Raw genomic sequence first — 96,533 nt, 5'->3', positions numbered from 1 at the left:
ACCGCACCCCGCGCCATGGCCACCATCCGCAACCTCGCCATCGGCACCCTGAAGATCCTCGGAGCCGACAACATCGCCAAAACCACCCGCGCCATTCGCCACGAGCCCGAACGATCACTCGCCATCCTGGGCATCACCAACAACCCGGACACTCACGGAACTTGATCAAGCCCTGGCGCCGCTCTCAGTGAGCGTCGAGGTCCAGGAATGTCTCGGTCCGAGGGTGCAACCACGGAAGGGCGTCGTATCCGTCGACCCGCCGCTCGATGTGTGCCTTGACTGCCGAGACGAGGGCTTCGACGTCATGGACGACGCCCCCATGTGTGCGCCGGCGCCCATCGTGCACTGTGTCCCACTTGCTCTTCCGGCTCTGCCGGGTCGTCGCCCCCTGCTCCTTGCTGCCGAACCCGGTGAGGATGCTGTTCCACACCGGCTGGTAGCCGACGCGCAGGCCATTCTCACCCAGATTCGCGTGCACGTCCGGCAGCAGCAGCGCCCGGAACCGGAACTCATCGATGGGGAGCCCGCCTTCAATGATCGAGATCCGGTGCTGCTTGAGGCGGCTATGGAGAGGAAACCGCTCCCGGACCCTTGCCCCGGTGGCGCTGTTGCTGGTGGCTTGCCCTACGTACACGGGGATCTGAAGGCCCGCTAGAGGCAGGTACAGGGCTACGTCGACCCCACGGTAATAGAGCGCGTACAGCCCGGATCCCTCGAACCTTGGGATCTCCGTAGTCATGGAAACCAGGGGCTGGCGCTCGAAGGTCTCGCAGACGGTGTTCGCGATTTGGTCGGTCGACAGCGGGTCGAACGAAGCGGGCGTGTACTCGGAGGGCATGGCTTCCTGATCTACAAGGGCGTGTCTGAGTCGGAGGGGCCGTCGCCGCTCCGGCGCGGTTGTGAATCGGGCTGGCAGCCGTCAGCGCCGAGAGACATTCGCCCTGCTCCTTCGGGGTGATGGATCACCACGAACCCTATGGTCTTGCTCACTCTCTGGCGACTCATTCGAGTGAAACAGCCCCATGATCACCAACTCCGCGGTATGGTTCTCGCATGGTTGACCAGCCCAAAAAGACAAAGAAGCCGCGGACGAGTGTTGAGCTGTTCGCGGGCGGGGGTGGCCTTGCCATGGCGGTCCACCAGGCGGGCTTCCGCCCGCTCCTGTTCAACGAGTTCAACAAGCGCGCGTGCGAGACGCTCGTAGCGAGCGCCCGGAAGACGCTGGGCGCGGACGGGGTCGAGCGCGTCGAGGATACGAAGCCCGAGCCTCCTAGGCCCGGGCGGCCCGCGCCGCTTTACCCCGGGGACGTCCGGGACCTTGACATGACGGCATTCCAGGGGAAGGTGGATGTCCTGGCCGGCGGCCCGCCGTGCCAGCCATTCAGCGCCGGCGGCGTCGCCAAGGGCGACGAGGACAAGCGCAACATGTTCCCGGCCATGTTCAAGGCCGTCCGTGAGATCCGGCCCAAGGCGGTCATCTGCGAGAACGTTCGCGGTCTGCGGCGGCCCTCCTTCGCGGACTACTTCCAGTACATCCAGAACGAACTGACGCTCCCCTTCGAGAAACGGGACGACGAGGTCAGCTGGGAATCGCACAATGAGCACCTGAAGGGCATCATCAGCGGGCTTCCCGAGAACGACACCGATCCCGACCATTACAAGGTCGTGATGGTGCCTGTGAACGCGGCGGACTACGGGGTGCCCCAGATCCGTAACCGCATCGTGCTCGTGGCCTTCCGTGCTGACATTCCGGTTGATATCGAGGCATTCGAGAAGTACGTCAACACGCCTCAGTTCTCGGACACCGCCCTGTGGCGCTCGATGCTCGATGAGGACGGACCGTACTGGCGGCGCCACTCGAACGTGGCTCCGCGAGCGAAAGAAAGGGCGCGTGCGTGGGCTCGGGCCAAGCTGCCGAAGCCGACCAAGGAAGAAGACCCCAAGATCAGGCCATGGCGCACGCTGCGTGACGCCATCCAGGGCTACGGCACCGATGTCAAACTCCCGGCGCTTCCGCCAGTGGACCTCACCCGTCTCGACGAGAAGTTCGACTTCGGCAAGAAGATCGGCGTCGTCGACCACATCGGCTGGCCGGGCGCGCGTATCTACCAGGGGCACACACCGAACGAGCTCGACAGGCCAGCCAAGACGGTCAAGGCCGGCGTGCACGGTGTGCCCGGTGGAGAGTCCGTCGTGCTGCTCGACACTGGTTATGCGGACCGCACATCACCGGACGGGTGGACCCATCATCACCGCTACATGACGGTTCGGGAGACGGCTCGGGCGATGACATTCCCCGATGAATGGCTGGGCTCCGGCCCTCGCGGGGAGCAGATGCGCCAGCTCGGCAACGCCGTCCCGGTCGTTCTCGGTGAGTTCTTCGCCAACGCCGTCGCCGACGCCCTCTCAGCGGCTGGACATTGAGGTCATGCAGGAACAACGGGCCGGGGGGCACTGGAAAGAACAACTTCCCCCGGAGCGGGCGTACAAGCGGCGCGCCGGTGCCGTGGCACCAGCGGTGGAGCAGGATCGCGCGGCCGGAGGGCGTGCCCGGCGCAATGTCGCGCTAGGGGACGGCCGCCTCGCGCGGGCTTCGATCAGCTTGCGGTTGTACCGGCGGACGCGGCGCATCCGGGCGTATCTGCGCTGGTCGAAGGATGGCAAGACTCAGGAGAGGTACGTCTGCGAGGTTGAGCACGCGTCCAGAGGCGAGAATCTGGCGGAGGCGTGGCAACGCGCGAAGGACAGAGGACTGTTGGCGGTGGAGACACTCCCGCCCGAGTCAACCGCCTCCTCGCCTGAGGTCCGGGCTGCCATGCGTGCTAACCGCGGCAAGGACACTGGCCCCGAGCTGGCGTTGCGCAAGCTGCTCTATCAGCGCGGACTGCGCTATCGAGTCAACGCCAGGCCGCTCGTCGAGATCCGCCGCAAGGCGGACTTGGTCTTTCCTGGTGACCGCGTCGCGGTCTTCGTTGACGGCTGTTTCTGGCATGGCTGCCCCGACCACTACCGCCCGGCGGTCAAGAACGCGGACTTCTGGCGAGAGAAGATCGACGGCAACCGGGCCAGAGACGCCGAGACCAACGAGAAGTTGCTCGCAGCTGGGTGGAGAGTGATCCGAGTCTGGGAGCACGAAGATCCGACCCGGGCCGCAGACGAGATCGAGCAACAGCTCCGGCGGTGGCGAGCCGCCGGAGTCCGGCGGGGTGCTACAGCGGCCGGCCGTTGAGTAGGTCCGTGATGCTGTCCTCCAGACGTCGAAGGACGATCCTGCCGTCGCCCTCGCTGAACGCCAGCAGGGTCTCACCAGGATTGATTCCGGCCTCGGCGAGGATGCTCATGGGCAGGGCGACGGTGCCGTGCTCGTCGACGACGACTTCGGACGGCGAGCGGATCATTGGCGGAGTCCTTCATTCGGGGGCGCTACCGACTCTCTAGCTTGTTGAGTGGGAGTGGTCCCGGTCAATCGTAGGATCGAGAGGCCGGGGCGTCCTGGTGCGACTGTCAAGTTCATGGAGCCCAGAACGCCTGCCATGTGATCTCGTCGGATGTCCGAGCAGGATCCGTGTCATCCGCAGAGGGCAGAGTCCCGAACAGGAGGTTCCGGTCCAGGACGGTGTTGAACCGCTCGCAGGAGATTTCGCTGGTGTGCAAGCAGGCCGCGCATGCGCCCCCGAAGGAGCGGCGGCATGGCGGGTCGAAGACGCACCGCGGATCGGCGGCGAGCTCGGACAACGCCTCTGCGAGGTCGTAGCGATATACGTGCTCGATGCCGCCCAACGTGAAGTCGCTGCGGGTGTTGGCGTAGACAAGGAATGCCAGTGCGGATGGGAAGAGGTATTCGGCGAGCGAGTCGATATTAAGTCCGCAGCGTGCTGCGATGGACTTCATGAACCGGTGGGACATCGAGTGGACCAGCCCGAGGACACTGCGGGTGATCCGCTGCTCCGGGGCATTGAACATGTCGACGACTGGTTCTCGGACCCGTAGCAGCCACTTGTACGCGTTCGACTCGTCCGTGACCTCGGGGTCGGGAACGACGCCGGAGTCGACGAGCCAGCGGATAACTTCCAGCGGCTTGACGCGGACGAGCAAACCCTCGGTCTCGGTCCGCTTGCCGTACATGGGGTACTTGCCGTTGGACGCTGGAAAGAACTTGAACCACGTGCCCTTGTCGCCGGCGCGTGTCTGCTGTACGGCGTGGGCCGAGATCCGCGTGTAGCCCGCGACGACGTTCGCGATCGGAAGTTCGCGCAGCAGGGTAACGTCAGCCAGTTTGTAGCGGTCGAACAACGCGCGGTATTCGCCGTAGGTGGGGACCAGGTCGGCCGACGGGGGGTTCCGCAGCAGGTCATCGACGTTGAGCGACGGCGCCGCTGTAGCACGGCTGAGGGAAAACACCTCGTCGCCGATGACCTCAAGGGTTTCTGGGGGAAGTACCAGAGCCTCGACTTCCTTTTGCCATCCGCCGACGGCCACGGCGACCTGACGCGCCTTGTCCATCATCGACTCGTACAAAGGATCGCCGGGGTGGATCCCGAGTGCCTCGCAGGTCGCCTTGGCCTGCGCCAGCTTGTCGTCACCGTCGCCTCCGCTGGTTGCGGCGCGGAGCGCGTCGAGGCCCGGGGCCACAGCTCCGATGAGTTGTCCGACGGCGGCGGCGCCGATCGTGTCGCCCTTTAGGCCGGTGTACTCGGAGCGAGTGGGCGGATTGATCACGGTCAAGGACTGCGGGTAGTGGAGCGAGGTCTGCGGCACCCGAAGCACAGAGGTGGGACTGGTCTTGCAATCGGGGCAGTAGACAACACGTCGCTCTGCGCGTGTGCTGCACTTGCCGCATTGCCAGACCCACTGGCGGGTGTCCAGCACGCGCCAGTTCCGCAGGAGCATTGGCCCGGAGCAGTTGTTGGCGCATCTGGGGGCCCGGATCTCGCGAAGGAGACCACAGTTGTGAGCCTCAGCGAACTGGAACTGAGTCTTGAGCCTGTGCCCGAGGGGACAAGCCGGTGTCTGGTTGGTGGGATTGACGGTGCTCAGGTGTCCACACTCGTGGCAGATGAATGTGTTTGGGAATCGTGATGCCTGTAGGTCATGGGCCTCGACGATGCTGTATTGCCCACGCTCGATGATGTCGAGTTCTGGACCAGAGTTTGGGATTCCGGAATGCTGCTGGGCGAAGGGCCGGATCAGTCGCCTCAACTGCGGGGCGAGCCATGCTTCCGGAACATCGAGTGGTGAGGCGTGTCGGGGCGGCTCGCCGATGACGGACACCTGGTTGTCCCAGTTGTACGGCTGGCCTGGCATGTGGTTCCACAGTGCCTGGGTGGCAGTGCGGTGCAACGTGTCGTAGGTCATGGAGCGCTCCTCACACGTTTCCGTGGATGGTGATCGGTGCCTCGATGTCGCGCAGCGAGCGCGGAACCGACGGGTCCAGAAGTTCCGCCGTCCTCGTGTTGGACTCCCCAGATACGGCCAGGACGGACATCATCTCGTCGACGTACCGCACGACTTCCGCGCGGTGCATGTCGTGGTAGGGGTTATCCGGGTTGAGACCGAGGCCGGCCGACAGATCCTCGATCAAGCGAGTCCGATCGAGGAATCCCTCGTCGAGGGCCTTGCGGAACTGGTCAGACTTACTGAGGGCGTACCGGCCTTTGCCCGACTTGGTCCATGCGACCTCGTAGACCTGGAGGGCCCAGGCCATGAGAGCCCCAGAGAGCACTCTGCGGAGTACGGGTAGAGACTCGCGATTGACTGGTACCTTGTGCACGAGTCGGTCGAGGTAGGTAATCCAGGCCCTGTAGTAGCGGAAGACAGACGCATCGCGGTCTCGTGACGGATTGAAGATGTGCACGATCATGCCCGGGTGCGTGCGTCCGACCCGGGCCGTGGCCTGGATGACTTCCGCCGCCTGGGTGGGCGTGCCCATGAGGACCATGAAGCCGAGACGCGGCGAGTCGAAGCCGTGGCCGATAGCCCTTGTGGCGGCGATGAGGCGGATCCGGCGGCTGGGATCCTCTGGTGGTGCAGCGAGCCGCCGGACCGCTTCGCGGACTGCGGCGGGCTCGGCACTGCCAGAGATGATCGCGAGGTTGTCACTGGTCTCGACCAGGGACCTGACGCGATCGTCGCGAGTGTACGAGGAGAGGTCTTCGTTGCGTAGGCAGTACCCAAGCAGGACCGCGTAGTCGTCGCGTAGCGCCTTCTCCACCACCGTGAGGACGTGCGGCTCGGCGTGGTTGAGTCCGGCGTCGGCGGCCGCTGAGGCGGGGTCCGCGACGGATCGTTCGAGCCACGCGGCGTACATGCGGGTCACCTCTGCGGCGGCGGTGACCATGGTGATGCCGCGGGGCCGCACGCCGACGTAGCGGCGCAAGGGATCCTCAGGGTCGGTGTAGGAGAAGAACGTCTCGCCCGCGTCAGGACCAGGGGCGGGGAAACGGCGGGCCGAGCGTTGGTAGAGATGGAGCACCTGGTTCTCGTAGCCCTCGAGGGTGGCGGTCGCGGCCACGATGTGGAGGGGCCGATTGCCGAGCCTGGCACCGATCTGCTGTAGGAGTGTTTCGTACATGCCGTCGAGGGCGCCCAGACTCTCCTCCAGGAGGTGCAACTCGTCGGCGATCTCGCAGCGCAGGGACCCGAACCCGGGCGGGATCGGCGCTCGCGGAGCTGTGCAGCCGAAGACGGCACAGTAAGTCGGATCGGGCGTATATCCGTGGCGAGGGCATCGGGACTGCGCCTGGCCGAAGATGACCTGGAACCCCTTGCTGTGGGCGATCTGAGCGAGCCGGTCGACAGTGCCGACTAGTACGGAGGGGGCGTTTCGGTAGATGTCGTCGTCGACGACCCAGATTGGCAGGACTCCGAAGAGCCGACACCCAGGGTTCTGGCATGTATGCCGCATGGTCCAACTGGCCTCGTCGAACTGAACGAGGACCTTGCGGCCACTGCCAGACGGGTCGCAGGCAGGGCAGTACTCGAGGACACGGCAGCGTTCGGCGAGATTCGGCGAGTGCGGGTCGACGCCGTTCGAGAACCGACTGTTGGCCGCGTAGATGCGGTTAGGGGTGTTGGTGCTGCCTACGAAGAAGCCGACACCGAACGGATCTCCGGCGCTGATTCGCGGATCGTCCTGACGCAGGACCTCGGCCGCGAACACGGCTTCGGCGAAGCGAGTCGTCTGCTGCGTGGACAGAAGTCGCAAAGGGAAGCGCGCCCAGACGTTCACGCCGGCCGTTCCTCCTGTGAGGCGGGCGTGGAACAGATGAATGAGCATGACGCCGAGGTAGGCCTCGGACTTACCGCCACCGGTCTGCACGGTCTCGATCTGCACGCTGGGGTCGGCTTCTGGGTCCGCGACGGCCGGCAGACAGCCGACCATCCAGGCGATCTGGAACAGGCGCCACGAGTCGTAACCCTTGTTCGCTCCCACCTTCTTCATGGCCCGGTTGGCGAGGACGAAGGATTCACGCAGAACCGGGTCTCGCTCGATGGCGCGGACGCCGGCGCGGATCCACTCGACCTCGCCCCGAGCGGTGTCAGCGTCCCTCTTGGCCTCTGCGATGGCTTCGTCGCTCCAGCCTCGATCTGTCGCGCGCGCTGTCAGGGCGGTATCCGACCAGTGCTCGGCCACCCATGCGGCGTGGGCCTCGACGATCGCGGTGACCGCCCCGACCGGGTCGGCGATCACGGTGTCGAACCTGGCGTCAATGGTCTCGCCCTTGCCCGAGGTTGTCCGGGGGTGGGGGCGCTGGGTCAGGGCAGTCGCCCCATAGCCGGTTTCGAACGTCGTGCCGCCGGTAGCAGGGTCAGTTGCGGCGACCACCGGGGAGGCCTGCCCGAAGGCGGGAACAGTGCGGTCATAGCGGTGGGAGTTCGCCACCTGTTCCAGGGTGTATGGGGCCAGGACGGCGTTGGTGCGCGCCGCGACTTTGGCTTCGTATAGCCGGGTGTCCAAGTGCTGCCGGCCGAATGGGATCGTACGAGCCTGGTCGGCGAACTGGGCATCCTCGGGCGGAGTAGTGTTCACGAGGGTGATCAGGACGTCGCGTCCTGCCTCGGTGGTCAAGACATCGACGTCGAGTGCGGCGGCGAACTGGGGGAGGGCGGCGTCAGCCGCAGCGATCAGGTTGTTGGCGCAGTATGACGCCCATGCCGCGTCGTCGGCCATGTCGGGGTCGCGCGGCAGGGATCCGGCTGGTGACGCCGTACGCCGGGGGCGGAAAGGCTCGTTACCTGCGGCCGGACGCACAGCGGCTCGAATCGCGTCCGCGATGGCCTGCGCGCCGAAGCGCGTCGACCCGCGTGCCCCGTCGTGGACCTCCACGCGCACGTTGACCGGTCCGACGGGCACCTTCATCCACACTGCGGCCAGTTGGCGGCCGGGTGTCTTCCCGCCGACCCGGGCGGCGGACTTGGCGGCCGCTGAGGTGTTGATGTTGTCTGTGACCGCGTGTGTGAACGCGTGCTGCTCGGTCTGGGAGGCGTGCAACGCGATGTACACCGCGAAGCTGACCTCGACGTCGATCTCGGCGGGAGCCGATCCGGCGAGCCGAAATGAGAAGCCCTGCGCCGCCGGGACCAGGCGATCGCCGCTGAGGCCCTTGGCGCGATCGACGGTCAACTGCGGTTCGCTGGACAGCTGTCCGAGCCAGATCGCGCGCCTCTGCGCGTCGGTGAGGCGCACTCGGGTGGGCAGGTGCCCACCCGCTGCCTCGGTGAGAATGTGCCGTTCAAGTGAGGCGAGCAACGCGTCGCGGATCTTCGCCTCGAAGTTCCCAGCGGTGTCGCCGTCTGCGGGTGCCGCCGGTGTGGTGGCCGTCATCTCTCGCTCCGTCCCAAGCGATACGAAGGACATGGAAGGCGTCTGGGGCAGGGACTTCGTCGCCTGCCCGGACGCGGAGGGTGGGTCCAGGCCGCATATGGTGGGCCCCATTTGCTCAGATCAGCGCGCTGTCTCCCTCGCGAGTTGAATGGCTGTCAGCCGCGGGATAACGGATTCCTCTACGAGGACGCCGATCGCGCTGGCCGGCACACTCGCCAGCTTGGCGTGCACGGCCGTGACCTGGTGCAAGGTCACGGCCTCCAGGAGGTCGGCGACGTGGATCCCGAGGGCCGGGTCGATCAGCGCGTCGTCATCATTCATGCGCGCGCCGGTGATTTGTCCGGACAGCCAGCGCCCCACTGTCCGGTGAATGGTGCGGCTCGTGCACAGCGCTTTGCCCACCGGGTCCGCGCGGCGAAGCAACTCGGTGTCGCGGACAGCCTCCGCGAAGCGTCTGACGTCAGCCGGGTCCTCCGGGCCCTCGGAGTTCCCGCGGACCCAGGTCCCGATGGTCTGCTCGCTCGTGATCGTGGTCGGATCGGCGTTGCGTCGCATCGCCGCGAGTATCTCGCGATAGGTCCAACCGCTGGAGGAGACGCGCGCGACCCGCTCGTGCCAGAACGCGATCAGCGCGGCGAGCGGCGCGTAAGTGGGCAGTTCCGACAGGACGTCGATGACCGAGTCGAACAGGTTTCTGCGCGCGGCGGCGTCGACGAGCGCGATGACGTCACCGGCCTGAAGGGACTTGGCCGCGACCTGGCGTGTGTTTTTCTGCCGCTTGCGATAGACTATGTCATTGGGGTCCATCAGCATCGCGAGGCCGTCGGCGAACTCAACGGTGATCGCGTCCACTCGGGCCGTGGAGCCGCCGTTGCAGCCACGCGCCGGTGGCGGGCTCTCCGCCGCGTCGGCACCAGCCGACCCAATCCTGGCCAGGACCTTCAGGACGTCGAGACCAAACGGCTCCCACGGCGAGTCGTCCACGTCCCGCGCCACGTCGGTGGCCTTGACGACAGTGGTGTCCAGCCGGACGACGATATGCGCATCGGCTGGACGGACCACTATCGGGTGGGTCCCGAGTCGGACTGCGCTGCCCGCCGCAGTCCTCGCGCGCAACTCCGCCAGCGCCAGGAATGTGGTCCTCGCCTGCCGCGCCGCTCGCCCTGCCTCCCATTCCCCAGCGGCTGTGACCAGCAGCCTCGTCGCCGCAGGAGCGGCCAGCAAGCTGGCGTAGGCTCGCGGCAGCGGACCTGTGACCAGCATCGACGACACTGGCAGACCGGAAACCCGTCCGCAGGCGAGGTCACGGATGGAAACCACCCTGATTCGCTCCGCCCAACCGTGCGGGACCAGCGGCGACTCGTCCAAGTCGGCCGTCAGTGCCGCCACGGCGGATTGGTTGCGTGTGACGATCATCCCCGTTCCCCGCCGCCCGGCCTCCTCGCGGACCCAATCTTGGACGAGAGCGAACTTCGGCCGTTCACGGGCGGCCTCGTAGATGTCGTCGAAGCCGTCGGCGACCGCCGCCCAAGCATCCCTGGTCGGTCCCGCGCTATGGCGGGATACCGCGCGCGCGTGGCTGGTGGCATCCCCCAGGAGGACGGAGAACGGACCTCGGGAGACGCGCGCGTCGTAGGAGGCGGGAGAGGTGACCGACAAACTGAATGTGGACAGGACTCCCCACGCCCAGCGAGTGGCGTGCGTCATCGCGAGATTCCCTGAGTCGCCGGTCACGGCGGCGAGTCGCCCGAGTGCCTTCCACGTGCCGCTCAAAGCCTGATCCAGCGATGTCGCGGCCTCTGGTGCTCGCACGACACGCTCGGCCATAGCGGTGGCACGCAGCAACTCAGAGGGCGCAGCGAACTCGCCTGTTGCCTCACCCGGTTTGAAAGGCGCCGCCAGGTCCTCGAACGACGGTGGGTCAAACGCCCATACGACGCCGCCTGCCTCGCGGATGGCGTCCAGATTCGAGTCGAACGGCGTGTCTGTGATGTATACCAGGTCCTGGTCCCGGCGCAGACACGGCCCGAGATCACCTAGATCAGCCGCCGTCCCGTCGACTACCAGCGCCCCACGACCGCTTACTCGGTTCATCTCCGACGTGAGAATCAGCTGACCGGCCCGGTCACGAACGGGATTCCCGATGACCTCGACCTTGCCGTTGGCCGTGAGCCGTGCCCGGGGGATGAAATCGGCCAGCCTGTGACTCTCGATGTACAGCTGGTCATAGGCGGCACGCTGGGAGAGCCGCTTGGAGACCACCGTCGCGGTGACGTCGAGACTGCCGGTTCGAACGACCTGCGCCACAAGGCTGGCGGCACCGAGTGCGATCGGGATATCGGCGGCCGGCAGGGGAATGACCAAGGCCAGCGGCACTTCCCGCGCGCTGGCGGCATCGACGGCCTCCAGCAATTCCACGTCGAATCGAGTGGCCCCGAACTTGCGGATGCCCATGCCGGAGACCCGACGCCGCAGTTTGCCGCGCCGGACCACATCCGATAGGCCACTTGAGCTCGTCGTGGTCATCCGCCGCCCAGCCTTCCCCCGTCACAGAATCTTCACTTATTACCATAGAAGTCCGGACCGACAAGAGCCCGTGGCGCTGTAAGCCCCCACGTTGGGGTGAAGATCGGCTTCCTCCCGGGGCCACTCGCTTGATACTGGCAGCGTGTATCCACGGCCCTTCGATAGTGCCCGAGTGCGTCTCGATTCATGGGGTACCGGACGGGTCCTCGCCGCACCTGCTTGGCCGGCAACGAGCACATCAGCCGCCGCAGGCAGGGCTACTGTAGGAGGGCAACAAGAGAGCTTTCCGGTCGCACAGAACCTACTGCGGCCAGTCTCGGTGGCCATTCGGTGGCCGGACGCCTTTGGACGGCGCATCACTGAGTAGCCCAGGTCAACCTGTCGCACGTGCTCTGATCAGGAAAAACGTCACCGCGCAGCACGACGAGGTACCAGGCAACACGAACGCTCACGGTCTCGTAATGCGTAGGTCTCGGGTTCGAATCCCGAAGGCGGCTCCATGGTGAACCCCAGGTCAGGCCTCTGACCTGGGGTTTCTTGTTTCGGATGACCTTGGAATCTCGGCAAATCGGGCACCGTCCGTCTGTGCATCGTAATGCGTAGGTCGGAGGTTTGGTTTCTGTGACGAGATCGACGATCCAACGCTCTGAACTGGCCTTTTGCCTGCTCGTAGAGGATGGATCAGGCTGGCGAAAAGGATCTCGGTGGACACCCGGTGGACAGTCGTGCGTGACACTTCATCAAGGCCTCTCGCGGGCCCTGGGGCGAGGGTGAAATCCACCGGCCGCCGATGGGACGACCGGCGTCGCCGAGACTGTCCGGTCCTGACAGATCTCACGTCCGGCTAGGGTCCTGGCGAAGAATGACCGTGAGAACACTCCGTAGCTGATCTGCGGGCGCAGAAGGAGCGGCTGCGTCGGCGGATGCGGGAGCGTCGGCCCATTTCAGAGCGAGACCAGCACTATGGGTTCGGTGCTCTCGTCATCCCTGGATTCCAGGGTGCGCGGCCTGTCAGCGAGCCGGGCGACGAGCGGCAAACGGTATCAGTACGGCACAAGGTGCGCGTAGCATTAATGGTCATGGATCTCGTGGCACGCGTACGCCGGGCGTTGGGCGAACGGGCTATCCACCCAACGGAGTTTGAACGCTGTGCCTGTGCACTCCTGCAATCGCAGTACCCGGGTCTATCCGCGGTTGAAGGCGGGCATGACTTCGGCCGCGACGCCGATATCTACTTTCCGTGGGGCTCCGAGGACGTGGACGCTCGTGGGCGTCTGCTGGTCACCACCGGCGATCCGGTGGCGAACCTGCGCAGGGGCCTTCGCAGGATGCGCGAAGAGGATGTGCAGGCCGATCTGATCGTGATGGCCTGTTCACAACCGGTTGACGCAACAAAGCGCGCGACCATGGATCGGCTGTGTACCGAACGCGGCCTCCCAGCACCACACATCTACGCCCAGGACTGGTTTGTCACCCGCCTCGCCACCGAGCCGGTGTGGCGGTTCAGCCTCCTCGGCATCAGAGGAGAGCTGGGTGCTCTGCTTGATCGGCCGCTGGACCTGTCGGAGGACCTGGCTGACCGAACCGACCTCCTCGGACGGGAAGCCACTCTCGCCACGCTTGCCGACACTGTCGCCCAGGGCCGGGATGTCGTGCTGGTGGGCGTGCCTGGTGTGGGTAAGACGCGGCTCACCACCGAATTGGAAGGCCAGGTCGCTTACCTTGAGCAGGCGCAAGCGGACCGCATTCTGGATGAGCTGCTGGAAACTCGGCCCGCTGCCGTTGTCGTGGACGACGCCCACATCCGCCTTGATGAGGTGCGTGTGCTGCGGCGGGCGCGTCACGGGGCGGAGCATGCCTTCGCCATCGTCGCGACTACCTGGCCTGACAGGGCAGACGAGGTAACAGCGGCCCTGCCCAGAGCTCTCCGCGTCGACATTGACCTGTTGGAGCGATCCGACATGAACACACTGGTCACCTCACTGGGCGTCACCGGCCACCGGGTCCGGATGGTTGTCCTCGACCAGGCGGCCGGACGGCCGGGCTGGGCCCTCACCTTGTGTGAGATGTTCGCCAAGGGCGAGGGCAGCCAGGTGGCCAGCGGCGCAGCGCACCTGGCGAACGTAGAACGACACCTCCGCCGTATCACCGAGTCCGAGACGGCCGTCGATGCTCTGGCCTGTGTAGCTGCACTGGGAGGGGCTTCCAGCGAGACGCTGCACGCGCTCGCGCCTCTTGTCGGCGAGCCGCCGGCCAGCATGTCGGGCCTCATGGAGCGCCTCGCGCGCAATGGCCTCGTTGAGACTGTCAACGGTGTCTGGCACCTGCAACCTGCACTGCGTGCCCCGCTGATCGCCCGGTGGTTCTTCACACGGCCGGCAGGCAGGCCGTGGTCCACCCTCTGCGACGCCTTCCCGGACCGGGACCTTGACCTCGCCTCCGCCGTGATGTCCGCCGCCCGAGTCTCGGCCTCCGCTGACGCTCGGATGACCGCCGATACCTGGGTTCGAACGCTGCCCACGCCAACCGAGTGGGGCACCGGAACCTTCGCTGTAGTGTCCGAATACGCCCGGCTGGACCGGGGAGCCGCTCAGTTCGCTGTCGCCCAGGCCCGCACGGTCCTCGCCAGCCCGAGCGAGACCGAGCAGACGTACGGGATCACCGTCGATCCGCAGGGTGACGCCGCTGCTCGTCAACTTGCGCAGTCGGCCGCTCAGTATCTGCTGCCCGAGGCGGTGACGGGCCTGCTCGACCTCGCAGTGGGAGATAACCGTCCACGCCACTCCACCCCTCAGCACCCGCTGCGCGTGCTCAGCGATGTGGCCAATGCCATAGACCCGGACTTCGGAACCGCGTTCGAGATTCGAGGGCTCTTGCTGCGACCAGTTCTGGAGTGGCTGCGCACTCACCGCGCCCCGTCGCACTGGGCCGTGGCCACCGAGGCGCTGGCGAGTGTCTTCGCCGTTGAAACATTGGGGAACTGGCCTGACCCGGGTGATCTGAACACGGTCACCCTCGCCCAGGGTGTCGAAAGCGCCGAAAACCTCGCGCGACTTATCTCCTTGTGGGACGAGGTTGCGCCCGTTCTCACAGATGCCGAAGGGCAGGATGACCTGAGCAGCGCCCCGGCTGCGGTAGTTCCACTACTGGACCTGGCGGGCTCATGGGTGCGGCTCGGAGAAGGGTTCGTGCCGCACAACGGTGAACCGAGCGAGGGGCAGAAGGGCCAGGGAGCGGAGGGAGGAGCTCGCATCCTGGCCGCGTTGCATCCCCTGCTTCAGACCTTTCCTGGGCTGGCGCTCCGTGCCCGGCGCATGCTCAACGCTGTATACGCCCGCGGCGGCGACAGGGGTCGCAGGCTCCCGGAGCTGGACGTCGACCCTGACTTGGAGTCTTTCACCGGCTGGAGTCGTTGGGGCGACATGGATACCCGCGATGAAGGCGCACAAGGCCGGGCCCACGCAGTGGAAGCCCTGGCACAGAAGATCGCTGCGCTCGGACCGCTCGACGGAGTCGCGAGATTCGACGCACTGGTTGAGCAATCCGAGCTTGCTGGCGACCACGGGGGCGGCGTCTGGGTATCCGACCGAATGGTGCCTCACCTCGCCGATCCCGCTTCTTGGCACGCAGCCGCAACCGCAGCTGGTAGCCCACTCATGCTTCGCGCCGCATTGACCCGATGGCTCAACGCCTCGCCCGGCACGTTGTCGGCAGATGTCCTCACCGCTGCACTGGATGATCCCCGCTTCAGGACTGGCGTCATCTCGACCGTCCTCGGACGAGGTGAAGATGACGAGGCTGCCGAGTTCGTGACCGCGGCGATGCGCACGGAGGACGCCTGGCTGCTCGACTCGCTATTCATCCAGGACGAGCCGAACGAGGTGCTGCACCGTCTACTGCTCCATCCGATTCCCGCAATCGCCAGCAGCGCGGCGGTCACTTTCGCCGTTGGCCAACCCCACGGCCCCTCACTGCCGGAAACCTGGCGCTCTGCTTGGCGCGACGCTGTGCAGCACCTCCGCCCCGAGGACCTGTCCCAGCACGATCACTGGCGTGCAGGCCAGTTGCTCGGCCATCTAGCCGACCATGATCCTGACCTGCTCGAAGCGTGGTACACCGAACGGCTCGGCGAAATGGCCAACCGAGGCTACTTCGTTGCCCCTGAACCCCACGGCTGCGATCTCCACCTGGACCGCCTTCCACAGGCGCACCGTTACCGGCTTTCCGTCCGCTGCGCCAGCCTCCCGCGCATCGGCCATAGCCCACTCATCCAGCTTGTCGGTGCAGACCGCGACTTGGCGGAGCGTCTGCTCCGCGACTGCGCCGTTACTCCCGACAACCTCCTCGAAGCCCTAGTGGGACAGCGCAACGAGACCCTGGAGCGCCTCGGCCCGCTGCTCCTCGACCACGGCGTGCCCCCCGCTCGCATCGCGGCCAACGTCGCTTGGGTCGACTCCTGGTGGGGTGAAGACTCCACCAGACATCAGCACCTCATCGACTACTTCACCACCCTCTCAACACGCGTTCCCGCCCTCGCCTCCGTCGCCACAGCGGGTCGGGCTCAGCAGGAGGAGTTGCTGCGGGAGGCAGAACTCAAGGAGCGCGCTGCGCGGGTGCGGGGGCAGTAAAGCGAGGCCGGCAGATGATCGCGACCCTCTGGTCCGGAACTTAAGCGGAGTGGATGGAGTCATGTTCGGTAGCCGCTTCTTCCCGAGCAGGCATGGCCATGCGCGTCGGGCCGCGCGTTGTTCGGCCACAGCCCGACTGGTCCACGCCAGTGCACCGCGTCAGACATCTCATCGGAGGTGAGGGCAGGGGGGCATTCTCATCGGTCGGCGCTGCCGGGCGGGACGACCCATTCGGTGGGTTGTCCGGTGAGGGAGGCGATCATGTCGAAGTCTCCGTCGTAGTGGAGGACCGTTCGCCGGTTCAGTTCCGCTGTGGCGGCGATCAGCAGGTCGGGGAGGGACAGAGCGCGGTGGAAGCCTGCGTTGAGAGCATGGCGCTGGATCTCGAGAGCGCGGGTGAAGGTGTCGTCGTCGGTGCGGAGGTAGTCGAAGGCATGGAGCCAGGTGCTGATCCGTGTTGCTTCTGAGCTGTCCCGTGCGGAGTGGATCATCTCGAACTCGGTGGGCTGGCATACCGCGAGGAGGTAACGCTCGTGTAGGGGCTTGAGCACCTCTTTGACGCTCGGTTTCGTCCAGCGGGCGAGGGCGGACTTGTCGATCAGGTAGCGGTCCTGCATCAGGCGGCCTGGCCCCCGTTGTGGTTACCGCCGTGCTTGAGGGAGCCGTCAGCGTTGCGGGGGCCGGTGCTCTCGACGATTTCGCTGAAGTCGAGTTCGCCGGCATCCATGGCGTCGAAGAACTCCTGTCGCAGGTGTCGCTTGACGGCGTCTTCCATGGCGAGGCGGACGGCTTTGGCCTTCGTTTTAGTCCCGAAGATGCGCATGGCCTCGGTGACCATGTCTTCATCGAGGTCGATGACGGTTCTGGCCATTTGGGCGGTCCCTTCGCAGATACTCTCGTGAGTGAAACGATACCATTTATCGACCATGAGAGATATCGTTTCGACCCAGAGGTCTCGCCGTGGATGGAGACTGGGGCGTTCGTGGTGAAGTGCCGCCCGGTCGCTCCTTGTGGGAAATGGACAGTCGTCCTCATGTCAGACTCCGCCCCTGCCAGGGGTCTCGTCAGAAGCGGTGGGGCGGCGAGAGGTTGCTGGCCAGCACCCCCGTCGGTGGACAGCCGGTGGACAGACGCCTTTGGACAGCGCATCACGGGGTGGCACGGGCCAACCTTGCGCACGTGCTCTGATCAGGAAAAACGTCACCACGCAGCATGACGAGGTACCAAGCAACACGAACGCTCTCGGTCTCGTAATGCGTAGGTCTCGGGTTCGAATCCCGAAGGCGGCTCCGCCTCTGACCAGCGGTTTCCTCTGGGAAGCCGCTGTTCTGTCTCCGGGCTGGTACTCCTGTGCGGTCTCGTGATCTGTCGAGCGGGTCCGTCGGCGGATCGTCGGTGGCAGTGGCAGTGGCAGTGGCAGTGGCAGTGGCAGTGGCAGTGGCAGTGGCAGTGGCTGTGTCGGGCTGTCGCTGGTGGCGTCTGCGCCAGGTGGACCAATGCCGCAGTCTGGCGGCAGTCATGGCCGGTGGGGCGAGGACGGCGACGAACAGGTGGCGGACCTCCGGGACGGTCAGCGTGATCGGGTCGTGGCTGCGGGCGGGATCTTGCGGATCGGCAGGACGGACGGGGTCTGCGTCGGCGGCGAGGCCGGTCAGGAAGGCCAGGTCCAGCACGGCGAGCGTGATGTGCCGGTGCCATGACGTCCAGTGCCCGACCTCCCGACCTGGGAGTTCTCGATCCGGCCAGCGGTGCCGGTGTACTGGCGTTGCACCCCCGCCGACATGTTGCCCTTCTTCACGAAGCGGGTCTCGTCCACGTTGAGAGCGCCGCTGTCGCCGAGGTGATCGACCACGTAGGCGCGGACATCGTCACGGACGACGTCGGCATCCCAACGGGCATGGCGCGGCCGACGCTGCATCGGGCCCGGGCCGGGAGTGACCGGCCTGTTCAGCCAGTTGCCAGCAGTTCTTCCGTTCGGCAGCCGGAAGCGGCCCGAGCAAGTAGGCGCGGGCCGTGGCCCGAGGCTCAACTCGGCCGAATCGCCCGGTGACACGAGCCATGACCTGGTCGAACAACACCCGCCAGCGGGCAGGGTCCACGCTGTGGCCACGGCCACCGCACGATCTTCGGTTGTCCACACACCAACCGGTGATCACGCGGTGGCCGTACCCGCTCCCAGCCGGGTTCGCCACACGACCGCGACGTCAGACTGGAGTAGTAGGCGGCGTGCTCCTGAAAGAGCTACTCCGTGCGCAACGCCGCGGCCGTCCGTGCCCTAGCCGCCCAGCTGGACGGGAGTAGGGCGCCCAGTACGGCGATCGCGACGCCGGCCAGGGCCAGGAGGGCCAGTTGCGGGGTGTCGTACACGTCGAGGATCGACGGCGGCAGGTTGGTGCCCGCCGAGTGGCCCATCACCGGCAGGACGACGCCGTGCAGCGCGTAGCCTGCCGGTACTCCGATCAGGCCGCCGAGGACGCCGATGCCGACTACCGAGGCGAGGACGAGGCTCACCGTCTGCCGGGGTGACATGCCGAGGGCCTTGCAGACGCCCATGTCGTGGACGCGTTCGCGGGTGTCCAGGACGACGGAGTTGAGGACGCCCAGGCCCGCCACGGAGACCAGCATGAGGGTGAGCAGGACGGCGATCGCGTCCAGGAGGATGATCGTGTTCTCCTGCCCCGCTGGGGAGTTGACCACCACGTCGCCGCCCAGGGGCCGTACCGCCGCGTTCAGTCGCTCGGCGTACGTGGCGGGGGAGACGTCCGGCTCGACCTCGATCGGGAAGACCTGGGGAGCGGTGCCCGGGAAGCTGGCGAGGTCCGCGTGGACCGTGAGGCCGTCGTTGGAGGTGTCGAAGGCCTCGCCGACGATGCGCAGGGTCCGGGTGTCCTCCCCGAGGGTCACCCGGATCGGGTCGCCGATGCCGCTGCCGGTCCGCTCCAGGAGAGCGGTGGGTAGGACGGCCTGTCCCGGGCCGGTGAACCAGCGCCCGGCGATCATCTCGTAGCCGCCGGAGCCGGTGTCGCCCTGGTACAGGGTCGTCCTGACCGGGGTGGGGATACCGGCCACGGTGGTGTCGACTTGGGTCATACCGTAGGAGGAGGCGGTGCCGGGCTGTGCCCCGATGGCCGCGCGGATCGCCGTGGGGTCGGCCTTCGTCGTCTTCTCGTCCGTGCCCGGGGTGTTCGGGGCCGTAGGGCCGCCGCTGATGACCGTCACCGCGGCACTCTCCTCCGGGTCCGCCGCGTGGCCGACCGCGTTGAGGGACTGGGTGAGGCCGAGCGCGAACGTCGCCGCGACGGTGCCGAAGGTGACCGCGAGCAGCATGGCCGTCGTACGGACCGGGTGCGCGAAGGGGCTCGCCAGGCCATAGGTCACCGCGCGCGGCAACGGCAGTCGGCCGACGGCCCGGTGCGCCCACTGGCCGCGGCCCGTACGGGGCGCCCGGCCGACCGCGATCGCCTCCACCGTCCGCAGCCGACCGGCCCGCAGCGCGGGGACCAGCGCCGCGACACCGACGACCAGCAGCGCGACGGCCGGTACGACGAGGTCCACCCACCAGGTGACGGACAGCGTGACGCCTCCGTACGCCTGCGCGGTCATCGACAGCAGCGGGGCGGCCAGCAGGTTGCCCAGCACCACCCCGAGCGCGATCCCGGCGCCCGCCGGGATCAACGCCTGGGCGACGTAGGCCCGTACGACCTCGCGCGGCGTGAAGCCGATGGCCTTGAGGATGCCGATCCGGCGCAGGCTGGTGCCGACCGCGCCGCTGACCACACTGCTGACGATGATCACCGACATGACGATGCCGAGCACACCGAAGGCCACCATGAACGGGATGGTCGCCGCCGCGCCCTGGTCGGCGGCGCGCTCGGTGTCCAGGTAGGACTGGGTGCCCAGCAGCGCCCCGGACGGTACGGCCGCGGCGAGCGCCGCGCGGTCGGCGGCGATCTGTCCCCTCGTATCCGCGGTGTCGAAGCGGTAGAGCATCTGGCTGGTGACGGGCCGGTCCCGCGCGGCCAGCGCCTCGACCTGTGCCGGGGACGCCCAGGCGTCGGCGGTCCCGCTGGCCGACATCGCGAAGCCGACGACGGTCAGGGTCGGGCTGTCGGCGGCGTCCGAGGCCCTCAGTTCGGAGCCGATGCGGAGGGCGGGGCCCTCGGTCGACGAGGAGAGCACGATCTCGCCCGGCTTCCTCGCCCACCGGCCGGACGTCAGGTCCAGGTCGTCCACGTCGCCCCCGGGCCCGGACCGCCCGACCAGGCTGAGCTGCGGCAGGTGCCCGCCGCCGCGGTCCACCGGGCTGATCGTCGTGTACGGGTACGGTCCCGCGCTCGCCGTGACGCCGTCGAGCCGCCCGGTCGCCGCGAGCCGCTCCGCGCTCACCTTGGCCGGGTCGAACCGCGCCGTGAGGTGGGCGCCGTTCTGCTCGGCGAAGGCGTGGTCGAAGGGGGCGTTCGTGGCGACGAGGAGCGCTCCGGCGACCACGGTCGCGGCGACGGCCATCATGGTGGCCACGGCGATCACCACCGCCTGGACCCGGCGTCGGCTCACCCCGGAACGGACGACCCGCGCGAGCGCGCCGCCCCCGAGCGGGTTCATTGGATGGCCTTCGGGTGTGGGTGGTTGGTGAGTGGGTTTCATCGGACGGCCTCCGCGTACGAGTCGTTGGCGAGGCGGCCGTCGACCAGGTGGATGGAGCGGCTCGCGCACGCCTCCGCCAGCGCCAGGTCGTGCGTGACCAGGACGAGGGTCTGCCCACCGCGGTGCAGGTCCACCAGGAGTTCCCGTACGTCGTGCCCCGAGGCGGTGTCGAGGGCACCGGTCGGCTCGTCGGCGAGCAGCAGCGCGGGACGGTTGACCAGCGCGCGGGCGACCGCGACCCGCTGGCGTTCACCGCCGGAGAGGCGGCCGGGGTAGGCGCGGGCGTGTCTGGTGATGCCGAGCAGTTCCATCAGCTCGCCCGCGCGGGCCGCCGTCTTGCGCCGGGTGGTGCCGGTCAGTTGGGCGGGGAGCTGGATGTTGTCGGTGACGGTGAGGTCGTCCAGCAGGTTGAAGAACTGGAAGACCATGCCGATCCGCTCGCGCCGGAACCGGGCCAGCGCGTGCTCGCTCAACTGGTCGACCCGCTCCCCGGCCACGGTCACGGCGCCCTCGGTCGGCTTGTCGAGGCCCGCGACGAGGTTCAGCAGCGTGGACTTGCCGCTGCCGGAAGGGCCGGTCACGGCGAGCGCCTCGCCCTGGGCGACGGTGAGGTCGAGGGGGCCGAGGGCGGGCGTGCCGGAGCTGTCGTACCGCTTGGCCACGCCAGCCAGTTCGATCACTCGGGTCTCGATCACTTGGGTCATGGGGTGGTCCGTTCGTCCAGGGGGTCGTGGGCCGGGAGGAGGCGGGCGGGTGCCGGTCCGGTGAACCTAGGCGTGTGGCCTGCGGGGGCGCGTCGGCCGCGGCACCGACTTCCGGCCCTTCCCGCGGAGGAGGGGGCCGCTGGGTCATCCCTGCGAAGTACGCCTGACGGGCGGGGGTTCGGCCGTACAGGCGGACGCGGGGCGGCGGCCGTGGGCCGCACAATGACCCGATGGAGACGCGTGGGCGGTCGAGGGCGGGGGGCCGGGAAGGCCGTCGCCGGTGGCCCAGGTGGCTGGACGAGGGGCGGGGGGACTGGCGCCGGTACCTGCGTGACGCGCTGCGGCCGGAGGCGGAACGCGTCCCGCTGTCGCGGTGGGCGGTGCGCGCCGACGTGGTGCTGGCGGTGCTGCTGACCGTCGTCGCGCTGGTCGTGGCGGCGCGCTATCCCGGCGACGGGCCGAACTTCGTCGACTCGTCGGTGGAGCGCGGGATTCCGGCGCCACCGCCGCTCCCCGGGCCGGACGCGCGAGTGCGGGTGGGGGAGGGCTACGAGTCGACCTCGGTGCCCTGGCCGCTGGTCGTGCTGTCGGCGCTGCCGCTGGCGGTCCGGCGCCGGTATCCGCTGGCGGCGTTCGCGGTGGTGATGGGCGCGATGCTGGTCATGGTCGACGACGCCTCCTGGATCAACGTGCTGACCTGCGTCATCGGCGCGTACAGCGCGGCGCGGTACAGCCGATACCGAATACGGGCGACGACCGGGCTGCTCATCGCCGCCGTGATCGCCGGGGTGGCGTTCCGGCGTACGGAACCGATTCTGCCGGGGTGGTCGAGCCCGGCGGTGGTGCTGCTGGTCGCCGGGGTGCTGGCCAGTACGGTGCGGTTCTGGCAGCGGCGGCTGGCGGCCAGCCGGGACCGGTTCACCCGGCTCCAGCAGGCCCAGGAGGAGAGCGTGCGCCGGGCGGCGGAGGAGGAACGGGCGCGGATCGCCGCCGAGTTGCACGACGTCGTCACCCACAATGTGAGCGTGATGGTCATCCAGGCGGGAGCGGCCCGCAAGGTGATGGACACGGCGCCGGAACGGTCGAAGGAGGCGCTGCTGGCGGTCGAGGCCGGGGGCCGCGCCGCGATGGCGGAACTGCGCAACGTGATGGGCCTGTTGGCGGCGCCGGACACCGGCCGCCCCGGGCACCCCGGGCACCCTGGTGGTCTGGGCGGTCGTGCTCCCGACACCCCCGCCGACGGCCTCGAACCCCAGCCCGGGCTCGACCAGCTCGACGCCCTGGTGGAGCGGGTGCGCGCCGCCGGGACCCCGGTCACGGTCACCGTGTCGCCGCGGCCCGGTCCGCTGCCGCCCGGGGTGGAGCTGGCGGCCTACCGGGTCGTGCAGGAGGCGCTGACCAACACCATCAGGCACGCGCCCGGTGCCGCCGCGTCCGTGTCCGTCGGGCACAGCGGTGACCTGCTGGAGATCGAGGTCACCGACTCCGGAGCCGCCCACGACGCGCCCGCGCGGGAGGGCACCGGCCGGGGCCTGATCGGCCTGCGGGAACGGCTGGCGGTCTACGGCGGTGAACTCACGGCCGGTCCCACCCTCGCCGGGGGTTACCGCATCACGGCCCGCGTCCCCTGGCGGACGTCGTGAACCGGCCGCCGACGCTGCGCGCCGTCATCGCCGACGACCAGGCACTCGTCCGCACCGGCTTCGGCATGATCCTGGCCGCGGACGGCATCGAGGTGACGGCGGAGGCGGCCGACGGCGCCGAGGCGGTGGCGGCGGTCCGGCGCACCCGGCCCGACGTCGTCCTGATGGACATCCGGATGCCGCGGATGGACGGCATCGAGGCCACCCGGCGCATCCTCGCCGACGGAGGTCCCGGCGGCACCCGCGTCATTATTCTGACCACCTACGACGTCGACCATTACGTCTACGCGGCGCTCACCGCGGGCGCCAGCGGCTTCCTGCTCAAGGACGTCAGCCCCGAGCACCTCGTCGCCGCGGTACGGCTGGTGCAGTCCGGCGACGCGCTGCTCGCCCCGACGATCACCCGCCGCCTGATCGAACGCTTCGCCCACCGTGAGGAGCACCGCCCCTCCGCCGCCCACCGCGACCTCTCCGGCCTGACCCCCCGCGAACTGGAGGTCCTCCGCCTCCTGGCCACCGGCCTGAGCAACGCGGAACTCGCGACCCACCTGTGTCTCAGCCCCACCACGATCAAGACCCACATCGGTCGAATCCTGTCCAAACTGAACCTCCGCGACCGAGTCCAGGCGGTCGTACTGGCTTATGAGACGGGGCTGGTGGCTCCGGGGAGTTCACCGGGAGGTCCACCCGGAGGTTCTCCGTGAGTTCCCGTGGCGGTGGGGCTTCTACTGGGGCAGGTCAGAGTGGTCGGACCCGTCCCCGGCCCTGCGCGCGACCCACGTCTGAACACCCCGTCGGGCGAGGCCCCCACGGCGAGGGACACCAGGACGGCTCCCCAGTCGATGACATGCGGCAGGCCGGGGAAGAAGGCGAAGAAGGCCAGCGTGGCCACGACGCCCGCGAGGAAGGCGACGACCTCGATTCGGCGCGGCCGTGGTGCGGGCGGCGGGGCCGACTCCGGGCCCTTCTGCTGCTGGCTCGTGAACATCTCACTTCGTGATGTGGTGGCACTGGCTCACGCGCCGCACGCCGTTGACGTTGAGATGGGCGCACGCCTTGCCATAACGAGGCAGGGTCTGGGGAGCGTTGTTCCGCATGGGATCGATCTCGCACTCGGGGTGCGTCCTGCCGCGCGACGTGCGATACGTCCGGTTCCTCGTGTCGGCGTAGGTGAAGTCGATGCGCCAGTCGCAGAAGCCAGTGCTCAGCGCTCCGACGAAGGCGCAGTCGACCCCCGCGTTCTGGTACCTGATCCTCTTGCCGCCACCGCGGATGACCGAGGTGTCCCCTCTTTGTTGATCACGTCTGGGACGTGGGGGACAACCGCGGAGTGCGAAGTGCGGTCACACGTATATGCGTTGATTTACCGTCAGGTGTGAAGAGCGGACCGGCGTCACTTGGCGTCCGCGTAGCACTCCACCACCGCCGTGGTGAACGGGAAGCGCACCGGGGTGTCTCCGAAGGTCAGGTGGGCGGCCAGGGCGGCGGAGTGGTGGATGGCCGTGGTGACCTTGTCGGTTTCCTCGGTGGGGCAGTGGACGATCACCTCGTCGTGCTGGAAGAAGACCAGTTCCGCGGCGAGGGGCGTCAGTTCCTGGCGCAGGGCGGCCAGCAGGAGCAGGGTCCAGTCGGCCGCGCTGCCCTGGACGACGAAGTTGCGCGCGAAGCGGCCGCGGGCGCGGGAGTCGGTGGACGTGTGGTCGGAGGCCAGGGCCGGGTCCTGGGGGATGCCCGCCTCTTCGGGGGCGTCGCCCCCGGCCGGTGGGCAGGTGCGGCCCAGCCAGGTGCGGACCAGCCGCCCCTCCTCGCCCGCGCGGGCCGCCTCGTCGACGTAGGCCACCGCCTGGGGGAAGCGGCGTCGGAGTGCGGCGAGGTTCTTCAGGCCGTCGCCTGAGGTCTGGCCGTAGATGGCGCCGAGGACGGCGAGTTTGGCCTGGTCGCGGTCGCCGGAGAAGGCCCGCTCGGAGACGGACTGGTAGAGGTCGGTCCCGCGGCCCGCCACCTCCATCAGACCCGGGTCACGGGAGATCGCGGCGAGGACGCGCGGCTCCATCTGGTCGGCGTCCGCCACCAGCAGCCGCCAGCCGGGGTCGGCGACGACCGCGCGCCGGATGACCTTGGGGATCTGGAGCCCGCCACCGCCGTTGGTCACCCAGCGCCCGGAGACCGTGCCGCCCGCGAGGAACTCCGGCCGGAAGCGGCCGTCCCGCACCCAGTCCTGGAGCCAGGACCAGCCGTGGGCGACCCAGATCCGGTACAGCTTCTTGTACTCGATCAGGGGCCTCGCAGCCGGATGGTCGAGGGACTCCAGCTCCCATCGGCGGGTTGACATGACCTTGATACCGGCCTGCGAGAACGCCTTGACCACGTCCGCGGGCAGGTCGGGGCGGACCCGGCGGCCGAACGCGGCGGAGATCTCGTCCGTCAGCTCCGCGAGGCGGCGTGGCTCACTGCCGCCCGCGTACCGTTCGCCGAGCAGGTCGTGCAGCACCTCGCGGTGGACGTCCGCGCGCCACGGCAGCCCCGCCGCGTTCATCTCCGCGGCCACCAGCATCCCCGCCGACTCCGCGGCGGTCAGCAGCCGCATCCGCTCCGGGTGCTCGGCGCGGTCGTGCCGCCGCTGCTGCTCGGCGTAGACGTCGAGCAGGTCGGTCAGGGGCAGACGGGTGACCTGGGGTTCGAAGAGGGGGGACTGGGCGCCCGGCTCGGCGGAGCGCTGGGGTGGGTCGGGCGGTACGGGGCCGCCGCGCAGCCGCGCCAAGGACGCCGCCGCCGAGCGGGGCTCGCCGTACCGCCCCTCGTGGCCGAGGAGGAGGGTCTCGGCGTCCTCGATGTCGTAGCACCGCTCCACTCGCACCCCCGTGGCGAGCAGGGCCGGGTACACCTCGGACGTCGAGCGCCACACCCAGCGGGCCACGTCGGGCCGTTCGCGCACGGCCCGCGCCAGGTCCGCCTCCCACCGCACCGGTCCGGCGGGCAGCCCGTCCCGGCCGAGGGGGGCGAGCTGTACGCCACCGTCCTCGGCCAGAGCGAGTGCCCATCGGTCGGCCATGCGGAGAGTCTTGCAGGAGGGTCTGACAATCGCCCTGACCTGCTGGTTCGTGGGTGATGAGGGGGTGGCCGGGGGCGTCAGCCCCGCTCGCCGGTGGCCGCCTCGTCCGCCGCCGCCGCGATCTTCGTGAGCGTCTCCGCCACGTACCGTTCCGTGCCCTGCTTCGTGAGGCCGAGGCCGGACAGGACCCCCTGGCCGTTCTCGAACTCCAGCAGGGCGAGGAGGAGGTGCTCGGTGCCGATGTGGTTGTGGCCGAGGCGGAGGGCCTCGCGGAAGGTCAGTTCCAGCACCTTCTTGGCGTCGGGGCCGTACGGGACCAGGTCGGGGACCTCGTCGGCGGCGGGCGGCAGCGCCGCGGCGGCGTTCTGGCGTACGGCGTCCAGGAGCACCCCCTGCGCGGTGATCGCCTTGGCGGCCAGGCCGTCCGGGTCGGCCAGCAGACCGAGGACCAGGTGCTCGGGGCGGCCCTCGGGGTTGCCCGCGGCGACCGACGCGTTGTGGGCGGCCATGACGGCGTTCCGCGCGCGCGGGGTGTAGCGGTTGAAGCCCTGGCTCGGGTCCAGGTCGGCCGACTCCTTCGGCACGAAGCGCTTCTGCGCGGCCTGGCGGGTCACGCCCATGCTCCTGCCGATGTCCGTCCAGGAGGCGCCCGAGCGGCGGGCCTGGTCGACGAAGTGGCCGATCAGGTGGTCGGCGACATCGCCCAGGTGTTCCCCGGCGATGACCGCGTCCTGGAGCTGGGCGAGCGGTTCGGGGTGGACCTTCTTGATGGCCGCGATGAGGTCGTCCAGGCGGATGGAGGATGTGATGGCGGGGTCGGAGGTCATGTGTCAACCGTAGGTTGACACTAGTTCATCGTCAACCCTGCGTTGACACTCGCCGTCCACGTCGCTCGGCGACGACGTCCCACTCCTGCGACGACGCCACCAGGAGAGGCCGAGACGGGCGTGGCACCATCGCCGGGTGAGCACCCCCAGCACCCCCAGCACCCCCAGCGACGCCAACCCGCCCGGCAGCACCGTGGACCGCGCCTTCCAGCTCGCCCTCTACGCCGATCCCGGTGCCGCCGTCCTCGACACGGCCGCGTCGCTGCTCGCCGCCGACCCGGCGGCGGACGGTGAACTGGTCCGGCGTGGGGAGGAGTTCCTGGCGGTGGCCTGGCGGCGGGGGTGGCAGCCCGCCGATGCCGTACGGATGGTGCGGCGGGAGCTGGACGACGCGCACGTACGGCTGGTCACGGAGCTGGTCCTCGCGCAGGCGGTGCGCGACGACCGCCCGCGCGGGCGCCGTTGGGCCGACCAGCTCGCCGACCTCGGACGGCACCACGGCGAGACGGCCGCCCCCGCGCCGGCGCCCCGGAGCGACCGCTTCTCGCACGCCACCGCCGTCCTGGAGCTGTACCGCCTGTTGCTGCGGCTGCCCGCCCTGGAACCCCTCGACGAACCCGCGCGGCAGCGGCACGCGCCCCGCTCCGAGCCACGCGTGCTCGCGCGCATCCGGGCGCTGCTGGCCAAGGCCGAGGCGACCGGCTACCCGGACGAGGCGGAGGCGCTCAGCGCCAAGGCGCAGGAACTGATGGCCCGGCACAGCGTCGACGAGGCGCTGCTCGCCGCCCGGACGCCCGACGCCGACGCACCCGGCGCCTGCCGGATCGGCGTCGACGCGCCGTACGAGCAGGCCAAGGCGGTGCTGCTGGACGCGGTCGCCACCGCCAACCACTGCCGTGCCGTGTGGAACGAACCCTTCGGCTTCTCCACGGTCGTCGGCTTCGAACCCGATCTCGAAGCCGTCGAACTCCTCTACACCTCACTCCTCGTGCAGGCCACCACCGCGATGACGAGGGCGGAGGCCGCGCAGCGGGCCGGTGGCCGCAAGCGGACCAAGACCTTCCGGCAGTCGTTCCTCGCCGCCTACGCCCACCGCATCGGCACCCGGCTCGCCACCGCCACCGCGGAGGCCACGGCGCTGACGGCGGAGTCCCGGGCGGCCGACCTGCTCCCCGTCCTCGCCTCGCGCGAGGCCGCGGTCACGGCCGCGACGGACCAGCTGTTCCCGGAGACGACCACGTCCCGGCTGCGCGGGGTGAGTGACGCGGCGGGCTGGACGGAGGGCTCCCGCGCGGCCGACCGCGCCCGGGTAGCCGCCCGCCGCCCGCTCGCCTGACGGTCCCGCCGTCCCGCGCCTCGCGTCAGTCCCCCGCCTGCTGGAACGCGCTCACCGTCGCCTCCGGCACGCCCTCCCCGTTGACGGGAACAGCCCCGTACGACCACGGGAAGCTCTGCTCCTCCGAGCCGCCCGGCAAGCCGATCCCCAGCTTCGCCGCGTCAAGGACACCGGTGCCGTCCGCCGCGCCCCGTACGTACGTGATCGTGAAGGTCGCGGCCGTGTCCTTCGCGAGGGTGAGCTGCTGCGGCTGGGCGCCCTCCTCCTCAGGTAGGACGGCCGAGTCGCCCTCCGCGTGGAGTTCCACGCCGGGGAAGCCCTCCAGGGTGCAGTCGGCGTCGCCGTTGTTGGTGAGGGTGACGGGCACGTTGCCGGTGTCCCCGGCGGCGGGCGCGGCGTTGGCGGGGCCCACCTCGATGGTCATCCCGTCGACGGAGCAGGCCGTACCGGCGGCGGAGCCACCGTTCCCGCCGTCGTCCCCGCCGTCGTCACCGTCCCCGGAACAGGCCGTGAGCAGCAGGGCGGCGGCGGTCAGGGCCGCGACGGTGAGCGGGGCGGTGCGCATGGGGGAGTCCTTGGAGTAGTACCGGAGCCAGGCATCCGGATCATCATGCACGGGGTACGGTCAGGGCTCCCACCAGCACCTCGCCCAGCCAGGCTCCCACCGACGCCCCACCGGGCCAGGGCTCCCACCGGGGCCAGTGCTCCCACCGGCTCCTCGCCCATCCACGGCAGGCTCAGGAACCGAGCCCCTCAGTCGGCAGCCCCGTCGGCAGTTGTCCGCCCTCCGCCTTGGTGTACGTCTCGGTGCCGAGGCCGCCCTCCCAGGTGACCTTGAGCGTCGTCCCGTCGACGGACTCGACCCGCCCCGTCTTCCGGTCGTCGCTGCCGTCGGTGCACGTGAGGCGGATCGTCTGGGTGCCGGACGTCTCGCCCGCCTTGCCGCTGCACACGGTCCCGCCGGTCGCGAAGAGCCCGGCCTCGTCGCCGGTCACGACCAGCGCGACCGCGTCGCCGCCGGTGGTGGCGAGCCAGCTGCCCTCCAGGTCGCCGGAGGCGGTCGGACCGCCCGTCTCCGCTGTACTGCTCGAGGAGGCGGAGACGGAGACGCTGGGGCTCGGCGTGCCGTCGTCGGCTTCGGAGCCGCCGTCGTCGCTGCACGCGCCCAGCAGGAACGCGCCCGCCAGCCCCGCCGCGGCGACGGCCAGCCGCCGAGGCACCACGCGCGCGTGCGCCCTCACACAGCCCCTTGCACTGCCCTGTCCGCAGCCCTGTCCGCACCCCTCTGTGCAGCCCTTCGCGCGGCCGGAATCCGATGCCCCCATAGCCACTGCCATCCCCCCAACCCGAGCCGGTCACCCCGTACGACGGCAGAAGCTACCAGGGCGTAACCCAAACAGGGACCGCCCTACCAGGACGACTTCCGCACCCCGGGCAAGTACCCGGCGTGCGCCTGCCCCCGCAGGTTCACCCGCGACAGCCCGAACGCACGGAAGTACCCGCGCGGGCGCCCGTCCACCTGGTCCCTGTTGCGGACGCGGGTGGCGCTGGCGTCGCGCGGCTGGCGTCGCAGTTCCCGCTGGGCGGCGAGACGTTCGGCCGCCCCCGTCGACGGGTGGCGGATGATCTCCTTCAGCTCGGCACGGCGGGCCGCGTACCGCGCCACCGTCCGCTGCCGCTGCTCGTTCTTCGCGATCTTGCTCTGCTTCGCCATCAGACCCGTACCCCCCGCGCGCGGATGCGGGCGACGGCCGCCTCGACGCCGATCGCGTCGAGGGTCCTGATCCCCTTGGTGCTCAGCCGCAGCCGTACGTGACGGCCCTCGCTCGGCAGCCAGTAGCGCTTGGTCTGGATGTTGGGGTCGAAGCGGCGCGAAGTGCGCCGGTGGGAGTGCGAGACGCGGTTGCCGAAGCCGGGTCGCGCGCCGGTCAACATGCAGTGGGCGGACAAGGTGACGTACCTCTCTCGGTTGACGGTTTCGTAAATGGGAATCGTTTTCAGTAAGATAGCAGCATGGCACGCAACGAACTCCGCCCGGTCGTCAAGCTCCGGTCCACGGCCGGGACCGGCTTTACCTACGTCACCCGCAAGAACCGCCGCAACGACCCCGACCGGCTGACCCTGCGCAAGTTCGACCCCGTCGCCGGCCGCCACGTCGACTTCCGAGAGGAGCGCTGAACACCGTCATGCGCGAGGGAATCCACCCGGAGTACGGCCCCGTCGTCTTCCGCGACCGTGCCGCCAACCACGCCTTCCTGACCCGCTCCACACTGGCCGGGGTGCCCACGGAGAAGACGATCGAGTGGGAGGACGGCAACACCTACCCCGTCGTCGACGTCGAGATCTCCAACGTCAGCCACCCCTTCTACACGGGCACCGCCCGCGTCCTGGACACCGCCGGACGCGTCGAGCGCTTCGAGCGCCGGTACGGGAAGCAGGGCTGAGGGGGTGCCGGCCGACCTGCCCGTCGTCATCGTCGCCGGACTGCACGCCGACGCCCGCAAGGCCGCCGTGGAGCGGCTGCTCGCCGAGGTGCCCGGGAGCGTCGTACTCCACCACGACCTGGCCACCGCCGCGGCCGGGACCGTCGTACGGACCGTTCGGGACGCCGCCGGGCCGCGGTCCGCCGGTGAGGCGCCGCTGGTGAACGACTGCGCGTGCTGCGCGCTGCGCGAGGACCTGGTGCCGGAGCTGGAGCGGCTGGCGGAGGCGGGGGAGACCCGGCTCGCGGTCGTCGAACTGTGGGACTCCGTCGAGCCCAAGGCGATGGCCGAGGTGGTCACGGGCGGCGGACTCACCGTCACCGGCGTGATCACCGCCCTCGACCCGGCGCTGGTGCTGCCGTACCTCGGCAACGGCGACGACCTCGCTGACGGTGGCCTCGCCGCGGCGGCCAGCGACCGGCGCACGGTCGCCGACACCTTCGCGCGGCAGCTGGAGTACGCCCCCGTCCTGGCCCTCGTCGACTCCCCGGAGGCCGACGACGAGGACCACGAACTGCTCGCCCAGCTGCACCCCACGGCCCGCCAGGTGCTCCTCGGCCACGAGGGCCTGGCGGGCGCCGCGCTCGCCGGGTTCGACGTGGACGCCGCCGCCGCGGCCCAGCACCCGGCGTGCGCCCTGCTGCCCGCCGAGGCCGACGCCCAGGGCGTGACGACGCTGGTCTGGCAGCGGCGCCGCCCCTTCCACCCGGAGCGGCTGTACGCGGCGCTTGAAGACCTGACCTGCGCCGCGGCCCGCAGCCGTGGGCGGTTCTGGCTCGCCGAGAAGCCGGACACGCTGCTGCACTGGGACGCCGCCGGGGGCGCGCTGTGCGTGGAGAGCGCGGGACCCTGGCTGGCGTCGCTGCCGGACGCGGCCTGGGAGACGGTCCCGCCGGTGCGCCGGGCCGCCGCCGCGCTGGACTGGCACCCCGAGCACGGCGACCGCTGCCAGCACCTGGTCTTCACCTCCCCCGGGCTCGACCGGGAGGGGCTCACCGGGCTGCTGGAGTCCTGTCTGCTCACCGATGCCGAGTACGCCGCCGGACGCGAGGCGTGGAAGCGCCTGCCGTCCGCCTTCGACACCCTCCTGGAGGTCTGACCCGACATGCCCCGCGAGGCCGACCGCAAGCCCGTCAAGAGCCGTCCCAACCCGCTGCTCCAGGCGGGGGTCACCTATATCGACTACAAGGACACCGACCTGCTGCGGAAGTTCGTCTCCGACCGCGGCAAGATCCGCAGCCGCCGGGTCACGCGGGTGACCGCCCAGCAGCAGCGGCTGCTCGCGCGCGCCATCAGGAACGCCCGGGAGATGGCGTTGCTGCCCTACGGGGTCCGCTGAGCCGCGCCCACGTCATGACCCTTAGGTAGGCGATTCCCTACGTTTGACAGGTAGGGAATCGCCTACCTATTGTCGTTCCATGACCACCACGGACACCCACCCCACCTCCCACATCACCCACGCCTCCTTCGTCACCCTCCCGGTCGCCGACCAGGACCGCGCCCTGCGCTTCTACACGGACGTGCTCGGCTTCGAGGTCGCCGCCGACCGCGACATGCCGCCCGGCCGGTGGCTCCAGGTCGCGCCCCGGGGCGCACAGACCGCCTTCACGCTCGCGGGACCGGGCGTGGGCGGTTTCGCGCCCGGCACCGCGCGGGGGATCATGTTGGTCACGACCGATGTCGACGCCGACTGCGCGCGGCTTGCTGCGGCCGGGGTCGCCGTACAGGGTCCGGACGAGCAGCCGTGGGGGCGGATGGCCTCCTTCCGCGATCCGGACGGCAACGGTCTGCTGCTGTTGACGGAGAAGACGGAGACGGAAGGCTTCTGACCACCACCATGACCACCACCGGGGCCCCCGCCACCGGTGCCGGAACCGGCACCGCCGTCGAGGACCGTGTCTTCGCCGCGCTCGCCAACGCCACCCGCCGCGAGGTGCTGCGCCTGCTGCGCGACGGCGGGCCCCAGCCGGTCCAGGCCCTGGCCGACCACTTCGACATGCGGCGCCCCAGCCTCTCGGAACACCTCAAGGTGCTCCGGGAGGCCGGTCTCGTCTCCGAACAGCGCGTCGGCCGCCAGCGCATCTACCGCCTGGAGGCGGCCCCGCTCGCCGAGGTGCAGGACTGGCTCCACCCGTACGAGCGGTTCTGGCGCGAGCGGCTCAGGAGCCTCGGCCGCCTCCTCGACCACATGCCCGACGATGATCCGGCATGAACCGCGAACCCGGCCCCGAACCCGGACCCGAACCCGGACCCGAACCCGGACCCGGACCCGGACCCAAATCCGAACCCGGACCCGGACCCGAACCCGGACCCGGACCCAAATCCGGACCCTGCCCCGAACCCGAACGCGAACCCAGACCGGAACCTGACCCCGAGCCCCGCCCCGCACTCGCCCCCGCATTCGGCCCCGAATCCGCGCCCGAACCCGCCCCCGCCAATGCAGCCTTCGGGGAGCCCGAGCCCCCCGACCCCACCACCATCCGTGTAGACCAGTTCCTCCCCCACCCGCCCGCCAAGGTCTGGCGTGCTCTCACGGACCCCGAGTTGCTCGCGCGATGGCAGATGCCGGGCGCCGCGGACTTCCGTCTGGAGGTCGGGCACCGGTACCGGATGACCTCCGTCCCACGCCCCCACACCCGCTTCTCCGGTGCGGTCGACGTCCAGGTGCTCGCCTACGACGCCCAGCGGATGCTCCGGCTCCGCTGGGCCGACGCCGATCCGGCCAATCCCGTGGACTGGACGATCACGTGGACGTTGGAACAGGAAGGCCGCGGTACGCGTCTGTTCCTAGTGCACGAGGGATTCGACCCGGATGACCCGGCGCAGATGATGGCACGGAAGATCATGGACGGGGGCTGGCGCTCGCATGTCCTGCGAAGTCTGGGGCAGACGCTCGAAAGGGTGCGGTGAGGCGGTCGGGCGGCCTCACCGGGGCACCGGCAACCTGTAATCACGAGAACACCCCTCGTGCACGTGCATCTGCAAGTGCGTATGCGCCTGCATATGCTCATGCGGTTGCACATGAACGAGGTTATGATCCGGGTCAGTTGACCACTGCATCAATGGCCACACCAGCCAGTGCACCACCGGGGAGCGACCTGTGGATCACGACGTGTACAACGGCATGGCCGCCACCGAACTGAGCGGCGTGGCCTGGCAGAAGAGCCGGTACAGCAACTCTCAGGGCTCGTGCGTGGAGTTCGCGCGGTTGCCCGGCGGGGAGGTGGCGGTACGCAACAGCCGCTTCCCCGACGGTCCCGCGCTCGTCTACACGCGCGCCGAGATCGAGGCGATGCTCCTGGGGGTCAAGGACGGCGAGTTCGACCACCTGATAGCGGGGTGAGCGCGCAGCCGCACGCCCCGCCGCGTCGCCACACTATGCCGTAACGTTTCAGCAGGAACAGAGCATAACCAGGAACAGCGCGTATCCACGAACAGTGCGTAACACGAACAGCGCGTAACGGGGTGTGAAGCGATGCCTCACGCCCCCGGTCGTGGATCGCCCGCCCGCTGGCCGTTCAGGCCGCCGCCCTCCGGCGGCTGGAGTCGGAACAGCGCCCAGACCACCTTGCCGGTGAGGGTGCCCGCCAGCGGGTGCCAGCCCCAGCTGTCGCAGAAGGACTCGACGAGGAACAGCCCGCGCCCGGACTCCGCCGAGAAGTCCTCGGTGTCCCGGGCGACCGGGGTGCCGTCGCTGGGATCCCGCACCGCGCACACCAACCGCTCGGTCCAGCGCATCAGATGCAGCCGTACCGGAGGTTCCTGCCCCGCGAGCTGCCCCGCGAACTGACCCGCGCCCTGGCTCCGGAAGTGCCCCGCGGATCCGTTCCCACCGCATTCCGGAGCGGTCGCGGGCACCGCGTGCCGCAGCGCGTTGGTGACCAGTTCCGACACGACCAGGCAGATGTCGTCGAAGCGTTCGTCGATCCCCCACTGTTCGAGCGTGACCCGGGTGAACCGCCGTGCCTCGCGCACCGCTTCGTAGCGGGCGGACAGGGCGCAGGAGGAGGCTGAGGAAACGGCCGCGGGGTCCAGCGGCGGAAGGCCCTGCCTTAACGGCTTGAGCATGGTCGATCCATTCGTCCCCATGCGAGGCACTCCCGGGAATTCGCGGACGGTGCGAGGCGGCGGTGGTGCGGGACCATGGTTTCGGATGCGTACAGCAGATGCAAGGGCAGATGCACGTGCACGCGACCGAATTGGACCCTCCCGTACCGCTTCTTGGCCATTTTTTCCGCCATCTTGGCGTCGCTTTCTTGCCCGACTCTCCTTCCCCTACCCCCCTTCGGCCCCTTGACTGGCCCGGAACTTGAGCGGAATCTTGGCTTCTTTCCATCTCTGTAACCGGGCGAGTACTGCTCGGAGTGTTTTAGTGGCAGACTGCGGGCCCTGAAGACGGTTGGGGAGGCTGGCGAACGTGAGTGCGGGAGAGCCCGGATCGGTGGTGCGGCGGATGCTGCTCGGCTCGCAACTCAGGCGACTGCGAGAGGCGCGCGGGATCACGCGCGAGGCGGCTGGTTACTCGATCCGCGCCTCCGAGTCGAAGATCAGCCGGATGGAGTTGGGCCGGGTGAGCTTCAAGACACGGGATGTGGAAGACCTGCTGACGCTGTACGGCATCACGGACGACGGGGAGCGCAACTCGCTGCTCTCCCTCGCCCGCGAGGCCAACGTGGCGGGGTGGTGGCACAGTTACTCGGACGTTCTGCCGAGCTGGTTCCCCACCTATGTCGGTCTGGAGGGGGCGGCGGCCGTCATCCGCGCGTACGAGGTGCAGTTCGTGCACGGACTGCTCCAGACCGAGGCGTACGCGCGAGCGGTCGTCCGGCGCGGCATGGAGGGCGCGAGCGAGGCCGACGTGGAGCGGCGGGTGACGCTGCGCCTGGAGCGGCAGAAGCACCTCGTCTCCGAGAACGCCCCCGACTTCCACATCGTCCTCGACGAGGCCGCCCTGCGTCGCCCCTACGGCGACCGCGAGGTGATGCGCGGGCAGCTCCAGCACCTGATCGAGATCTCCGAGCGGCCCAACGTACGCCTCCAGGTCATGCCGTTCACCTTCGGCGGGCACTCCGGGGAGAGCGGCGCGTTCACCATCCTCAGTTTCCCCGAGTCCGACCTGTCGGACGTCGTCTATCTGGAGCAGCTCACCAGCGCGCTGTACCTCGACAAGCCGGAGGACGTGGCGCAGTACGAAAAGGCCCTGAAAGAACTCCAAAGGGACAGCCCCGGGCCGGACGCCAGTCGGGACCTGCTGCGCGGCCTGCTCCAACTCTCCTGAAACAACCGCTCCAACTCGGCTATAACGCAAGTACGATGACGAACGATCAGGCTGTCAAGTCGATCATCTTTCCGCCATCTTTGCGCGGCTTCGCGCGGCAGGGGATTGAGGGATCACATGTCGTCGTACTTCACCGACCTGGCTCAGCAGTACATCGACGGTGAATGGCGCCCGGGAACGGGTTCCTGGGACATCATCGACTGCAACCCGTACGACGGCGAGAAGCTGGCCTCGATCACGATAGCCACGGTCGACGAGATAGATCAGGCGTACCGTGCCGCCGCCCGCGCCCAGGGCGCGTGGGCCTCGGCGGGCGCGTTCGCCCGGCGGGCCGTGCTGGAGAAGGCGCTGCGCCTGGTCGAGGAGCGCGAGGCGGAGATCGCGGACGTGATCGTCGCCGAGCTGGGCGGCACCCGGCTGAAGGCCGCCTTCGAACTCCACCTCGCCAAGGAGTTCCTGAGCGAGGCCGTCAACCTGACGACACGCCCGGAGACCAAGGTCCTGCCGTCCCCGGACCCCGGCAAGGAGAACCGCCTCTACCGCGCCCCCGTCGGTGTCGTCGGCGTCATCAGCCCCTTCAACTTCCCCTTCCTGCTCTCCCTGAAGTCGGTCGCCCCGGCGCTCGCCCTCGGCAACGGCGTCGTCATCAAGCCGCACCAGGACACGCCCGTCACCGGCGGCACCCTGATCGCGAAGCTCTTCGAGGACGCGGGCCTCCCGGCCGGGCTGCTCAACGTGATCGTCACGGACATCGCCGAGGTCGGTGACGCGTTCATCGAGCACCCCGTGCCCAAGGTGATCTCCTTCACCGGCTCGGACAAGATCGGCCGCCATCTCGCCACCATCTGCGCCGGGCAGTTCAAGCGGGTCATCCTCGAACTCGGCGGCAACAGCGCGCTCGTCGTCCTCGACGACGCCGACATCGACTACGCCGTCGACGCCGCCGTCTTCAGCCGGTACGTGCATCAGGGGCAGGTCTGCATGGCCGCCAACCGGGTGCTGGTGGACCGGTCGGTCGCGGGCGAGTTCACCGACAAGTTCGTGGCCAAGGTCAGGTCCCTCAAGGCCGGGGACCCGAACGACCCGCTGACCGTCATCGGCCCGCTGATCAACTCCTCGCAGGCCGAGTCGGTCTCCGCCACCGTCGAGCAGGCGCTCGCCGAGGGCGCCACCGCCCTGGTGCGCGGCACCACCACGGGCAACCTCGTGGAGCCGTCCGTCCTGACCGGCCTGCCCGCCGACTCGCCCCTGCTCCGGCAGGAGGTCTTCGGACCCGTCGTCTTCCTCCTCCCGTTCGACGGTGAGGAGGAGGCCGTACGCCTCGTCAACGACACCCCCTACGGCCTCAGCGGCGCCGTGCACACCGGTGACGTGGAGCGCGGGGTGCGGTTCGCCCAGCGGATCGACACCGGCATGTTCCATGTGAACGACGGCACCGTGCACGACGAGCCGCTCGTGCCCTTCGGCGGGGAGAAGAACTCCGGCGTCGGCCGCCTCAACGGGGAGACGACCCTGGAGGCGTTCACCAGCCTGAAGTGGATCTCGGTACAGCACGGCCGGAGCGCGTTCCCGTTCTGAGCGACGGTTGACCGGCCCCGGCCCCTCGTGGACGCCGGGCGCCGGTCAGCGCTGCGGGTAGCCCCCCTGGTCGTAGGGGTACTGCTGCTGGTCCTGGGAGTACCGCTGCTGGTCGTGCGGGTACTGCTGCTGGTGCTGGGGGTACTGCGGCGCGTACGGCTGGGCGGGCTGGTCGTAGCCGCCCTGGTAGGCGTCCTGCGGGTACCCGCCCTGCTGCTGGTCGCCGTAGCCCTGGTCGCCGTAGCCCTGCTGGCCCTGGTGGCCGTAGCCCTGGTCGCCGTGCGGCTGGTTCTGGTGGGTCGGCGGGACGCGGCGGAGCTGGGTGGTGGCGTCGTCCATGGTCGGCTGCTGCTGGTATGCGGGCTGGTGGGGGGCGCGCGGCGCGGCGGCGGACTCCGGGGCCGGCGCGGGGGCCTGCGGGTTCCTCTTGTTCTGCGAGCGGGCCCGCAGCAGCTCGATGATGATCGGGACGACCGAGACGAGGACGATCAGGATCAGGATCGCCTCGATGTTCTGCTTGACGAAGTCGATGTTGCCCAGCCAGGCGCCGAGCATCGTCACACCGGCGCCCCACAGGATGCCGCCGATCACGTTGAACGTCAGGAACGAGCGGTACCGCATACCGCTGACGCCCGCGATGATCGGCGTGAACGTGCGCACGATGGGCACGAAGCGGGCCAGGACCAGGGACTTCGGGCCGTACTTCTCGAAGAACTCGTGCGCCTTGACCACGTTCTCCTGTTTGAAGAGGCGGGAGTCCGGGCGGGTGAAGAGTGCCGGGCCGACCTTCTTGCCGAACATGTAGCCCGCCTGGTCGCCCAGGATCGCGGCGACGCAGATCAGGATGATCGCCGCCCACAGCGGGAAGTCCAGCTGGTTCGAGGTGATCAGCAGACCGGCGGTGAACAGCAGGGAGTCGCCCGGCAGGAAGAAACCGATCAGGAGACCGGACTCGGCGAAGACGATGAGGAGCAGGCCCCAGATGCCGAAGGTGTCCAGAAGGTAGTTCGGATCCAGCCAGCTCGGTCCGAGGGCAAGCGTCGTCACGGTTCCGGGCTCCTGAGGGGTTGGGAAGTACGGCGTCCAGTACGGCCGGACAAAGCTATCAACGCATCGCGTCCGCCCCGGGTTCCACCGGTCGGTACCGATCGCACTGTGGGCCGGGTCGCACCCGGCGGGTCCGGCCCACGGTGCCTCAGGAGGAGTGCCGGGCGGCGTTCGCCACGATCGCGTCCCGCAGGTGCTCGGCGAGGCCGGGACGCAGGGAGTCGTAGAACGCCTTGAAGCGCTCGTCGGCGACGTACATCTCGCCGAGGCCCTGGTGGACGTCGTACGGGCACTCGTAGAACCAGGTGCAGATGTGCCGCCGGTGCTCCTCGGCCATGTCCATGGCGCGCTCGCCGGTCGGCTGCTCACCGGCGGCCATCAGGGCGCCGTAGCGCCCGCCCCAGTCGGCCACCTCCGCCTGCATCCGCTTCCAGTCCTCCTTGGTGTAGCCCGCGGCGCGGCGCTGTGACTCCGCGTACGCCTCGGTGCCGCCCCAGCGCTGCTCCGCCTCCTCCGCGTACTGCTCGGGGTCCTTGTCCCCGAAGACCTCGAAGCGCTCCTCCGGTGTGAGGTTGATCCCCATCTTGCGTGCCTCCATGGCGTGCTCCACGGCCGCCGCCATCTTCCGCAGCCGCTCGATCCGGGCGGTCAGCAGCTCGTGCTGGCGGCGCAGGTGCGCGCGCGGGTCCGCGTCCGGGTCGTCCAGCAGGACGGCGACCTCGTCGAGGGGGAAGCCCAGCTCCCGGTAGAACAGGATCTGCTGCAACCGGTCGAGGTCGGCCTCGCCGTAACGCCGGTGCCCCGCGCGGGTGCGTTCGCTCGGCACGAGCAGGCCGACGTCGTCGTAGTGGTGCAGGGTGCGCACCGTCACTCCGGCGAAGCCGGCGACCTGTCCCACGGAGTAGCTCACTTCCGCTCCCTTCTCGGTACGCGCCCCACGATGGGCCCTCACGCGACGTGAGGTGCAAGCCGCCGTCCCGCGCGGGACGTGCCCTACGCGCTCAGGCGCCCGAACCGGCGTACCGCCAGCGGGAAGAACAGCGCGAGCAGGGCCAGCGGCCAGGCGACGGCGGCCCAGACGTGGCCCGGCTCCCCGCCCGGGTTGCCGAACAGGTCGCGTACGGCCGTCGCGGTCTGGGACATCGGGTTCCACTCGACGACCGTGCCCAGCCAGTCCGGCATCGAGCCGGGTTCGGCGATCACGTTGGAGAGGAAGCCGACCGGCCAGACCAGGATCTGCACGGCCTGCACCAGCTCCGGCTTCCCCGCCACCAGCGCCAGCTCGATGCCGATCCACAGCATCGCGAACCGGAACAGCAGCAGCAGGCCGACCGCGCCGAGGAACGCGCCGACGCCGCCGTGGGTCCGCCAGCCCAGCGCGTGGCCGACGCCGATGAGCACGGCCAGCGTGAGCGCCGACTGGAGCATGTCGGCGGCCGCCCGGCCCACCAGCACCGCGCCGTTGGCCATGGGCATCGAGCGGAACCTGTCGATCACGCCCTTGTTGAGGTCCTGGGTGACGGCCAGCAGGGTGCTCTCCAGGCCGAACGCCATGGTCAGCGCCAACATGCCGGGCACCAGGTAGTCGACGTACGCCCCGTCCACGCCCCGGCCGCCGCCGATCAGGTAGCCGAACATCAGCAGCAGCATCACCGCGAAGACCAGGTTCACGGTCAGCTGCACGGGCTGCCGGGCCCAGTGGGCCAGCTCCCGCCGGGTCATGGTCCAGGAATCGGTCAGGGCGTGGATGCTCACGCGGCCTCCTCTGCTCGCTTGCCGTCCTCCGTGAGGTGGAGGAAGACCTCGTCCAGCGTCGGGCGCCGCAGCGCGATGTCCTCCGCGTCGACACCGCCCTCCTCCAGCGCCCGTACGACGGCGGAGAGCGCCGCCATCCGGTCCGTGACCGGGGCGCTGAGCAGCCGCCGGTCGGCGTCGACGGACACGGTGTCCTTGGGCACCGGCAGCAGCGCGACGGCGGCGCCGAGCTGCCCGGCGTCGCGCAGCACGACGTCGATGCGGTCGCCGCCCGTCAGCGCCTTCAGCTCGCCCGCGGTGCCCTCGGCGACGACACGGCCCCGGTCGACGACCGAGATGCGGTCGGCGAGCTGGTCGGCCTCCTCCAGGTACTGGGTGGTGAGCAGTACCGTCGTACCGCCGCCGACCAGGGAGCGGACGGCCGCCCACACCTCGGCGCGCCCGCGCGGGTCGAGTCCGGTGGTGGGTTCGTCGAGGAAGAGCACCTCCGGTTCGGTGATCAGGGACGCGGCGAGGTCGAGGCGGCGCCGCATACCGCCGCTGTACTGCTTGACCGCCTTGCGGCCGGTGTCGGTGAGGCCGAAGCGCTCCAGCAACTCGTCCGCGCGGGCGCGGGCCCGGCGGGCGCCCAGGTGGTGGAGGCGGCCGAACATCTCCAGGTTCTGGTGGCCGCCGAGTCCTTCGTCGAGTGCCGCGTGCTGGCCCAGCAGGCCGATGCGCGAGCGCACCGCGCGGGCCTGCGCCACGGCGTCGTGCCCGGCGACCTCGACCCGGCCGGAGTCCGGCCGCAGCAGCGTGGACAGGATGCGGACCAGGGTCGTCTTGCCCGCCCCGTTGGGCCCGAGCACGCCGTGCACGGTGCCGCGCGCCACGGTCAGATCGAGCCCCGCCAGCGCGGCTCCGCCGTTCCTGCCGCCGTACTTCTTGTGTGCCCCTACGACGGTGATGGCCGTGTCGGCCACGGTGACCCCCTTGCTAGTCAAACTTGACCACTGGCTCGGAGGGTAACGTGGGGCAGGTCGTTGGTCAAACTTGATTAGAGGGTGTCCCCGGGATGCCGCTCGCCCGTCGCGTACGGGTTCTCCTCGCCCTCCGCCAGCACCCCGACGAACGGCTCCCCCTCACCGGCGAAGGTGTACGCGCCGCCCTCGACGCGTCCGATCAGCCCCCGGGTCCACTCGGCCTCGGCGTCGGCCGTGTGCACCCACAGGTTCATGATCTCGCCGATGTGGCCCAGCTGCTCGGGGCCGGACTCGGGCACGTAGTGCTCGGTGACCGCCGCCCGCCACTCCTCGATGCGCCGGGTGCGCTCCTTCAGCAGCGCCACGGCCTCCTCCCGGGGCAGGTCGACCAGGAAGCCGATGGCGGCGGACTTGACGTCCATCTTCTGGTCATAGGCGACGAGGGCCCCGCGCAGCAGCGCGAAGAACTCCGCGTCGCCCGCCGGGGTGATCTCGTACTCGGTGCGCGGCGGGCCGCCCGCCGTCGACGGGGCGATCTCGTGCGCGTGCAGCAGGCCCTGCTTGGCCATCTGCTTCAGGGCGTGGTAGATCGAGCCGGGTTTGGCGTTGGACCACTCGTGCGCGCCCCAGTACTCCAGGTCGTTGCGGACCTGGTAGCCGTGGGCCCGCCCGTGCTGGCGCACCGCGCCGAGCACCAGGAGACGGATCGCTGACATGCGGTCCAGGTTATGACCCACCCGCGCGGGCGCTCCGCCCGAGGCCCGGGAACGGGGCCTGCCCGAGGCCCGGGAACGGGGCCTGCCCGACGGGGGCCCAGCTAGAACCCGCGCGTGCGCTTCGCCCCCTTGCGGCCCTCCGCGGAGCCCACCCGCAGGAAGAGCCGCGAAATCTCCGACCCGAGGTTGACGCCGATCGCGATGGCGATGGCGAGCGCACCGGCCTTGGTGAGGGAGTCCAGACCGCTGTCGACATCGTTCTGGGCGATCGACAGCAGCCCGAAGTACGTCGCCGAACCCGGCAGCAGCGGGCCGATCGCGGCCGTCGTGTACGGCAGCGCGGACGCGTACCGGTAGCGGGACAGCAACTGCCCGAAGAGGCCCACCAGACCCGCCGCGACGGCCGTGGAGGCGACGGGGGAGAGGTCGCCCGCGTAGTGCATGGCGCCGTACACCGCCCACGCGACGCCGCCGTTCAGGGTGACCGCCAGCACGGTGGACCGTTCCTGCTGGAGCAGCACGGCGAACGTCAGCGACAGCAGCATCGACGCCGCCAGCTGCAACGCCGGCCGCTCCGCGATGTTCAGCGCCGCGTCCGGGTTGAGCCCGGCGCCCAGCTGGACCCCGAAGTAGAGCACCACCAGCACCCCGACGACGATCCCCACGAAGAAGTACATGACCTCCAGGAGCCGGGCCGCGGCGGTGATGTAGAAGCCGGTCAGACCGTCCTGCACGCCCGCCACCAGCGCCCGCCCGGGCAGCAGCGCGAACAGCCCACCGGTGATGACCGCGGAGGCCCGCACGTCGGCGTGCGCCAGGGTCAGCGTGACCCCGATGGCGGCCGGGGGCATCGCCGCCACCGTGAACTGGTAGAACTCCGGCAGCCCGCGCCCCGCGCACAGCCACGCCAGCCGGTCCCCGAGCATGGCGCCCAGGGCGGCGGCGAAGAACACCAGCACACCACCGCCGACCAGCACCGAGGCCGCACCCGCCAGCAGCCCGCTCGCCGAGGTCAGCACCCAGGTCGGATAGGGGTGCCGGTTGCGGCGCATCTCCGCCAGCCGCCGGTACGCCTCCTCCAGGGAGAGGTGCGCCTCCGGGTCGGACAGGTCGTCCACCAGCTGGAACACCGCCGCCAGCCGCGTGTAGTCGGTGCCCCGGCGCCGTACCGTCCGGGAGGCGGTGACGGGGTCCTCCACCAGGGATGGCTGGTAGGAGATCGACAACAGGGTGAAGGTGACGTTCGGCTCGCAGCGGTCCAGACCGTAGGACCGGCACACGGCGAACATCGCCGCCTCCACGTCCTCGGCGCCCTCCCCGCCCGCCAGCAGCAGCTCACCGATACGCAGCGTCAGGTCGAGCACGCGCGGGACGGCCGGTCCGCCGTCCTCCGCTTTCGGGCCCGGCTCCGGCGCGGGCCGCTCCGTCACCGGCAGCCGCAGCATCGTGCGCATCCGCACCTGCCACGGCGCGTCCTTCGTGAGGCTGACGACCGGCACACCGCTCGGCGGCGTGAACGCGGGCGGTGCGCTGCGCGAGCTGTAGGTGCTCGGCGGGTTGAACGCGGAGCCCTCCTGGTCCGCCGCGGGGCGTACGTCGAGGCCCTCCGGGACGGCGAACTCCGACGTCGTCTCCGACTCCGGCGCCGGCCGCGACACCTCCAGCCCGCGCGGCAGCGCGAACTCGGACGTCGTCGACGCCTCGCCGTCTCCCGACGACGGGGCGAACGCGCTCCTCGCCTCGTCCGAATGCGGCTTGCGGTCCTCCGCGTCCGTCACTTGCGCAGCGCTCCCTGTACGACGTACGACTCCGTCACCACTCGTGTGCCCAGCCAGGACAGCCTCAGTATGCGCACAGACACATGCGCCCACACCCATGGATACGCGGACGGGCCGCGCCACCCCCGTGCGGGGTGGCGCGGCCCGTCCGCGGGCGGCAGGGCGCGGGTCTCAGTGACCGCCCTGCTCCTGGAAGCGCTTGTACGACTTCTCCAGCTCGGCCTCCGCCTCGGTACGGCCGACCCAGTCGGCGCCCTCCACGGACTTGCCGGGCTCCAGGTCCTTGTAGACCTCGAAGAAGTGCTGGATCTCCAGCCGGTCGAACTCCGGGACGTGGTGGATGTCCCGCAGGTGCTCCATGCGCGGGTCGGACACCGGGACGCACAGCAGCTTGTCGTCGCCGCCCGCCTCGTCGGTCATCCGGAACATCCCCACCGCGCGGCACTTGATGAGGCAGCCGGGGAAGGTCGGCTCGTCCAGGATCACGAGCGCGTCCAACGGGTCACCGTCCTCGCCCAGCGTGTCCTCGACGAAGCCGTAGTCGGCCGGGTAGGTCGTCGAGGTGAAGAGTCGGCGGTCCAGGCGGATACGACCGGTCTCGTGGTCCACCTCGTACTTGTTGCGCGAACCCTTCGGGATCTCGATCGTGACGTCGAACTCCACCGGTGGCTCCTCCATGATCAACACACAGTTCTGGTGGTTAAGTGTCCCCTACGCAGGTGGGTGATCGCGAAAGGGGCTGGTCGTCGTGGATGAGCGGAGGTCCTGGCGGGCCGCGGGACCGCGCGTGGCGCGGGTCGCGGAGACCGTACGCCCCCGGCTCGTCCGGGTCGTGGACGCCGTACGCCCTCGGCTCACCCGGGTCGCGGCAGCCGCCCGGCCGCGGGTCACGCGACTGGTCCGAGCGACGACAGCGCAGGTCACGGGGGTGCGGACCTGGCACTACACGGCCGGAGCCACCGTCGTCGGGCTGGCGCTGGCCGCCGGTGCGGTGACCGCCGCGGGCCCGTGGGACTCCTCAGGCCAGCGTACGGCCGAGCGGGACCGCGCCGCCGCCGCCGAACGCGCGGGTGGCGCACGTCACGACCGCGCGTCCGGTACGTCCGGCGGCGCGGGCAGCCATGCCGGGGCCCCGCGGCCCGCGCCCAGCGCCGCCTCCGTGCTCACCGGCCTCGGCGCCGAGACGGTCAGGTCCGCGCCGAACGGGCCCGCCCTCGCCACGGTCCTCGACCCGCTCGTCGCCGACCCCGCGCTCGGCACCCGCCGAGCCGCCTCCGTCGTCGACCTGGCCACCGGCGAACAGCTCTACGGCTCGGCCACCGGCGACACCTTCACCCCCGCCTCCACCACCAAGATCGCCACCGCCGTCGCCGCCCTCGACGCCCTCGGCCCCGACCACCGCCTCACCACCCGCGCCGCCTTCGAACCCGACACCGGCGAACTCGTCCTCGTCGGCGGCGGCGACCCCACCCTCACCGCCCGCGAGGACGCCGACGGCTGGGCCAGCCTGCGCACCCTCGCCGCCGACACCGCCGCCGCCCTCGCCCAGCGCGACGTGCGCGAGGTCACGCTCTCCTACGACACCACCCTGTACGCCGGTGCCGACCTGCACTCCATCGGCGTGAACGGCAACCTCGCGCGCGTGACGGCCCTCATGGCCGACGAGGCCCGCACCGACGACTCCACGCGCGGGCCCGTCTACCGCGCGCCGGACCCCGCCGCCGAGGCCACCCGCGCCTTCGCGGGCTTCCTCCGGGACCACGGCGTCACGACCAGCGCCCCCGGCCCCTCCAAGGCCACCACCCGCGCGGAGACCCTCGCCGCCGTCTCCTCGCCGCCACTGTCCGCCCTCGTCGAGCGGATGCTCACCAACAGCGACAACGACCTCGCCGAGGCCCTCGCCCGGCACACCGCCCTGGCCAGCGGCGAACGCCCCGACTTCGACGGCGCCGGGCGCGCGATCCACGCCCGGCTGGACAAGCTCGGCCTGCCGCTCACCGGCGCCGTCTTCAAGGACGGCAGCGGCCTCAGCCGCGGGGACAGGCTCTCCGCCGGGCTGCTGACCGCCCTGCTGGCCACCGCCGCCGACCCCCGCCACCCCGAGCTGCGGCCCGCCCTCACCGGGCTCCCGGTCGCCGGGTTCACCGGCACGCTGAGCAGCCGCTACACCGACGGCGCCGCCGGCGTCGTACGCGCCAAGACCGGCACGCTCACCGGCGTCAACACCCTCGCGGGCACGGTCGTCGCCGCGGACGGCCGCCTGCTGGGCTTCGCCCTCCTCACCGAGGGGACCACGGACCCGACGGCGGCCCAGACGGCACTGGACCGGGCGGCGACGGCACTGGCGGCGTGCGGGTGCCGGTAGCGCGCCGTCCACGGGGGCGGCGTGCCCCTGCCGGTGGGGCCGTCCACGGGGGCGGCGTGCCCCTGCCGGTAGCCGCCCGGTCGGCCCCCGTACCCCTGCCGCCCCGTACGGCCTGCCTCAAGTGGTAGCGCTCACGTACGGTTGACGCATGACGAGCATCGGTGGTGCCGCTTCTTCTGGGATGGTCGACTGGAACCTCGCGGTGGCGACCGCGACCCGGCTGGTCCGCCCGGGCCCCGAGGTCAGCCGTGACGAGGCGCGAGCCGTCGTCGCGGAACTCCGCCGCCACGCCAAGTCCTCGGAGGAGCACGTCCGGGGCTTCACCCGGATGGGCACCGAGGAGACCCACGACACACCCGTCCTCGTGGTCGACCGGCCCGGCTGGGTCAGGGCCAACGTCGCCGGGTTCCGCGAGATCCTCCGGCCCCTGCTCGACAAGATGCAGGAACGGCGCGGCAGCTCCCCGGGCGGCGCGGTCCTCGGCGCGGTCGGCGGCAAGGTCACCGGGGTGGAGCTGGGCATGTTGCTGTCCTTCCTCGCCTCCCGCGTCCTCGGCCAGTACGAGACCTTCGCCCCCGCCAGCCGCGACCTCCCGGCCGGTGCGGGCGGCGGCGGCCGGCTGCTGCTCGTCGCGCCGAACATCGTGCACGTGGAACGCGAACTCGACGTGCGGCCCCACGACTTCCGCCTCTGGGTCTGCCTCCACGAGGAGACCCACCGCACCCAGTTCACCGCCGTGCCCTGGCTGCGGGACCACCTGGAGAGCGAGATCCAGTCGTTCCTGGCGGAGACCGACGTCGACCCCATGACCGTCCTGGAGCGCGTCCGGGAGGCCGCCCAGAGCCTCGCCGGGGGGCGCCCGGAGGCCGAGGAGGACGACGGCGGGCGGTCCCTCGTCGAGATCGTGCAGACCCCGGCCCAGCGGGAGATCCTCGGCCGCCTCACCGCCGTGATGTCCCTCCTGGAGGGGCACGCCGACTTCGTGATGGACGGCGTCGGGCCCGCGGTCGTCCCGTCCGTCGCGGAGATCCGCGAGAAGTTCCAGCAGCGCCGCGCCAAGGGCGCCTCCCGGCTCGACCTCGCCCTGCGCAAACTGCTCGGCCTGGACTCCAAGCTCCGGCAGTACCGTGACGGCGAACGCTTCGTGAGGGCCGTGGTGGAGGAGGTCGGCATGGACGGCTTCAACCGCGTGTGGACGTCCCCGAACACCCTCCCCACCAAAGCGGAGATCGCCAAACCGGCGGACTGGGTCGCGCGGATGCACCGGAAGTCGGAGGGGTGAACCCGGCGGCCGGGTCGTGAACCGAATCCCGCCGACGGCAGGCGAACGCCCCTTCAATCACCCGTCCGAGGGACCGTGGGGCACGGGCAGGCGTGCAATGCTCGGGTCACGGCCCGGTTCTGTCACCATCTACACACTCTGAGTGACCGAATCTCGGGTTCACCCCCCGACAACTTCATGAAGGGAACCGGACATGGGTCCCCATCCTGCGGTCGCGGCGATACGCCTGGCGGTCCGCCGCGTCCTCCACGACATCCTCACCGAATACGGCCCGCCCCCCGCACCTCCGTCCCACGAGCGCTCCCCCTCGCCGCTCGTGCTCGTGGCGTGCTCCGGCGGCGCCGACTCCATGGCCCTCGCCTCCGCACTCGCCTTCGAGGCCCCCAAGCTCGGCATCCGCGCGGGCGGCGTCACCGTCGACCACGGCCTGCAGGCCGAGTCCGACGCGCGCGCGGCGGAGGTCGTCCAGCGGCTGCGTGAACTCGGCCTCGACCCGGTCGAGTCGGCCGCCGTCACCGTCGGCCGCGACGGCGGCCCGGAAGCCGCCGCCCGCGACGCCCGGTACGCCGCCCTCGACGCCGCCGCCGACCGCCACGCCGCCCGCGCGGTCCTGCTCGGCCACACCCGCGACGACCAGGCCGAGACCGTCCTGCTGGGCCTCGCCCGCGGCTCCGGCATCCGCTCCCTGTCCGGAATGGCCGCGGTCTCGGGGGCCGACGGCCGTTACCGGCGGCCCTTCCTCGGGCTCGACCGGCAGACCGCCCGCAAGGCGTGCATGGTCCAGTCCCTCCCCGTCTGGGACGACCCGCACAACGCCGACCCCGCCTACACGAGGTCCAGACTGCGGCACGAGGGCCTGCCCGCCCTGGAGAAGGCGCTCGGCAAGGGCGTCGTCGAGGCCCTCGCCCGGACGGCCCGGCTCTCCCGGGACGACGCCGATGCCCTCGACACCTGGGCCAGCCAGGCCGAGCCCACCGTCCGCGACACCGCGGGCCTGCTGGTGTGCGCCAGGCTCCACACGCTGCCGCCCGCCGTACGCCGCCGGATCCTGCGCCGCGCGGTCGTCGAGGCGGGCGCCCCGGCCGGTTCGCTGTTCGCCCGGCACGTCGAGGAAGTCGACAAGCTGATCACCGGCTGGCGCGGCCAGGGGGCCATCAACCTCCCCGGCAGAGTCGTCGCCCGGCGCCAGGGTGGCAGACTGGTGATTCGGCAAGGCTGAAAACCCTCCCCCACGGGGAGGAGACCGGTCGCCCCTCGTCGAGCAGTCTTCGGGGAGCGGCCGGACAGCCGGTGGGACGACCGAAAGTGATGCGGGTGGACGCGAAAGACATGGGTGCCGACCTCCAGCAGGTGCTCATCACCAAGGAAGAGATCGACGCGAAGCTCATCGAGCTGGCCGCGAAGATCGACGCGGAGTACGCGGGCAAGGACCTGCTGATCGTCGGCGTCCTCAAGGGCGCGGTGATGGTCATGGCCGACCTCGCCCGGGCGCTGTCCACCCCCGTCACCATGGACTGGATGGCCGTGTCGTCCTACGGCGCGGGCACCCAGTCCTCCGGCGTGGTGCGGATCCTCAAGGACCTGGACACCGACATCAAGGGCAGGCACGTCCTGATCGTCGAGGACATCATCGACTCCGGGCTGACCCTGTCCTGGCTGCTGTCCAACCTCGGCTCGCGCGAGCCGGAGACGCTGAAGGTGTGCACCCTGCTGCGCAAGCCGGACGCCGCCAAGGTCGCCATCGACGTGGAGTGGGTCGGCTTCGACATCCCCAACGAGTTCGTCGTCGGCTACGGCCTCGACTACGCCGAGAAGTACCGCAACCTCCCCTTCGTCGGTACTCTCGCGCCCCACGTGTACGGCGGCTGACCCGAAGGGCCCAGCGCCCTACGAAGATCGGGAACCCCGGCGGGCCTCGCGCCGTTGGACCATGCAGACGGGTTCGCCAGCAGTCCCGTGCCGCTTGGGGCCACAATGCTGGGGTACCGTCAGAAGAACTGTCTTATCAAACTCACTATGGCAGGAGGGACGGGGCGGCACCGCTCCGTATGGATGGACGTGAAGCGATACTTCCGTGGGCCGGTCATGTGGATCGTGCTGGCCGTCCTTGCCGTGGTCGTGTTGATGCAGGTCGTCGGCTCGTCCGGCGGCTACAAGACGGTGGACACCGGCCAGGTCGTCCAGGCGATCAATGACAACAAGGTCGAATCGGCCAAGCTGACCACCGGCGACGAGCAGACCATCAAGGTCCAGCTCAAGGACGGCGTAAAGATCGAGGACAGCTCGAAGATCCAGGCGAGCTACATCGGCGACCAGGGCGTGACCCTCGCCAGCACGCTGCAAGCCAAGTTCCAGGACAAGCAGATTCCGGACGGCTACACGGTCTCGCCGTCCAAGCAGAACCCGTTCGTCGGCGTGCTGCTCTCGCTGCTCCCCTTCGTCCTCATCGTGGTCGTCTTCCTGTTCCTGATGAACCAGATGCAGGGCGGCGGCTCCCGGGTGATGAACTTCGGGAAGTCGAAGGCCAAGCTCATCACCAAGGACACCCCGAAGACGACCTTCGCGGACGTCGCCGGGTCGGACGAGGCCGTCGAGGAGCTCCACGAGATCAAGGAGTTCCTCCAGGAGCCGGCGAAGTTCCAGGCCGTCGGCGCCAAGATCCCCAAGGGCGTCCTGCTGTACGGCCCTCCGGGCACCGGCAAGACGCTGCTCGCGCGTGCCGTGGCGGGCGAGGCGGGCGTCCCCTTCTACTCGATCTCCGGTTCCGACTTCGTCGAGATGTTCGTCGGTGTGGGCGCCTCCCGCGTCCGCGACCTGTTCGAGCAGGCCAAGGCGAACGCCCCGGCGATCGTCTTCGTCGACGAGATCGACGCGGTCGGCCGACACCGCGGCGCCGGGCTCGGCGGCGGTCACGACGAGCGCGAGCAGACCCTGAACCAGCTCCTCGTCGAGATGGACGGCTTCGACGTCAAGGGCGGTGTGATCCTCATCGCCGCGACGAACCGGCCCGACATCCTCGACCCGGCGCTGCTGCGTCCCGGCCGCTTCGACCGGCAGATCGCCGTCGACCGTCCGGACATGCAGGGCCGCCTGGAGATCCTCAAGGTCCACCAGAAGGGCAAGCCGGTCGCCCAGGACGTCGACCTCGCGGCCGTCGCCCGCCGGACGCCCGGCATGACCGGCGCCGACCTGGCGAACGTGCTGAACGAGGCCGCGCTGCTGACGGCCCGCAGCGACCAGAAGCTCGTCGACAACAAGATGCTCGACGAGGCGATCGACCGCGTCGTGGCCGGTCCGCAGAAGCGGACCCGGATCATGTCGGACAAGGAGAAGAAGATCACCGCGTACCACGAGGGCGGACACGCCCTGGTCGCGGCGGCCTCACCGAACTCCGACCCGGTCCACAAGATCACGATCCTGTCCCGTGGCCGTGCCCTCGGCTACACCATGGTCCTGCCGGACGAGGACAAGTACTCGACCACGCGCAACGAGATGCTCGACCAGCTCGCCTACATGCTGGGTGGCCGCGCGGCCGAGGAGCTGGTCTTCCACGACCCGACGACGGGCGCGGCGAACGACATCGAGAAGGCCACCAGCCTGGCCCGTGCGATGGTCACGCAGTACGGCATGACCGAGCGGCTCGGCGCCATCAAGTTCGGCGGCGACAACAGCGAGCCGTTCCTCGGGCGTGAGATGGCCCACCAGCGCGACTACTCCGAGGAGATCGCCGCGCTGGTCGACGAAGAGGTCAAGAAGCTCATCGAGACCGCGCACAACGAGGCGTGGGAGATCCTGGTCGAGAACCGCGACGTCCTCGACAACCTCGTCCTGGCCCTCCTGGAGCGGGAGACCCTGGGCAAGGAGGAGATCGCCGAGATCTTCGCCCCGATCGTCAAGCGCCCGCCGCGGCCCGCGTGGACCGGTTCCTCCCGGCGCACGCCGTCCACCCGTCCGCCGGTGCTCTCCCCCAAGGAGCTGGCACTGACCAACGGCGCCAACGGCGCGACGGCGGCGATCAGCACCGCGAAGAGCACCGCCACGGAGCCCGCCCCGGTGGCCGAACCGGCCCCCGAGGACCGCTCCGACAGCTGACACCCCTTCCCGGCCGGGTGAGGAGTACCTCACCTGGCGGGAATGGATGCCGCGCCCCCCGAGGTTCTAGCCTTGGGGGGCGCGGCATTTCGTATACCCGCAGTTCGGACGCGTGGTCCCCACGCACGACAGGCTCAGGAACGAGGCACCACATGACCGACCCCGTGACGCTGGACGGCGAGGGCGACATCGGCGAGTTCGACGAGAAGCGCGCCGAGAACGCCGTACGCGAACTCCTGCTCGCGGTCGGCGAGGACCCGGACCGCGAGGGCCTGAAGGAGACTCCGGGGCGGGTGGCGCGGGCCTACAAGGAGATATTCGCGGGGCTGTGGCAGAAGCCGGAGGACGTGCTGACGACGACGTTCGACATCGGCCACGACGAGATGGTGCTGGTGAAGGACATCGAGGTGTACTCGACCTGCGAGCACCACCTGGTCCCGTTCCGGGGCGTCGCGCACGTCGGCTACATCCCGGCCACCAGCGGCAAGATCACCGGATTGTCGAAGCTGGCCCGGCTGGTCGACGTCTACGCCCGTCGGCCGCAGGTGCAGGAACGACTCACCACGCAGATCGCGGACTCCCTGATGGAGATCCTGGAGCCGCGCGGGGTGATCGTGGTCGTGGAGTGCGAGCACATGTGCATGTCGATGCGGGGGATCCGCAAGCCGGGCGCGATGACCATCACCTCGGCGGTGCGCGGTCAGCTGCGGGACGCGGCGACGCGCAACGAGGCGATGAGCCTGATCATGGCGCGCTGATCCGGCGGCAGCGCACGGCGGCGGTTTCCGGTCAGGCCGCCGGGGCCGCTGAGGGGCCGTTCTGGTCGTCGTCCTCGGGGAGTCTGCAGACGCGCTCCAGGAACAGGGCGGCCGCTATGACGGCGATGCCCGCGACGACCGAGGTGCCCGCGTAGATGGCCTGGTCGCGGTGGGCGGGGACGTCAAGGTACTCCAGCAGGAAGACGCCCGTGCCGCCGTACATGCCGGCGACGAGGGCGGCGACCAGGGCGCTGGCCTGGCCGAAGACCACCGCGCGGGCCGCCATCATCGGGTCGACGCCCTTGGCGTCGGGGCGCCGCTCGCGCTGCGCCTTGAGGCGGGCGCGCAGCGAGAGCGCCGTGGAGAGCAGGACCGCGGCGATCAGGGCGAGGACGATGGGGGCGGCCAGGGGGACGCTGGGCAGGGTCCCGACCGAGTTCCACAGGCGGGCGCCCGCCCAGGACAGGATTCCGGCCACGATGAACACTCCGGCCAGCGTCCTGATGCGCAGCTCTCTCACGGTGTCCCTTCGGCTCCCTGGTGTCCGGTGGCCCGGACGGTGGTCGTGTCGACCTTAACGACTACTCGGGCAGCCGGAGTTCCAGGTCCGCCCGCGGGGCGACGCCGTCCCGGGTGACCGTGCCGAGCAGGTCGGCGACGGGACCGCGGCCGGGCAGCCGGGCGTCGGGGTCGACGTCGTGCCAGGGGGCGAGGACGAAGGCGCGTTCGTGGGCGCGCGGGTGGGGCAGGGTGAGCTGCGGGTCGTCGGAGACGACGTCGGCGTACGCGACGATGTCGACGTCCAGGGTGCGCGGCCCCCAGTGCTCGTCGCGGACCCGGTGGAAGGCCTCCTCGACCGCGTGCGCCCGCTCCAGCAGGGACGACGGGGGGAGCGTGGTCTTCAGGACGACGACCGCGTTGAAGTACGAGGGCTGGCTGCCCGGCTCGACTCCCCACGGCTCGGTCTCGTAGACGGGGGAGACCGCCTTGATGCGCAGGCCCGGGGTGTCCTCCAGGGCGTCGACCGCTCCCTGCAGGTTCTCCAGGCGGTTGCCGAGGTTGGAGCCGAGGGAGACCACAGCGCGCTGGGGGTTGTGCAGGGTGGTGTCGGCGGCGTCCACCTTCTCGACGACGGACGCGGGCACCGGCTGGACGGTCGGGTCGCTCTGCCCCCCGGTGAAGAACGCGGTCATACTCGGCTCCGGGTGATCGTGACGGTCACGTCGTCGAAGGGCACCGTGATCGGCGCGTCCGGTTTGTGGACGCGGACCTCGACCTCCTCGACTCCTTGGTGCTTCAGACAGGTCCGGGCGATGCGCTCGGCGAGCGTCTCGATGAGGTTGACGGGCTCGCCCTCGACGACGGCCACGACCTCCTCGGCCACGATGCCGTAGTGCACGGTCTTCGCCAGGTCGTCGTCGGCCGCGGCCGGTCGGGTGTCCAGGCCCAGGACGAGGTCCACGATGAAGATCTGGCCCTCCTCGCGCTCCCGGGGGAACACACCGTGGTGCCCGCGGGCCTTCAGGCCGCGCAGCGCGACACGATCCACGCGAATCACTCCTGCAATCGTCGGGTGTGGCCGGTCGGTACCGGGTGCGGTCGGTACACCAGCCGTGAACGAATCTACCTGCGGGCACTGACAGCGCCGGGCCACGGGGGCGCGGGCCGGGCCGGGGTCGACAGGGTTCACTCGGTGTTTCCCCCGGGGAACCCGGCGGCTCACGGGCTGGTAGCCGCCCATACCCGGGGGGCCGTGTTTCAACCACGCCCCTGGCCCCTGTGGTCCGCCTACCCATTCACGAGGGTGTGTCGTCGTCCTCGGAGTCGTCGTTCTCGGCCAGGACGGGGGAGGCGTGGTGCGACCAGAGCTTCCAGCCCTCGGGCGTGCGCCGGAACACGTTGGTGGCGACCACGAGCTGGCCCACGAGCGGCCCCAGCTCGTCGCCGCCCTCGGGGGCGGGGCCGCCGCTGAGGATGTTCTCCGTGCAGGTCACCACGGCGGTGTCGCCGGTGACGGAGACGTGCACGTCGGTGAGGAAGAACTGGATGTAGTCGGTGTTCGCCATGATCAGCGCGTACGACCGCAGGACCTCGCCGCGGCCGGTCAGTACCGGCCAGCCCGGGTGCACGCAGGAGATCACGCCGGTGTCCGCCGGGTCGTGGTAGGTCTCGTCGACGCCCAGGTCGGCGGGGGCGAGCCAGAGTGCGGACACCTCTTCGAAGTCGCCGCGTTCCAGTGCCTCGTAGAAGGCGGTGTTGGCCTGTTCGACCTGCTCGACATCGGTGTGCGGGGCGCTCACCGGGCCGCCCCGGTGCCGGGCTGCGGGGCGCGCGTCTCTTCGACGGTGGGCTTCCCTTCAGCGGCGCGTGCTCCTTCGATGGCGCGTGCGACCCGTACCGCGTCCGCCGTCGCGCGCACCTCGTGCACGCGGACCGCCCACGCCCCGGCGTGCGCCGCGAGCGCGGAGACGGCGGCGGTGGCGGCGTCGCGCTCGCGCGCGGGGGGCGGGGCGCCCTCGGGCCCGGCCAGGACGCGGCCGAGGAAGCGCTTGCGGGAGGCGGCGACGAGCAGTGGGTGGCCCAGGGCGCGCAGCCGGTCCAGGGCGGCGAGGAGGGCGAGGTCGTGGTCGGCGCCCTTGGAGAAGCCGAGGCCGGGGTCGACGACGACGCGGTCGGGGGCGATGCCGCCCGCGAGGACGGCCTCCACGCGCGCGTGCAGTTCGTCGACGACTTCGGTGACGACGTCGTCGTAGACGCCCTTGATGGTGCCGCCGCTCAGGAAGCCCCGCCAGTGCATGACCACGAAGGGGGCGCCCGCCTCGGCGACGACCGGGATCATCGCGGGGTCGGCGAGGCCGCCGCTGACGTCGTTGACCAGGGCGGCACCGGCCGTGAGGGCCTGCCGGGCGACGGTGGCGCGCATCGTGTCGACGGAGACGACCACGCCCTCGGCGGCGAGCCCGCGGACGACGGGCACGACCCGGCGCAGCTCCTCGGCCTCGTCGACCCGGGTGGCGCCGGGGCGGGTGGACTCGCCGCCGACGTCGACCAGGTCGGCGCCCTCGGAGACCAGGTCGAGGCCGTGCTTGATCGCGGCGGTCGTGTCGAACCACCGGCCGCCGTCGGAGAAGGAGTCGGGGGTGACGTTCACGACCCCCATCACCGCGCAGCGGTCCCACTCCGGAAGGCCCGCGACATGTCCGCGTCCGCTCTGCTTGCTCATACATTCAGCGTAGGCCCGAGGGGGCCGCCGATCACCAGCGGCATGATCAAAGAGGACCGGAGGACCAAGAGGAATGATCTTGATTGATCACCTGTGAAATTCACGGATCGTTCGAAGTCGTCGTGATGGCTTTGTTTTTACGGCCCCGGCCACCACGATTCGCCTACGCGCGGTAAGTTTCTGGCCATGCCACGAGGACGTCACCGCCATTCCCCGCCTTTGCACAGGCTGCTGCCTCCCTCGGCGATCGCAGGCGTCTCCCTTGTCTGCGCCCTTGGTCCCTGGGTGTTCACCGACCCGTCCCCGCTCCGCGGACTGGCCGCCGCCGCCGCGCTGACGGCGGTGACCGGCGCGGTCGTCATGCGCCGCTGGGATACCCAGGCCGGTAAACAGGTGGCCGACCTGACGCGCGCGCGGGCGAGTGACGAGTGGCGTTTCGAGGAACGGATCGCCGAACTGGAGACCGACCTCGACGAATCACGCGAACTGCGCGTCAAACTGGAGCACCGACTGCGCTCCAAGCGGGCCGAGTTGCAGGGGCTGCGCAATGAACACGCGGCCCTGCTGCGGCGGTACGCCACCGCGGAGTCGGAGCGCGCGAGCGCCCTGGAAGGCCGTCGTCTGCTGGAGATAGAGGCCGCCGTCCCCGCCCCCGCGCTGCCGCCCGCGCCGGTGGCCGAGGAGGCGGAGCCCGCTGCGGAGCCGCCTGCGGCGTCGGGACTGTTCTCACCGGAGGGCTCGCGGCTGTTCCAGCGGGCCGGCGCGGCACTCGCGCGGTTCGACGGCGCCGCGCCCGCGCCGAAGGACGACACGCCCGGGCCGAGCGGCGACACGCCCGCGCCGAAGGACGACACGTCCGCGCCGAACGGCGACGCACCCGCTCGTACGGGCGACGCACCCGCGCGGAACGGCGACACCCCCGCGCGCAAGGACGCTTCCTCCGCACCGGAGGCGAGCACGCCCACGGGCGCCGGGGGAGCACAGCGGCCCGCCGCGGCGGACCAGGCCGAGGCCCAGGAGGCCGAAGAAGGCCAGGGGAAGCCCGAGGCGACCGACGGGCACCAGCGCGCGGTCGCCGCCACCCCCGCCCCGGCCGAGCCGAGCGCCACGGCCGCGCCCGCCGAACCCGCCGCCGGTGACAGCGCGAAGGAGGTCCGCCCCGCCCCGCCCGTGCGGCAGCCCGGCGCGCACTTCACCGTGCCGACCGCCGTGGCCGTCGTACCGGCGAGCGCGCCCGTGCGCCGTCCCACGAGCGAGGGCGGCTTCGACTTCTTCGGCACGAAGAGGTCCGGGGCCGACGCGCTGGAGTCCGCCGTGCAGAACGAGGACCTCGCCGACGTCGTCGGCCAGGAGGCCCTGGACCTGCACAAGGCGGAGGCCGAGGCCGGGTTCAAGGCCGCGGACGAGAACGCCCGCGCCGCCGCCGGGCAGGTCATCGACCTGACCGAGCACGACGAGACCGAGCAGATCAACCTCCACGGCCTGCGCAGCGCCGCCTCCTGACCCGGCGCTCACCGAGGCCGCTCCGGGAACCCTTTCAGGCCATCCAGCGGTCCGGCCGGGCGTCCCGGCGTCCGGTGCGGGACCGCTCGGCCTGGCGGCGGAGGGCCTCCGCGGCCTCCTGGGCGTCCCGCAGACGCGCTGTGACGGTCCCGTTGGCCCCCGTGTCCACATGCACGTCAGCAAGGCCCCACAGGCGCTGCCAGGGGCCTTGGGTGAGGCGCACGCTCTGCACCTTCGCGTGCGGGACGAGCGCGAGACTGCGGCGCAGCAGCCCGTGCCGGGCGGCGAACACGGCGTCGGTCGCGTCGAAGCCGTACCCCCGCCACCACAGCGGCACGCACCGGCCCGCGCGCCGCGGCGGCCGGGACAGCGACGACCACGGCACGGTCACCCCGGGCAGCACCCGCGCGACGACGGCCTCGGCGACCTCGCGCGGAGCGACCGGCACGAGGAGCGAGTTGGACGACCCGGCCACGTCCAGCTCCACGCGCACCCAGCCTCCCCCGCTTCCGGCTCCGTGCGAGCGGGGGGACCCCCATCGCCGCCACAGCAGCGGCTCCACGATCCGCACCGCCTGCACCCGCCCCGGCGGCACCGTCTCGTGCACCCGGTCGAGCAGCCCCCGGTCGATGCGCAGCCCGTCCGGCGAGTCGCCCACCGTCCAGTCGTACTCGGCGACGAACCGCCCCACACTGCTCGCGCCCGCCGCGCCCAGCAGCGGCAGACCCGTCGCGAGGACCGTCCACACGCTGCCGGTGGCCAGCCACAGCAGCGGGGGTACGACGACGGCGGCGACCAGCGTCGCCCAGGTGGCGCCGGTCAGCACCAGGGAGACGGCGAGCACGCGCGGGGGCACCCGCAGCAGTCGCTCGACCGGTGCCTCGCCGACCTGGTGCGCGGTCTCGGGCGCGAAACCGGCCGCACGCGCGAGCAGTTCGGCGCGCAGGGCGCGGGCCTCCCGCTCGCCCAGGAAGGCGAGTTCGTCCTTCTTGGCCGTGCCGACGACGTCGAGCTTGAGCTTGGCGACGCCGGCGACCCGCGCGAGCAGCGGCCGGGTGACGTCGACGGCCTGGATCCGCTCGATGCGGATGTGCGCGGTGCGCCGGAACAGCAGGCCCGTACGGATGCGCAGTTCGGTGTCGGTGACCGCGAAGTGGGTGAACCACCAGGTGAGGAAGCCGTAGAGGGCGGCGGCCGGGAGCAGCACCGCGAGCGCGATCAGCAGGGTGGTCGTCGTCAGCCGGGTCAGCTGGCGCTGCGCTTGGTCGGGGTCGTGCAGGGCCCACCCGATGAGCACCGCGACGGGCGCCCAGGCGCGTCTGAGCGGTGTCACGGGGTGCAGCCGCCGCTCGGTCACCTCGCGGGCCCGGTGCTCCGTCGTCGGCGTGGTCACAGCCCCGCCGATCGGGCCTCGCCCAGCTCGGTGAGCCGGTCCCGGAGCCGTTCCGCCTCGTCCGGGTCGAGCCCCGGGATGGTCGCGTCGGTCGCGGCGGCGGCCGTGTGCAGCTGCACGCTGGCCAGCCCGAAGTGCCGTTCGACGGGACCGGAGGTGACCTCCACCAGCTGCATCCGCCCGTACGGCACCACCGTCGTCGCCCGCCACAGCACGCCCCGGGTGATCAGCAGGTCGTCGGCGCGCTCGGCGTACCGCCAGGAGCGCCAGTTGCGGCCGAGCATGACCCAGCCCCAGGCCGTCAGCGCCAGCGGCAGCAGCGCGACCAGGGCCCACGCCGGGCCCGCCAGCAGGCCCGGCAGCAGCGCGGCGGCCAGGGTCAGCAGGCCCAGCCACACCAGCAGCAACAGCCGCCGCATCCGCAACAGCCCCCGCGGCAGCCCGATCCACTCCGACCGGGCGTGCTCCGGCCCGGTCCCCTCAGGCTCGGCCCGCGCCGCCAGGCCGCCGTTCCCGCCGCTGTCCGGGCTCCCCGTCTCCATGACGCAAGCGTACGTAGGGGAGACTGTGTCCATGACTCCTACGACGGAGACCATGGTCGGGATCGGCGGCGCCGCGGAGAGCACCGACATGGTGCTCAACATCGGACCGCAGCACCCGTCGACACACGGCGTGCTCCGGCTGCGGCTGCTGCTGGACGGCGAGCGCATCACGCACGCGGAGCCGGTGATCGGCTACATGCACCGCGGCGCGGAGAAGCTCTTCGAGGCCCGCGACTACCGGCAGATCATCATGCTCGCCAACCGCCACGACTGGCTGTCTGCGTTCTCCAACGAACTCGGCGTGGTCATCGCCGTGGAGCGGATGCTCGGCATGGAGGTGCCCACGCGCGCGGTGTGGACCCGCACGCTCCTGGCGGAGCTGAACCGGATGCTGAACCACCTGATGTTCCTGGGCTCGTACCCCCTGGAGCTGGGCGGGATCACGCCGATGTTCTACGCGTTCCGCGAGCGCGAGATCCTCCAGAACGTGATGGAGGAGGTCTCCGGCGGGCGGATGCACTACATGTTCAACCGCGTAGGCGGCCTCAAGGAGGACCTCCCGGCGGGGTGGACCACACGCGCGCGTGCCGCCGTCGCCGCCGTGCGCTCGCGGATGGACGTCTTCGACGACCTGGTGCTCGGCAACGAGATCTTCCGGGGGCGCACCCGGGGCGTGGGCGTCCTCGCCCCCGAGACCGCGCACGCGTACGGCGTGAGCGGGCCCATCGCGCGCGCCTCCGGCGTCGACTTCGACCTGCGCCGCGACGAGCCGTACCTCGCCTACCCGGAACTCCAGGACACCCTGCGTGTGGTCACCCGGCGGGAGGGCGACTGCCTCGCCCGCTTCGAGTGCCTGCTGGAGCAGACGCACAACTCCCTCGACCTCGCCGACGCCTGCCTCGACCGGCTCGCCGAGCTGCCGCCCGGACCGGTCAACCAGCGGCTCCCCAAGGTGCTGAAGGCGCCCGAGGGGCACACCTACGCGTGGACCGAGAACCCGCTCGGCATCAACGGCTACTACCTGGTCAGCAAGGGCGACAAGACGCCGTACCGGCTGAAGCTGCGGTCGGCCTCCTTCAACAACATCCAGGCGCTGACGGAGTTGCTGCCGGGGACGCTGGTCTCGGACATGGTGGCGATCCTGGGTTCGCTGTTCTTCGTGGTCGGGGACATCGACAAGTAGGACGCGCCCCACCCCGCAGGGACCTCGCGGCCCCCTCGGAGGGACCTCGGCCCCCGGAGGGACCTTGGCCAGCCCGCCGTACGCCGTCAGTCGGCCGGGAGTACGTCGTCCAGCTCCACGCCCACCGGCTGGAGCAGCCAGCCGAAGTCGCCGAGCCCGCCCGCCGCGGTCAGCTCGGCGGCCTCCCCGGCGCTCGCGAGGGCGCGCACATAGGCCACCGGGTGGGTGGAGGCCAGCGTGAGCGGGGGGCGCGCGCCGGTGACGCCCAGGGAGCGCAGCGCCGTCCGCTGGGGGAGCACGCGCCCGCCGGGCAGCGCGCACGCGTCCAGCGCGACATGCGCGGTGATGTCGCAGGACCCGTCCGGCACCGGTGCCGTCTCGCGGCCCTCCCGGAAGCCCGTCAGCGTGCCGAAGGGCGGCCGGGCGTCCGCCGTGTGCCAGTAGTCCACCGCGACGGCCAGCCCGCGCTCCACACCGCCGACGACGTCCTCCCACGCCTCGTCCCTGGGCGCCCCGATCTCCGCCCGCAGCCCCGGCTCCCCGCCCAGCGGCCACCACCGCGCCAGCCAGCGCTCCGCGGCGCCCGACACCGGCTCCCCGAGCCGCTCCGCCCCGGCGCCGTCCACCAGGACCAGCCGTGGCACACCCGCGGCGTCCACCTCCGCGACGTCCACGGGTACGTTGTCCAGCCACTCGTTGGCGAAGAGCAGCCCCGTGACCTCGCGCGGGGGCTCGGCCAGCCACTCGATCCGCGGGTCGAGTCCCGCCGGACGGTCGGCCACCTCGACGGCCCGCACGCGCGTGCGGGCCGCCACCTCCTCGGGCAGGACGGCGAGCACCCCGCCCGCCAGCTCGCCGCGGCCCGCCGCCATGTCGACGAAGTCCAGTACGTCCGGCGCGCCCAGCACCTCGTCGACCCGGCACAGCAGCTCCGCCACCGCCCGCGCGAACAGCTCCGAGGCGTGCACCGACGTGCGGAAGTGCCCGCCGGGGCCCTCGGGCCTGCGGTAGAACCCCCCGGGCCCGTACAGCGCGTCCCGCGCCGCCGCCCGCCAGCCGCGCCCCGCCCCCGCCGTACCGCCCGCCACGCCGTCTGTCACGTCGTCCGTCACGCGGCAAGGCTAAGCGCACGGGGAACGCGCAGCGGAGCGGAGCCTCCACCTTGCGGAGTACACGGGGCGAGTGCGGATCGGCCCTCCGGTTGACTCCTGCACGCTTCCCGCTTCTTTACGCTGGGTTACGTGCAGCGCCTTTACGACTTCCTCCGCAGACACCCGACCTGGGTCGACGGCTTCTGGGCTCTCGTCCTGTTCGGGATGTCGGTCGTGGGCGGAGCGGTCAACCACGAGGAGCCCGGCACCGGGAGCATGGCCCTGATGGTGCCGGTCACGCTGCTGCTGTGCCTGGTCATCGCGCTGCGCCGACGGATGCCGGAGCGGATGCTGCTGCTCGGCGCCGTCATCGGTGTCGTCCAGCTGGTGCTGGACGTGGCGACGCTGCCCGCCGACTTCGCCCTGCTCGTGATCGTCTACACCGTCGCCGCGAACGGCGCCCGGTGGGCCTCACGGTTCGCGCTGATCGGCGGGATGTGCGCGGCCCCGCTGGCGCAGCTGCGCTGGCCGCAGGCCGACGCGAGCCCGCTGGCCAACCTGGCGCTGGCGATCCTCCAGACGGTGCCGTTCGCGCTCGCGTGGGTGCTCGGCGACTCGATACGCACCCGGCGCGCGTACTTCGCGCAGCTGGAGGAGCGCGCCGCCCGCCTGGAGCGGGAGCGCGAGGCGCAGTCGAAGGTCGCGGTCGCCGCCGAGCGCGCCCGGATCGCGCGCGAGCTGCACGACGTCGTCGCGCACAACGTGTCCGTGATGGTGGTGCAGGCCGACGGCGCCGCCTACGTCCTCGACGCCGCCCCCGACCAGGCCAAGAAGGCCCTGGAGACGATCTCCTCCACCGGCCGCCAGGCCCTCGCCGAGATGCGCCGCCTGCTGGGCGTGCTGCGCACCGGCGAACACCAGGAGGGCGGCGAGTACGTCCCCCAGCCCGACGTCGAGCAGATCGAGGACCTCGTCGAGCAGTGCCGCGGCTCGGGCCTGCCCGTCGACTTCAAGATAGAGGGCACCCCGCGCCCGCTGCCCAGCGGCGTCGAGCTGACCGCGTACCGCATCGTGCAGGAGGCGCTCACCAACACCCGCAAGCACGGTGGGCCCAACGCGGGCGCCAGCGTCCGCCTGGTCTACTTCGACGACGGCCTCGGACTGCTCGTCGAGGACGACGGCAAGGGCGCCCCCCACGAGCTGTACGAGGAGGGCGGCGCGGACGGTCGCGGGCACGGCCTGATCGGTATGCGGGAGCGGGTCGGCATGGTCGGCGGCACGCTCGACGCCGGGCCGCGGCCCGGCGGGGGTTTCCGGATCAGTGCCCTGCTGCCCCTCAAAGCGGCACACTGACGCTGACGCGCGTGCCCCGTTGACACCTGTCACTCCCACTACTCCGCACGGAACGCCCAGAACATCCGGAACACCAGGAACATCAGGAAGAAGAGGCCTTGATGACGATCCGCGTGATGCTCGTCGACGACCAGGTGCTGCTGCGCACCGGTTTCCGGATGGTGCTCGCCGCCCAGCCGGACATGGACGTCGTGGCGGAGGCGGGCGACGGCGTCGAGGCCCTCCAGGTGCTGCGCGCGACACCCGTCGACGTGGTCCTGATGGACGTCCGTATGCCCAAGCTGGACGGCGTCGAGGCCACCCGCCGCATCTGCGCGGACGCCAACCCGCCGAAGGTGCTGATCCTGACCACCTTCGACCTCGACGAGTACGCCTTCTCCGCGCTGAAGGCGGGCGCCTCCGGCTTCATGCTCAAGGACGTGCCGCCCGGCGAACTCCTCGCGGCGATCCGCTCCGTGCACAGCGGAGACGCCGTCGTCGCGCCGTCGACGACCCGGCGCCTGCTCGACCGGTTCGCGCCGATGCTGCCCAGCCCCGGCGGCCAGCCCCAGCACGCGGCGCTGGAACGGCTCACCGAACGGGAGCGCGAGGTCATGGTGCTGGTCGCGCAGGGACTGTCCAACGGTGAGATCGCGGCCCACCTGGTGTTGTCGGAGGCGACCGTCAAGACCCACGTGGGCCGCATCCTCACCAAGCTGGGGCTGCGCGACCGGGTCCAGGTCGTCGTCCTCGCGTATGAGACGGGCCTCGTCCGCGCGGGCGGGCACGGCTGACGGGACTTTCCCGCGCGGGCACCGCCGCCGTCGGTAGGCTCCGCCCATGCTCCTGTGGATCAACGGCCCCTTCGGGGGCGGCAAGACACAGACCGCACACGAGATACGCCGCCGTCTGCCCGGCAGCGTCATCTGCGACCCGGAGTACGCCGGGTTCGGCCTCAACCGCATGGTGCCGCCCGAACTGCGCGGTGACTTCCAGGACCTGGCGGCCTGGCGGCAAGGGGTGGTGGAGGTCCTCGACCTCGTGCTGAGCAAGCACGACGGCGTGGTGATCGCGCCGATGACGGTCACCGACCCCGGCCACTTCGCGGAGACCGTCGGACGCCTCGGCGACCTCGGCCACGACGTGCGCCACTTCACGCTCCTCGCCCAGCGCGAGACCGTCGTCAGGCGGCTCCGGGAACGCCGTGTCGGTGACCTTCTCCAGCGCGTCACCGGCCGCAGGCCCGGTCCGCACGAGGAGAGCTGGGCGGTGCGGCGGCTCGACCACTGCCTGGAGCGGCTGCGCGAGCCGGAGTTCGCCGAGCACCTGTGGACCGACGACACGACCGTGCCGAAGACGGCCGACCGCATCGCCGTCCTGGCCGGTCTCACCCTGAAGCCGAACAACGAGGGCGCGCTGCGGACCAGGCTGCGGCAGGCGGCCGTGGGGCTCCGGCACATCCGCTTCGACTGACAGGCGGACGACGGCGGGGCTGGCCGCACGGCCGTACGGGGGCCCCGCGCGGACGGCGGGGCTGGCGTACGGCCGTACGGGACCGCTGGAGCGCGTGGGCCCCGCCCCTGAGAGCCGGACACCGGCCGCGGAGCGACCACAGCCCGCCTACAGGCGGCCCCCGTCCCCCTCCTCCGCCACCACCTCCCGCAGCCGCGCGGCGAACTCCGCCACCGCCGCCCGCACGTCCTCCGCCGTCCACTCCAGGCCCGCGGCCCGCACGTGCACCTCCGTGTAGGCGATGCCCGGCCCCCTCGGGTCCCAGGGACCGGCGAAGAGGAGCACGCCGGTGGCCTCGGCGGCGCGGACCGCGGCCTCGGCGACCACGTCGGGGTCGTACGGCAACCAGACCTGGAAGTCGTGGGTGGCGGGTTCCCCGGGCGCCACGCGCGCCCACGGCAGCCCGGCCGCCGCGAACCCCTCGCGCAGCGCGGCGGCCACCACGCGCGCGTGCCGTACGTACTCCGGCAGCCGGGGCAGCTCCCGCTCCAGGCCGACCAGCGCCGCCAGCGCGGCGGGGAACTGCTGGAACAGCTGGCCGCCGTACCGGTGCCGCCAGACCCTGGCCTCCGCGACGAGCGTCGCCGGTCCGGCCAGCGCGGCCCCGGAGAAGCCGTTGAGTGACTTGTAGAACGAGACGTACACGCTGTCCGCGAGGCCCGCTATCTCGTCCAGCGGGCGGCCGAAGTGGACGGTGGCCTCCCACAGCCGGGCGCCGTCGAAGTGCACCACCGCGTCCCGCTCCCGGGCCGCCGCCACGATCTCCGTGAGTTCCTCCCAGGACGGCAGCAGATAGCCGGGGGCCACCAGCGGCAGCTCCAGCATCAGCGTCCCGAAGGGCTCCTCGAAGTCCCGCACCTCGGCGGCGGTCGGCAGCCGTGCCTCGCTGGTGAGCGGAAGCGGACGCAACCCGCTGACCTCGCCGCTCCAACCAATCGCGTTAACATGACGAGAAATCGTCCGGTACCCAGAGCGGACTGGAACGGGAAGGCCGCCGTCGCGTGAGTACAGTCCAACAACCAGACCCCAAGGACCGCCCCGCGCGGCTCACCGTCGGCGTGGTCGGCGCCGGTCGCGTGGGCCCCGCACTCGCCGCGTCACTCCAGCTCGCCGGTCACCGCCCGGTCGCCGTCTCCGCGGTGTCCGACGCCTCCAGGAAGCGGGCCGCGCAGCTGCTGCCCGACGTCCCCGTGGTCACCCCGGCCGAGGTGCTTGAGCGCTCCGAGCTGGTCCTGCTCACCGTCCCGGACGACGCCCTGCCGAGCCTCGTGGAGGGCCTCGCGAGCACCGGGGCGGTACGCCCGGGCCAACTGCTCGTCCACACCTCCGGACGGTACGGCGCGAAGGTGCTGGACCCCGCCCTGCGCGTCGGCGCGCTGCCGCTGGCCTTGCACCCGGCGATGACCTTCACCGGCACGCCCGTCGACGTGCAGCGGCTCGCCGGATGCCCGTTCGGCGTCACCGCCCCCGACGAACTCCGGCTCGCGGCCGAGGCGCTCGTCATCGAGATGGGCGGCGAACCCGAGTGGATCGCCGAGGAGAGCCGCCCGCTCTACCACACGGCCCTCGCGCTCGGCGCCAACCACCTGGTCACCCTGGTCGCCCAGTCCATGGAGCTGCTGCGCGCGGCGGGCGTCACCGCCCCCGACCGGATGCTCGGCCCGCTGCTCGGCGCCGCCCTCGACAACGCCCTGCGCTCCGGCGACGCCGCCCTCACCGGCCCGGTCGCGCGGGGCGACGCGGGCACCGTCGCCGCGCACGTCGCCGAGTTGCGCGCGCACGCCCCAGCCGCCGTCGCCGGGTACCTGGCGATGGCCCGGGCCACCGCCGACCGCGCCTTGGCGTACGGCCTGCTCAAGCCGGAACTCGCCGAGGACCTCCTCGGGGTACTCGCCCACGGCACCGAAGGGGACGCCGGATGACCACCGCCCTGCTGCACACCGCCGCGGAACTGCGAGCACGCGCGCGTGGCGGACGCCGCGCCGTCGTCATGACCATGGGCGCCCTGCACGAGGGCCACGCCACCCTGGTCCGCACCGCCCGCGAGATCGCCGGACCGGACGGCGAGGTCGTCGTCACCGTCTTCGTGAACCCCCTCCAGTTCGGCGCGGGCGAGGACCTCGACCGCTACCCGCGCACCCTGGAGGCCGACCTCAAGCTGGCCGAGCAGGCGGGCGCCGACGTGGTCTTCGCGCCGTCCGCCGACGAGGTCTACCCCGGCGGCGAACCCCAGGTGCGGATCAGCGCGGGCCCCATGGGCGAACGCCTGGAGGGCGCCTCCCGCCCCGGCCACTTCGACGGGATGCTCACCGTCGTCGCCAAACTGCTCCACCTCACCCGTCCCGACCTCGCCCTGTACGGCCAGAAGGACGCCCAGCAGCTCGCGCTGATCCGCCGCATGGTGCGGGACCTGAACTTCGGCGTGGAGATCGTCGCCGTACCCACCGTCCGCGAGGACGACGGCCTGGCGCTGTCCAGCAGAAACCGCTATCTGTCGCCCCAGGAGCGCCGTACCGCCCTCGCCCTGTCCCGAGCCCTGTTCGCGGGCCTGGACCGGCACGCGGCGCTGGAGGCGCTGCGGGCGCGGGCCCGCGAGGTGCCCTCCACGCGCGCGCGTGCCGAGGCGCTCAGCGCGATAGGGGAGTCCCGCGCGGCGGCCGACGCGCACGCCGTCGCCAAGGCCGTTCCCGGCGGCCCGGCGGCCGTCCGCGCGGCGGCCCGCCTGGTCCTCGACGACGCCGCCCGCCTCGACCCGCCGCTCGCCCTGGACTACCTCGCCCTGGTCGACCCGTCCGACTTCACCGAGATCGGCGACGACTTCACCGGCGAGGCCGTCCTCGCCGTCGCCGCCCGGGTCGGCACGACCCGGCTGATCGACAACATCCCCCTCACCTTCGGAGCCGCCTTGTGACCAGCACAGGGATACGACTGCACGCCCCCGCCCCGGGCTGGTCCATCAGCGCCGACGTCGTGGTCGTCGGCTCCGGCGTCGCGGGCCTGACCGCCGCCCTGCGCTGCGAGGCGGCCGGGCTGCGGACGGTCGTCGTCACCAAGGCCCGCCTCGACGACGGCTCCACCCGCTGGGCGCAGGGCGGCATCGCCGCGGCCCTCGGCGAGGGCGACACCCCCGAACAGCACCTCGACGACACCCTGGTGGCGGGCGCCGGGCTGTGCGACGTGCAGGCGGTCCGCATCCTCGTCACCGAGGGCCCCGGCGCCGTCCGCCGTCTGATAGAGACCGGCGCGCACTTCGACGAGTCCGCCGAGGGCGCCCTCGAACTCACCCGCGAGGGCGGCCACCACCGCCGCCGCATCGCCCACGCGGGCGGTGACGCCACCGGCGCGGAGATCTCCCGCGCCCTCGTGGAGGCGATACGCGCGCGTGCCCTGCGCACCATCGAGAACGCGCTCGTCCTCGACCTGCTCACCGACGCCGACGGCCGCACCGCGGGCGTGACCCTGCACGTCATGGGCGAGGGCCAGCACGACGGCGTGGGCGCCGTGCACGCCCCCGCCGTGGTGCTGGCGACCGGCGGCATGGGCCAGGTCTTCTCCGCGACCACCAACCCGTCCGTCTCCACGGGCGACGGCGTGGCCCTGGCGCTGCGCGCCGGAGCGGAGGTCAGCGACCTCGAGTTCGTCCAGTTCCACCCCACCGTGCTCTTCCTCGGCCCCGACGCCGAGGGCCAGCAGCCCCTGGTCTCCGAGGCGGTACGCGGCGAGGGCGCCCACCTGGTCGACGCCGACGGCGTGCGCTTCATGGTCGGCCAGCACGAGCTGGCCGAACTCGCGCCGCGCGACATCGTCGCCAAGGGCATCACGCGCCGGATGCGGGAGCAGGACGCCGAGCACATGTACCTCGACGCGCGGCACTTCGGCGCCGACATGTGGGAGCACCGCTTCCCCACGATCCTCGCCGCCTGCCGCGCCCACGGCATCGACCCGGTCACCGAGCCCATCCCGGTCGCCCCGGCCGCCCACTACGCCTCCGGCGGCGTCCGCACCGACCCGCACGGCCGTACGACCGTCCCGGGCCTGTACGCGTGCGGCGAGGTCGCCTGCACCGGTGTCCACGGCGCCAACCGCCTCGCCTCCAACAGCCTCCTCGAAGGCCTCGTCTACGCCGAGCGCATCGCCCACGACATCGCGGTGGCCCAGCGCGGGAACGCCCTCCACGCGCGCGTGCCGCAGCCGGTACCCCAGCCGCAGCACCCCGCCCACCCGCTCCTCGCCCCCGAGGCCCGCTTCACCATCCAGCGGATCATGACGCGGGGTGCGGGCGTCCTGCGCTCCGCCGCCTCCCTCGCCGGCGCCGCCGAACAGCTCCAGCACCTGCACACCGAGGCCAGGGACGCGCTCGCCGAGAACGGCAAGACGGCCGAGCCGGGCGTCGACACCTGGGAGAGCACCAACCTGCTGTGCGTGGCCCGCGTGCTGGTGGCCGCCGCCGAGCGGCGCGAGGAGACCCGCGGCTGCCACTGGCGGGAGGACCACGCCGACCGCGACGACGACACCTGGCGCCGCCACATCGTCGTACGGCTGAATCCCGACCGCACGCTGGCCGTGCACACCACCGACACCGCAGACTTCCCCCCTACCCTCCCGCACCACCGGCTTCAGGAGCAGTGACAGCAGTGACCACCCCCGACCTTCCTCTCGCCCAGAGCGGCGGCTGCGGCGACGGCTGCGCCTGCGGCGCCGACGAGTCCTACCTGGACACCGGCCTCGACCCCTCCCTCGCCCAGCTCCTGGCCGACGCGGGACTCGACCCCGTCGAGGTCGAGGACATCGCCAACGTGGCCCTCCAGGAGGACCTGGCGGGCGGCGTGGACGTCACGACGGTCGCGACCATCCCCGACGAGGCCGTGGCCACCGCCGACTTCGTCGCGCGTGAGGCGGGCGTGGTGGCGGGCCTGAGGGTCGCCGAGGCGGTGATCTCCATCGTCTGCACGGACGAGTTCGAGGTGGAACGCCACGTCGACGACGGCGACCGCGTGACCGAGGGCCAGAAGCTCCTCTCGGTCACCACCCGCACCCGCGACCTGCTGACCGCCGAGCGCAGCGCGCTCAACATCCTGTGCCGCCTCTCCGGCATCGCGACCGCCACGCGCGCGTGGGCGGACGCCCTGGACGGCACCAAGGCCAAGGTCCGCGACACCCGCAAGACGACGCCGGGCCTGCGCTCCCTGGAGAAGTTCGCGGTCCGCTGCGGCGGCGGCGTCAACCACCGCATGTCCCTCTCGGACGCGGCCCTGGTCAAGGACAACCACGTGGTCGCCGCGGGCGGCGTCGCCCAGGCGTTCAAGGCGGTACGGGAGGCCTTCCCGGACGTTCCCGTCGAGGTGGAGGTCGACACCCTGCACCAGCTCCGCGAGGTGGCCGACGCGGGCGCCGACCTGATCCTGCTGGACAACTTCACTCCCGGCGAGTGCGAGGAGGCGGTCGCGCTCGTCGACGGCCGCGCCGCCCTGGAGGCGTCCGGCCGCCTCACCCTGGCCAACGCGAGGGCGTACGCCGAGACCGGCGTGGACTACCTCGCCGTGGGCGCCCTCACCCACTCCTCGCCGATCCTGGACATCGGCCTGGACCTGCGGGCCGCGGAGTAGGGCCATGCTGCTGACGATCGACGTAGGCAACACCCAGACCGTCCTTGGCCTGTTCGACGGCGAGGACATCGTCGAGCACTGGCGCATCTCCACGGACGCCCGCCGCACCGCCGACGAACTGGCCGTCCTGCTCCAGGGCCTGATGGGAATGCACCCCCTCCTCGGCGACGAACTGGGCGACGGCATCGACGGCATCGCGATCTGCGCGACCGTCCCCTCGGTCCTGCACGAACTCCGCGAGGTCACCCGCCGCTACTACGGCGACGTCCCCGCGGTCCTCGTCGAACCGGGCGTCAAGACGGGCGTGCCCATCCTCACCGACAACCCCAAGGAGGTCGGCGCGGACCGCATCATCAACGCGGTCGCCGCGGTCGACCTCTACGGCGGTCCCGCGATCGTCGTCGACTTCGGTACGGCGACGACGTTCGACGCGGTGAGCGCGCGCGGGGAGTACATCGGCGGGGTCATCGCCCCCGGCATCGAGATCTCCGTCGACGCGCTCGGCGTCAAGGGCGCGCAGCTGCGCAAGATCGAGGTGGCCCGGCCGCGGAGCGTGATCGGCAAGAACACGGTCGAGGCGATGCAGGCGGGCATCGTCTACGGCTTCGCGGGTCAGGTCGACGGCGTGGTCTCCCGCATGGCGCGGGAGCTGGCCGACGATCCCGCCGACGTGACGGTGATCGCGACGGGGGGTCTGGCGCCGATGGTTCTGGGCGAGTCGTCCGTGATCGACGAACACGAGCCGTGGCTGACGCTGATCGGGCTCCGCCTGGTGTACGAACGCAACGTGTCCCGCATGTGACGTACCACCCACGCCGGGGCGGGTTCCGCGCCCCGGCGTGGCTGCTGGCGTGGGGTGGGTGCGCGTCGGCGCCGGCGCGGCGGGGTGCCTCCCCCAAGCTCTTCGAGCCGGGGGACCCCCAGCGCCACCCTCCCCCAAGCCCTCGGCTTCGCACGACCAGGGGGAACCCCCAACACCCCGGCGGCACGACTGCCCGCAGCCAGGGCGGCAGGCGGCGGCCCGCAGCAAAGCGAGCAGGCGGGCCCGCGGCTCAGCCGACGACGGCCCGCGGTCGCCGTACGACGGAAGGGGACGGGCCGGCGGGTGTCCGCCCGCAGTGGTTCGCGCGGAACACCCCGCACACCCCCGACGCCCACAGCCCGCGCGGTTCCGAGGACGGACACCCCCCCCGGCGCGGCCCCGACCCACCCCCGGCGGAGGCGACCCGCGCGCCACAGCGGACGGATACCCAGAGTTTGTCTGATTAGCGCGTATTGTCGGCATATGCCTACGCCCTACGGATCCCGCGGCGGCATGGCGTTCGGTGTGGAGGAGCTGCGTGTGCTCCGCCGTGCTCTCGCTCTTGCCCTTCACCCAGGTCGCGCCTCGGCCGAGGACGTCCAGGACTGCCTCAGTCTCGCCGAGTCCCTAGACGAGGCCACCCGCGAGGGCGCCCGGCTGCGGGCCTTCCTCGTGGCCGACCTGGCCCGCTACCGCGCCGCCCTCCCCGGCACCGCGGTCGGCTACCTCGCCCTCCTGGAAGAGGTCCTCCCCACGGGGTACCACCCCACCCCCGACGACCTCGCCGCCCTACGCGCCCTGCGGGGCAACCCCAGAGCCGCCACCCTCCTCGACCGCACCGACCGCACCGACCGCACCGACCGCGCCGACCGCGCCGACCGCACCGACCGCGCCGACCGCGCCGACCGCGCCGACCGCGCCGACCGCGCCGACCGCGCCGACCGCGCCGACCGCACCCCCCGCCCACCCACCGTCCCCGCCTGCCGCACCCCCCTCCTCGCCCTCCCCGGCGGCCGCGCCGCCGACACCCCCGCCGAGAAGCCCACCCAGCCCGCGCCCCCCAAGCCCGCCCAACCGGCGAAGAAGCCCGCGGAGAAACCGGCCCCCGCCCGCCGCCCCGTCCCCACCCCGGGCGAGGTCTTCCCGCGCCGCAAACCGCCCCAGCGCCCCGCGAGCCCCCCACGGCAACTGGCCGCGGGCTGACCTGGCTACCCTGGAGCCATGGACTACGTCTCCGCGCTCGTGCCCCCGGTCGTCATGGCCGTGCTCTTCGTCGCCGTGATCCGGGTGATCGTGAAGACCCAGGGCGGCACCAACAAGGCCAAGGAGGACGCGGCGGTCGACGCCGCCCTCAAGCGCGCCGAGACCGTCCGCCAGAACTCCCAGCCCCCGGCCGGCGGCGCCTGACCCACCGCGGCTCACGGCATCCTGCCCCACCCCGGCGTACGGCGAACCAGCCGTACGCCCTTTTTGTCGCCCTTCGCCACAGAAAGTGCCCGTCCAGCACGCGATTACCGAGATCTCCCACTATTGTGCTGAGGGTGCCTCGCCCATTGGGAGAACTCGAAGACGCGGTCATGACGCGGGTCTGGAAGTGGAACCGCCCGGTGACCGTTCGAGAAGTCCTCGAAGATCTGCAACAGGAACGCTCCATCGCCTACACCACGGTGATGACCGTTTTGGACAATCTCCATCAGAAGGGCTGGGTGCGCCGCGAAGCCGAAGGCCGGGCCTATCGATATGAGGCGGTCTCCACCCGCGCCGCCTACGCCGCCGCGCTGATGAACGACGCGTGGTCACAGAGCGACAACGCCGCAGCCGCCCTCGTCGCCTTCTTCGGCATGATGAGCGACGAACAGCGGCAGGCGCTCAGCGACGCCATCCGCGTGGTCCAGGGCCCGGAAACCCCCACCCGGGAAACCCCGGCCCCGGAAACCCCACCTCGCGAAACGCCCCCCGAGAACCCGGCACCTGAGAACCCCACGCCCGAGAACCCCGGCTCCGCACCGGAGACCCCCGGGCGATAGCGTCCCGCTCATGTCCGCAGAGCGCCCTGAAGTCACCGCGAAAGCCATCACCGTCCGGCGGGCCCGGACCAGCGATGTCCCGGTCGTACGCCGACTGCTTGACGCCTACGTCCGCGGTGGCATCCTGCTCGACAAAGCGACGGTGACCCTTTACGAGGACATCCAGGAGTTCTGGGTCGCGGAACGGGACGACAACGCCGAGGTGGTCGGCTGCGGCGCACTGCACGTCATGTGGGAAGACCTCGCGGAGGTCCGTACTCTCGCGGTCAAGCCCGGCCTCAAGGGCGCGGGCGTCGGACACCGGTTGCTGGAGAAGTTGCTCCAGACCGCCCGCTGGCTCGGCGTTCGCCGGGTTTTCTGCCTCACCTTCGAAGTGGACTTCTTCGGGCGGCACGGCTTCGTCGAGATCGGCGAGACCCCCGTCGACACCGATGTCTACGCAGAGTTGCTGCGTTCTTACGACGAGGGCGTCGCGGAGTTCCTCGGGCTCGAACGAGTGAAACCGAACACCTTGGGCAACAGTCGGATGCTTCTGCATCTGTGACCTACCGGAGCCTTGTGGCGACGTAGCGATCACCCCCGGGTATTCGGTCCCCCACCCCTGCCCAGGTTCCCTATGTCCGAAACGCGCACGTTTCCGGGCCGGGGGTGGGCAGTGGGTCTCTCCCAGGGGTTTGTGTTTTTCCCGCAAAAGCGGTTTGCTTTCCGGCGTAGTGCAGTACTGCATATAACAGGGGGACGGCGAAACGGCGGACGCCGCGGCTCCCAGGCCCTCACGTTATCGATGAAAGGAAATCCGGTGGCACAGAAGGTTCAGGTCCTTCTTGTCGACGACCTCGACGGCGGCGAGGCGGACGAGACCGTAACGTTCGCGCTGGACGGCAAGTCATACGAGATCGATCTCACGACTGCGAATGCGGACAAGCTGCGCAGCCTTCTCGACCCCTATGTGAAGGGTGGTCGTCGTACCGGAGGCCGTGCCTCGGGCGGACGTGGAAAGGCGCGCGCCGCTTCCGGCGGCAGCCAGGACACCGCTGCGATCCGTGCGTGGGCGAAGGAGAACGGTTACGACGTCAACGACCGCGGCCGTGTTCCGGCGACCATTCGCGAGGCTTACGAGAAGGCCAACGCCTGACCACGGGCGCGCCTCAACCGGACCCGGTGGCACGCTGTTGCCACCGTGTCCACCAGCCGTACGAGATCCGGGGCTCGCCCCGCACCTCCGGCACCCCCCATCGCCGACATGGTCGGCAGCGAGGCCTCGACCTCGCAATCGGGCGAAGGGGGCCGCAGCCACACGGCGGCCCCCCGCGCCCCGGAAGCCCCCGACTCCTCGGTAACGACAGAACCGCCAGGCGCCGCAAACACCCCAGCCACATCGGCTACCCCGGCCAGCCCGGCTACCCCAGGCCCCTCGGCTACTCCGGCTACCCCAGCCACCTCGGCTACCCCAGGCGCCTCCACCACCCCACCCACCCCCACCGCGCCCAGATCCAGCCCCGGCGCCAAGGCCCCCCACTCCAGCCACTCCAGCAGCCCGGGCAGTTCCTCGGCGCTCCCCGGGGCCACCAGCAGCCGCATCCGGTCGCCCCGTACGGCCACCGGAGAGGACGGCGCGAGATGGCGCAGCCCGGCGCGGCCCGCCTCCGCGGGGACGTCCAGGACGTCGAAACGGGGCCCCACGACGAGTCCCAGGGGCGGGCCGGGCGCTGTGGGCCACCCCAGATCGTTCTCGTAGTACCGCCGAAGCCGTCGGCCGGGATCGCCCGGGTCGAGCGGACGACGGGGAAGCGGGACCGAGGGAGGGGCGCCAACCATGCCAAGCGCAACCGCCGGAGGCGCGGTCAAGTTACGCTGGGTATCGCCTGGAACGCGCAGGGTGTCGAAGCGGGGGGCGCGTGGAGGTATGGGGAGGCGCAAGGTTGTTCGCCCGTAGCGGAGGGAACAGGTGCGCGCGGCATGGACTGTCCGTTCTCCCGGGTAAGACATCCCTAGTGGGAGGGGGCGACACGCAGGACAGGACGTCTCACGTTCGCCATCGGCGTACTGGCGAAGGGGGTAAGTGCCTGGCCTGCGGGAACATCGTCTCGCACCATCGGGTTGGAGCAGATGTCGGCGTTCGGGGTCAGGAGGCCATCGAGGGTGTCGGCAGTTGGAATGAGCGGTCCCCGCTCGCGGGACTAAGCTGCGGAAGGACAGGGAGGGGAAGTTCCCCCCACTGCCTGACCGCTCTGAGGAGCGATTAACGATGTTCGAGAGGTTCACCGACCGCGCGCGGCGGGTTGTCGTCCTGGCTCAGGAAGAAGCCCGGATGCTCAACCACAACTACATCGGCACCGAGCACATCCTCCTGGGCTTGATCCACGAGGGTGAGGGTGTCGCCGCAAAGGCCCTGGAGAGCCTCGGCATTTCGCTTGAGGCGGTCCGCCAGCAGGTGGAGGAGATCATCGGGCAGGGCCAGCAGGCCCCGTCCGGGCACATCCCCTTCACCCCCCGTGCCAAGAAGGTCCTGGAGCTGTCGCTCCGCGAGGCCCTTCAGCTGGGCCACAACTACATCGGCACGGAGCACATCCTGCTCGGCCTGATCCGTGAGGGCGAGGGCGTCGCCGCCCAGGTCCTGGTCAAGCTGGGCGCAGACCTCAACCGCGTGCGGCAGCAGGTCATCCAGCTGCTCTCCGGTTACCAGGGCAAGGAGACCGCCACCGCCGGCGGCCCTGCGGAGGGCACCCCCTCGACGTCCCTGGTCCTCGACCAGTTCGGCCGGAACCTCACCCAGGCCGCTCGTGAGTCCAAGCTCGACCCGGTCATCGGGCGCGAGAAGGAGATCGAGCGGGTCATGCAGGTGCTGTCCCGCCGTACCAAGAACAACCCGGTGCTGATCGGTGAGCCGGGCGTCGGCAAGACCGCCGTCGTCGAGGGCCTCGCCCAGGCCATCGTCAAGGGCGAGGTGCCCGAGACGCTGAAGGACAAGCACCTCTACACGCTTGACCTCGGTGCCCTGGTCGCGGGCTCCCGCTACCGCGGTGACTTCGAGGAGCGCCTGAAGAAGGTGCTCAAGGAGATCCGCACCCGCGGCGACATCATCCTGTTCATCGACGAGCTGCACACGCTGGTCGGTGCGGGTGCCGCCGAGGGCGCCATCGACGCGGCGAGCATCCTGAAGCCGATGCTGGCCCGCGGTGAGCTCCAGACCATCGGTGCCACCACGCTGGACGAGTACCGCAAGCACCTGGAGAAGGACGCGGCCCTGGAGCGCCGCTTCCAGCCCATCCAGGTCGCGGAGCCGTCCCTGCCGCACACGATCGAGATCCTCAAGGGCCTGCGCGACCGGTACGAGGCGCACCACCGCGTCTCGATCACCGACGAGGCCCTCGTCCAGGCCGCGACCCTGGCCGACCGGTACATCTCGGACCGCTTCCTGCCGGACAAGGCGATCGACCTGATCGACGAGGCCGGTTCCCGGATGCGTATCCGCCGGATGACCGCGCCGCCGGACCTGCGCGAGTTCGACGAGAAGATCGCCGGTGTCCGCCGTGACAAGGAGTCCGCGATCGACTCGCAGGACTTCGAGAAGGCCGCCTCGCTGCGCGACAAGGAGAAGCAGCTCCTGGCCGCGAAGGCGAAGCGGGAGAAGGAGTGGAAGGCCGGTGACATGGATGTCGTGGCCGAGGTCGACGGCGACCTGATCGCCGAGGTCCTCGCCACCGCCACCGGCATCCCGGTCTTCAAGCTCACGGAGGAGGAGTCCAGCCGTCTGCTCCGCATGGAGGACGAGCTGCACAAGCGGGTCATCGGCCAGAACGACGCCGTCAAGGCGCTGTCGAAGGCGATCCGCCGTACCCGCGCCGGTCTGAAGGACCCGAAGCGTCCCGGTGGCTCGTTCATCTTCGCCGGTCCGTCCGGCGTCGGTAAGACCGAGCTGTCCAAGGCGCTGGCGGAGTTCCTCTTCGGCGACGAGGACGCGCTGATCTCCCTCGACATGTCGGAGTTCAGCGAGAAGCACACGGTCTCGCGGCTCTTCGGCTCGCCCCCCGGCTACGTCGGGTACGAGGAGGGCGGCCAGCTGACCGAGAAGGTCCGCCGCAAGCCGTTCTCCGTCGTCCTCTTCGACGAGGTCGAGAAGGCCCACCCGGACATCTTCAACTCCCTGCTGCAGATCCTGGAGGACGGTCGGCTGACCGACTCCCAGGGCCGGGTCGTGGACTTCAAGAACACGGTCATCATCATGACGACCAACCTCGGCACCCGGGACATCTCCAAGGGCTTCAACCTCGGCTTCGCCGCCGCGGGTGACACGAAGACCAACTACGAGCGCATGAAGAACAAGGTCTCGGACGAGCTGAAGCAGCACTTCCGGCCCGAGTTCCTCAACCGCGTCGACGACGTGGTGGTCTTCCCGCAGCTCTCGCAGGAGGACATCCTGCGGATCGTGGACCTGATGATCGGCAAGGTCGACGAGCGCCTGAAGGACCGGGACATGGGCATCGAGCTGTCCCAGTCCGCCAAGGAGCTGCTGTCCAAGAAGGGCTACGACCCCGTGCTGGGCGCCCGGCCGCTGCGCCGGACCATCCAGCGCGAGATCGAGGACTCGCTGTCGGAGAAGATCCTCTTCGGTGAGCTGCGCCCCGGTCACATCGTGGTCGTGGACACCGAGGGCGAGGGTGAGGCCAAGACCTTCACCTTCCGTGGCGAGGAGAAGTCCGCCCTGCCGGACGTCCCGCCGATCGAGCAGGCGGCCGGTGGCGCCGGTCCGAACCTGAGCAAGGACGCGTAGCCGCTGCGCTCGGCCTGAGCAGTCAAGAAGGGGCTGCCCCGGAACCCGGTCGGGTTCCGGGGCAGCCCCTTGTCGTAGGGGCTAGAGCAGCGGCCGGGTGGGCTCGACGGTCGGGCGTACCGGCAGGGCGGACAGGACCGCCTCCGGTACGTCCGTGACGCCCGGGGTCAGCATGAGGGTCAGCTCGCGCAGGTTCGGGAAGAACCGGCCCAGGCCCGACAGATCCTCCGTACCGTCGACACCGTCGAGGCGCAGGCCGGTGACGCGGGGGAGTGGGGGGCCACTCCAGGCGAGGTGCCGCCAGTGGAGGTGCAACTCCTCCAGGGCCGGATGGCGGGCGATCTCCTCGTAGTCCTCGGGGGTGAGCGGGGGCAGGACGGCGAGGTCGAGTCGCTTCAGCGCGCCGAACCGGTGCAGGCCGCGCAGCCCGGTTTCCACGAGTGCCTGCCTGGTGAATCGCAGGGAGTGCAGTGGCAGCTCGTGGGGCAGGGCCTCGTCGAGGGAGGTGGCTCTCAGACGGACACCCAGGTCGAGCTGGTTCAGGGTCGTTGACACGGCGAGCGGAGCGAGCGCGTCCGGCCGCTCCAGGCCGGGCAGCTGATCGAGCGAGAGCCAGGTCAGTGGCAGGTCGGCCAGCGGCGTGACGTCCGTGACGGAGGGGCAGAGACTGAGACGCAGGTAAGCGAGCCGGTGCAGCCCGGCGAGGCCGCGCAGATCCCCCAGGCGCCTGTTGTCGTGGACGAACAGGCGGGTCACCGTCTCCGACGACAGCCCGCTCGGGTCCACCCCGCCGACGAGCTGGAGGTAAGGCCGCCCGCCCGCCTCCCGCAGGATCCGCAGGTGTTCGTCCGAATGCACGGCGAAGAGAAGGCTGTCCTCGCGGAGCCGGGTCACCACCTCCTCCCCGTACCACCGCGCCGGGAACCGGTACCACGTCCACGCCAGCTGCGCCCGCACCTCCACCGCCGGATGCTCCCGAAAGCGCGCCAACACCGGCACCGCCCCCTCCGTCCCGATCAGCGAGGCCGTCACCACCACCGCCCGTGCCTCCTCGTCCGTCAGCCCCTCCGGACCCGGCAGCAGCTCCAGCACCAGTGGCCCCACCTCCGCCAGTGCGCGGGCCTCCTCCGTCGTCCGGGGTGGGATCAGCGTCGCCGCCCCCCGCTCGACCTCCGCCCGGACCGCCGGGTCCAGCTCCGTCGCGTGTTCCAGCGAGGCCAGCGCGAGCAGCCGTGTCCGGGTGCTCGCGGCGCCCTCCGCCCGGTCCGCGGCCGAGGCCAGGTCGCGCAGCAGATCGGCCCGCTCCCGGGGCCGGGCGTGGGCCATGGCCATGCGGATCACGTCGGCCCACTGCTCGTCCGCCGCGCCGCGCACCAGCAGGCCGAAGTCGCCGTCCTCCACGGCGGCCTTGGCGCCCAGGTAGTCCTGGAAGGTGCGGTGGACGAACTCGACCGTGCCCACGGCGGGTTCGCGGAGCAGCCCGCTGCGGATCAGCAGATGGCGGAGGACCGTCCCGGCGTCCCCCTGTGCCGCCGCCGACGGCAGGGACGGCAGCACCTCGGCGATGATCCGCTCGGCGCGTTCGCGGTCCATCTCGGACTGGTGGTTGCGGATCAGCCAGTAGGCGAGCCGTTGCAGCAACTGGATCTGTGGCAGCTCGCTGAGCCGGACGTCGTCCTGGCCGGTCATGTCCCGCTCCTCGTCGCGCCGCGCGAGCAGCATCGACAGGGCGGCGTCGTACAGCTCCTGCCGACCGTGCGGCAGGTAGCCGCGCCGGTCCCGGTGCAGGGCGCAGACCAGACCGCACATCAGCGGGTTGGTGGCGAGCCGGCCCAGGTCGGGCTTGGAGCGTACGGCGTCGAGCAGGGAGCGTTCGTAGGCGTCGAGGCGTTCGGTGTCCTGGGCGTCGGCCCGGGCCGCCGTGTGCCAGCGGGCGATGAACGCGGCGATGTCGTCCTGGCCCATGGGGGCGAGGGCGAGTTCCGTGAAGCCGTCGGCGGCGAGCCAGTCCTCGCGTACGGCGGAGGGGCGGGCGGTGACCAGCCAGCGGTTGCCGGGATAGACGTCCAGCAGTTCGCGCAGCCAGCGCCGGGTGCGCTCGCGCTCGCGCTCCGGGACCTCGTCGACGCCGTCCACCAGGAGCAGCGCGCGCCGGGCCGTGAGGACGCGGTCGGCCCATCCCTCCGGCTGGCTGGCGTGGAACGGGACGCGTACGGCGGCCAGGAGGGCGTCGGGGGAGGGGAGCCCGCCGGGGTGGCGGACGAGGGTGCGCAGCGGCAGCACGAAGGGGACCAGGTCACCGCGCTCACCGCGGGCCGCCGTCACCGCGAGCCACTGCACGAGCGTCGTCTTGCCGGACCCGGCGACGCCGCGCAGCAGCACCCGGTCGTGGTCGGCGAGGGCCTGTTCGGCGGGGAGGGCGGCGGCGGAGTGCTGCCCGGCGAGGACCTCCTCGGCCGGTCCCAGGGCCTGGAGGCTGAGGTAGGCGGCGTCCAGGGGCCAGCGGTCGGGGGAGTGGTGCAGGTCGATGCCGTAGATGGTGAGGTGGCCGTGGCGGGCGGGGACGTACGCCTGGTAGCGCTGTTCGAAGGCGGGGTCGGTGCCGCCGGTGGCCGGGGTGCGGGCGATCAGGGCGTCCACCTTGGCGATCAGCTCGCGCTGCCGCCGGGTCTGTTCGACCAGGGCGCGGGGGACGAAGGTGGACCGTTGGGTGAAGAAGTGCAGGACGTGCAGGCAGGCGGTGTCCAGGAGGCGTTCGTGGAAGAGGGCGGCGTCCTGGGAGAGCAGCCGCGTGGGGTCCGGACGGGCGGCGTCGCGCAGTCGGCGGGCCAGGGCCCGGTGGCCGAGTTCGACAGCCTGTACGTCGGTCATGTCCAGGTCGCCGAGGGCGTGAAGGCTCAGGGCCAGAGTCGTTCGTACGGCCTCTTCCTCGTCGGCCGTGACGGGCCGCTCGCCCTCCTCCAGCGCCCGTCGCACCAGCTCGGCGGTGAGCTTGTCCAGGTCGGCGCGGTTCAGCGTGCGCTTCTCGCCCCTGAACGACACGAGGCCGGAGATCCGTACGGGCCGGTCCACGAGCCCCGCGCCCGGTCCCTCGGTGACGAACAGCTTCCTGACGAGGGGGCCTACTACCCCCGAGGCCACCTTGACGCCGATCACCGACGGTTCCATCCGCCCACCCCCTGAGCCTGACCGAAGTGCAGGTCAGCAGCGTAGTCCGGGTCACATTCCGGGGGTGGTGGGCGAGGGCGACCGGTGACATGCCGCACAGGCGTTTTGTCCGTTACTAGGCGGAATAGTGGGCACCTCGGACTGCTCATCCCCTACGTGTGGCCTGTCAGCAAGTGGGAAGTTTCAGCGTTCATTACTAGCTTCCGTCGTAGATCACACGTTTGGGGGATTCGTACCCCGGGGGTTACCAAGGATGAGCCATCCGGTGGACGTCGATTCGCCGGGTGTTTCTCTGTCCCCCACCCCTGAGGTTGAGATGATCCAGCGCGTCACGTCCCGTTCCGCCCGTACGTCCTCGCTCCGCACCCGCGCCGCCGTCCTGGCCGCCGGTATGGGAGCGTCGGTCGTGCTGGGGGCCGGGGTCGCGGCTGCCGCCGAAGCGAGCGCGGCCACCTCCGCCACCACCGCGGCGAGCGCCGTGCAGGCCCAGGCCGCCGCCCAGGCGAAGGCCGCCAAGGCGCAGGCCGCCGCGGCCGCCAAGGCGAAGGCCGTCAAGGCCGCCCAGGTCAAGGCCGCGCAGGCCAAGGCCGCCGCCGCCAAGAAGGCCGCGGCGAAGAAGGCTCCGGCCAAGAAGGCCGCTTCCTGGGTGAACCCGGTGAGCCACTACAAGCTGTCCGCGAGCTTCGCCCAGGCGGGCGGCATGTGGCAGTCCACCCACAGCGGCCAGGACTACGCGGTGCCGAACGGCACCAGGGTCGTCGCCGCCCACGGCGGTACGGTCGTCAAGGCCGGCGGCAACGGCGCCGGTGACGGTCCCGCGTACGGCAACGCCGTCGTGATCAAGCACGGCAACGGCACGTACTCGCAGTACGCCCACCTGTCGAAGATCAACGTGAAGGTCGGCCAGGTCGTCAAGACCGGTCAGCGCATCGCCCTGTCCGGCAACACCGGCAACTCCAGCGGTCCGCACCTGCACTTCGAGATCCGTACGACCGCCAACTACGGCACCGCCATCGACCCGGTGCGCTTCCTGCACGGCAAGGGCGTCAGCCTCTGACGCCGACCCGCTGACGCGCCCGGCTCAGGCGCCGGACTCCTCCGAGCCGCCGTGCGCCTGGGTCACCAGATCGACCGCGACCTCAAGGACCGCCTCGCGCGCGTCCTTGGGGTCGACGTCCATCTCCCGCAGCACGAACATCCCGGCGTGCAACGTGAACAGGGCGCTGACACAGCGGACCTGGTCGACCAGGTCGGCGTCCGGGTCGACGATGATGTCCCGCATCCCGAGCATCCGGGTCTTGAACATCTGGCCGATGCTGAGGTCCCGTACCGTCGCCTGGTTCTCCTGCATGAAGCGGAACAGGGGGGACGCGGCGGTGAGCGCGTCGCTGTAGCGGTGGATGATCTCCCGCTTGGTCTCCATGGTGTGGGGCTGCTGGCGGCCCCACTCGATCAGGTCCTCGATCGGCCGCGTCAGGTCCTCGAAGAGGCTGACGATGATCTCTTCCTTGGTCTTGAAGTGGTAGTAGAGCGCGGCCTTGGTGACACCGAGACGCTCGGCGATCTCGCGCAGGGAGGTCTTCTCGTAGCCCTGCTCGGCGAAGAGTTCCAGGGCGACGTCCTGGATGCGCTGGCGGGTGTTCCCGCGCCGCCGCTGCTTGGTCTCAGCCGCGCGGTCCGTGCCGTCCGTGCCGTCCGTGGCATCCATGCTGTCGCTCCTCGTCGCCCGCCCCCGATCGTACTTTCCCCTCAACTTACTTGACGACCGGCTAGTTCCGCTCCTACCTTACCCAGGGAAGCTTACTAGCCGGACGGCAAGTAAGTAAGTAATCGTGTGGGTAGCTGGGGGCGGAAGCCATGACCGAGACACGGCCGGCGGCCGTAGGGGCCGCGGACACCGGGAAACAGCCGAGGAGCGTACGGGTCGTCCTGCTCGCGCTGATGATCGCGATGATGCTCGCGATGCTCGACAACATGATCATCGGCACCGCGATGCCGACGATCGTCGGGGAACTCGGCGGCCTGGAGCACCTGTCCTGGGTGGTCACGGCGTACACGCTGGCCACCGCCGCGTCGACGCCGATCTGGGGGAAGATCGGCGACATGTACGGGCGCAAGGGCTCGTTCATGACGTCCATCGTGCTCTTCCTCATCGGTTCCGCGCTCAGCGGCATGGCCCAGGACATGGGCCAGCTCATCGGCTTCCGCGCCGTGCAGGGCCTCGGCGCGGGCGGACTCATGGTCGGTGTCATGGCCATCATCGGTGATCTGATACCGCCCCGTGAGCGCGGCAGGTACCAGGGCATGATGGCCGCCGTGATGGCGCTCGCGATGATCGGCGGGCCGCTCGTCGGCGGCACCATCACCGACAACTGGGGCTGGCGCTGGGCCTTCTACATCAACCTGCCGCTCGGCGCGGTCGCCCTCGTCGCCATCAGCGTCGTGCTGCACCTGCCGAAGAAGCTCGCGCAGACCCGGATCGACTACCTGGGCGCCGGGCTGCTGACCGTCGGCATCACCGCGATCGTGCTGGTCACCACCTGGGGCGGCACGGAGTACGCCTGGACGTCCGCGCGGATCATGGAGCTGACGGCCATCGGGGTCGTCGCGCTGGTCGGCTTCGTCCTGTGGGAGAAGCGGGCCGCCGAGCCGATCCTGCCGCTGCACATCTTCCGCAGCCGCAACTTCACGCTGATGGCGGTCATCGGCTTCGTCACCGGCTTCGTGATGTTCGGCGCGGTGCTCTTCCTGCCGCTCTACCAGCAGTCGGTGCAGGGCGCGTCCGCGACCAACTCCGGGATCCTGCTGCTGCCGATGCTGGGCGCGATGCTGGTCACCTCGATGGTCGCCGGGCGGGTCACCACCAGCACCGGGCGCTACAAGGTCTTCCCGCTGGTGGGCGGCGTCCTGCTGGTCGTCGGGCTGGGGCTGCTGTCCCTCATGGACACCGAGACCTCGCGGCTGACCTCCGGCCTCTCCATGGCCGTACTCGGCCTCGGCATGGGCTGTCTGATGCAGATCACCATGCTGGTCGCGCAGAACAGCGTGGAGATGAAGGACATCGGCGTCGCCTCGTCCTCCGCCACCCTGTTCCGCACCCTCGGCTCCTCCTTCGGTGTCGCGATCATGGGCGCGCTGTTCAACCACCGCGTCCAGGACGTCATGGCCGAGCGGGCCGGGGCGGCGGGTTCCCAGGTCGGCCAGGTGACCGAGCAGTCCGCCCAGCTCGACGCGGCCAGCCTCGCCAAGCTGCCCGCGGCGGCCAGGGAGGCGTACCAGCACGCGGTCTCCTCGGGCACCCACGGCGCCTTCCTGCTGGGAGCGTGCGTGGCCGTGGTGGTGCTGGTCGCGGCGTTCTTCGTGAAGGAGGTCCCGCTGAAGGGCGCGGGGCCGAAGGCGACCGACGAGGACCCGAGCCCGGCGGCACCGGCGGCGGTGGCGGAGCCGGTCTGACCGACCGGACTCCCGGGGATACCGGGGGCGGGGCGCCTGAGGAGGCGCCCCGCCCCTTCGGCTGGTACGGCGCCCGGCCCGCCCGCCCTCAGACCTCCCGCAGCACCGGATAGCTCCCCGTGTTCGTCGGCGCGTGCTCCGGGAGCCACAGGACCGCCACCGCGCCCTCGGGGGTGCCGCGCCCCGGCGGCACCCCCGGCGGCCGTACGTTGCGGAAGGTCAGCCGGGCCCCGAGCACCCGCGCCTGACCCGCGGCGATGGTCAGCCCGAGGCCGTGGCCACGCCCGGCGCGGTCCCGGCTGCCGGTGCGGAACCGGCTCGGACCCTCGGCCAGGAGGTCCTCCGGGAAGCCGGGGCCGTGGTCGCGGACCCGGATCACCCGGCCCTCCACGGTCACCTCGACCGGCGGCCGGCCGTGCCGCGCGGCGTTGGCGAGCAGGTTGAACAGCACCCGCTCAAGACGCCGCGGGTCCGTGGTGACCTCCGACTCGTGGACGACGACCACCCCGGCGCCGGGATCCTTCGCCGCCACCCGCCGGGTGACGAACTGGCCCAGCAGGATGTCCTGCAGTTCCGCCCGCTCCGACGCCCCGTCGAGCCGGGCGACCTCCAGGACGTCCTCGACCAGCGTGCGCATCGCCTTCGCCCGGTCCAGGACCAGCTCCGTGGGCCGTCCCGGCGGCAGCAGCTCGGCCGCGGTGAGCAGCCCCGTCACCGGTGTGCGCAGCTCGTGCGCGATGTCGGCGGTGACCCGGCGCTCCGCCTCCAGCCGCTGCTGGAGCGCCTCCGCCATCGCGTCGACGGCCCGCGCGAGATCGTCCGTCTCGTCCCGGACGACCCCGCCGATCGCCTCCCGCACCCGGACGTCCGTCTCCCCCTTGGCGACCCGGTTCGCGGCAGCCGCCGCCTTCCGCAGCCGCCGCGACAACTGCGCGCCGATCAGCACCCCGAGGGCGCTCCCGCCCAGCACCACCGCGATCGACCCGATCACCAGCGCCTGGTCAAGGTCGTTCAGGATGTCCGTACTGCGGTCCGGGAACCCGGTGTGCAACGACATCACGTGCCCGTCCTTGAGCGGCACCGCCGCCCAGATGTCCGGCACGTCCCCGCCGTCCCCGACGTACGTCGCCCGTCGGCCCCGCTCCACCTTGGCACGCAGCGCCTCGGGCAGCTCCGGGTCGTCGATCTTGACGCCGGGGAAGTTCGGGCGGCTGGACAGCTCGTAGTTGCGCTGTGCTATCCGCAGCCGCGCGTCCGCGAGATCACGGGAGTTGTCCAGCATCGACACCCGTGCGGCGTTGTGTACGACGAGACTGAGCGCGATCGCCACCAGGGCGCCGACCAGCGCGATCGCCGTACTGAGCTTCCAGCGCAGCCCCGTGCGGATGCCCGTGCGGGCCACCAGCGCGGGCACCAGGCGCCGTATCCGCCCGCCGTGCCCACCGTCTCCGCCGCGTCCGCCGTTCCCGCGGCGTCCGTCGCGTCCGCCGTTCCCGCGGCGTCCGTCGCGTCCGCCGTTCCCGCCGCGTCCGTCGCGTCTGTTCCCCCGCATGTCCCGGTCCTCCGGCCCTCAGGCCCTGAGCTTGTAGCCGAAGCCGCGGACCGTCTCGATGCGGTCCTGGCCGATCTTCGTCCGCAGCCGCTGCACGTGCACGTCGACGACGCGGGTGTCCCCGCCCCAGCCGTAGTCCCAGACCCGTTCGAGGAGCTTGTCGCGGGACAGGACGGTGCCCGGGGCGGCGGAGAACTCCAGCAGCAGCCGCATCTCCGTCGGCGTCAGCGCCACCGGCCGCCCGGACCGCCGCACCTCCATGCCGTCCGTGTCGATCTCCAGCTCGCCGAAGGTCAGCACCCCGCCGTCGGCCGGTGCCGCGCTCTCCTCCTGCCGCGCCCCGCCGCTGGCGTGCCCGAAGCGGCGCAGCACCGCCCGGATCCGGGCGACCAGGACGGCACCGTCGAACGGCTTGGTCACGTAGTCGTCGGCGCCCGCCTCCAGCCCCAGCACCACGTCGATGGCGTCGGCCCGCGCGGACAGCATGATCACCGGCACGGTCGACTCGTCCCGGATACGACGGCACAGACTGACCCCGTCGAGCCCCGGGACCATGACGTCGAGAAGGGCGATGTCGGGCCGGTCGGCCCGGAACGCCTCCAGGCCGGACAGGCCGTCCGGCATCGCCGTCACCGCGAAACCGACCCGCTCCAGGGCGAGTTGGGTCGCCTCGCGGATGACGTCGTCGTCCTCCACGAACAGGACGTGCGTCTGCTCTGCCATCCAGGTGCTCTCAGTTCTCGTGTGGTCCGCGGTCTCAGGTGTCACCGGGGACCGGCGTCGGTTCGCCCGCGACGGTGCCGTACTCGTTGTGCGTGCGGTACCGCTCGGTGAAGCGGCCCCCGCTCCAGTGGTACGTGATCACGTTCTCCCCGGACGGGTTCGACACCGGGTCGCCACGCCCGTACACCTGCTTGGTCACTACCAGGTCGCCGCGGTCTATCTCCGCGTAGACCGGCGGTTCCTCCGCCCGGAACACGTTCCGGTACCGGCCGTCCGACTCGCGGTACACGTACGAGCCGACACCCACCGCGTCCCCGCAGGTCAGCACGTTGACCACGACCTCGCTCGGGGCGCCGCCGGTCAGCTCGCCGTAGGACACGTCAACGGGGTAGTCGTCCGCGGCGCACGGCTTCAGCTCGCGTTTGACCGCCGCCGAGACCAGCGGGTCGGTCCTGACCAGCCGGACCGCGTCCACCCGCTGGGTAGTGGTGGACGGCACCACCATCGACGGGGAGGCCGCCCCGGCCACGGAGTCCGAGCCGGCGGGCCCCTCGTCCCGCGCGCCGGTGCCGTCGCTGCCGCAGGCCGAGACCAGCAGCGCGAAGGCGGTGAGGGCGGCGGCTGCCGCGCTCACCGCCCGCAGGGTGGATCGGGCCGGTCCGGGCCCCGCGTCGGTCAGGCCGCGCAACGCTCCCGCTCCTCACGCTCCAGCGCGCGTGCGTCGAGGTCGCGGGCCTCCAGCTCCTCGCGGAGGCGGGCGAGCGCCCGGTGCAGCGTGCTCTTGACCGTGCCGGCCGACATGCCAAGCGCGGCGGCGGTCTCCTCGGTGGACATCTGCTCCCAGTGTCGCAGCACCACGACACCGCGTTGCTTCGGGGCGAGCACCTTCAGTACGTCCATCAACAGGGCGCGGTCCGCCTGCTGTTCGGTGGCGTCGTCGACGGAGGCGTCCGGCAGCTGCTCCGTCGGCACCTCCTCCAGCTTCCGCGCCCGCCACCACTCGGTCCGCGTGTTGATCATGACCCGGCGCAGATAGGCGTCCGCGAGCCGCTTGTCCGCGATGCCGTCCCAGCGGCCGTACGTCCGCGCCAACGCCGTCTGGAGCAGGTCCTGGGCGTCGATCGGGTCCGGGACCAGCCGGCGGGCGCTGCGCAGCAGCGCGTCCTGCCGGGTGCGGACGTACTCCTCGAAACCGAGCACCTCTTCCTGCGCCATGACCAACCGCCTCCCGCTTCCCCGTCGTCCCGCTCCGCCGTGGCCGCGCCACCCTGCGGGGCCACGGATGAGAAGCTACGGATCACTTGTCACGGCGCTGTGCGGAGGATCCGGCGGGAAACGCGCGGCTGTCCGTCGGTTGTGTAACGGATGTAGGCGGGGGATAAGGGAGGGGGTTGGTTCGCGTGGATATGCCCAATTACGGCGTCGGTGGGCGTCAGGCCATCGGCAGGCGGTACAGGCCGCCCGGCAGCGGCTCCACCAACCCGTCCGCGACCAGACCGTCCAACGCCCGCGCCCGCTGCACCGGTTCGTGCCACACCCGGTCGAGCGCCGCCTGCGGCACCGGCGCGTGCGCCTCGCGCAGGACGGCCAGCAGCTTGCCGCGCACCTGACGGTCCGTCCCGGCGTACGTCTGGCCGCGGCGCGGCGGCCCCTCGTGCTCCGGCTTGCCCGCGAGCCGCCAGGCGCAGCTCGCGGCGATCGGACAGCGGTGGCACGACTCGTTCTTCGCCGTGCACACCAGCGCGCCCAGCTCCATCGAGGCGGCGGCCCAGCGCGCGGCGGTGCGCTCGTCCTCGGGCAGCAGCGCCCGCGCGAGCCTGCGTTCGGCGGCGGTGGTCGCGTTCGGCGGGTACCGCACCCCGGTCACCGCCCGCGCGAACACCCGGCGCACGTTGGTGTCGAGCACGGCGTGCCGCTGCCCGTAGGCGAACGACGCCACGGCCGCCGCCGTGTACTCCCCGATGCCGGGCAGCGCCAGCAACTGGCCGTGGTCGGCGGGTACGTCCCCGCCGTGCCGTTCCGCTATGGCGACCGCGGCGCCGTGCAGCCGCAGCGCGCGGCGCGGGTAGCCGAGGCGGCCCCAGGCGCGTACCGCCTCGCCGGGTGCCTCGCGGGCGAGGTCGGCGGGGCGGGGCCAGCGGGCCAGCCACTGTTCGTAGACGGGCAGGACGCGGTTGACCGGCGTCTGCTGCAACATGAACTCGCTGACCATGACACCCCACGGCCCCGCCTCGGGGTGCCGCCAGGGCAGGTCACGCGCGTGCTCGTCGAACCAGGTGATGACGGGGGAGTGCAGGTCCTCGCCGCCGGCCTCGTGCGGGGGCCGGGGCCGCGACCCGCTCGGCGGCTGGTCGTACGGGGGCTGGGGCTCAGACGGGGGCTGGGGCTTCGTTGGCGCAGTCATGGCACGTCCGATCCTGCCATGCCGGACGCCGTGTGAGCGGGTAGTGACGTCTGCGTCACGGTGGCGTACCGCGTCCACGGCGGTCACACCACCCACGCAAGATGATGATCCGTAAAAGTTGATGCCCGGGGCGGCGGGTGTGGCAAGCGAACGCGCCGATCTCTCGTACAGTTTGGGCCGTGGGATCTCTGCGCAATCCGGTTGGACCGCTCCCCTCCTCCATCTACTGGCGACGGAGGGTCGTCCTGGTGTCCGTGCTCGCCCTGTTGGCCCTGCCGATCGCCTGGATCATGGTGTCGGGCGGCGGGGGCGGCGACAACCGCGCCGACGGGTCCAACGGCGAGAGTCCCTCGCCGACCGTCTCGACCATCACCCCGGGGCCCTCGGGCTCGGGTCCGGCGATCAGCCAAGCGCCGGGCGGACGCGACGAGTCGGGTGGCGGGGACTCCGACGGCGGTTCCGACGGGGCCGGTTCCGGCGGTAGTCCGGGTACGGGTTCGGGTGGCGACGGCGCGGGTGACGGCTCCGGGGGCGGCGGTACCGGAGGCGGCGCCGGGGCCGGTGGCGGTGGCGGTGGCGGTTCCGTGGGGACCGGGGTCGGCAGTGGCGACGCGCTGCCCGCCGGTTCCTCGATCCCCGTGTGCTCCGCCGACGCGGTGTCGTTGAGCCTGCGCAGCGTGCGCAACTCCTACCCGCTCGGCGAGCGGCCCGCCTTCCGGCTGACGGCGAAGAACTCCTCCAGCGGCGACTGCAAAATCGATCTCGGCCCGAGGACCGCGGTGTTGACGATCACTCAGGCCACGGACGACGACGCGTACTGGTCGTCGGACGACTGCCCCGAGGGCGCGGGGAGCCTGTTCTTCCGGGTGCCCGCGGGCAGCGGCATCACCTACCCGGTGGAGTGGGACCGGAAGCCGAGCGCACCGTCCTGTGGGACGCCCCCGGCGGGCACGGCCGGAGCCGGGACGTACCTGGTGGAGGCCAAGGCGCCGGGGTTCGCGAAGGTGCGGACGTCGTTCGTGCTGGAAGCGGACTGAGGGGACTGACCGCCGGTCGGGTCCCGACGAGCCGCCGTCCCTACACGTACCGCTCCAGGATCGACGACTCCGCCAGCCGCGACAGTCCCTCCCGCACGCTCCGCGCCCGGGCCTCGCCCACGCCGTCCACGGTCTGGAGGTCGTCGACGCTGGCGGCGAGCAGCTTCTGCAGGCCGCCGAAGTGCTCCACGAGACGGTCGATGATCGCGCCCGGCAGCCGCGGCACCTTGGCCAGCAGCCGGAAGCCGCGCGGGGAGACCGCGGAGTCGAGGGTCTCGGGCGAGCCCGTGTACCCCAGGGCGCGGGCGACCGTGGGCAGTTCGAGCAGCTCGGCGTGGGTGAGGGCGTCCAGCTCGGCGAGCGCCTCGTCGACCGTGCGGGAGCGCTTGGCGGTCGGCTCGGGCACGTAGTCCCGCACGACCAGCTCCCGCTCGGGCTCGACGCCCGCGATCAGCTCGTCCAGCTGGAGGGCGAGCAGCCGCCCGTCGGTGCCCAGCTCCACCACGTACTCGGCGATCTCGGTGGCGATCCGGCGGACCATCTCCAGGCGCTGTGCGACCGCGGAGACGTCCCGGACCGTCACCAGGTCCTCGATCTCCAGCGCTGACAACGTTCCCGCGACCTCGTCGAGGCGGAGCTTGTAGCGCTCCAGGGTGGCGAGGGCCTGGTTGGCGCGGGACAGGATCGCCGCGGAGTCCTCCAGGACGCGACGCTGCCCGGAGACGTAGAGGGCGATCAGCCGCATCGACTGGGAGACGGAGACCACTGGGAAGCCGACCTGCTTGCTGACCCGGTCCGCGGTGCGGTGCCGGGTGCCGGTCTCCTCTGTCGGGATCGTCGCGTCGGGCACGAACTGCACGCCCGCGCGGAGGATCTTCGACAGGTCGGAGGAGAGCACGATGCCGCCGTCCAGCTTGCACAGCTCCCGCAGCCGGGTCGCGGTGAACTCGACGTCGAGCACGAAGCCGCCCGTGCACATCGACTCGACGGTCTTGTCCGAGCCGAGCACGATCAGGCCGCCGGTGTTGCCGCGCAGGACCCGCTCAAGGCCGTCACGCAGGGCGGTGCCGGGCGCAACGGCGCTCAGCGAGGCGCGCATCAGGCGATCGGAACCGGCACTCCCACCGGACTTTCCGGGAGCCGCTGCCCGGTCGTTGGCTGCCACTGCATTCCTCCGGTCGCAGGTTCTGGGGCGCTCCCGTCAGGCGCACAGTGTTCGTACGGACGGGCGAGACCAGGGCAAAGTCTACCGGCGGTCCTCCGCGTCCCGGGGGGCGTCTCGACGACGGGAGCGCGGCAGCACCCTCAGGGCGTCCCCTATGTCCGCGACTTCCAGCACCTTCATGCCGGGCGGGACCTTGCCGGGGTCGCCCGGTACCAGGGCGTGCGTGAAGCCCAGGCGGTGCGCTTCGGCGAGCCTGCGCTGCACGCCCGTGACGCGTCTCACCTCGCCCGCGAGGCCGACCTCGCCGATGGCGACCAGGTTCTTCGGCAGCGGGGTGTCGCTGGCGGCGGAGGCGAGCGCGAGGGCCACGGCGAGGTCGGCGGCGGGCTCGGAGAGCTTCACCCCGCCGACCGTCGCGGAGTAGATGTCCCGTTTGCCCAAGGCGCTGATCCGGCCCCGCTGTTCCAGGACGGCCAGCATCATCGACACGCGTGACGTCTCCAGGCCGGAGGTGGTGCGGCGTGGGGAGGGGATCTGCGAGTCGACGGTGAGCGCCTGCACCTCGGCGACCAGCGGGCGGCGGCCCTCCAGGGTGACGGTGAGGCAGGTGCCGGGGACGGGCTCGGCACGCCGGGTCAGGAACAGGCCGCTGGGGTCGGCGAGGCCGACGATGCCCTCGTCGTGCAGCTCGAAGCAGCCGACCTCGTCGGTGGCGCCGTAGCGGTTCTTGACGCCGCGGACGAGGCGCAGGCGCGCGTGCCGGTCGCCCTCGAAGTGCAGGACGACGTCGACCAGGTGCTCAAGGAGCCGGGGTCCGGCGATCGCGCCGTCCTTGGTGACATGGCCCACCAGGAGCGTGGACATGCCGCGTTCCTTCGAGGCGCGGATCAGCGCGCCCGCGACCTCCCGCACCTGCGCCATGCCGCCGGGGGCGCCGTCGATCTCCGGGGAGGCGACCGTCTGCACCGAGTCCATGATCAGCAGGGACGGCTTCACCGCGTCCAAGTGGCCGAGGACGGCGGCGAGATCGGTCTCGGCGGCCAGGTAGAGGTGGTCGTCGATGGCGCCGATGCGGTCGGCGCGCAGCCGGACCTGGCTCGCGGACTCCTCACCGGTGACATAGAGGGTGCGGTGCTCGTCGCTGGCCGCCTTGGCCGCCACGTCGAGCAGCAGCGTGGACTTGCCGACGCCCGGCTCGCCCGCGAGCAGCACCACCGCGCCGGGCACGAGCCCGCCGCCGAGCACCCGGTCCAGCTCGGGCACGCCGGTGGAGCGGGCGGTGGCCTGGCGGCCGTCGACCTGGCCGATGGGCAGCGCGGAGGTGGTGACGCGGCCCGGGGTGGTGGTGCGCACGGCGGGCGCGCCGTACTCCTCGACCGTCCCCCACGCCTGGCACTCGGGGCAGCGGCCGAGCCACTTGGCCGTCTGCCAGCCGCACTCGGTGCAGCGGTAGGACGGCCGGTCCTTGGTGGTCTTCGTACGGGCAGCCATGCACGAACCGTAACCGGCCCCACTGACAACGCCCCACCCTCCGCGATTCCGGCCCCGCCCCGCCCCGCCCACCGGCACGGCAACCCGCCCCAACCAGCAGTAATGCGGCGGACTCCACCGTAATCGGCTGCCACCACCACGAACGGGCCACGGAATCAAGGGTTCCTGTCCCCTTATGAGGGATCGTTTCACCCGTACGGATTAAAAGCCCTCAAGGGGCGAGAACGGACACTCCCGCGGCCCCTACGGTCGCCGGGTGATGAGCAGCAGCCCGGAGACCTCGACCCGCACCACCGGCGCACGCTCCGCCGCGCACCGCGCGCACCGTGAGGAGCGCGACCGCGCCGCGGCGCGCACGGAGGAGCGCGACCGCGCCGCGGCCCGCACGCTGGCCCAGCGTTCCCCCGCGCGCTACGAGCCCTACCTGGACGGTCTGTTCACGTACTGCCTCTCCGTGCTCTGCGACCACGACGCCGCGACCGCCGCCCTCGGCGACGTGCTCGTCCTCGCCGAACGGCGCGGCCAGCGCGCCCCCGGGGCCGCCGGGGACCGCAGGGCCTGGCTGTACGCGCTGGCCCGCTGGTCCTGCCTGCGCAAGCTGGCCGAGGCCAAGCAGCACCGGCAGACCCACCACGCCGCGGGCCGTCCCGCGACCGCCCGGCGCGGCTCGGCGCGGCCCGCCGCGGCGCCCGTACCGGAGGAGGAGCGGCAGCGGCGGCGCCGTGAACTGGCCCGGCTCGCCTGGCCGGAGGCCGCGGGCACCACGCCCGAGCAGCGCGAGGCGCTCGAACTCGCCGTGCGCCACCACCTCGCCGCCCACGAGGTCGCCGCCGTGCTCGGCCTGGACCTCGCCGCCGCCCGGGACCTGCTGGCCTCCGCCGCCTGCGAGGTCGAGCGCACGCGCGCGGCCCTCGCCGTCGTGGAGACCGGCAGCTGCCCCGGCGTCGCCCGGCTCACCGGCGACGGCCAGCTGGTGCTCAGCTCCGCCGTGCGCAAGGAACTCGTCCGGCACGTCGACGACTGCCCGCGCTGCCGCCGTACCGCCCAGCGCGCCGTCCCCGGCCGCTGGCCCGGCGCCACCGTGACCCCCGCCGAGCTGCCCGTCCTGGAGGCGCCCCGCGCGGCCGTGCGCCTCGCGATGGCCCACCACCCGCGCGTGCGGGGCGGCACACCCCGCTTCGACCGGCGCGGCTTCCCTATGGACCCCAAGGACCGCGCGGCCCGGCGGGACCGGATGCGCGCGCGGGCCGTCACCACAACGGTCGTCGCCACCGTCGTCGCCGCCCCCGTGATCGCCCTGTGGTCCGCCTACCGGGGCACCCCCGTCGCGGGCGAGGCGGAGGACGGCCGCGCGACCGCCGCGAGCCGCGAGGACGACTCCGCCGACGGCGCGGTCGACGGCGAGGACTACGGCTACGAGAACACGGGCAACGCCACCACCCCCGGCCCGCGCGCGGGCGACGGCCACGCCCCCGACGTCTCCGTCGAGGTCCTCGGCGTGATGGGCGCCGGACGCCAGGACACGGGCCGCCTCGACGTGCGCGCCGACAGCATCGGCGACACCACGCTGATCACCCTCACGGCGTCGGGGCCCGCCCCGGTCCACTGGTCCGTCACCCCCCAGGCCCCCTGGCTCTATCCGAGCCGCTCCTCGGGAACCCTCCGCCCCGGCGAGACGTTCACGATCAAGGTGTACGTCGACCATCTGCGCGAGCCGTCCGGGCACTGGAGCGCACGGGTGGCGATCGCACCCACCGGCGCCGTCGTCGCCATCCGCGGCTACGGCACCGCGCCCGTGCCGGGGGAGCACCCCTCCGACCCGGGCACCGCCCCGCGACCCGACCCGCGCCCGACAGCCCCCGGTTCCGACCCCGTCACCCGGCCCCCGGCCAGCCCGCCCCCCGACCCGTCCCCGCCGCCGACGACGCCCCCGACCACCCCCTCGGACCCCGCCCCGACCGACCCGCCGCCCACGTCCCAGGACCCCGGCCCCACCACCGACCCGGAGCCCCCGCCGAGCGACCCACCGCCGTCCGACCCCCCGCCCAGCACCAGCGGGGACCAGAGCCCGCCGACGACGTAACGGCGGTGGACCCGGCACCGGGGCACGGCGAGGGACGGGCACCCACGGGAACGGCGAGGGGCCCGGCACACGGGCGGACAGCGCCGTACGCCAGGCCCCGCCCCCGGAGCCGCCGGTCAGGCGACCGTCTTCGGTGCCGGATCCGCCGGGTGCGGGGCCAGCAGCGGCAGCCGCGACGCCAGCCGCTCCTCGCACAGCTCCACCAGCCGGTCGTAGCCCGCCTTGCCCATCAGCTCGGTCAGCTCCGCCCGGTAGGAGACGTACACCGGGTCGCCCGCGCCGTGCGCCGAGGTGGCCGAGGTGCACCACCAGTGCAGGTCGTGCCCGCCCGGACCCCAGCCGCGGCGGTCGTACTCCCCGATGGACACCTGGAGCACCCGGGTGTCGTCGGGCCGGTCGATCCAGTCGTAGGTCCGCCGGACGGGCAGCTGCCAGCAGACGTCCGGCTTGGTCTCCAGCGGTTCGCGGCCCTCCTTCAGGGCGAGGATGTGCAGCGAGCAGCCCGCGCCGCCCGCGAACCCGGGCCGGTTCTGGAAGACGCAGGAACCCTGGAAGGGCCGGGTCTGCCGGTCGCCGTCCTCGTCCTCCGAGACCCAGCCGTTCCCCGTGCCCTCGGCGTGGTGCTGCCAGATGTCCGGCGTGAGCCTCGCCACGTGCCCGGCGACCCGCTTCTCGTCGTCCTCGTCGGAGAAGTGCGCGCCCAGCGTGCAGCACCCGTCATCCGCGCGACCTGCTTGGATGCCCTGGCAGCCGCTGCCGAAGACGCAGTTCCAGCGAGAGGTCAGCCATGTCAGATCGCACCGGAAGACCTGCTCGTCGTCTGCCGGATCCGGGAACTCCACCCAGGCACGCGCGAAGTCGAGCCCCTTCTCATCCGGCTCCTGACCCACGGCGGCCCCGGCCTGACGGGACGCCCCATCCCGCTTGGCCGCTTTCGTCGTCTTCGTCGGCTTTTCGTCCTTCGCCTTTTTCGTCTTTGGCACGGGTCAAGGGTAAGAGGTCGGGCTCCACTTCCGGGACCGCCGCGGAGGCCGCAGCCGTCCGGACTGGCAGTAGCGTTCCGTACATGAGACTCGGTGTCCTGGACGTGGGAAGCAACACGGTTCACCTGCTGGTCGTGGACGCGCACCCGGGCGCGCGCCCGCTGCCCGCGCACTCGCACAAGGAGGAGCTGCGGCTCGCGGAACTCCTCGACGCCGCCGGAGCCGTCCGCCCGGACGGCGTCGGCCGACTCATAGGCGTCGTCCAGGACGCGCTCCAGGCCGCCGAGGACAAGGGCGTCGAGGAACTGCTGCCGTTCGCCACCTCCGCCGTGCGCGAGGCCAGCAACGCCGACGAGGTGCTCGCCCGCGTGAAGGACGAGACCGGCGTGCGACTCCAGGTCCTCACCGGCGCGGAAGAAGCCCGGCTCACCTTCCTCGCCGCCCGCCGCTGGTTCGGCTGGTCGGCGGGGAAACTCCTGGTCATCGACATCGGCGGCGGTTCCCTGGAGATCGCCTACGGCATGGACGAGGAACCCGACGCGGCCGTCTCCCTGCCGCTCGGCGCCGGTCGCCTCACCGCGGGCTGGCTGCCCGACGACCCGCCGACCGCCGAGTCCGTGCGCGCCCTGCGCCGCCATGTCCGCGCCGAGATCGCGCGTACGGTGGGCGAGTTCAGCCGCTTCGGGGCGCCGGACCACGTGGTGGCGACGTCCAAGACCTTCAAGCAGCTCGCCCGCATCGGCGGCGCCGCCCGCTCCGCCGAGGGCCTCTACGTCCAGCGCGAGCTGAAGCGGCAGTCCCTGGAGTCCTGGGTGCCCAGGCTGGCCGGGATGACCGCCGACGAGCGCGCCGAACTGCCGGGCGTCTCCGAGGGCCGCGCGGGCCAGCTGCTCGCCGGGGCGCTGGTCGCCGAGGGCGCGATGGACCTCTTCGGCGTCGAGACGCTGGAGATCTGCCCCTGGGCCCTCCGCGAGGGCATCATCCTGCGCCGCCTGGACCACATGCCCCCGGAGTGAGCGAGAGCACCCACTCCGGCACGGTCAGGGGCGCTCTCCGCGAGCCCCCTTCCCTGAGCCACCGCCCCCCAAGCCACCGCCCCCGAGCCACCATCCCCTGAGCCACCGCCCCCCAAGCCACCGCCCCCGAGCCACCATCCCCTGAGCCACCGCCCCCCAAGCCACCGCCCCCGAGCCACCATCCCCTGAGCC

Annotated in this window: 85 protein-coding genes and 2 pseudogenes; 43 read left to right on the top strand and 44 right to left on the bottom strand. The window is 71.2% G+C overall.

Translation table 11 applies throughout. The features are described 5' to 3' along the window. Positions 1-184: 184 nt before the first annotated feature. On the bottom strand, positions 185-838 hold the full coding sequence (locus tag ABZ659_RS24995) for an Eco29kI family restriction endonuclease (RefSeq protein ID WP_093545413.1): 654 nt from the start codon (positions 836-838) through the stop codon (positions 185-187). 215 nt (positions 839-1,053) lie between these two features. Between ABZ659_RS24995 and dcm the strand changes: the two genes are divergently transcribed. Next, positions 1,054-2,424: a DNA (cytosine-5-)-methyltransferase gene (gene dcm / locus ABZ659_RS24990; RefSeq protein ID WP_360224024.1), complete on the top strand. Its 1,371-nt coding sequence runs from the start codon at positions 1,054-1,056 to the stop codon at positions 2,422-2,424. Between the two features lie 4 nt (positions 2,425-2,428). Continuing rightward, positions 2,429-3,229 (top strand): very short patch repair endonuclease, encoded by an 801-nt coding sequence (locus ABZ659_RS24985; RefSeq protein WP_133910616.1) that lies wholly within the window; start codon positions 2,429-2,431, stop codon positions 3,227-3,229. Here the strand turns inward: ABZ659_RS24985 and ABZ659_RS24980 are convergent. The 4 genes from ABZ659_RS24980 to ABZ659_RS24965 form a co-directional block, all read right to left on the bottom strand. After that, positions 3,210-3,398, bottom strand: coding sequence for an AbrB/MazE/SpoVT family DNA-binding domain-containing protein (locus ABZ659_RS24980; RefSeq protein WP_093545422.1), 189 nt, complete (start codon positions 3,396-3,398; stop codon positions 3,210-3,212). The genes ABZ659_RS24985 and ABZ659_RS24980 overlap by 20 nt on opposite strands. A 112-nt stretch (positions 3,399-3,510) precedes the next feature. Next, positions 3,511-5,355 carry a hypothetical protein gene (locus ABZ659_RS24975; protein WP_360224022.1) on the bottom strand — a complete coding sequence of 615 codons (1,845 nt, stop codon included), beginning with the start codon at positions 5,353-5,355 and terminating at the stop codon, positions 3,511-3,513. A gap of 10 nt (positions 5,356-5,365) precedes the next feature. Next, positions 5,366-8,824: a hypothetical protein gene (locus ABZ659_RS24970; protein WP_360224020.1), complete on the bottom strand. Its 3,459-nt coding sequence runs from the start codon at positions 8,822-8,824 to the stop codon at positions 5,366-5,368. 120 nt (positions 8,825-8,944) lie between these two features. Beyond that, positions 8,945-11,278, bottom strand: a complete 2,334-nt coding sequence (locus ABZ659_RS24965) for a hypothetical protein (protein ID WP_360224018.1) — start codon at positions 11,276-11,278, stop codon at positions 8,945-8,947. Positions 11,279-12,429: 1,151 nt separating this feature from the next. Between ABZ659_RS24965 and ABZ659_RS24960 the strand changes: the two genes are divergently transcribed. Then, a complete protein-coding gene (locus ABZ659_RS24960; protein ID WP_360224016.1) occupies positions 12,430-15,978 on the top strand; it encodes a hypothetical protein in 3,549 nt (1,182 codons plus the stop codon). Between the two features lie 197 nt (positions 15,979-16,175). Here ABZ659_RS24960 and ABZ659_RS24955 read toward each other — a convergent pair whose 3' ends face one another. From ABZ659_RS24955 to ABZ659_RS24935, 5 genes and pseudogenes are all read right to left on the bottom strand, one after another. Then, positions 16,176-16,595, bottom strand: coding sequence for a PIN domain nuclease (locus ABZ659_RS24955; RefSeq protein ID WP_013001762.1), 420 nt, complete (start codon positions 16,593-16,595; stop codon positions 16,176-16,178). Beyond that, positions 16,595-16,849, bottom strand: a complete 255-nt coding sequence (locus ABZ659_RS24950) for a type II toxin-antitoxin system VapB family antitoxin (protein WP_019355945.1) — start codon at positions 16,847-16,849, stop codon at positions 16,595-16,597. Before ABZ659_RS24950 ends, ABZ659_RS24955 begins: the two co-directional genes overlap by 1 nt. Before the next feature lie 846 nt (positions 16,850-17,695). Then, a pseudogene (locus tag ABZ659_RS24945) lies at positions 17,696-18,038 on the bottom strand (transposase); the annotation flags it as partial. A 181-nt stretch (positions 18,039-18,219) separates the two neighbouring features. Then, positions 18,220-20,580: an ABC transporter permease gene (locus ABZ659_RS24940; RefSeq protein ID WP_360224013.1), complete on the bottom strand. Its 2,361-nt coding sequence runs from the start codon at positions 20,578-20,580 to the stop codon at positions 18,220-18,222. Between the two features lie 38 nt (positions 20,581-20,618). Further along, positions 20,619-21,326 carry an ABC transporter ATP-binding protein gene (locus ABZ659_RS24935; RefSeq protein WP_360224011.1) on the bottom strand — a complete coding sequence of 236 codons (708 nt, stop codon included), beginning with the start codon at positions 21,324-21,326 and terminating at the stop codon, positions 20,619-20,621. Positions 21,327-21,556: 230 nt separating this feature from the next. Between ABZ659_RS24935 and ABZ659_RS24930 the strand changes: the two genes are divergently transcribed. Both ABZ659_RS24930 and ABZ659_RS24925 read left to right on the top strand, forming a co-directional pair. After that, positions 21,557-22,969, top strand: coding sequence for a histidine kinase (locus ABZ659_RS24930; protein WP_360224009.1), 1,413 nt, complete (start codon positions 21,557-21,559; stop codon positions 22,967-22,969). Continuing rightward, complete coding sequence (locus ABZ659_RS24925; protein ID WP_360224044.1) at positions 22,954-23,673, top strand: response regulator transcription factor; 720 nt, start codon at positions 22,954-22,956, stop codon at positions 23,671-23,673. The genes ABZ659_RS24930 and ABZ659_RS24925 overlap by 16 nt, the downstream gene beginning before the upstream one ends. Before the next feature lie 689 nt (positions 23,674-24,362). Here ABZ659_RS24925 and ABZ659_RS24920 read toward each other — a convergent pair. Beyond that, entirely contained in the window at positions 24,363-26,021 is a 1,659-nt protein-coding gene (locus tag ABZ659_RS24920; RefSeq protein WP_360224007.1) for a bifunctional 3'-5' exonuclease/DNA polymerase, read from the bottom strand. 77 nt (positions 26,022-26,098) lie between these two features. Then, positions 26,099-26,848 (bottom strand): Clp protease N-terminal domain-containing protein, encoded by a 750-nt coding sequence (locus ABZ659_RS24915; RefSeq protein WP_360224005.1) that lies wholly within the window; start codon positions 26,846-26,848, stop codon positions 26,099-26,101. Positions 26,849-26,984: 136 nt separating this feature from the next. Here ABZ659_RS24915 and ABZ659_RS24910 point away from each other — a divergent pair, with 136 nt between their 5' ends. Further along, positions 26,985-28,184: a DUF2786 domain-containing protein gene (locus ABZ659_RS24910; RefSeq protein WP_360224003.1), complete on the top strand. Its 1,200-nt coding sequence runs from the start codon at positions 26,985-26,987 to the stop codon at positions 28,182-28,184. A gap of 25 nt (positions 28,185-28,209) precedes the next feature. On the opposite strand, the gene ABZ659_RS24905 is transcribed toward ABZ659_RS24910, so the two are convergent. The 4 genes from ABZ659_RS24905 to rpmB all read right to left on the bottom strand — a co-directional run bounded on the left by ABZ659_RS24905 (position 28,210) and on the right by rpmB (position 30,134). After that, the gene (locus ABZ659_RS24905) at positions 28,210-28,749 is read right to left on the bottom strand and encodes a DUF4232 domain-containing protein (protein WP_360224001.1); all 540 of its coding nucleotides are present in this window, start codon (positions 28,747-28,749) and stop codon (positions 28,210-28,212) included. A 172-nt stretch (positions 28,750-28,921) separates the two neighbouring features. Then, the gene (locus tag ABZ659_RS24900; protein ID WP_360223999.1) at positions 28,922-29,425 is read right to left on the bottom strand and encodes a hypothetical protein; all 504 of its coding nucleotides are present in this window, start codon (positions 29,423-29,425) and stop codon (positions 28,922-28,924) included. Positions 29,426-29,592: 167 nt separating this feature from the next. Continuing rightward, positions 29,593-29,898 (bottom strand): 30S ribosomal protein S14, encoded by a 306-nt coding sequence (gene rpsN, locus ABZ659_RS24895; protein ID WP_360223997.1) that lies wholly within the window; start codon positions 29,896-29,898, stop codon positions 29,593-29,595. Further along, positions 29,898-30,134 carry a 50S ribosomal protein L28 gene (gene rpmB / locus ABZ659_RS24890; protein ID WP_360223995.1) on the bottom strand — a complete coding sequence of 79 codons (237 nt, stop codon included), beginning with the start codon at positions 30,132-30,134 and terminating at the stop codon, positions 29,898-29,900. Before rpmB ends, rpsN begins: the two co-directional genes overlap by 1 nt. Before the next feature lie 63 nt (positions 30,135-30,197). On the opposite strand from rpmB, the gene rpmG reads away from it, so the two are divergent. From rpmG to ABZ659_RS24850, 8 genes are all read left to right on the top strand, one after another. Beyond that, entirely contained in the window at positions 30,198-30,362 is a 165-nt protein-coding gene (gene rpmG / locus ABZ659_RS24885; protein ID WP_225801770.1) for a 50S ribosomal protein L33, read from the top strand. An 8-nt stretch (positions 30,363-30,370) separates the two neighbouring features. Beyond that, positions 30,371-30,628: a type B 50S ribosomal protein L31 gene (locus ABZ659_RS24880; RefSeq protein ID WP_360223993.1), complete on the top strand. Its 258-nt coding sequence runs from the start codon at positions 30,371-30,373 to the stop codon at positions 30,626-30,628. Positions 30,629-30,632: 4 nt separating this feature from the next. Next, complete coding sequence (locus tag ABZ659_RS24875; RefSeq protein ID WP_360223991.1) at positions 30,633-31,766, top strand: GTP-binding protein; 1,134 nt, start codon at positions 30,633-30,635, stop codon at positions 31,764-31,766. 6 nt (positions 31,767-31,772) lie between these two features. Beyond that, positions 31,773-32,006 carry a 30S ribosomal protein S18 gene (gene rpsR / locus ABZ659_RS24870; RefSeq protein ID WP_360223989.1) on the top strand — a complete coding sequence of 78 codons (234 nt, stop codon included), beginning with the start codon at positions 31,773-31,775 and terminating at the stop codon, positions 32,004-32,006. Positions 32,007-32,085: 79 nt separating this feature from the next. Next, entirely contained in the window at positions 32,086-32,496 is a 411-nt protein-coding gene (locus ABZ659_RS24865; protein WP_360223987.1) for a VOC family protein, read from the top strand. 8 nt (positions 32,497-32,504) lie between these two features. Beyond that, positions 32,505-32,879 carry a metalloregulator ArsR/SmtB family transcription factor gene (locus ABZ659_RS24860; protein ID WP_360223985.1) on the top strand — a complete coding sequence of 125 codons (375 nt, stop codon included), beginning with the start codon at positions 32,505-32,507 and terminating at the stop codon, positions 32,877-32,879. A gap of 266 nt (positions 32,880-33,145) precedes the next feature. Next, a complete protein-coding gene (locus tag ABZ659_RS24855; RefSeq protein WP_360224042.1) occupies positions 33,146-33,577 on the top strand; it encodes an SRPBCC domain-containing protein in 432 nt (143 codons plus the stop codon). Positions 33,578-33,791: 214 nt separating this feature from the next. Next, positions 33,792-34,010: a DUF397 domain-containing protein gene (locus ABZ659_RS24850; RefSeq protein ID WP_360224040.1), complete on the top strand. Its 219-nt coding sequence runs from the start codon at positions 33,792-33,794 to the stop codon at positions 34,008-34,010. Positions 34,011-34,147: 137 nt separating this feature from the next. On the opposite strand, the gene ABZ659_RS24845 is transcribed toward ABZ659_RS24850, so the two are convergent. Continuing rightward, complete coding sequence (locus ABZ659_RS24845; protein WP_360223983.1) at positions 34,148-34,735, bottom strand: ATP-binding protein; 588 nt, start codon at positions 34,733-34,735, stop codon at positions 34,148-34,150. Between the two features lie 385 nt (positions 34,736-35,120). On the opposite strand from ABZ659_RS24845, the gene ABZ659_RS24840 reads away from it, so the two are divergent. Together ABZ659_RS24840 and ABZ659_RS24835 are read left to right on the top strand one after the other, a co-directional pair. After that, a complete protein-coding gene (locus ABZ659_RS24840; RefSeq protein WP_360224038.1) occupies positions 35,121-35,945 on the top strand; it encodes a helix-turn-helix transcriptional regulator in 825 nt (274 codons plus the stop codon). Between the two features lie 117 nt (positions 35,946-36,062). Further along, on the top strand, positions 36,063-37,523 hold the full coding sequence (locus ABZ659_RS24835) for an aldehyde dehydrogenase family protein (RefSeq protein ID WP_360223981.1): 1,461 nt from the start codon (positions 36,063-36,065) through the stop codon (positions 37,521-37,523). A 45-nt stretch (positions 37,524-37,568) separates the two neighbouring features. Here ABZ659_RS24835 and ABZ659_RS24830 read toward each other — a convergent pair whose 3' ends face one another. The 7 genes from ABZ659_RS24830 to ABZ659_RS24800 all read right to left on the bottom strand — a co-directional run bounded on the left by ABZ659_RS24830 (position 37,569) and on the right by ABZ659_RS24800 (position 44,444). Next, on the bottom strand, positions 37,569-38,570 hold the full coding sequence (locus ABZ659_RS24830) for a VTT domain-containing protein (RefSeq protein ID WP_360223979.1): 1,002 nt from the start codon (positions 38,568-38,570) through the stop codon (positions 37,569-37,571). A gap of 148 nt (positions 38,571-38,718) precedes the next feature. Continuing rightward, entirely contained in the window at positions 38,719-39,480 is a 762-nt protein-coding gene (locus ABZ659_RS24825) for a MerR family transcriptional regulator (RefSeq protein WP_360223977.1), read from the bottom strand. An 83-nt stretch (positions 39,481-39,563) separates the two neighbouring features. Next, a complete protein-coding gene (locus ABZ659_RS24820) occupies positions 39,564-40,325 on the bottom strand; it encodes an ABC transporter permease (RefSeq protein WP_360223975.1) in 762 nt (253 codons plus the stop codon). Then, on the bottom strand, positions 40,322-41,287 hold the full coding sequence (locus tag ABZ659_RS24815) for an ATP-binding cassette domain-containing protein (protein WP_360223973.1): 966 nt from the start codon (positions 41,285-41,287) through the stop codon (positions 40,322-40,324). The genes ABZ659_RS24820 and ABZ659_RS24815 overlap by 4 nt, the downstream gene beginning before the upstream one ends. A gap of 74 nt (positions 41,288-41,361) precedes the next feature. Beyond that, the gene (locus tag ABZ659_RS24810; protein ID WP_360223971.1) at positions 41,362-42,003 is read right to left on the bottom strand and encodes a PadR family transcriptional regulator; all 642 of its coding nucleotides are present in this window, start codon (positions 42,001-42,003) and stop codon (positions 41,362-41,364) included. A gap of 101 nt (positions 42,004-42,104) precedes the next feature. Then, complete coding sequence (locus ABZ659_RS24805) at positions 42,105-43,781, bottom strand: threonine/serine exporter family protein (RefSeq protein WP_360223969.1); 1,677 nt, start codon at positions 43,779-43,781, stop codon at positions 42,105-42,107. A 171-nt stretch (positions 43,782-43,952) separates the two neighbouring features. Then, entirely contained in the window at positions 43,953-44,444 is a 492-nt protein-coding gene (locus ABZ659_RS24800; RefSeq protein WP_360223967.1) for an inorganic diphosphatase, read from the bottom strand. A gap of 124 nt (positions 44,445-44,568) precedes the next feature. Here ABZ659_RS24800 and dacB point away from each other — a divergent pair, with 124 nt between their 5' ends. The 6 genes from dacB (at position 44,569) to folE (ending at position 52,278) form a co-directional block, all read left to right on the top strand. Further along, the gene (dacB, locus tag ABZ659_RS24795) at positions 44,569-46,146 is read left to right on the top strand and encodes a D-alanyl-D-alanine carboxypeptidase/D-alanyl-D-alanine-endopeptidase (RefSeq protein ID WP_360224036.1); all 1,578 of its coding nucleotides are present in this window, start codon (positions 44,569-44,571) and stop codon (positions 46,144-46,146) included. Positions 46,147-46,294: 148 nt separating this feature from the next. Continuing rightward, the gene (locus tag ABZ659_RS24790; RefSeq protein WP_360223965.1) at positions 46,295-47,428 is read left to right on the top strand and encodes a zinc-dependent metalloprotease; all 1,134 of its coding nucleotides are present in this window, start codon (positions 46,295-46,297) and stop codon (positions 47,426-47,428) included. A gap of 193 nt (positions 47,429-47,621) precedes the next feature. Continuing rightward, a complete protein-coding gene (gene tilS / locus ABZ659_RS24785) occupies positions 47,622-48,647 on the top strand; it encodes a tRNA lysidine(34) synthetase TilS (RefSeq protein WP_360223963.1) in 1,026 nt (341 codons plus the stop codon). Between the two features lie 89 nt (positions 48,648-48,736). Then, the gene (hpt, locus tag ABZ659_RS24780; protein ID WP_360224034.1) at positions 48,737-49,297 is read left to right on the top strand and encodes a hypoxanthine phosphoribosyltransferase; all 561 of its coding nucleotides are present in this window, start codon (positions 48,737-48,739) and stop codon (positions 49,295-49,297) included. 183 nt (positions 49,298-49,480) lie between these two features. Continuing rightward, positions 49,481-51,520, top strand: a complete 2,040-nt coding sequence (gene ftsH, locus ABZ659_RS24775; RefSeq protein WP_360223961.1) for an ATP-dependent zinc metalloprotease FtsH — start codon at positions 49,481-49,483, stop codon at positions 51,518-51,520. A 152-nt stretch (positions 51,521-51,672) separates the two neighbouring features. Beyond that, positions 51,673-52,278 carry a GTP cyclohydrolase I FolE gene (folE, locus tag ABZ659_RS24770; RefSeq protein WP_360223959.1) on the top strand — a complete coding sequence of 202 codons (606 nt, stop codon included), beginning with the start codon at positions 51,673-51,675 and terminating at the stop codon, positions 52,276-52,278. Between the two features lie 31 nt (positions 52,279-52,309). Here the strand turns inward: folE and ABZ659_RS24765 are convergent, their stop codons facing one another. The 5 genes from ABZ659_RS24765 to folP all read right to left on the bottom strand — a co-directional run bounded on the left by ABZ659_RS24765 (position 52,310) and on the right by folP (position 55,501). Next, positions 52,310-52,798 carry a DUF3180 domain-containing protein gene (locus ABZ659_RS24765; protein WP_360223957.1) on the bottom strand — a complete coding sequence of 163 codons (489 nt, stop codon included), beginning with the start codon at positions 52,796-52,798 and terminating at the stop codon, positions 52,310-52,312. Between the two features lie 61 nt (positions 52,799-52,859). Continuing rightward, a complete protein-coding gene (gene folK / locus ABZ659_RS24760; protein ID WP_360223955.1) occupies positions 52,860-53,471 on the bottom strand; it encodes a 2-amino-4-hydroxy-6-hydroxymethyldihydropteridine diphosphokinase in 612 nt (203 codons plus the stop codon). Further along, the gene (gene folB / locus ABZ659_RS24755) at positions 53,468-53,827 is read right to left on the bottom strand and encodes a dihydroneopterin aldolase (RefSeq protein ID WP_360223953.1); all 360 of its coding nucleotides are present in this window, start codon (positions 53,825-53,827) and stop codon (positions 53,468-53,470) included. The genes folK and folB overlap by 4 nt, the downstream gene beginning before the upstream one ends. A gap of 247 nt (positions 53,828-54,074) precedes the next feature. Beyond that, entirely contained in the window at positions 54,075-54,578 is a 504-nt protein-coding gene (locus ABZ659_RS24750; RefSeq protein ID WP_360223951.1) for a nuclear transport factor 2 family protein, read from the bottom strand. After that, positions 54,575-55,501 carry a dihydropteroate synthase gene (gene folP / locus ABZ659_RS24745; RefSeq protein ID WP_360223949.1) on the bottom strand — a complete coding sequence of 309 codons (927 nt, stop codon included), beginning with the start codon at positions 55,499-55,501 and terminating at the stop codon, positions 54,575-54,577. The genes ABZ659_RS24750 and folP overlap by 4 nt, the downstream gene beginning before the upstream one ends. Before the next feature lie 186 nt (positions 55,502-55,687). Between folP and ABZ659_RS24740 the strand changes: the two genes are divergently transcribed. Beyond that, positions 55,688-57,004, top strand: coding sequence for a hypothetical protein (locus ABZ659_RS24740; RefSeq protein WP_360223947.1), 1,317 nt, complete (start codon positions 55,688-55,690; stop codon positions 57,002-57,004). Between the two features lie 34 nt (positions 57,005-57,038). Here ABZ659_RS24740 and ABZ659_RS24735 read toward each other — a convergent pair whose 3' ends face one another. Together ABZ659_RS24735 and ABZ659_RS24730 are read right to left on the bottom strand one after the other, a co-directional pair. Beyond that, on the bottom strand, positions 57,039-58,397 hold the full coding sequence (locus tag ABZ659_RS24735; RefSeq protein ID WP_360223945.1) for a PH domain-containing protein: 1,359 nt from the start codon (positions 58,395-58,397) through the stop codon (positions 57,039-57,041). Further along, positions 58,394-58,939 (bottom strand): PH domain-containing protein, encoded by a 546-nt coding sequence (locus ABZ659_RS24730; RefSeq protein WP_360223943.1) that lies wholly within the window; start codon positions 58,937-58,939, stop codon positions 58,394-58,396. Before ABZ659_RS24730 ends, ABZ659_RS24735 begins: the two co-directional genes overlap by 4 nt. Before the next feature lie 31 nt (positions 58,940-58,970). On the opposite strand from ABZ659_RS24730, the gene ABZ659_RS24725 reads away from it, so the two are divergent. After that, positions 58,971-60,122 carry an NADH-quinone oxidoreductase subunit D gene (locus ABZ659_RS24725; RefSeq protein WP_360223941.1) on the top strand — a complete coding sequence of 384 codons (1,152 nt, stop codon included), beginning with the start codon at positions 58,971-58,973 and terminating at the stop codon, positions 60,120-60,122. A gap of 86 nt (positions 60,123-60,208) precedes the next feature. On the opposite strand, the gene ABZ659_RS24720 is transcribed toward ABZ659_RS24725, so the two are convergent. Then, on the bottom strand, positions 60,209-61,234 hold the full coding sequence (locus ABZ659_RS24720; RefSeq protein WP_360223939.1) for an SAM-dependent methyltransferase: 1,026 nt from the start codon (positions 61,232-61,234) through the stop codon (positions 60,209-60,211). 129 nt (positions 61,235-61,363) lie between these two features. On the opposite strand from ABZ659_RS24720, the gene ABZ659_RS24715 reads away from it, so the two are divergent. The 3 genes from ABZ659_RS24715 (at position 61,364) to ABZ659_RS24705 (ending at position 64,018) form a co-directional block, all read left to right on the top strand. After that, complete coding sequence (locus ABZ659_RS24715; protein WP_360223937.1) at positions 61,364-62,566, top strand: sensor histidine kinase; 1,203 nt, start codon at positions 61,364-61,366, stop codon at positions 62,564-62,566. Positions 62,567-62,667: 101 nt separating this feature from the next. Continuing rightward, entirely contained in the window at positions 62,668-63,339 is a 672-nt protein-coding gene (locus ABZ659_RS24710) for a response regulator transcription factor (RefSeq protein ID WP_360223935.1), read from the top strand. A 46-nt stretch (positions 63,340-63,385) separates the two neighbouring features. Then, positions 63,386-64,018, top strand: coding sequence for an AAA family ATPase (locus ABZ659_RS24705; protein ID WP_360223933.1), 633 nt, complete (start codon positions 63,386-63,388; stop codon positions 64,016-64,018). A 147-nt stretch (positions 64,019-64,165) separates the two neighbouring features. Here ABZ659_RS24705 and ABZ659_RS24700 read toward each other — a convergent pair. Then, positions 64,166-64,978: pseudogene (locus ABZ659_RS24700) on the bottom strand (beta-eliminating lyase-related protein); the annotation flags it as partial. Positions 64,979-65,058: 80 nt separating this feature from the next. On the opposite strand from ABZ659_RS24700, the gene ABZ659_RS24695 reads away from it, so the two are divergent. The 10 genes from ABZ659_RS24695 to ABZ659_RS24650 all read left to right on the top strand — a co-directional run bounded on the left by ABZ659_RS24695 (position 65,059) and on the right by ABZ659_RS24650 (position 73,627). Further along, on the top strand, positions 65,059-65,979 hold the full coding sequence (locus tag ABZ659_RS24695) for a DUF2520 domain-containing protein (protein WP_360223931.1): 921 nt from the start codon (positions 65,059-65,061) through the stop codon (positions 65,977-65,979). Next, positions 65,976-66,968 (top strand): pantoate--beta-alanine ligase, encoded by a 993-nt coding sequence (gene panC, locus ABZ659_RS24690; protein ID WP_360223929.1) that lies wholly within the window; start codon positions 65,976-65,978, stop codon positions 66,966-66,968. Before ABZ659_RS24695 ends, panC begins: the two co-directional genes overlap by 4 nt. Continuing rightward, complete coding sequence (locus ABZ659_RS24685; protein WP_360223927.1) at positions 66,965-68,686, top strand: L-aspartate oxidase; 1,722 nt, start codon at positions 66,965-66,967, stop codon at positions 68,684-68,686. Before panC ends, ABZ659_RS24685 begins: the two co-directional genes overlap by 4 nt. Positions 68,687-68,691: 5 nt before the next feature. Continuing rightward, entirely contained in the window at positions 68,692-69,663 is a 972-nt protein-coding gene (gene nadC / locus ABZ659_RS24680) for a carboxylating nicotinate-nucleotide diphosphorylase (protein ID WP_360224032.1), read from the top strand. A 4-nt stretch (positions 69,664-69,667) separates the two neighbouring features. Next, the gene (locus ABZ659_RS24675) at positions 69,668-70,465 is read left to right on the top strand and encodes a type III pantothenate kinase (protein WP_360223925.1); all 798 of its coding nucleotides are present in this window, start codon (positions 69,668-69,670) and stop codon (positions 70,463-70,465) included. 513 nt (positions 70,466-70,978) lie between these two features. Then, entirely contained in the window at positions 70,979-71,668 is a 690-nt protein-coding gene (locus ABZ659_RS24670; protein WP_360224030.1) for a hypothetical protein, read from the top strand. An 18-nt stretch (positions 71,669-71,686) separates the two neighbouring features. Further along, entirely contained in the window at positions 71,687-71,872 is a 186-nt protein-coding gene (locus ABZ659_RS24665; RefSeq protein WP_360223923.1) for a hypothetical protein, read from the top strand. A gap of 146 nt (positions 71,873-72,018) precedes the next feature. Next, the gene (locus ABZ659_RS24660) at positions 72,019-72,492 is read left to right on the top strand and encodes a BlaI/MecI/CopY family transcriptional regulator (protein WP_360223921.1); all 474 of its coding nucleotides are present in this window, start codon (positions 72,019-72,021) and stop codon (positions 72,490-72,492) included. A 10-nt stretch (positions 72,493-72,502) separates the two neighbouring features. Further along, positions 72,503-73,036, top strand: coding sequence for an amino-acid N-acetyltransferase (locus tag ABZ659_RS24655; protein WP_360223919.1), 534 nt, complete (start codon positions 72,503-72,505; stop codon positions 73,034-73,036). A gap of 255 nt (positions 73,037-73,291) precedes the next feature. Next, positions 73,292-73,627 (top strand): Lsr2 family protein, encoded by a 336-nt coding sequence (locus tag ABZ659_RS24650; protein ID WP_360223917.1) that lies wholly within the window; start codon positions 73,292-73,294, stop codon positions 73,625-73,627. Here the strand turns inward: ABZ659_RS24650 and ABZ659_RS24645 are convergent. Further along, positions 73,606-74,310 (bottom strand): SCO3374 family protein, encoded by a 705-nt coding sequence (locus ABZ659_RS24645; protein ID WP_360224028.1) that lies wholly within the window; start codon positions 74,308-74,310, stop codon positions 73,606-73,608. The genes ABZ659_RS24650 and ABZ659_RS24645 overlap by 22 nt on opposite strands. A 430-nt stretch (positions 74,311-74,740) precedes the next feature. On the opposite strand from ABZ659_RS24645, the gene ABZ659_RS24640 reads away from it, so the two are divergent. Next, positions 74,741-77,266, top strand: a complete 2,526-nt coding sequence (locus ABZ659_RS24640; protein WP_360223915.1) for an ATP-dependent Clp protease ATP-binding subunit — start codon at positions 74,741-74,743, stop codon at positions 77,264-77,266. Between the two features lie 81 nt (positions 77,267-77,347). On the opposite strand, the gene ABZ659_RS24635 is transcribed toward ABZ659_RS24640, so the two are convergent. Next, positions 77,348-80,434, bottom strand: a complete 3,087-nt coding sequence (locus ABZ659_RS24635; protein ID WP_360223913.1) for an NACHT domain-containing protein — start codon at positions 80,432-80,434, stop codon at positions 77,348-77,350. A 316-nt stretch (positions 80,435-80,750) separates the two neighbouring features. Between ABZ659_RS24635 and ABZ659_RS24630 the strand changes: the two genes are divergently transcribed. After that, entirely contained in the window at positions 80,751-81,491 is a 741-nt protein-coding gene (locus tag ABZ659_RS24630; protein ID WP_360223911.1) for a M23 family metallopeptidase, read from the top strand. Between the two features lie 24 nt (positions 81,492-81,515). Here ABZ659_RS24630 and ABZ659_RS24625 read toward each other — a convergent pair whose 3' ends face one another. Then, the gene (locus ABZ659_RS24625) at positions 81,516-82,142 is read right to left on the bottom strand and encodes a helix-turn-helix domain-containing protein (RefSeq protein WP_360223909.1); all 627 of its coding nucleotides are present in this window, start codon (positions 82,140-82,142) and stop codon (positions 81,516-81,518) included. Positions 82,143-82,291: 149 nt separating this feature from the next. On the opposite strand from ABZ659_RS24625, the gene ABZ659_RS24620 reads away from it, so the two are divergent. Beyond that, positions 82,292-83,887, top strand: coding sequence for an MDR family MFS transporter (locus tag ABZ659_RS24620; protein WP_360223907.1), 1,596 nt, complete (start codon positions 82,292-82,294; stop codon positions 83,885-83,887). 88 nt (positions 83,888-83,975) lie between these two features. Here ABZ659_RS24620 and cseC read toward each other — a convergent pair whose 3' ends face one another. The 5 genes from cseC to ABZ659_RS24595 form a co-directional block, all read right to left on the bottom strand. Further along, positions 83,976-85,439 (bottom strand): two-component system sensor histidine kinase CseC, encoded by a 1,464-nt coding sequence (cseC, locus tag ABZ659_RS24615; RefSeq protein WP_360223905.1) that lies wholly within the window; start codon positions 85,437-85,439, stop codon positions 83,976-83,978. An 18-nt stretch (positions 85,440-85,457) separates the two neighbouring features. Next, a complete protein-coding gene (gene cseB / locus ABZ659_RS24610) occupies positions 85,458-86,162 on the bottom strand; it encodes a two-component system response regulator CseB (RefSeq protein ID WP_360223903.1) in 705 nt (234 codons plus the stop codon). A gap of 34 nt (positions 86,163-86,196) precedes the next feature. Next, positions 86,197-86,850 carry a hypothetical protein gene (locus ABZ659_RS24605; RefSeq protein ID WP_360223901.1) on the bottom strand — a complete coding sequence of 218 codons (654 nt, stop codon included), beginning with the start codon at positions 86,848-86,850 and terminating at the stop codon, positions 86,197-86,199. Beyond that, positions 86,838-87,377, bottom strand: coding sequence for a SigE family RNA polymerase sigma factor (locus ABZ659_RS24600; protein ID WP_360223899.1), 540 nt, complete (start codon positions 87,375-87,377; stop codon positions 86,838-86,840). The genes ABZ659_RS24605 and ABZ659_RS24600 overlap by 13 nt, the downstream gene beginning before the upstream one ends. Positions 87,378-87,594: 217 nt before the next feature. Next, positions 87,595-88,566: an A/G-specific adenine glycosylase gene (locus ABZ659_RS24595; RefSeq protein WP_360223897.1), complete on the bottom strand. Its 972-nt coding sequence runs from the start codon at positions 88,564-88,566 to the stop codon at positions 87,595-87,597. A gap of 179 nt (positions 88,567-88,745) precedes the next feature. Between ABZ659_RS24595 and ABZ659_RS24590 the strand changes: the two genes are divergently transcribed. Next, the gene (locus ABZ659_RS24590; RefSeq protein ID WP_360223895.1) at positions 88,746-89,603 is read left to right on the top strand and encodes a hypothetical protein; all 858 of its coding nucleotides are present in this window, start codon (positions 88,746-88,748) and stop codon (positions 89,601-89,603) included. Positions 89,604-89,643: 40 nt separating this feature from the next. Here the strand turns inward: ABZ659_RS24590 and disA are convergent, their stop codons facing one another. Both disA and radA read right to left on the bottom strand, forming a co-directional pair. Further along, a complete protein-coding gene (gene disA / locus ABZ659_RS24585) occupies positions 89,644-90,768 on the bottom strand; it encodes a DNA integrity scanning diadenylate cyclase DisA (protein ID WP_360223893.1) in 1,125 nt (374 codons plus the stop codon). Positions 90,769-90,849: 81 nt separating this feature from the next. After that, positions 90,850-92,259, bottom strand: coding sequence for a DNA repair protein RadA (gene radA, locus ABZ659_RS24580; protein WP_360223891.1), 1,410 nt, complete (start codon positions 92,257-92,259; stop codon positions 90,850-90,852). 259 nt (positions 92,260-92,518) lie between these two features. Here radA and ABZ659_RS24575 point away from each other — a divergent pair, with 259 nt between their 5' ends. Next, complete coding sequence (locus tag ABZ659_RS24575; protein ID WP_360223889.1) at positions 92,519-94,342, top strand: hypothetical protein; 1,824 nt, start codon at positions 92,519-92,521, stop codon at positions 94,340-94,342. Positions 94,343-94,458: 116 nt separating this feature from the next. Here the strand turns inward: ABZ659_RS24575 and ABZ659_RS24570 are convergent, their stop codons facing one another. Next, positions 94,459-95,325 (bottom strand): hypothetical protein, encoded by an 867-nt coding sequence (locus ABZ659_RS24570; protein ID WP_360223887.1) that lies wholly within the window; start codon positions 95,323-95,325, stop codon positions 94,459-94,461. Positions 95,326-95,408: 83 nt separating this feature from the next. Here ABZ659_RS24570 and ABZ659_RS24565 point away from each other — a divergent pair, with 83 nt between their 5' ends. After that, positions 95,409-96,341, top strand: coding sequence for a Ppx/GppA phosphatase family protein (locus ABZ659_RS24565; protein ID WP_360223885.1), 933 nt, complete (start codon positions 95,409-95,411; stop codon positions 96,339-96,341). The last annotated feature ends 192 nt before the right edge of the window (positions 96,342-96,533 follow it).

This window comes from Streptomyces sp. NPDC006997 (assembly GCF_040635175.1).
In the GTDB taxonomy this organism is placed as follows: Bacteria; Actinomycetota; Actinomycetes; order Streptomycetales; family Streptomycetaceae; genus Streptomyces.
Note: the sequence above shows the minus strand (reverse complement) of the source record. Positions and strands in the feature narration are given on the sequence as shown.

Coding starts and splice junctions, on each gene's coding strand:
- ABZ659_RS24995 (WP_093545413.1), bottom strand. CDS start 838: ATGCCCTCCGAGTACACGCCCGCTTCGTTCGACCCGCTGTCGACCGAC.
- dcm (WP_360224024.1), top strand. CDS start 1,054: ATGGTTGACCAGCCCAAAAAGACAAAGAAGCCGCGGACGAGTGTTGAG.
- ABZ659_RS24985 (WP_133910616.1), top strand. CDS start 2,429: ATGCAGGAACAACGGGCCGGGGGGCACTGGAAAGAACAACTTCCCCCG.
- ABZ659_RS24980 (WP_093545422.1), bottom strand. CDS start 3,398: ATGATCCGCTCGCCGTCCGAAGTCGTCGTCGACGAGCACGGCACCGTC.
- ABZ659_RS24975 (WP_360224022.1), bottom strand. CDS start 5,355: ATGACCTACGACACGTTGCACCGCACTGCCACCCAGGCACTGTGGAAC.
- ABZ659_RS24970 (WP_360224020.1), bottom strand. CDS start 8,824: ATGACGGCCACCACACCGGCGGCACCCGCAGACGGCGACACCGCTGGG.
- ABZ659_RS24965 (WP_360224018.1), bottom strand. CDS start 11,278: ATGGGCATCCGCAAGTTCGGGGCCACTCGATTCGACGTGGAATTGCTG.
- ABZ659_RS24960 (WP_360224016.1), top strand. CDS start 12,430: ATGGATCTCGTGGCACGCGTACGCCGGGCGTTGGGCGAACGGGCTATC.
- ABZ659_RS24955 (WP_013001762.1), bottom strand. CDS start 16,595: ATGCAGGACCGCTACCTGATCGACAAGTCCGCCCTCGCCCGCTGGACG.
- ABZ659_RS24950 (WP_019355945.1), bottom strand. CDS start 16,849: ATGGCCAGAACCGTCATCGACCTCGATGAAGACATGGTCACCGAGGCC.
- ABZ659_RS24940 (WP_360224013.1), bottom strand. CDS start 20,580: ATGAACCCGCTCGGGGGCGGCGCGCTCGCGCGGGTCGTCCGTTCCGGG.
- ABZ659_RS24935 (WP_360224011.1), bottom strand. CDS start 21,326: ATGACCCAAGTGATCGAGACCCGAGTGATCGAACTGGCTGGCGTGGCC.
- ABZ659_RS24930 (WP_360224009.1), top strand. CDS start 21,557: ATGGAGACGCGTGGGCGGTCGAGGGCGGGGGGCCGGGAAGGCCGTCGC.
- ABZ659_RS24920 (WP_360224007.1), bottom strand. CDS start 26,021: ATGGCCGACCGATGGGCACTCGCTCTGGCCGAGGACGGTGGCGTACAG.
- ABZ659_RS24915 (WP_360224005.1), bottom strand. CDS start 26,848: ATGACCTCCGACCCCGCCATCACATCCTCCATCCGCCTGGACGACCTC.
- ABZ659_RS24905 (WP_360224001.1), bottom strand. CDS start 28,749: ATGCGCACCGCCCCGCTCACCGTCGCGGCCCTGACCGCCGCCGCCCTG.
- rpsN (WP_360223997.1), bottom strand. CDS start 29,898: ATGGCGAAGCAGAGCAAGATCGCGAAGAACGAGCAGCGGCAGCGGACG.
- rpmG (WP_225801770.1), top strand. CDS start 30,198: ATGGCACGCAACGAACTCCGCCCGGTCGTCAAGCTCCGGTCCACGGCC.
- ABZ659_RS24880 (WP_360223993.1), top strand. CDS start 30,371: ATGCGCGAGGGAATCCACCCGGAGTACGGCCCCGTCGTCTTCCGCGAC.
- rpsR (WP_360223989.1), top strand. CDS start 31,773: ATGCCCCGCGAGGCCGACCGCAAGCCCGTCAAGAGCCGTCCCAACCCG.
- ABZ659_RS24865 (WP_360223987.1), top strand. CDS start 32,086: ATGACCACCACGGACACCCACCCCACCTCCCACATCACCCACGCCTCC.
- ABZ659_RS24860 (WP_360223985.1), top strand. CDS start 32,505: ATGACCACCACCGGGGCCCCCGCCACCGGTGCCGGAACCGGCACCGCC.
- ABZ659_RS24850 (WP_360224040.1), top strand. CDS start 33,792: ATGGCCGCCACCGAACTGAGCGGCGTGGCCTGGCAGAAGAGCCGGTAC.
- ABZ659_RS24845 (WP_360223983.1), bottom strand. CDS start 34,735: ATGCTCAAGCCGTTAAGGCAGGGCCTTCCGCCGCTGGACCCCGCGGCC.
- ABZ659_RS24840 (WP_360224038.1), top strand. CDS start 35,121: ATGCTGCTCGGCTCGCAACTCAGGCGACTGCGAGAGGCGCGCGGGATC.
- ABZ659_RS24835 (WP_360223981.1), top strand. CDS start 36,063: ATGTCGTCGTACTTCACCGACCTGGCTCAGCAGTACATCGACGGTGAA.
- ABZ659_RS24810 (WP_360223971.1), bottom strand. CDS start 42,003: ATGTCAGCGATCCGTCTCCTGGTGCTCGGCGCGGTGCGCCAGCACGGG.
- ABZ659_RS24790 (WP_360223965.1), top strand. CDS start 46,295: ATGACGAGCATCGGTGGTGCCGCTTCTTCTGGGATGGTCGACTGGAAC.
- tilS (WP_360223963.1), top strand. CDS start 47,622: ATGGGTCCCCATCCTGCGGTCGCGGCGATACGCCTGGCGGTCCGCCGC.
- hpt (WP_360224034.1), top strand. CDS start 48,737: ATGCGGGTGGACGCGAAAGACATGGGTGCCGACCTCCAGCAGGTGCTC.
- ftsH (WP_360223961.1), top strand. CDS start 49,481: ATGGACGTGAAGCGATACTTCCGTGGGCCGGTCATGTGGATCGTGCTG.
- folE (WP_360223959.1), top strand. CDS start 51,673: ATGACCGACCCCGTGACGCTGGACGGCGAGGGCGACATCGGCGAGTTC.
- folK (WP_360223955.1), bottom strand. CDS start 53,471: ATGACCGCGTTCTTCACCGGGGGGCAGAGCGACCCGACCGTCCAGCCG.
- folP (WP_360223949.1), bottom strand. CDS start 55,501: ATGAGCAAGCAGAGCGGACGCGGACATGTCGCGGGCCTTCCGGAGTGG.
- ABZ659_RS24740 (WP_360223947.1), top strand. CDS start 55,688: ATGCCACGAGGACGTCACCGCCATTCCCCGCCTTTGCACAGGCTGCTG.
- ABZ659_RS24730 (WP_360223943.1), bottom strand. CDS start 58,939: ATGGAGACGGGGAGCCCGGACAGCGGCGGGAACGGCGGCCTGGCGGCG.
- ABZ659_RS24725 (WP_360223941.1), top strand. CDS start 58,971: ATGACTCCTACGACGGAGACCATGGTCGGGATCGGCGGCGCCGCGGAG.
- ABZ659_RS24710 (WP_360223935.1), top strand. CDS start 62,668: ATGACGATCCGCGTGATGCTCGTCGACGACCAGGTGCTGCTGCGCACC.
- ABZ659_RS24705 (WP_360223933.1), top strand. CDS start 63,386: ATGCTCCTGTGGATCAACGGCCCCTTCGGGGGCGGCAAGACACAGACC.
- panC (WP_360223929.1), top strand. CDS start 65,976: ATGACCACCGCCCTGCTGCACACCGCCGCGGAACTGCGAGCACGCGCG.
- ABZ659_RS24675 (WP_360223925.1), top strand. CDS start 69,668: ATGCTGCTGACGATCGACGTAGGCAACACCCAGACCGTCCTTGGCCTG.
- ABZ659_RS24670 (WP_360224030.1), top strand. CDS start 70,979: ATGGCGTTCGGTGTGGAGGAGCTGCGTGTGCTCCGCCGTGCTCTCGCT.
- ABZ659_RS24665 (WP_360223923.1), top strand. CDS start 71,687: ATGGACTACGTCTCCGCGCTCGTGCCCCCGGTCGTCATGGCCGTGCTC.
- ABZ659_RS24655 (WP_360223919.1), top strand. CDS start 72,503: ATGTCCGCAGAGCGCCCTGAAGTCACCGCGAAAGCCATCACCGTCCGG.
- ABZ659_RS24645 (WP_360224028.1), bottom strand. CDS start 74,310: ATGGTTGGCGCCCCTCCCTCGGTCCCGCTTCCCCGTCGTCCGCTCGAC.
- ABZ659_RS24640 (WP_360223915.1), top strand. CDS start 74,741: ATGTTCGAGAGGTTCACCGACCGCGCGCGGCGGGTTGTCGTCCTGGCT.
- ABZ659_RS24635 (WP_360223913.1), bottom strand. CDS start 80,434: ATGGAACCGTCGGTGATCGGCGTCAAGGTGGCCTCGGGGGTAGTAGGC.
- ABZ659_RS24630 (WP_360223911.1), top strand. CDS start 80,751: ATGATCCAGCGCGTCACGTCCCGTTCCGCCCGTACGTCCTCGCTCCGC.
- ABZ659_RS24625 (WP_360223909.1), bottom strand. CDS start 82,142: ATGGATGCCACGGACGGCACGGACGGCACGGACCGCGCGGCTGAGACC.
- ABZ659_RS24620 (WP_360223907.1), top strand. CDS start 82,292: ATGACCGAGACACGGCCGGCGGCCGTAGGGGCCGCGGACACCGGGAAA.
- cseC (WP_360223905.1), bottom strand. CDS start 85,439: ATGCGGGGGAACAGACGCGACGGACGCGGCGGGAACGGCGGACGCGAC.
- cseB (WP_360223903.1), bottom strand. CDS start 86,162: ATGGCAGAGCAGACGCACGTCCTGTTCGTGGAGGACGACGACGTCATC.
- ABZ659_RS24600 (WP_360223899.1), bottom strand. CDS start 87,377: ATGGCGCAGGAAGAGGTGCTCGGTTTCGAGGAGTACGTCCGCACCCGG.
- ABZ659_RS24595 (WP_360223897.1), bottom strand. CDS start 88,566: ATGACTGCGCCAACGAAGCCCCAGCCCCCGTCTGAGCCCCAGCCCCCG.
- radA (WP_360223891.1), bottom strand. CDS start 92,259: ATGGCTGCCCGTACGAAGACCACCAAGGACCGGCCGTCCTACCGCTGC.
- ABZ659_RS24575 (WP_360223889.1), top strand. CDS start 92,519: ATGAGCAGCAGCCCGGAGACCTCGACCCGCACCACCGGCGCACGCTCC.
- ABZ659_RS24565 (WP_360223885.1), top strand. CDS start 95,409: ATGAGACTCGGTGTCCTGGACGTGGGAAGCAACACGGTTCACCTGCTG.